This window comes from Silvibacterium dinghuense (assembly GCF_004123295.1).
GTDB lineage: Bacteria > Acidobacteriota > Terriglobia > Terriglobales > Acidobacteriaceae > Silvibacterium > Silvibacterium dinghuense.
Window position 1 is genome coordinate 1,095,760 of record NZ_SDMK01000002.1, and the last position, 95,637, is coordinate 1,191,396.

A 95,637-nucleotide genomic window follows, 5' to 3' on the forward strand; every position below is an offset into this window, starting at 1 on the left:
CCATCGGCGAGGCCGAGCCTTCGCCGTCTATCGAATAGCCGGCGCTGCGCAGCTGCTGCTCGATGTACTGCACGGTGTACTTCTGGCCCGGACGCAGTTCGGTGGGCGCAGCATAGATCTTCGCCGTGTTGGCAAAGAGCGGCTTAGCCAGCCGGTCATCCACAATGTGCTGATATTTATGGTAGTAAAAAGCAAAGACGACGCCGAAGAAGACGATACAAATGGCGGCGACTGCTCCCACAACAAGAAGAATTCTGCGCGTCAACCAGGACTTCCCTATTCCGGATTGCGCCCCAGGCGCAGCGAATTTGATTTTTACTGCCAAGCGATGTTCTCTCTCTGCATTCTATCGATTCCCACCGGCTTCGTGGACAGAAGGGGAAATGTACCCGGATTCGGACCGCTTTGGGCCGAGATTTCCATGCCTGCACCTGGAATCTCTGACGGTTCGGATGCAAAAAAGAGAGGATACGTGCGCGCTCAGCAAAAGGTTCGCGCAAGGGTGTGCTCACTTCTGCAACGGCAGCGGTTGGGTTTTACCCTTCGGGCACCGTGAAAGATTACGAAGACTCCAGCAGCCATGCAGGCAACGATGCGCACGAGAAAACTCGCCCGTGGAGCGCTAAAGCAAGCGCTCACTAGCGAAAATCTCTGCTCCTCTCGAAGTACTCCGGGGATGTTACATCTGCCTGTAAGTTCATCCCATTATGGGATATATCTGCGGAATGTATCTGAGGATAGAAGGGCGGATAAAAGATCGGGCACTCTGGTGTACTCTGTTCTCGCAGGCAGCGCTCGGAAGCTTCGATCCCACGTCCTTATCAGAGATAGCCCCGGGCCTGGTGAACATATTGAAGAAATTTCTTGCCGCTGTCTTGGCCGGTCTTTGTGCAGCCGCGATCGTCATCCGCTCCGGAGCGGTTCCCGCGCTCTTTTCTGCACGCTATGTTCCACACCGGTTCTGCTACCTGGCCAGCCCCGGCCTGGTATGGACCAATACGATAAGCGACGGCCTTATCGGCGCCTCATACGCCATTATTTTTGCTGGACTGTTCTGGGTCGCCTTTCGGCTCAGGCAGGTTACGGCCATCCGTAGCTACCTCTGGATCTTCTTCTCCTTCGGCACTTTCATCGTCGCCTGCGGAGCGACCCACATCATGGAGATCGTGACCGTCTGGGTGCCGGTATATCCGCTCTCCGCCACGGTAAAAGTCATCTGTGCGGTGGCTTCGGTGCCCACAGCGATTCTCTTTACGATCACGGCTCCACGGCTCGCAGAGAGTATTCGCCAATTCCTGAAAGTACTCCTGACGACACAACGAGAGCGGGAACAGGCTCTGACCACCCTGGTGGCTTCAGAAAAACTTGCCGTGGCCGGACGCCTGACCGCCGCAATCAGCCATGAGATCCGTAACCCGCTAGAGACAGCGGCCAACCTCAACTACCTGGCGGCAACCGACCCGCGTTTGCCGGCCGATTTGGCGGCGATATTGCAGACAGCGCGCGCAGAACTGGAACGGGCAAATGGCATTGCCGGAAACATGCTGTCGCTCTTTCGTCCCGACCCCTCTCCCAACCCCAGCGATGTTTACCTCGAAGAACTGGCCAGCACCGTATTGGAGCTACAGCGAACCGATCTGGCGATGCGAGGGATTCAGTTGCATACGCGGCTACGCCGCGGCATGCCGATCCAAGGCTATGCAGCCGATATACGCCAAATCCTGATCAATCTGGTGCAAAATGCAGCCGCAGCTCTCGGTCATGGTGGGACCGTATACGTGCGGACGCAGCCACGCCATCTTCATATGTCGGGAGATACGTCCAGGAGCACACGCACCGGAAGCAGCCGCAGTATGGCTGGATATTCGATTACCATCGCCGACACCGGTCCCGGCATTGCTCCGTCTCACCGTTCACGGCTCTTCACGCTGTTTTTCACAACAAAGGGCCCGGAAGGTACGGGAGTGGGATTATGGCTGGTTCGCTCGATGGTCGAGCGGCATGGGGGATGCATCCTGGTCCGCTCGCGCACCGCGGGAGAGTCTCACCTGCATGGAACAGTCTTCAATATCTGGATTCCCTTCTCCCCGGTCGAGCGGGAGACGCTCGCCAAGCCTGAGCCCATGATTGCCGAGGCGGTCAGAGCTTCGTAAGGGCTCCGCACTGCCCGCGATCCAGCCGGGCAGCTACAATAAAGGCTCCAACCAGACTCTACGATTCGTTTTGCTGCGAGAGGATTTTCCTCGCAGCGGCGGGAAAGATAGCTGTTCGTTCATGCATCGCTGGTCCAAGCTTTTTGTACCGACTCTTCGTGAGGCTCCGGCGGACGCCGAAGTCGCCAGCCATAAGTTTCTGCTGCGTGCCGGCTATGTGCGGCAGCTGGGCGCGGGCATCTACTCCTACCTGTTCTTCGGGAACCGGTCGATCCAGAAGATCATCGGGATCGTGCGGGAGGAGATGAACGCCATCGGGCAGGAGTTCCTGCTCCCCGGCATCATGCCCTCGGACGTGTGGGAGCAGAGCGGGCGCTGGACAACGATGGGGCAGAATATGTTTCGCCTGCAGGACCGCAAGGGTGCATGGCTCTGCCTGGGCATGACGCATGAAGAGGTGATGACGGACATCGCCCGCAAAGAGCTGCGCAGCTACAAGCAGCTGCCCCAGATCTGGTACCAGATTCAGACCAAGTTCCGTGACGAGCCCAGGCCAAAGTCAGGCCTTTTGCGCGTGCGCCAGTTCATTATGAAGGACAGCTACTCCTTCGACATCGACGCAGCCGGGCTCGACAAGAGCTTCGATTTGCATGATGCGGTGTATCGCAAGATCTTCTCGCGCTGTGGACTGTCTTTCGTCGCGGTCGAGGCGGACTCGGGCGCAATGGGCGGCTCGCAGTCGCAGGAGTTCATGGTCTACACCGATGCCGGTGAGGACCTGATCGCCAGCTGCCCGAACTGCCACTACGCGGCCAACATGGAGAAGGCAACCTCGAAACTGGGCGCTGTGACCGAGATGGAGCCGACCGGGGACGGCACGCCTGAGCTGGTGCACACGCCGGGCAAGGCTGCTATTGCTGACGTTGCCGAGTTCTTCCAGATCGATCCAGCCTCGGACATCAAGACAGTCGCCTACATGGCCGAGATTCGCGAGGGCAAGGAGACAAAGTGGGTACCGCTCGTGGCCTTCCTGCGCGGCGATCACTTCGTCAACGAAACCAAGCTAACCGGCGTCGCCGGGGCCAGCGAGCTGCGTACCATGAACGCCGAGGAACTGGAGACATACTTCTCCGGGCCCGCGGGTTATCTTGGACCGATTGGGCTGAAGGTCGCGAAGACCCTGCATGATGGCGGCGTGAACGTGATCGTCGATCTCGGCCTCGAGAACCGCAAGAACCTGGTCGGTGGCGCGAACAAGCTCGACTATCACTTCCGCAATATCACGCCGGGGCGCGACTTCACATGGACCGTGCTTGCCGACATTCGCAACGTGGCCGAGGGCGAAGGCTGCCCGCAATGCGGCACGCCGCTCAAGGTCGCGAAGGCGGTCGAGATCGGACACATCTTCAAGCTCGGCTACAAGTACTCCGAGAGCATGGGCGCGCGCGTGCTCGACCCGAACGGCAAGGAAGTCACGCCGATCATGGGCAGCTACGGCATCGGCATCGAGCGCATCCTCACCTCGTCGATTGAACAGAACAACGATGAGAACGGCTTCTGGCTGCCGCCGTCCATCGCCCCGTTCGAGGTGGTGGTGACGGTGACCAACATCAAGGACGAAGCGGTGATGGATGCCGGCACCAAGATCGCTGCGGAGCTTGAGGCCGCGGGCTTCGACGTGCTGCTCGACGATCGCGATGAACGCGCTGGCGTGAAATTCAAGGACGCTGACCTGGTCGGTATCCCCTATCGCGTGACTGTTGGCAAGAAGATTGCCGAGGGCACGGTGGAACTGGTGACGCGCGCAAAGGCTACCAGCGAGGAAGTGGCTGTCGCCGATGTAGTAGCGACACTCAAGACGCTGATTTCGTAACCGCCACGATTTCTTATTTTCATAAAAGCACGAAGGGCGCCGCAGATTTGCGGCGCCCTTCGTGCTTTTATTGCTGCTGCGGCTACTTTTCGCGTACGTAATCGGTCTTGGCAGGCTTCGCACTGAGCTGGTTCGGCGTGGGAAGCTGCGATACATCCCAACCACCGCCGAGAGCCTGAATCAGCTCGATCGAAGCGACCGATTCATCGACCTGGAGCGTTGCCAGTGTCTGCTGATCGGAGAGCAGCGTGGTCTGGGCTGTGGTCACGTCGATATAGGGATCAAGGCCGTTCTGGTAACGGCTCAGTTCGAGATCGAGATACTTCTGCTCGGCATCGACGGCTTCTTGCTGACGAATAACCTGCTGCGACAGAATACGGGTCGCGGCGAGATAATCCTCCACCTGCTGGAAGGCGGTAAGCACCGTCTGCCGATAGGTGGCGACGTCACCGTTATAGATCGCGGTATATTGCTGGAGCGCGGCGCGATACTCTCCGCCGTTGAACAGAGTCTCGGAGAGCGACGGCCCAATCGACCAGAAGCGGCTCGGCCAATCGAACCAGTGCTGGAACTGCGAGGCTTCGAAACCGCCTTCCGCCGAGAGTGTCACATCCGGGAAAAATGCCCCGTAGCCAATGCCGATTGTGGCATTCGCTTCGGCCAGCGTGCGCTCCGCAGCAGCGATGTCAGGACGCCGCTGAAGGAGCTGCGAGGGCAGACCGATCGGAATCGGCGGAGGCGCAGCCAGCAGCCCCTTTACCGGCATGGCAAAGTCCGTAGCCGGTTTGCCGATGAGCATCGCGATCGCGTGCTCGTACTGCGCGCGCGCCACACCGAGGTTCAACTGGGAAGACTGCGCTGCCTTGAGCGTAGCCTCGGCGGTGACCACAGTCGAATAATCGTCGATCCCAGTCTCGTAGAGATGGCGGGTCAGATCGAGCGCCTTCTGATCCGCGACGACGGTATCATCCAGCACCTTCTGCAGCGCATCCTGTCCGCGCAGCTCGAAGTAGTACTCAGCGAGGCTGGCCTCTTCGACGAGCTTTTCATTTTCGAGATCGGCCGCCGAAACCTGCGCGGCATATTGCTCCTCGCGTACCTGGCTGCGAATCTTGCCAAAGAAGTCGGGGGTCCAGGAGACATCGAGCGGCATGGCCCAGGTAGAAGAGGTGCTGCCCGCATTCGCAGTGGACGACTTGCCGAGGTTTCCTGAGCTCTTGGCACGGCTCCACGAAGGGCCAACAGTGACAGTCGGCCAGTATTGAGCCTTGGTCTCGCGGATCAGCGCCCGCGCTGCCATCAGGTTCTCAAAATACTCTTTGATCGTCTGATTATTGATATTCAGCTGCTCTTCGAGCGCATTTAACTCGGGCTGCTGATAGATCTCCCACCATTTGCCCTTCAGCATGGCGTCTTCCGGGCGAGCCACCTTCCAGCCGTCCGCATCCTGGAAGTTTGCCGACGACTCCTTGTAGGCCGGCGCGGTAGCGGCAGGCGCGGTGGGACGCTGGTACTTCGGACCGGGCATACAACCGGAGAGCAGGAGCGAAAGTGTGGCGGCAACAGCCGCTGTCGTTCGGGCAGCCGGGCGACAAACCCGGGCTAGGCCCGCCAACAGGGAGCCGGCGGCATCATTGCGATTCATGCTGGGTCTCATTTTGCGGGGCGATGTCATAAGGCGACTTCTCCCTCGGGATTGAAGGTGTCATGGCTCTTTCCGAGCACGCGAAGCCGGGCACGGTCGAGGAACAGGTAGACCACCGGAGTGGTGTAGAGCGTCAGCAGCTGGCTCATGATCAGACCGCCGACAATCGTAATGCCAAGAGGACGGCGCAGCTCCGAACCAGTACCGGTTCCAAATGCCAGCGGAAGCGCGCCGAAGAGCGCGGCCATCGTGGTCATCAGAATCGGCCGGAAGCGCAGCATGCAGGCCTCGAAGATCGCATCTTCGGTCTTCATGCCCTGCTCCCGCTCGGCCTGCAACGCAAAGTCGATCATCATGATGGCATTCTTCTTCACGATACCGATCAGCAGGATGATACCGATAATCGAAATCACATCCAGTTCGGAGCCGAAGAGCATCAGCGCGAGCACCGCGCCGATACTGGCCGAGGGCAGCGTGGAGAGAATCGTCAACGGATGGATGAGGCTCTCATAGAGGATGCCAAGGACGATGTAGACGGCCAGGATCGCGGTGATGATGAGCATCGGCTCACTCGACAGGGACGCCTGAAATGCCTGCAGCGATCCGGAGAAGAAACCGCGAATCGTCGCCGGCATACCCAGCCTGTCCTGCAGTGCGGTCACCTCCTCCGTTGCCTGCCCCATCGAGATACCGGGAGCAAGATTGAAGGAGATCGTGGCCGACGGAAACACGCCTGTATGTGCCACGGATATCGGCGTCGTTTGCGTATTCGCATGCACCATCGCAGAGATGGGCGTCATGCCTTCGCCGGTGTAAATATACGTCTTGTTGAGAGCCGCAGGCGACTGCCAGTATTGCGGAGCAACTTCGAGGACGACGTAGTACTGGTTCAGCTGCGTGTAGATGAGCGAGACCAGCTGCTGACCGTAAGCCGCATACAGATCGTTATCGAGCGATGAAGCGCTGGCGCCAAGGCGGGCAGCAGTCGCGCGGTCATAGGTCAGATACTCGGACAGGCCTGCATTCTGATAGTCCGTATTTACATCCTGCAAGCCCGGCAGCTTGGCGATCTCTTCCTTGAGCTTCGGCGCCCACTTCTTAAGATCGTCGAGACTGTCCGCCTGCAGCGTGTACTGGTAGAGCGCATTCGAGCTGCGTCCGCCGATGCGCAAATCCTGCGCAGCCTGCAGAAACATCGATGCGACGGGCAGACGATTCAACTTGGGGCGCAGACGATCGATCACCTGCTCAGCGCTGACCTTACGCTCGTCGAGCGGCTTGAGAGCAACGTAGATGAAGCCTCCGTTGCCGCTGCCAACATAGCCGATGACATTGTTCACGGCAGGATCGGCCTTGATGGTCTTCACCAGCGCTTTCACGGAGTTGTCCATCACCGGGAACGAAGCATCCTGCGGTCCCTGGACGCCACCGACGAGCGCGCCGGTATCCTGCTGCGGGAAGAAGCCCTTGGGCACCTTGATCAGGGTGACGACATTCAGGCCCACGACCATGATGAGGATAACCAGCACCAGGCCGGGATTCCGAAGCACCCAGCGCAGGCTGCCACGGTAGCCGTGCAGAATGCCATCAAAGACGCTTTCGCTGAAGCGATAGAGGCGGCCGTGTTCCTTCTCTCCATGCGCCCTGAGTAGATGCGCGCACATGGCCGGTGTGGTGGTGATCGAAATGATCATCGACACCAGGATGGCCGTCGAGAGCGTAACTGCAAATTCGCGGAAGAGCCGGCCGACGATGCCCCCCATCAACAAAATGGGGATAAAGACCGCGACCAGCGACATGCTGATGGAGAAGACCGTGAAGCTGATCTCCTTTGCACCTTTGAGTGCCGCCTCAAATGGCTCCATGCCATCTTCGAGATGGCGGGTGATGTTCTCCATCACCACAATGGCGTCATCGACGACGAAGCCGGTCGAGATGGTGAGGGCCATCAGCGAGAGATTGTCGAGTGAGTAGCCGAAGAGGTACATCACCGCGAAGGTTCCGATGAGCGAAACCGGCACAGCCACCGAGGGAATCAGCGTGGCGCGGGGGCTGCGCAGGAAGACAAAGACCACCACGACAACCAGGATGATCGAAAGGATCAGGCTGCGCTCAACATCATTCACTGAAGCGCGGATGGTCGTCGTGCGGTCCATCACCACCGTCATGTCGACGCCAGCCGGAATAGTCGCCTTCAGAAACGGCAGCTGCGTGCGAATGCGGTCGACTGTCTGGATGATGTTTGCGCCCGGCTGGCGGAAGATGATGAGCGGGATGGCCAGCTTGCCGTTGAGGTAGCCGGCATTGCGGATATTCTCGGTCGAGTCGACAACCTCGGCGACATCTGACAGATGAACGGCAGCGCCATTCTTATAGCCGACAATCAGCGGCTTGTAGTCCGAGGCATGGCCGATCTGGCCATTGACGGTGATATCGGCCGTGTTCGCGGCGTTGATGATCTGCCCGCGTGCCAGCTGTGAGTTTTCCGTGCTCAGGGTGCTCTGTATCTGCGTCAGCGTGATGCCATAGCTGTTGAGCAGGGTGGGATTGGCCTCGACACGCACCGAGGGCAGCGCGCCGCCACCTACCACTACCTGCCCCACGCCCTGAATCTGCGAGAGCTTCTGCATCATGACTGTCGAAGCTTCGTCGTAGAGCTTCGAGCGGTCATACACATCAGAGGTAAGACCGATGATCATGATCGGAGCATCGGCGGGGTTGACCTTGCGATAAGTCGGATTGCCGGGCAGATTAGCGGGCAAATAGGTGCGCGCGGCGTTGATCGCCGCCTGCACATCGCGTGCGGCGCCATCAATATCGCGCGTAAGGTCAAACTGGAGAACCAGACTCGTCGAGCCCAGAGAGCTGGACGACGTCATCTCGGTAATGCCGGCGATATGCCCGAACTGACGCTCTAGCGGCGTGGCCACGGAAGACGCCATGATCGCGGCACTGCCTCCGGAAAGCGAGGCCTGCACCTGGATTGTGGGGAAATCCACCTGCGGCAGCGGCGAAACCGGTAGAACCGTGAAGCCGATGATTCCAGCGATGGCCACCGCAATGGTCAGCAGCGTGGTGGCCACGGGGCGCCGGATAAATGGCGCAGAGATATTCATGGCTAGGCCTGCGCCTCACCCGCGGCCGGCGGCTGCATGGCGCCGGCGTGCTCGCTCTTCTTCGCCCGCTTGCCGCTCAGCTTCTGCGCGAGGCGATCGAAGAAGATATAGATGACCGGCGTGGTGTAAAGCGTGAGAACCTGGCTGAGCAGCAGGCCGCCCACCATCGAAATGCCGAGCGGACGGCGCAGCTCGGAACCGATACCGGTACCGAAAGCCAGCGGGATGCCGCCGAGCAATGCCGCCATGGTGGTCATCATGATCGGACGGAAGCGCAGCAGGCTGGCCTGATAAATCGCCTCGGTCGAATCGAGCCCGTGTTCACGCTCAGCCTCAAGCGCGAAATCGACGATCATGATGCCGTTCTTCTTCACAATGCCGATGAGCAGGATGATGCCGATGATAGCAACGACGCTCAGGTCCTGGTGGAAGAGCATGAGCGAGAGAAGAGCTCCGACACCAGCCGAGGGCAGGGTGGAGAGAATCGTGACCGGATGGATGAAGCTCTCATAGAGCACTCCGAGCACGATGTACACCACGACCAGGGCAGCAATGATCAACAGCGCCTCATTCGAGAGCGAGTTGCGGAACGATGCCGCAGTGCCCTGGAAGTCAGCCTGCAGGCTCGCCGGGAAATGCATGTCGGCAGCGACCTTGTCGATCTCCGTGATCGCCGTGCCAAGAGAGGCGCCCGGCGCGAGGTTGAAAGAAACTGTCACCGCCGGGAACTGCCCCTGGTGATTGATCGAGAGCGCTTCCGTAGCCTGCGAAACATGCGTGAAAACACTTAACGGCACGGCATTCGGAGCCGTGGACGATGTCGATGTGTTGGTCGTCGTCGTAGGCGTCATGATGCTGGTCGGAGGCGTAAGCACGTTGCTCGACGGCGTATAAGCGATCGACGTGGTAGTAGAGTTCGATCCTGCCGACGAAGACGCGGACGAGGAATACGAGGTGGAAGCACCCGCACCGGAGGTACCGGAAGAGGCGTCGGACTGAATGTAGAGCTTGTTCAGCTGCGACGGATCCTGCTGAAACTGCGGCATCGCCTCGAGAATGACATGGTACTGGTTCAGCTGCGTGTACATCGTGCTGATCTGTCGCTGACCATAGGCGTCGTACAACGTGTTGTCGATGGTGCTGGGCGCGATGCCGAGGCGCGATGCGGTGACACGATCGATCATCAGAGAAACGGCGCTGGCACCGGTCTGCTGATCGGTCGCCACATCTTCGAGATCCGGCAATTGCTTGAGCTTATCGACAAAGCGATTGGTCCAGGTGTTCAGCTCGGTACTGTTTGGGTCTTCGAGCGTGTACTGGTACTGGGTACGCGTGACACGGTCATCGACCGTGATGTTCTGTACCGGCTGCATGTACAGCTTGATATTGTGCACATCCGCCAGCCGCTTCTGCAGACGGCGAATCACATCGGAGGCGCTCAGGTCGCGCTGATCGAGTGGCTTGAGGTTGATGGAGAAACGGCCACTGTTGAGCGTGGTGTTGGTTCCATCCGCACCGATGAAAGAGGACAGGCTCTCCACTGCGGGATCTTCGAGGATGATCCGGCCCAGTTCCTTCTGCGCCTTGGCCATCGCGTCAAAGGAGATGGACTGCGGCGCCTGCGAGATGCCCTGAATCACGCCGGTATCCTGCACCGGGAAGAAGCCCTTGGGGATGTAGATGTAGAGGACGACGGTGAGAACGAGCGTACAGACGGCCACCAGCAGCGTGAGCGTCTGGTAGCGGAGCACCACCTTCAGCGTGCGTCCATAGAAGGCGATCATGTTCTCGAAGACACGCTCTGAAGCCTGATAGAAACGGCCCTCCTGCGCCTTGGGATCATGGCGCAGGATACGCGAGCACATCATCGGCGTGAGCGTCAGCGAGACTACCGCCGAGATCACGATGGTGACCGCCAGCGTGACCGCAAATTCGCGGAAGAGCCGGCCTACGACATCGCCCATGAAGAGCAGCGGGATCAGCACGGCAATCAGCGAGACCGTCAGCGAGAGGATGGTAAAGCCGATCTGTCCGGCGCCCTTGAGCGCGGCCTGCATCGGAGAGTCTCCCTCTTCGAGATAGCGGGAGATGTTCTCGATCATCACGATCGCGTCGTCGACGACGAAGCCCGTCGAGATGGTGAGCGCCATCAGCGAGAGGTTGTCGAGCGAGTAGCCGAGCATGTACATCACCGCGAAGGTGCCGACGAGCGAGAGCGGCACGGCAACAGACGGAATGATGGTGGCGTACAGATTCCGCAGGAAGAGGAAGATGACCATCACCACCAGCCCGATGGTCAGCATCATCTCGAACTCGACGTCATCGACCGATGCCTGGATGGCGGTCGTAAGGTCGGTGAGCGTCGTGACCTGAATGCCCGCGGGCAGATTCGCCTGCAGCTGCGGCATCAGCTTCTTGATGCTCTTTACGACATTGATGGTGTTTGCGCCCGGCTGACGCTGGATATTGAGCACAACAGCCGGAGTCTGGTTCATCCAGGCAGCCTGCTTGCTGTTCTCTACCCCGTTCACGACGTTCGCGACATTCTTGAGGAAAATCGGGCCGCCGTTACGGTAGGCGATGACTACCCCCTTGTAGTCATCCGCTGTCTCCAGCTGGTCGTTCGAATCAATTTCGTAGTCTTTATTCGGGCCGTCGAAGTTGCCCTTGGCCGCGTTAACGCTGGCCTCAGACAGCGCCGTGCGCACGTCCTCCATATTCAGGCCATACGAGTTGAGCTGCGTCGGATTGACCTGAATACGCACTGCGGGCTTCTGTCCGCCGCTGATCGAAACCAGGCCGACACCACTGAGCTGCGAGAGCTTGGGCGCCATGCGCGTATCCACCAGATCCTCTACCTGCGAAAGCGGCATGGAATCCGAGGTGATGGCCATGGTCAGCACCGGCGCATCGGCAGGGTTGGTCTTGCTATAGACCGGCGGCGCGGGCAGCAGTGAGGGCAGAAGGCTCTGCGCGGCATTGATCGCGGCCTGCACTTCTTCTTCTGCGACGTCGATATTCAACGACAGGCTGAACTGCAGCACCACCACCGAGACGCCCCCCGAACTGGTCGAGGTCATCTGGCTAAGGCCCTGCATTTCACCGAACTGGCGCTCGAGCGGAGCGGTGACGGTCGTAGCCATCACATCCGGGCTCGCACCAGGATAAAAGGTCAGCACCTGGATGGTCGGATAGTCGACCTCCGGCAGCGCCGACATCGGCAACTGCGTAAAGGCAACCAGACCAGCCAGCAGGATTGCGGCCATCAGCAAGGACGTTGCCACCGGCCGCAGGATGAATGGGCGGGAAGGACTCACGGGGTTATGCTCTCGGTGGTGTCCTGGGGAATAGCCTTCTTGCTAAGGATGACCTTGGAGCCCGGCTGCAGCTTTTCAAAGCTGCTGGTGGCTACCATGTCTCCCGGGTTAATGCCCTGGACAGCGGTCACGCCATTGTCCGAGATACCAACCTTGACGTCCTGCTTGCGTGCGGTAAAGCCGGGCTTCTGGCTACCGGTCTTTCCACCGGCGCTGCCGCCCTGGGACGAGGCGCTCTCGGTTGAGGCTGCCGGAGCCTGCTGCTCATTGTTCCCCGCGGTATCCTTGTCCGAAGCCGTGATCGGCGCGAGCACGTAAACAAAGGCTTCGTCACCGTTGTGCTGGATTGCCGCGTCCGGGATCAGCGTCTGGTCATGCTGCGTCGTCACCAGTAGCCGCGTATTCACAAAGAGGTTCGGGAACAGCTCATTGTCGCGGTTGTCGAACTGCGCGCGGAGTTTCACCGTGCCGGTGGTAGTGTCGATCTGGTTATCGATCGCCATCAGCGTGCCGGTAGCCAGCTTCTGGCTGGAATCACGATTGTAGGCATCGACGGTGAGCTTGCCGCCGGCGCTTCCGGCCTTGTTGCCGGTGTGAGTGAGGATTTCGGGAAGGCTGTCCTGGGCGACAGTGAAAACTACAGTGATGGGCTGAAGCTGGGTGACAACCGCCAGCTCCGTGCTGCTGCTGGCCTGTACCAGATTCCCGGGGTCGACCAGGCGGAGGCCAACGCGTCCGGTGAAGGGCGCCACGATATGACAATAGGCGACCTGAACCTTGTCGTAATCCAGAGTCCCCTGATCGGCTTTGACCGTGCCTTGATCCTGGAGGACAAGCTTTTCCTGGTCGTCGAGGGTCTGCTTGGCAATGGCGTTGGCGGCCCAGGCTTTCTGGTAACGCTCCAGGTCCATCTGCGCCTGTGCAAGCACACCCTGATCCTTGGCCAGGGTACCCTCGGCGGTCTCGACATTGGCCCGGTACTGGCGGTCATCGATATCGACGAGGGGATCGCCCTTATGCACCATCTGGCCTTCGCGGTAGTGGACCGCGGTGATCACCCCGGCTACCTGGTTATAGATGGTCGCGGTGTAGACCGGCGTAACCGTGCCGATGGCATCAAGGTAAACCCCGATATCCCCCTGCTTCGCAGGAGCGCCTGTCGCCGTTACCGGACCGCTGAAGCCATGGCGGCCTCCACCGGAGGCCTGCTTCTTGGTGTCGTCCTTGTGACGCAGGACGAGAAAAAGAATACCGGCAAAAACCAGCAGAAGAATGACCCATAACCACTGCCGGCTCTTCTTGGGCGCAGACGGCGCTGGGTGGGAATTCGTGGTTTTCGGCAGCTGGTGATCAGGAGGAATCGGCGGCTCAGGCGGTCTCTGTTCCATCGTAATTTCGTGCACCCTTCGTCAGGCTATGCGGGTGGAATTCAATCTTGCTGTTGGTGGCGCAGACGGCCGAGGCATCGTCCGCCCGATTCGTCCGGTTTAGGTTTGTAAATTAAGGATGAAAACGGCAGAGGCCCAGCATCGGCTCGACTGCTACCGAACAATTAACGTCCTTAGTGCTCTACTGCCGAACTATCGCGTGATTTTTATGACGAACCAGGGGGCAAAATTGTTGCATCCCTTGCGGTTCTACCATGAAACCCACTCTGCCTGCCACGCATTGCGGGCAGAAGAACGGTTACGCTTCCACATCAGGCCCATTCTCTCCCTGATCGACTGCCTCATTCCAGGTATTGTTCGCAACCGCCGTTTCAGACGACACAGAGAGCACGTCCCGGACTTGCCACAACTACAGCAGATATGAAACACAGGTACGCGGAAAAACGGGCCTCTGCAGCAACGATTCTACCGTCCAATCCTTAACTGTATGAACTACATACTTGCTCTCGATCAGGGAACGACCAGCTCACGCGCCATCCTCTTTACCCGGGATGGCCGTGTCCATGCCCAGGCGCAACACGAATTCGAACAGATTTATCCCAAAAGCGGATGGGTAGAGCATGACCCATACGCGATTCTGACCTCGCAGCTTACGGCGGCCGTCGAAGTCCTGGGAAAATCCCGGATCCGTCCGCGGGATGTTGCGGCGATGGGCATCACCAACCAGCGCGAAACGACCATTGTGTGGAACCGCCACACGGGCAAGCCTGTTTATAACGCGATTGTCTGGCAGGACCGCAGAACGGCGGAATTCTGCTCCCAGCTCGCGGCCCAAGGGGCCTCCGAGATGGTCCGGCAGCGCACCGGCCTGCTGATCGACTCCTACTTTTCCGGGACCAAGATCCGCTGGATCCTCGACCATGTCGAAGGCGCGCGTGAGCAGGCTGAGCGCGGCGAACTGGCCTTTGGCACAGTGGACAGCTGGCTGATCTGGAATCTCACCAGCGGCAAACAGCATGTCACTGACCGGACCAATGCCTCGCGCACGCTGCTCTACAACATTGTCGAGGACCGCTGGGACGCGGAATTGCTGCGCCTGCTCGATATCCCCGAGAGCATGATGCCGCGGGTTATATGGTCGAGCGAGCAGGTCGGCGCGGTGAGCACCACCCTGGGGCTGGGAGAAATCGAGATTGCCGGTATCGCCGGAGACCAGCAGTCAGCCCTCTTCGGCCAGCTCTGCCTCAACCCCGGTGATGCCAAAAACACCTATGGGACGGGCTGCTTTCTGCTTGAAAACATCGGGACAGACTTCGCGCTTTCCCAGAAGCAGCTGGTCACCACGCTGACCTGCTCGCTCGAGCGCAAGCTGACCTATGCCTACGAGGGCAGTATCTTCATCGGCGGAGCGGTGGTGCAGTGGCTGCGGGATAACCTCGGCCTGATCCGCCACTCATCCGATATAGAGGCGCTGGCGCAGACCGTCGAGAGCAGCGAAGACCTGGTGCTGGTGCCGGCGTTCGTCGGACTCGGCGCTCCACACTGGGATCCGCATGCGGCGGGGCTGCTGATCGGCCTGCGCCGCAACACCCAACCGGGGCACATTGCCCGCGCGGCTCTGGAGAGCATTGCTTTCCAAGTGGCCGACGTCCTCGAAGCCATGAACCAGGACACCTCCACGGCCTGCAAAGAGCTGCGCGTCGATGGAGGAGCCTCGGCCAACAACCTGCTGATGCAGTTCCAGGCAGACCTGCTCGGCATTCCGGTGGTCCGGCCCGAGGTAGTTGAGACCACGGCGCTCGGCGCCGCCTACCTGGCCGGACTGGCCAGCGGTTTCTGGTCCAGTCCCGAAGAGATATGGAAGCTGCGCGATGCCGGCCATCGCTTCGAACCCCAGCTGGGCACTCAGGATGCCAGGGCTCGCCGAGAACGCTGGCAAAATGCGGTAGAACGCTCCAAGCGATGGGACGGAGCATAGCCGGCTCATTGCGAACCTTGCTGAGAGATTCCGGAATCCAACCTGTAGAGCGGGCACACGCCCGACCACCATGCCAGGAGACTTATGGATCGCACAAAGATGATGCAAGAGGCGGCGAATCGCACTTCGCCGTGGGATATTGTCGTGATCGGCGGCGGAGCCACGGGCGCAGGTATCGCAGTCGATGCCGCGACCCGCGGCTTCTCCGTGCTGCTGCTCGAGCGCGAAGACTTCGGCAAAGCTACCTCAAGCCGCAGCACCAAGCTGGTGCACGGCGGCGTGCGTTACCTCGAGCAGGGCAATATTTCGCTGGTTATGGAGGCGCTTAAGGAACGCGGCATCCTGCGCTTGAATGCACCACATCTGGTCCACGATCTGGCCTTTGTCGTGCCCAACTACTCCTGGTGGGAAGCACCCTTTTACGGCATCGGCATGAAGGTGTATGACATGCTGGCTGGAAAGTATGGTTTCGGCCGCTCAAAGATTCTCTCTCGCGAAGACACGCTGGAAAGGCTGCCCAATATCCAGACGGAAGGCCTGCGCGGCGGCGTGATGTACTACGACGGCCAGTTTGACGACTCCCGGCTTCTCATTCACCTGATGATGACAGCAGCCGAGCATGGCGCGACGTTGCTGAACTACGCCGAAGCCATCTCGCTCAGCCGGGGCTCCGATGGATTTCTGAATGGTGTCACCGTACGCGATCATGAGAGCGGCCACGAGTTTCATGCTGCGGCAAAGGTCGTCATCAATGCCACCGGCATCTTTACCGACCAGACGCGTCGCCTCGCCGATACCACCGCCGAGACCATGGTTGCGCCAAGCCAGGGGATTCACCTGGTCTTCGACCGCTCCTTTTTGCGCGGCGATTCGGCGATCATGGTGCCGCATACCTCTGATGGCCGCGTCATGTTCGCAATTCCATGGCATGAGCACACCCTGGTCGGCACCACGGATACGCCGATCGAATCTCCGTCCTACGATCCCCTTCCCTTCGAGCAGGAGATCGAGTTTATTCTCGAGACCGCATCGCTCTACCTTAGCCATCCGCCAGACCGCGAAGACATTCTCAGCGTCTACACCGGCATCCGTCCGCTGGTGAAGGCAGGCTCGGCGGCGGGCAAGACATCGGCGCTTTCACGCGACCATACGATTCATGTGGACAGCTCGGGACTGCTCACCATCGTCGGCGGCAAGTGGACGACCTATCGCAAGATGGCAGAAGACGCTGTCGATCATGCCATCACACTGGGCGACCTTACGGATACTCCCTGCCAGACGCAGAGCCTTCACATCCATGGCTATCTCGAAGGCGTTGATGAACTGAGCAGCCTTGGCGTGTACGGCGCGGATGCAGCCAAGGTTGAGGCCCTGGCGAAGAGCGATGCGGCTCTGGCCGAGCCCCTGCACCCGGACCTGCCTTATATCGGCGCCGAAGTAATATGGGCAGCGCGCGAAGAGATGGCACGCACTCTCGACGATGTACTGGCGCGACGCCTGCGTGGATTATTCCTCAACACAAAGGCCACGCTGAACATGGCTCCGACGGCAGCCAGGCTTATGGCGCAGGAGCTAGGACGCGATGTGGCCTGGGAGCAAAAACAGATAACAGAATTCGAGAAAATTGCACAGGCCTATCTGCCCTCCTCTGCAGTTGCTGACTGACAATATGCATTTGTAACTGTTTCACATCTATTTTTCCGAAATCCTGATGAAAGAGTATGAAAGCGAGCCCTGGTGATGCGATCTCCATTTGTGGGTGAGTTTGTAGGAACGCTGGTCATGATCCTGCTGGGAGACGGCGTGGTAGCCGGCGTCCTGCTCAAACGCTCCAAAGCCGAAAACTCCGGATGGATCGTCATCACCGCAGGCTGGGCCTTCGCGGTGCTGTGCGGCATCTTCGCCGCCAACCTCTTCGGCAGCACCGATGCCCATCTCAACCCGGCGATTACGCTTGCCTTCGCATGCAAGACCGGGGATTTCGCCAAGCTCGTGCCATATGCCATTGCGCAGATTGCCGGAGCCTTCTGCGGAGCGCTGCTGGTGTGGCTGCACTACCTTCCGCACTGGAAGATCACCGAAGATCCAGCGCTCAAGCTCGGCGTCTTCTGCACCGCGCCTGCCGTGCGCAGCCTGCCTGCGAACCTGCTCAGCGAGATCATCACCACTGCGACTTTGATCCTCATCGTAGGGGCCATGAGCTCGAAGCTCGTCCTCTCCACCGGCGCGGCTGCCGGGCTCACGCCTTACCTTGTTGGCTGCCTTGTCTGGGGCCTAGGCCTTTCGCTCGGAGGCACCACCGGTTATGCCATCAATCCTGCGCGTGATTTCGGTCCACGACTGGCACACGCGGTTCTGCCGATTGCCGGCAAAGGCCGCTCAGACTGGGGTTATGCAGGCATCCCGATCGTAGGGCCTGCAATTGGCGGTGTGATCGCGGGCTTGATCCTTCGCTGGATCGGTGCATGAGTCAAGGCTTGCGGCGCAGAGAGATCTCGACACCGCCTGCAAAGCTACGGCCCGGCATGGGAACATCGACGATCTCCTGATAGCCGGTATTGCTGAGGTTCACCGCGCGAAAATAAGGATGAATCCATCCCTTGCTGCGCGCCATTTCCAGATCCCAGACCGGATAGGCTTCCTGCTGATACCGCTGGGCAACGCGCACGATAGTGCGTACGAAGTACGCATGAGCGAAAGTGTCGGACCACTCAAAACTCGCATTGTTCACCGGATAATTAAAAACATACTGCGACTGCAGTCCATGCAGCGCGGACTGCGCTCCGGCAAGGATCGTCCAACCGAGCTGAATCGACTGTGTTGCAGTGGGACGCCAGCCGAGCGAGCTCTCCACGCCTGCATATCGAAGCCCGTTGAGGTTTGTTGCCTGCCACTTCTCCGTATCGTTCGCACGCACGTAGTCGATGGCGTCGTGCTGGCGCGAATAGAAAAGCGTCATCGAAGCCGTGGTGCGGGTATTCGGAAACCAGTCGACACCGGTATCGCCGGACCATGCGGATTCAGGTTTGAGATTCGGATCGCCATTCGTCGTGGGATCGCTGTAGTAAAGGTCGGTATAGGTGGGCAGACGGAATCCGTAACCGCCGGAGGCACGTATTTTCACCTTCGGCGCGACCCAGAAGCTGCCCGCCAGGTCGGGACTGGTCACAGAACGCGCACCGCCGCTCAATACCTCTTCCCGCAGGCCGGCGGAGAGACTCCAGCGGCGCGTCGAATGCAGATCGAGATCGGCGTATCCCGCGCCCTGGTTGCGCGCATGGTGACCCAGGTTATTGCTGTCGATGCTATCCCCTTCGGCGTCGAGACCGTAAAAGAGACCGCCTTCGTGGCCAAGCGGCTGCTGGCGCCTCACCACCGCCTGCCAGCTGGTATCGATGTGATTGTTGGCATAATAGGCGGGATCGTTGCGCAGCAGGATGAAATTATCTGTATGCCGCCGATAGCCGAATGCGGCGCTGGTGTTTTCTCCCAGCTGCTGCTGCGCGGAGGCGAACCACCCCTTGGTCCGTTCCCACGAGTTATAAAGCCCGTAGAAATTGTCGGCGCCAAAGGCGCGATCACTTCCGGCAAGCAGAATATCCGTGGTTCCGAGCGCAGAGCTCCACCTGGACTCATTGCTGGCGTTCTCGTTGCGATAATCCCGGTCCGGCATGAAGCCGGTCGAGAAGTTACGCGCACCGGTAGCGATCTCACTCCAGCGATGACCGGCCGCAGTGGCAATGGCCGACTCTTCGTTGCCGCCAAAACTGCCCGCACCTGCTCGCAGCGTCAGGCTGTCTTCAGTAGGAGTAGCGGTGATGAAATTCACCACACCGCCCAGCGCATCGGAGCCATAGAGCGTCGAGCCTGCGCCGTGCAGCACTTCCACCGAGCGCATCGCTTCGAGTGGCACAGGAAGATCGAGATTGTGATGCGAACTCTGCGCATCGTCGATGCGCAGACCATTCAGAAGCACCAGCGTCTGCTCGAAGGAAGCGCCGCGAATGGTGATATCCGACTGCGCTCCACCTGCGCCGCGCTGTTCGATGAAGGTCGAGGGATCGGTCCGCAAAGCGTCTTCCGCAGTCTCGAAGCTGAAAGGTTGCTGTCCCACTTCGACAGCCATCACCGAGCGTGGCGATTCTCCCAGCGTGATGGCCTCAGGAGAGCCCACCACCACTACGGTCTGCTGCTGTGCAGGTAGTGTGGGTGAGGCGGAAGCGGTGGAAGAAGATTGGTTTTGCTGCGAAAAGGCGAATCCGCTCTGTGCGACAAGGATGGCAAATGAGGCAATGCGATGACGAACACTCACTCTCAGCACATTAACATGCGCATCTCATGCAGACGCGGCACACTTTCCCGGCATAGCAACAAATAAAGGCTCAATCTTCGCGAACGAGGATCTCGGCAAGCGTAGGCTTATGCTTTGCCTTGCGGCGTTCCGCGCGCGGCGTATCAACGATAACCCGCTCGGCCTTCGGCTGGCCTACGCGTTCGCGAGCATTTGCCTTCACCGCTTTCACCGCAGAGAACGTCTTCTTCTTTGCCTTCTTTGCGGCCATGGTTTCATCCTCTTGTTTCAGCATATCCGGAATCTGAACTTTGCGAGGCACTTTCCGCGACTCCACATGCTCTCTACAATGTTGAGAGAGAAAGAGCGCGGTCACGGCCCTGCTCTCACATAGGGGATGCGATGGAAGAACGGGATTTCTTTGACGAGAAGGCTGAGCAGCGCAATCATCAGCTGACGTGTCCGCACTGCGGCAAAGCGGATGAATACCAACTGGGCTGGCTGGTGCGGCGCAAGAAGAACGGTTTGCCACGTCACGCCGATGAGCGCGACCGCGCCCGTTTTGCCAAGGCACAGTCGTACATGGTGCGCAAAGACGACATGGTCGCCTGCAAAAACATCCGCTGCCGCAAGCGGTTCGAGGTCGCCGGCATACAGTCCGTCGCTTTCCTGCAGTCGGCATAGTGCAGCGTTCATCGATTCATGATCAGGCAGAGGGACATGTGCACGCATGCCCCTCTGTTCTTTCCTATCATCAGTGTCCGTGTGCAGACTTTGCCGCCTCGACGAGATCCGCGTTCTGAGCGATACGGCTCAGACGGTACATCAGAATCGCATCGCGCTTGGTGTTGATCGGTTGCGCGGCAAGATCAATGGTCTCCCCTGGCGCATGTGCACCGTCCCCTGTAGCCCCTACGCCTGCAAGTCCAGGCACCATGTCCGCGACAAAAGCAATGTCACCCGCACCACGCTTCATCGGATCGAGTTCCGGCATCGCTGTGAATCCGAGGCTGGCATTAGCCTGATTCAGGATGGCGAGCACCGCGCGACTCTCCGAGGTTGCAGCCATCGCCGGATAACCTTCTCCAAAACTGATCGTTGCTCCTGTCTTTGGCAGATGCTGAGCAACGATGGCCTGCATCTTCTGCTCTACACGCTCAGTCTGCTCATTCGAAAGCGTCCGGATATCGCCACTGGCGTAGGCCGTCGGCGGAATGATATTGCCTTTTGCCGCTACGGTTGCGTTATCCCCTGCCTTATCCACGGTGACAGTCGCGCCACCCAGGATCATGCCAACGTTGTATGTAAGCCCGGCTTCGGGTAACTGCGTACGGAAGGCGTCCAGGATACGAGCCACTTCATAGATGGCGCCATAGCCTTTTTCTTCGGAGAAGATAGCTGAAGAGTGGCCTGTTTCACCGCTTGCCTTGATTGTCCAGGAGATCGAACTGCGGCGGCTTACGGACCCGTAATAAATACCGTGAAGCCTGGGCGTTCCCTCAAATTCCAGAGCAACATCACTGTGGCGTGCGGCCTCCACCATGTCGCGCCGGGAAATGCTGACCGGTTCACCGTGCGCCTCTTCGTCGCCACTCAGCACCACCGTGATTTCGGCCTGCTTCAACACATCAGCGGTCTGCATGGCCTTGAGCGCGTAAACCATGTCCACGAGACCACCCTTCATATCATTTGTGCCGGGACCGGTTGCAATGGTACTTCCGGCAGCCGGCGGGGTATAAGCCTGAAAAGGGCTGTTCTTCTCGAAGACGGTATCCATGTGGCCGATCAGCAGCATGCGCTTGCCACAATGTCCAGGCTGCGGGCAGGGATGCTCAGCAACAAGCACACCAGCGCGGCCCACCTGGCTCATATCGACCCATCGCACCTGAAAACCAAGATCCGTAAGTTGTGCGCTGAGAATCCTGCCGACCTCGCGCACACCCTCGAGGTTATGCGTGCCGCTATTGATCGAGACCAGCTTTGCAAGCAGATCATTCGCAGCCTGCTCGTTCGCATCGATATAGGCAACCATCGCACGCTCCGGCTCAGTCAGCGGCGGGCTATTGGGCGCGGTTGTCTGGGCGACAACCAAATGAGGAAACAGCGCGGCGGCAAGCAGGGCAAGCGGTCGTTTCATTTGCGTTGAGCATATCAAGGGAAGGCTCAAACGCCACCGGAAACAATGCAGCCCACGGCATAGACACCGCCCATCCCGCCTCGATGCGCTTTTTCTTCCTGAATGCTCGGATAAGAGCAAGGGCCGGGGATAGCTATCCCCGGCCCTGCATAGTGCTCCTGCTTGCATTCGCTACTCGTCCTGCTCGCGGAGCTTGGCCAGCACGCTGAAATCTTCGAGCGTTGTCGTATCGCCCTTGATCTCTCCGTGTGTTGCCAGTTCACGCAGCAGCCGCCGCATGATTTTGCCTGAGCGCGTTTTTGGCAGCTGTTCGGTGAAGCGCAGGTCGTCAGGACGCGCCAGCGCGCCGATCTCCTTCGCCACCCACTTGCGCAGCTCCTCGCGCAGCTCTGCTGTCGGCTCATTGCCACTCTCGAGCGTTACGAAGGCTGCGATTCCCTGCCCTTTCAGCTCGTCCGGACGACCCACGACCGCGGCCTCAGCCACCTTGGGATGTGCCACGAGAGCCGACTCAATTTCCATCGTGCCCAGCCGGTGGCCGCTCACGTTGATCACATCGTCCACGCGGCCCATCAGCCAGAAGTAGCCGTCTTCATCCTTCCGCGCGCCATCGCCGGTGAAGTATGAGCCAGGAACTTCCGTCCAATAGGCCTGCTTGTAGCGCTCCGGATCGTTGTAGATGGTTCGCGCCATCGAGGGCCAGGGCCGGCGGATTACCAGCAATCCGCCGTGGCCGGCCGGAACCGGCTCGCCTTCTTTTGTCACAATCTCAGGCACAATGCCCGGAAAAGGCCGCGTCGCCGATCCAGGCTTGGCCGCAACCGCGCCGGGCAGCGGACTGATCATGATGGCTCCGGTCTCCGTCTGCCACCACGTATCCACAATCGGGCAGCGCCCCTTGCCGATCACATCGCGGTACCACATCCAGGCTTCGGGGTTGATCGGCTCTCCTACCGTTCCCAGCAGGCGCAGCGAACTCAGATCGTACCGCAGCGGATACTGGTCGCCCCACTTGATGAAGGCACGGATCGCAGTTGGAGCGGTGTAAAAAACCGTCACCTTGTGTTGATCGATGATCTTCCAGAAGCGATCGTAGTCCGGGCAGTTGGGTGCGCCTTCGTACATGAGCACCGTCACGCCATTCTGCAGCGGGCCGTATACGACGTAGGAGTGGCCCGTCACCCAACCGATATCGGCCGAGCACCAGTACACATCGTCATCGCGCAGATCGAAGACCAGCTTGCTGGTGAGATAGGTGCCTACGGCGTATCCGCCTGTCGTATGCACCAGCCCCTTGGGTTTTCCTGTCGTGCCGGAGGTGTAGAGGATATACAGCGGATCTTCGGAGTCCAGCTCTTCTGCCGGGCAACGATCCTCAACCTTCTCTGCAAGCTCATGCCACCAGTGGTCGCGCCCTGCCTGCATCGTCACATCCGCACCGGAACGGCGATAGACCACTACATTCTTCACGCTCGGGCAATGTGGCAGGGCTTCGTCCACGGTGGCCTTCAGCTTTACCTGCGAACCACGGCGGAATGACGTATCCTGCGTGATCACCGCGACGCACTGCGCGTCATTCACACGATCCACAATGGCATTTGCTGCAAAGCCGCCAAAGATCACCGAATGCACCGCGCCGATGCGCGCACAAGCCAGCAGAGCGACAGCCAGCTCGGGAGCCATGCCCATGTAGATAGCAACCCGATCGCCCTTCCGGATGCCCAGCGACTTCAGCACATTGGCAAACTTCTCCACCTGCGCCAACAGGTCGCCGTAGGTAAGCTTCCGCACCTCGCCCGGCTCGCCCTCCCACAGGATGGCGACCTTATCCTTTTTGCCGTTCTCTACATGGCGATCGAGGCAGTTGTACGAAAGATTTGTCTTTCCGCCCACAAACCACTTCGCCCAGGGCAGATCCCACTCGAGCGTCTTCTCCCACGGCTTGAACCAGTGCAGTTCCTGCGCGACCTCATTCCAGAAGCCATCTGGATCGGACACAGACCTGGCATACAGTGCTTCATATTCGGCAAGGTTCTTCACGTGCGCCTTCGCCGCAAACTCCTCCGGCGGCGGAAAAACACGATTCTCACGCAGCGAAGAACTCAAAGTGGTGTCGGAACTGGACAACGACGTCATATCCTCTTAGGCCTGCCTTGCTTTCCAAAATGCGGACGCGCATTGTTTGTTCACAAACCAGCAACCGATGCGCAGCTTGTTGTTCACACTAATGGCACGGTTGCAGACCGCGCAAGGCCCGTGCTTTTCCTGATCCCTCAGGCGGTGCGCCGCGCTCTCGATTACACTAGCGTTGACACTGTTGTCTGTTGCCATTCCATCTCGTTCCGTTCAGGGCATACCTGCTTTGATACCTCATCAGAATCAACGCGTTCTCGGCGTCATTCCAGCCCGCCTCGGTTCCACGCGACTCCCCCGCAAAGTGCTGCGCGAAATCGCAGGACAGCCCATGCTCTCCTGGGTCTATCACGCTGCACGCGCCTGCACGCTGCTCGATCAGGTTCTGATCGCAACCGACTCGGAGGAAGTGCTCAGCTACGCGCAACAGCACGGCCTGCCTACCGTCTTTACGCCGGCGGACTGCGCCAGCGGCAGTGATCGCGTGCATGCCGTCGGTGAATCGATCCCCGCCGATATCTACGTCAATATTCAGGGCGACGAGCCTCTTCTCCGGCCGGAACACCTGGATGCGCTGCTGGCCCCCATGAGCGATCCGGCCGTGCAGGTCACAACGCTGGCCACAGACTGCACCCCGGCGAATATCGCCAATCCCAATGCGGTGAAGGTCGTCACCTCCGCCAGCGGACGCGCATTGTATTTTTCCCGCGCCGGCATTCCCTACGATCGTGACCAGGCCGGCTCTGTTCCCTACCGCAAGCACCTTGGCATCTATGCTTATCGCAAAGAAGCGCTGAAACGCTTCCCCACGCTTCCGCCAAGCCGACTCGAAGCGATAGAAAAACTGGAACAACTGCGTTTTCTCGAAAACGATATCGATATTTACGTGTCCTATACCCCATACGACACCATCGGAGTCGACACGGAAGAGGATCTTCACGCTGTGGAAGCGTTGCTGCTTACACGGCCCCGGCCTTAGGGGTTGAAAGGATTCTTCTCACTTTCACATGCAGCGCAGGCGACTGTTTTCCATATCTCGTATCTAATTTTCCTGAGGCGGATTTTCGCCACAGGAGAAAAGATTGAATCATTGGAAGCGGACGCTGCACCTGCAGCCATCCTCCCCGGGCGCCGGAAAAACACGCTCAAGGCATAAGCCTCACCGCGTCCTGGCTACAGCATGCACGCTGACTGTTGCTACCTTTTCAGGCATTTCCGGCATCATGGCCAACGGCCAGCAGCCTGTGACCGTCGATGTCAAAGCGCGCAGTCAGGATGTGATTGCCCATCTCAATGCGGTCCTTCGGTTTTATCGCGCGACCTCTACCCCGATCCAGAAAGTCGGCGAACCGAATGACATCGTGTACCGCGATCAGGCGGTGGCACTTTCCATGCAGGCAGCCAACCTTGCGTTTCAGTCAGGAAATGCAGAGGCCGGCCTGCTCACAAGCTATGAACAGCAACATGGCGGCGCGCAGTCTGCGGCCACAGGCAACTCCCAGGCAGACCGACTGCAGCAGGCGCTTACAAAAGTAGAAGGCCAGCAGGCCACGCTGAAAACAAGCATCGCCGCCCTCGACAAGCAGATGGCCGCAGGCAGAGTAAAGAATATGGCGGCGCTGCAGGCGCAGCGCAAAGGCCAGCAGGAATCTCTCGACCTGTCTGACGCCATGTATGACGCCCTCAAGAAGATCATTAACACCTCGGGCACGGCGGGTGCCTCCCAGCTGACAACAGATATCGGCAACCTGCAGCGATCGGTCCCCGAGCTGACCAGCCAGGCAAAGCCCGTTGCCGAGCAGCTTACAACCCTCGACGCTTCACGTTCGGCCGGCGTCAGCAGCCAGACCATCACGCTCTTCCAGTTGCTCAGCACCGAGCACTCGCTCGACACCCTCATCCAGCAGAACGAGTCCCTGCGGCAACAGGCCATCGCCTTCCGCGCTCCGCTCTCCAGCATCGCTCACAACCTTGTGCTGCGCGGACAGCAGCTATCGCAACAGACTCTGCAGACAGCCCCGAATAACACGGGTGCAAGCACCGAACAGGCAACGGACACAGAGCTATTGGCCGTCACGGCGGGTTTCCGGTCGGTTGCTGCCGCCAGTGTGCCTCTCAGCCAGGAGGTAGTCGTCCTGGAGCAGAGTGAAGCCAATCTCAAGGCCTGGCAGGCTGCGGTCGATCGGGAATACAAGAGCATCCTGCATTCCCTGCTGCTGCGCCTGCTGGTGATTGCGATTGCGCTGGTTGTTATCTTTCTCGCCGGCGAGCTCTGGACACGAGCGGCCAACAAGTATGTCCGCGATCGGCGTCGGCGCCGTCAGCTGTTGATGACGCGCCGCGTGGTGGTCGGATTTCTTTCTGCCCTGGTCCTGCTGTTCGGTTTCATTACGCAGTTCAACTCGCTGGCCACATTCGCCGGTTTCATTACCGCCGGTATCGCAGTCGGACTGCAGACAATCCTGCTGTCTGTCGCCGCCTACTTCTTCATCATCGGCAAATATGGCATTAAGGTCGGAGACCGCATCACCATCGCCTCCGTCACCGGCGATGTCATTGACGTCGGCCTGGTCCGCTTTTATGTCATGGAGCTTGCCGGCAGCGGCACCGAGCTCAAGCCCAGCGGCCGGGTTGCCGTATTTTCAAACTCGGTGCTCTTCCAGGCCGGCACACCACTCTACAAGCAACTTCCGGGCAGCGATTTTGCCTGGCATGAGTTGCTCGTCAAATTCACCGCAAATGCCGACACCAAGAAAGCCTCCGAGCAACTTCTCAAGGTCATGCATACGGTCTACGACGAGTACCGCCATGCCATCGAGCAGGATCACCATGATCTCGAACGCTGGATGCAGGTATCCTCGGCCATGCCGGAGATCGAATCCCGCGTTCAGTTCCTCGGCGGCGCGGTGCAGCTCTGGGCACGTTTCCCTGTACAGCTTCGCCGTGCGGCGGTGATCGACGAAGAACTTACCTCTGCGCTGCTTGAACTTCTCACCACCAATACAGAACTACGCTCGGCGGTCGACGGCCTGCCGATCATCCAACCCTCGGTCAGGGGATAGCCCTCAGGCGTTCAGATCCGCGCCTCGAGACTCCCGACCAAACGCGGTCACCAGTGCTAAGAATCCAGCGACCAGCAGCACGGTGACCGCCAGCACCTTTCCATATCCACCAAAACGCTCCGCCGCACGAGCCTGTAGAACAGAGTTGCGCGAAGTAATCAAGTTGCCCAGCTGATAGGCGAGGCCTGGAAAGGTCGCACGCACCGGACCGGGGGAAAGCTCGCTGAGATAGGCCGGCACCACACCCCACGCGCCCTGCACCATGAACTGCATCAGAAATGCTCCGGCGGCCAGCGTATATAGCGAGTGCGACAGCGCGTAGAGCGGGATCATCGGCAGGGAGAGCAATGCAGCCACAATGATGGTCCGCTTGCGCCCAAAGCGTTCCGACAGACCGCCGAAGAAGACGCCGCCGAGCAACGCCCCGATGTTGTAGACGATCCCGATGGAACCAGTGAGGGCTGCCGAGAAGTGATGATCTTTCTGTAAGAACGTCGGATATAGGTCCTGCGTGCCATGCGAGAAAGCATTGAAGCAGGTCATCAGCAGAACCAGGAACAGGAACGTCGGTGCGTAGCGCACCAACTCACCGAACGACAGCTTCGGCGCTTTCTCACGCGCGGCTCCAGCAGCCTGCCTCTCACGCCAAACCGGCGACTCCTCCACCTTCAGGCCGATATACAGCACCAGCAGGGCCGGAGCCGCGCCCACCAGGAACATCCCGCGCCAGCCGAAGTTGTAACCATGCCAGCTCATATGCACGAAATGAGGAAAAAGCAGCGCGTACGCAGCCGCTGCGGCAAGATAACCGACGGCATATCCTTCCTGCAGAAGCCCGGAGAAGAAGCCGCGCCCTTCCTTTGGCAGCGTTTCAAAGGCAAGCGCCGCACCCACGCCCCATTCTCCGCCCATGGCAATACCAAAGAGCGCACGCAGCCAATAGAGCTCATGCAGCGAGGTGGTGAAAGCGCAGGCGAGCTCAAAGACGGAGTAGCAGGCCACGTTCAGCATCAATGCAGGGCGCCGGCCATACTTATCCGCAAGCCAGCCGAAGAGAAATGCTCCTACGGGGCGGAAGGCCAGCGTAAGAAAGAGCGCCTCGGTGACAGCGGATGTCGTCGCATGGAAATCTCCAGCGATGGCCGAAACACAAAAGACGAGTATGAAGAAATCGAAGGCATCCAGCGACCAGCCGAGGAAACAGGCAGCAAAAGCATGGCGCTGGTGAGAAGCAAGACTGCGGAAGGGGCTCGCCATATAAGGGTTCGCGGAGCCCGTCTTACGGCTCCAGTTGAGACTACCAGAGCATCGTCCCGCATATACGCGCGACAATTCCCCTCAAAACAGTACGGGACCGAGTCAGACTCGGTCCCGTACTGTTTTATTCCACAAACCTCAGGGCTGGTGCGCTCCGCTTCCATTTGCCGTCTTCACGGCGGCCACGGCTTCCTGCTCCGTCGCCTTCTTATGGATTTGATGATGCAAGCAATAGAGTGCCAGCTCCAGGCGATCGGAAACTCCCAGCTTGTCGTAGATCTTGCGGAGGTAGTTCTTCACCACCTGCTCTGTCGTTCCCAGCTGGAAGGCGATCTCCTTATTGCGCTTGCCCTGCGTGATGCAGGCAATAATCGAAAGCTCCTTGGGAGAAAGCCTGGGCTGCGACTTCGGATTGGTGATGGCTGTCGCCTGCGAACGGTAGGCTTCGATGACCCAGTTCACCGATTGATTGTCGATCCAGGTTTCGCCGCCGGCGATCTTCCGCACGCATTTCACCAGCAGCTCGGGCGCAATCGAACGAGGAATAATCCCGCGCACGCCACGGCGGTAGAGCTCAACCGTATGCGCCTCGTCAGTACCCACCGTCTGCACGATGATCTTGATCTCCGGAGCAATGCGAACGATCTCCGGGATGGCATCGGTTGTTCCGGCAATCAGGTTGCCCTCAAGCAGCAGAACATCGGATGGATGGCGAGTCAGCGCTGCATGAAGATCGTCCATGCGTTCCACCTGGCCCACGACACGGATGTCATCCTCGAGCGCGAATACCTTACGCATGCCAACGCGGTATATCGCCTGAGAGTCGGCGAGAAGGATACGGATGAGCGGCTTGCCCGCCTGCGCGGTGCTCTCTCCCTGCTTCGCCTCTTGTTGTTCAGGAGTGAATTCGGCCATAACGATCTGCCTGCTGCCTCCGATTACGGATTACTGAAAGCTGTAATGGTCAATGACTGCCGCTGCATATGCGCTGGTCTGTTCGCGATACGATCTCACCACTCGCCCCGCACAGTGCACAGCTGCTGATTGCTTATTTCCGATAATGCCCTCCGGGATCTCGACGAAAAACTCCACCGCATCTCCCGGAGACAACAATTCACTTATTTGGAATAGAATCCCGCTCGCCGAAATGTCCTTCGTATACCCTTCGTAACACTCCACCCCCACAATGACATGGATGGGAAGACAAATCGGAAAGCGAACCGCTCCGCGGGACCTGAGCTCCTCTGGAACCACACCATTCGCTCCTGCAACGTCAGCAATCGGATGCTGCAATCCCACACGGAACTCCGGCAAGTACATCAATCTGAAAATCGAATTTCCGGTACACACATACCGACATGCGGCGAATCAATCCAAAAGGTCCGGAATTACGAAAGTTTACACCTTTGATCCTAAGAAAAGATAGGAAAAAGGTTGCCCTTTGGTTACCTGCGTACCAACATGGCGACGACTCAGAACTCTATCACAATCAAGAAGTTCCCCATTCAAGCGGGGAAAAACGCGGCTGAAGCCCCGACCCATTCCAGATTCCGGTTATGATCCACCCCCATCATCTGCCCACGGCCCAGGCGAACCAGGGAAAACACTGGCTGCAGCTCCCCTCCGTCTGGCCAAAGATAGAGGATGCGGATTTCCGGCTGTGTCCAGCCAAAGGGAGTATCCACCACGCGCTCAAAGCTCACTCGCTCCTGCAGCAGGTAGTTTTTCCGTTCGGCCACAGGAATCGCTGCCAACTGTTCCTCTGTTGGCGCAAAGATGATTCCCTTGCCCGCGAAGGAGAAAAGCGGCTTCAGGACCCAGTGTTCCCGCTCCGGAGAGAGCCGGTCAGCGCCCCTGCCGGCAAACCAGTCGTCGAGAAAAACTGCGGGAGGCACATTCGGATGGTTCAGAAATGGGAGCGAGAACTTGCTCAGATGGAAGTACCAATTGGGATGTCCGGCCCACTCTACATCAAAGGACTCGCGATAATCGAAGCCCAGCCGGATCTGTTTCTGGATCAGCTCATCTACGATAGTGCGGTTATAGATGCGATGGATCGGAACCAGCCGCTTCCCTTCCCGGTAGCACAGGCGCGGCAGTTTGCCCGGCCGGTCCTGAGGGACAATTTCGGCAATGTCCACGATGGGAATGCCCAGCCGGTCGGCGGTCACACGAAAATCCGGCAGAGTTTTCTGTTCCATCGGCTGGATTTCGGCTAAGACGACATTCTCCGGATCATGCCCGTTCAGCACGACGCGCCCCATCAGCTTCCAGAAGCTGGCCTCGCTGTGCCCTCCGAGAAAAAACGCCAGCTTGCCGAGCTCATCGAGTGCATAGATCGAGCGATACATCTCGTTCAGGACGGACTGGAAGCCATATACGGATGGAAACCCCTGCAGCTCCACCAGCCGGGGAGAAAACGATCCATCCGCTTCGCGGACCAGACCGAAGTCTACCGTCATAAAGTGAGGATGCGGCGTCTCATCCGCAGCCCGCCAAGCCTCGGGAATAGCCGCCGCAGAACGCTGGAGATAATGACGATCCCGCACCAGGCGGTGCGTCAGCTCGGCACCTGTTCCGGCCATCGTTTCGAGCAGGTCTTTCGGAAAAAAGACCGGAGTTTCTGCCACCCGAAAGCCGATATGGGTGCGGGTACACGCGTCCAGAGCACGCAGCAGTTGCCTGTAGTGCTCCGCCTGGTACCTCTCATTGAAGGCCGCGCGCAGATTCGCAATCACGCCCTAAGCCTATACCCGCATTCCTCTACCCGAAAAGGCGCTTTATACAACGCCTGGCCGCCGTTTCACCAGCACGCTGAGCCGTTCAGCATCGATATCGTTCAATCTCCGGCCAATCTCCTGGGCTGCATCGATCGAACGCTGCGCCCATTCCCTTTGCCTGGTTGCTGAGGACGGCTCCACATTTAAGCCGGCGGACAGGCTCACCACGGTCATCTGATTACGCACGATATCTTCGACGACCAACCGCATCTCGCGGATCGTAGTCTGCCGAACCAGCCGCTGCCGATGCCGCACCACAAAGAAGATGACACCGTGAATCACCCCAACGCACGCGGCAGCGATCGCAGCTGCCTCCCAGCGTAACTGCTGCTGGTGGAAAAACAGCAGCGGCACCGCAAGGATGACTACAATTCCGGCCGCACTGAGAATTAATTCCAGATATTTCAAGAAGAAGCGCAAGCAGTCCTCACGTTATACTTTCAATTCCGGAGTGACACTATTCATCCGTGGAAAACTGTCCTCTGTCAACAGGCGAATGGCCAATATTCCCATGCACTTGCGAAGCATTTGACCCACCTGCCAAATGCTTCGTAAAATGAAGTGTCAACACGACATCAGCAGTTTGGCGGCGTAGCTCAGATGGTTAGAGCGACGGACTCATAACCCGTAGGTCGATGGTTCGATTCCATCCGCCGCCACCAGTGACTCCTCACCAAAAACTGAAGCATACAAAGGGCGCACAGCCGCAAGGAGCAGTCCGGCGTGCTGCTGAGTTCGACCTACGGGTATGAGCCCGTCGCTCTTTCCCGTTGCTGCACCACCCTCTCTGCGACAGGCTGATTCCGTTGGAGTATCATCGGATGCAACGGACCTCTGTATTCAGCCCATGTCGAAAGCATTTAAACGCTCCGTCCTCGCCGTCTCCGTCGCTCTTGTCGCCATCGTCTTCCTGGGCGGTTTTCTTACAGGAGGCGTAAACGCCGGCTCGCAAGCCGATGGCGTTTATCGCCAGATGGGCGTCTATGAAGAAGTTCTGCACAAGATCCAGAGCGACTACGTCACGGAGCCTAGCATCAATGACGTGACGACCGGGGCCCTCCATGGCCTTCTGGAATCGCTCGATGCAGACTCCAGTTATCTGACCCCCGCCGAATACAGCGCCTATAAGGCGCATGCCAACGAAGAAACGGCACAGGTAGGCCTGCTGGTCTCGAAGCGCTACGGATATGCCACCGTCGTTGCCGTGATCCCCGGCAGCCCGGCCGATAAGGAAGAGCACATCATGGACGGCGACCTGCTTGAGGCTATCGGCGGCAAGTCTACGAGCGATATGTCTCTCGCCATGATCCGCCTCAGCCTCGAAGGCAAGCCGGGAACCGATGTGACCTTCTCCATCGTGCGTCCAGGCAAGCCGGAACCGCAGAAGATCACGTTGACACGCACCAACATCACCGCTCCTCCGCTTGCCGAGCAGCAATACGAGAACTCCTCGATCCTCTATCTCAAGCCGGGAACGCTCAGCAAAGACCGCGTCAATGAGATCGAAGCGAAGCTGAAGGCCATGCCGAAGAATGGCAACAAGAAAGTGCTGCTCGACCTGCGCGATGTCGTCGAAGGCGATTCCGATCAGGCGATCCGGCTGGCAAACGCGTTCCTGAAGTCCGGCAATATCGCCTCCCTCTCTGGCCAGAAGTTCTCGAAGCAGACCTTCAACGCCGATCCGGAAAAGTTCATCACCGACGCGCCGCTGGTTATCCTCATCAATCACGGCACCGCCGGCCCGGCCGAGATCGTCGCCGCCGCCATTCTCGATAACAAGCGTGGCGACCTCGTTGGAGACCGCAGCTTCGGCGAAGGCGCCATCCAGAAGACCATCGAGATACCTGACGGTTCGGCTGTCATTCTCTCGGTAGCCAAATACGATTCGCCCTCGGGCAAGGCGATTCAGGACACCGCGGTCACGCCGAACATCATCGTGACGGAAAGCATCGATCAGTACCTCGCCGAGGAGAGCCTTGACGAGTCTGAGCAGCCCACAGAGCGAGTGCAGCCAACCACCGATGACCAGCTCACGCGGGCTCTTGACGTTCTGAAGCAAAAGGCCGCCTAACCGCAAGCGCGGCGGCTCTTGCGGTTGCCGGTAGAACTTCGGCAACCGCCGCAGCACCACACCTGGATCAGGCTCCGCAACTGGACCATACTTTCTGAGTCATCGTTTCTTGATGTATCCCGGACCAGGGCACCCGCTGCGGTTCGGCTAATTCGCTTGCGGGAGAGCTTTTGAAATCACGCGGTCCATGGACACCCCCTCCCACCGCCTCTCCAGCCCGGCAGAAGACGGCTCCCAGCCGTAGCCCCAAAACCACCGCCCAAACCACCTCCAAGACCACTGCCGGCACATCCGCGTCCTTCTGCCGTCCGCAGGCAAAACGCCGCAAAATCGCGGGTAATGTGGCTCTGGCTCTTATGGCCGTGCTGGCCATTGCCGTCGGCTCTCTCAGCGGCCTGATGCTGGTGTACTCGGTGAACCTGCCTCAGATTCAGGATCTCGAACGCTATCAGCCTGACACCATCACCGAGCTTTACGACGTGCATGGCCGCCCATTCGGCTCTTTTGCCCTCGAGCGGCGTGTCGTGGTCGATTACAACAGCTTCTCGCCCCTGTTGCGGCAGGCGGTCATCTCCATCGAGGACAAGAACTTCGAGAGTCATGGAGGCGTGAATGTCTTCCGCGTTCTCGGTGCTATCTATCACGACATCGCTTCCAAGGGCCGCGCACAGGGTGCATCCACACTGACGATGCAGCTGGCGCGCAACCTCTTTCTTTCCAGTGAGCGCACCGGCAGCCGCAAGCTGCAGGAAATCTTTCTGTCCCTTCAGATCGAGCACGCCTTCACCAAGGAACAAATCTTCACTCTCTATGCCAACCAGATTGCTCTTGGCCATGGCACTTTCGGCTTCGAGGCAGGGGCACGGTACTACTTCTCGAAGCATGCCAAGGATTTGACCCTGCCGGAAGCAGCGCTGCTGGCAGGATTGCCAAAGGGGCCGAGCGAGTTCTCTCCGATCTCGAACCCGGATCGCGCTTTCCGCCGCCGCAATCAAGTCATCAATGCCATGCTCGAGGACGGCGCTATCACGGCAGCGCAAGCCGATGCTGCACGCACGGCCCCGCTCGGCCTGCATCTTGAGCCGCCGCCCAACTCCATCGCTCCCTGGTTTGTCGAAGAAGTACGCCGCGAATTGGAACGCCAGTTCGGCGCCGATCGCGTTCACGAAGCCGGCCTCAAAGTTGAAACCACCCTGGACCTCGATCTGCAGCAAACGGCCAACCGCGCTGTCCTCGATGGACTGGCGGCTTATGAACGCCGCCATGGCTGGAAAGGGCGCCTGCTGAATGTCCCCGCAGGCGGTCTCGACATCCATACCTTCCGGCATCCGGACTGGGTAGAGACTGCTACTCCCGACATGTACATGCACGGGCTCGTCACCGGCATTCTGCCTTACCAGGCGACGGTAAAGCTTGGGAATCGCGACATCGTCCTTACTCCGGAGAGCTGGTCATGGACCAGGTTCAAAACCGCTCCTGAATTTCTGCACCTTGGCGACATCGTCTATGTCCATATCACCGGGCAGTCCGGCAACGAGCTCTCCGGCACGCTCGAGCAGGACAGCGGCGCACAGTCTTCGCTGCTGGCCATGGATAATTCGACCGGCGATGTGCTCGCACTGGTCGGCGGACGTGACTTCAACCTGTCGCAGTTCGACCGCGCCACGCAGGCCGAGCGCCAGACCGGCTCCTCTTTCAAGCCTTACGTCTATACTGCGGCGGTAGAAGACGGCGCCACGCCCGGCGAGATGATTCTCGATGCGCCCACGTCCTTCGGCTCCTATACCCCACACAATTACGAAGGCAATTTCCTCGGTGCAATCACGCTCGAGCGCGCGTTTGCCGATTCCCGCAATATCCCCGCACTCAAGCTCGCGCAGCGGGTCGGCATACACAAGGTTATCGATGTCACTCACCAGTTCGGTGTTACCAGCAATATCCCGGCCTTTCTGCCCGTGGCTCTTGGTTCCGTCGAGATCAATCTTCTCGAGCACGTGGCTTCCTACTCTGTCTTTCCGAATGACGGCATCCGTGTCGCGCCGCGGCTGATCCGCAAGGTCACGACCTCCGACGGTATCCCACTCACCGAGCCTGCGCCTGAAGTGAAGGAAGTCACCTCCGTCAAGACAGCCCGCACCATGATGACTCTGCTCAAATCCGTCATTGCTCCGGGGGGCACCGGAGCCGATGCCATGGCGCTTCACCATCCGCTCGGCGGCAAAACCGGCACCACCAGCGATTACACGGATGCATGGTTCATGGGTTTCTCGCCCTCGGTCACCTGCGGTGTCTGGGTCGGCTATGACAACCGCCAGTCGCTCGGCGACAAAGAAACCGGCGCGCACGCTGCGCTGCCGATCTGGATGGACTTCATGCGCGCTGCCATCGCCGATAAACCGGATGAACACTTCCCCGGCGATCTATCCGCTCCACTGTTGGCCAACACCCAGCCTGCATCCAGATAAAAAGACGCCGGCCATTGCGGCCAGCGCCTTCCTCCTACAGCAACCCAGGTTAAAAGTGCCAGATCAGGTCGCCTGCAAAGGTGAGCTGCGTGGTTTTTGTCGGAGCGCCGTTTGTTGGAGCATCGAAAGCCGGTTTGTCGTACGAGTGATCAAGCCGTAGTTCCGGCCGGAAGGTCACCGTACTCCCGATCCAGTAATTCATTCCGACCATGTGCTCTGAATAGAGCGTCGCAGTACCCGTCCGTTGCCCCTTCAGATCGTTCACAAACTCGTTGCGAATAGTCAGAGAGGTGTGATGGTTGTTCCACTCATGCTCGATGTAGTTCACTGCGGCAAAGTCCGGAGCATAGCAATGGGTTGCCAGAGGATTGCACTGCGCGCCGTTTGCGCCAGTGATCAGGGAAGGGCCTGTGATTTCACCCGCATTCGCGCCGACGTTCGCATTCGCACCGTAGCTGATACAGGGATTAAGCCCATAGCAGAGATTGGGAACATCACGTTCGTACTGATACCAGGCCTCCGTATCGGTGTGCCAGGTCGCATTGAACTTGTGATAGTAGGTGAGGTAATACGCGGAGATATTGTTGTACGAATACTTCGCCGAATTCAGTGAGTTCGCACAGAAGTAGAGATTGTCTCCGCCTGTATGCCATGTATAGCCCGCACAGGCATTGCCGGTAAGCTTCGCATATTTCGTCCAGGGCGCGGCTTCGCAACCACCTGAGACACCCCCTTGCACTGTCCAGTGATCGCTCAGCTTGGTGGTTACGTTCACACCGTGCTGGGTGTAGCAGTCCACCGTATAGAGCAGCGAGTGGCTGTAGGTGTAGTTATTCGGAGCCAGCTGCGCCTCGATATCCGGCAGGGAAATATAACGGCCGACACGGATATCCGTACCCTGCCCAATGTGCGGCAGATAGAAATCCAGGTAGTACATCACCGGGTCATAGCCATACGTGTTGTTGTTCTTGAGCAACTGCTGGCTGAAGACGCCATACGCCGTCGTATAGCGGTAGTCGAGACCATACAGGCTGGTAAGGCGAAAGCCCCAGTCGAAGTGATCCTTCTGTACCGTATCCGGAAGCCGCTCGAAATACAGCGCCGCCTGATCGAGTTGAATCGAATTCGGAATGACATCGTAAGCTGCCGGCGCATTTGCAAACTTCCCCTGATTCGAAGTGCTGGCGTTATAGCCAATATCGAACCAGCCATAGGTTTTGATCCGGCTTTTTGCGCCATTGATCGCCGTCATCAGCGGATAGGTGTTGTAGTCAGGTGCGCCGATCACCACCGTACCGCCAATTGGCCAGTCGGCACTCGGAAAGGGCGGAGAATTCAGCGGTGCGGGCGTACCGCGGCGCTCGGGCGCCGGAGCGGCTGGCGCAGTGCTCGAACTGGACGTCCAGTCATCGAGATACGCGTGCCCCAGGCGCGTAAGGAATCCGCGCTGCGGCGCAGGAGCGTCCGGCGTGGCGCTGCTCGCATCTCCACTCACGGAGCTACCCGCTACCGTGTCGTCACTGGATACCACCGAAACCGCTTGCGCAGAAGCCTGTACAGAAAAACAAGCTGCGGACAGGATAAACATCGAAGAATAAAACCGTTGAAACTTTAGGAAGCCCATGACTCTCCACGAACGTATGCGCACGCGAATCATTCGCGCACTTCCTCAATCTACGGAGCAAGCCATAAGCACGCCCTAAATAGGGCATAAAGGCTTCATAAGTAAGCCTGCATGCACCGAGCGCACGCTATTGATATCCTTGAAGGATGAAACGCGTTGTTCTCTACAGCCAGCCCGGCTGCCCTCCCTGCTTTGCCGCCAAGCAATTTCTCAAGAGCCGCGGAGTGCCGTTCGAATACAAGGATGTACAGGCAGATCCTGAAGCACTGCGGGAGCTGGTTGCGCTGAACAGCCGCAGCACCCCCACGATCGTCGTCGAAGAGGAAGTGATGATCGGTTTCGATCCCGACCGCCTGAGCATCCTTCTCGGCTAACCCGCTCCCCGGATACCGGCGCAGGCGCGTTTTCCGAATCACCTCCGTGCCGCTCCATAGCGGCATCCTTCCCCAGCCCTTCCCTATTCTGCACCCCGTCACTTCTCCGGTTCCTCTTCTACGGCACTCGCCGATTTCGCGATCACTTCGCTAAGATAGCTCTACTTTTCCAAACACCATTTCTGTACGCCGGAGATTGGCCCTGCGCGCTATCTTCCTCAACTACCGGAGAAATGACTCAGAAGGCGAGGCCGGACGCCTCTTCGATGAGCTCACCCTGCACTTTCCGCAAAACACAGTCTTTATGGATGTTGCCGCCATCGAACCAGGACGCGATTTCCGCAAGGCCATTGACCAGAGCATCGTCTCCTGCCAGGTTCTGCTTGCCATCATCGGCCAGACATGGCTCTCTTCTGCCGACGCGGATGGGCATTTGCGTCTGGAAGATCCCGATGATTTTGTTCGCCTGGAACTGGCCTCGGCTCTGCGCCGGGACATTCCTGTAGTCCCGATACTGGTTCGCGGCGCACGCATGCCCCGCGCGGAGCAACTGCCCTCAGACCTGCGGGAACTGGCATACCGGAATGCCGTCGAGCTTACCCATGCACGCTGGAAATCCGATGTACAGGTACTGGTTCACGCTCTGCGTCCTTATGTCGAAACGCCCATCGGAGCAGCACCGGCGGCTCTTCAGACACAATCCCCCGCTCCGGGAACTGCAGCAGCCACACTGCCCGATCATCCTGCAGCCACGACTTCACTCTCCTCCGAAATCGTCGATCACGCCGCCCACCAGCTTGCTTCCTTCATCGGCCCGCTTGCCAGCCATCTGGCGAGGAAAACGGCACGCACCTGCACATCCCCGGAAGATCTCTACACACGCCTTGCTCAGGAGATCGAGTCCGAACCTGACCGGGCGCGTTTTTTGCGCGCCTGTCGCGGCTGAATACGGTCTATTCGCCTTCGATCATCCGCAGCGCCTTGGCCAGACTGATCTGCATACGCTGGAAGGAAGCCGCGACTACCGCAATCTCGTCATTGCCCACGATCCGTACAGGCGGCACATCCTTCTCACCACGGCTTACGCGGTCGGCCGTCTCCGAGACCACACGCAGCGGACGGATGACAAACCAGTAAACCGCCGCGTCCAGTGCCACCACTGCCAGCACCAGGGTGATCACCAGAAAGATCAGCAGCCGTTGCCAGGCTTCATTCGCAATCCTGATCGGCACAGACTGCGGCACGGAAATAATCTGAGCCGCTACGATTTCATCCTTCTTCCAGCCGAATCCGTTGTCCGATCCATAGACGGTCAGCATCGCATGCGGAGCGGCTGATGGTACGCTGTGACATTCCAGGCATGGTTGCGCCGCCCGGATAGGCCGTGCCAGATAGAGCGAAGTTCCACTCGGCGTCAACCGGTCGCCGATCACCTCCGTCTGGTCAGGATGATCGCGCAAGGTGTGCACGATATCCGCCTCCCAGTCCGTTGCCCGATCCTCGGGGTTCGTCGGATTCAGCGTGGCTTCCTTGTAGGTGTAATCCGGATACTGCCGCCGCAGCTTGTCGAAGGTTGTCGTCGCTCCGAAGGCCGGTACGGTCTCGGCCAAAAAGTGCACCCGGTGACGTGGATTCTGCTGCAGGAGAGGAGAGAGATCGGCCGATGTATAGTCGCGGACAGCCGTTGCACTGGCCATCATCAGGTGCGCTTCCTCGAGCACTTCCCGACGCGCATTGCCCATCAAAAACGAATAAGCAAAGTGCGCAATCAACACGCCGCCGATTCCAAAAACCAGGAGCAGAATCAGGTTGAATTTGACCAGAAGCTTCATCGACCACTCTTTCTCTTTCCGTCGAAGCAACTTTTGTGCTGGGGGAGCGAACCCTTATAGCACGATTCAGCCATAAGTCAGCAGAGGTATCGGGAGATTCGCCTGTCGTTTGATTTGCTCGCTCCCTGCCCGGAGCGGAGGGAACGATTGCCAAGCGCACGCTCACCAGCTAGGCTAAGGAGGAGCAACAGCCTTTCACAGGCTGGCCTCGCTGCCCGATGCGGGAGTGGCGAAATTGGCAGACGCACTTGGTTTAGGTCCAAGCGGAGCAATCCGTGGGGGTTCAAGTCCCTTCTCCCGCACCAGCTTTTCTCAGAACTATTTTGGAACTGAGGCTCGACAGGCATGGAGCCTCTGCCAGGATCGGGTTTGTCCGGATTTCCGGCGGTTGCCTGCGATACTCTGAAGGCATCATGCAATCCAATCCGCCACAACCCAAAATCGAGCTGGCCAAGAGCGAAAAGTATCAGGAGACCTACGCCAACAGCGTGCAGGTCCGTGCCAGCGTGTGGGATTTCTTCCTCGCCTTCGGCATCGTCCGTCAGGACTCTCCTGAACAGGTCAACATTGAAAACAGCCAGGGCATCTATCTCAGCCCGCAGCAGGCGAAAGCTCTCTGGAACCTGCTTGGCCAGAATCTCGTTCAGTACGAGCAGGCCTTCGGCACCATTGCGCTTGAGCCGCATACCCAGCCGGTTCCTATCCCGCGCGGCCCTGTTCACTAGGTCGTATCCCCATATAGAAAATGGAGATGTTGTCATCCCACCGCTGCGCGAAACAGTCTTGTCTCGCGCGGCAGTGGGAGCTGCAGTCCTGTTCCGCTCCGCAACAATCCAGCTTGCCACAAAAGAAAGCGGAGGCCGAAGGCCTAGACGGCCAGCGCCGTCCTGCGCACAGCAGACGGTCAAATGCTATTGAAGAGCGTGCCCTGTCCGTCGATGGCGGCAATCAGATCCGTGAGCGATGACTGCTGCGTCTCGGCCGAGCTCAGCTCGGTAGCGGCCGTGGCTGTATCCGTTTCAATCAGCGAGTTCTGCGAGGACTTGAGCTGCACTTCCTGGTCCTCGCTGGCGGTGCTCGCCGCTGTCAGCGCGTCAATGGAGTTGTCGATCACTGCCCGCTGCTGCGTAACATAGTCGAGCGAGGTCGTGAGAGCCGAGAGGTCGGAGGTGGCAGTCGACGACACCGTACCCGAAGAAAAATCGGCAATTAGCGAATTCAGGGTTCCGAGCACATCGGCTCCCGAAGCGGTGAAGATCTGGTTCCCTGGCACATTCGTCTGAATCTTCTGCCCATTCGCCGTTTCGACATAGCTGACATCACTATCGCCGTTGTAGGTAACCGTCGCCGGCGAAGTGCTCGAATCCAGGGTAAAGGGTTCCGTCGTACCCTGGCTGCCGGAAAAGAGATACGTTCCCTGGTAGCTAGTATTTGCCAGCGAAAGCACCTCGTCGCGAATTCCCGTCAGCTGCGTGGCGATTGTCTCCAGATTGCTGCTGTTCAACGTTCCATCATTGCCTTCCGTGGCCAGGGAAACCGCCTCATTCAACTGCGACACCACACTGCCAAGCGTGCTGTCGGCCACCTGCAGCATACCCTCAGACGAAGATGCCGTCTGCGAAAAGGTGTCATCGGTGCTGATACTGCTGGACAGTGTGATATTCAAGGCAAAAGCAGTCGGATTATCGCCAGGCTCGTTCACCGTCACACCGCTTGAGATCTCATTGGTGATGGCCTCTTCATTGGCTGTTGTCGTATCGAGCGCCGACACGGTGTTGTATATGTAGTGGGGATCTACGCGCATGCCTGCTCTCCTCTTTTGCAAAAGGCTGATCTTGTCGCCACAGGCTGCCGACTGCGTGCGCCTGTCTATGGTTTTCGTTGCCCTGCTCTAGCTGCTGTACGCCGTTTCCACACCCAGATTGAGCGCAGACAGCATGACCGAGTCGAGCGTGCTGAAAAGCTTCGACGCCGCCTCGTAGGACTGCTCGAAAGTCTCGAGCGAGGATGCCTCGTCATTCAGGTTGACGGAACTGAGCGAACTGACCTGGGTCTGCAACTGTGTAAGGGAATCCTGCTGCGCCGTATTGTTGACGGTCGCATCGGAGACCATCGTGCCAAGCGTCGAGATCATCGCCGAATAGTAGTCTGTCGGCGTCGAACCATCGACGATCGTCTGGTTTTGCAGGTTCACCATATCCAGCAGATTGGTGTCGTCAGAGGAACCTTCGCCGGTAGCCGCGGCTGCAATCTTGTCGGGATCGGTCATGGCGACAGAGATCGTGGATGCGGCGCCCGTCGAGCTGGTAGGCAGCGTGAAGATGGCTGTGCCTGCATCACCATTCACATCGTCGCCCGCCTCATTAACCGTGTTCACCTCGGTGCCGAAGTCGTAGGCCAAGGTATCGAGCGCGGTGCTGATCTCGGGAATATCCTGATCGCGCACCTCGAGCAGACCGCCGAGCTGACCGCCACCGGAGGCCAGATCGGTGGTCAGATCATTACCTTCGGAGTCATAAATATGGGTCACGCCATCGCTCGAACCGGTGGTCAACGCATAAGAGCTGCCTTCGGAGACCAGCAGAGCGCCGCTCGAGGTCGTAATGGACAGGCCGTTGTCCTCGGTCGTGACCTGGTGAATGCCGATCAGCGAGGAGAGCTGCTGAATATCTTCTTCGCGCTCGTCCTCGAGTGTTCCAGCATCGCTGTTCGGGCTTGTTGACTGGATCTGCTGATTCAACGAGGCAATCGCTCCGGTGAGAGAGTTCACCTGCTGGACAATGCTCACGCTCTCCTGATCGATCGAGCTCTGCTGCGCCGACAGCTGCGACGCTGCGTTCTGAAAGTCATTGGCCAGGGTATCGGCGCTCGACAGCACGCTCTGTCGCAGCGTGGTGCTGGAAGGGTCTGACTCGAGCGACGAGAGCGCGTCGAAGAAGGACGTCATATCATCGCCAATTCCGCCGGTCGTGCTACTGCTTGTCGAGGTCGAATCTGAGGTCGAAGTCGTGGTCTGATCGAAGATCTCCTGCACATCATCGAGCGCCGACAGCCGCGAATCGGTCGCGCTGGCGGCCTGGTTCTGCTGTTGCAGATCCTCCTCGAGCACGGGGTCCCGCTGCGAGACACCGCCGGTCATCGTCGTGCCGTCGCCGACCAGCCCCTGCTGGAGCGTGATCGGATCGTTCTCCTCAAAAGTCGCCACCTCGCGGGTGTAGCCGGTAGTATTGGCGTTCGAGACATTGTTGGAAACAACTGCCAGCGCCGCCTGATCTGCCTCAAGGGCGCCGCTTGTAATGCTGTAAGCCATATTCAGTGTCGCCATTGCCGTCTATCCTTCCCCGCCAATCTGTCAGACTGGTACCACCCTGCTATGTACACTCCAGCTATATGCGTTTCAGTTATGCGCGCTCCAGGCGGACATGATGTGCCCGGCGCAACAGCCGCAGATTCCGCGCCGTCTTCTCAAGCAGCGCGCCAAAGATTCGGTGTGCCTGCATGAGCTCGCGGGACGGGACAGTGCGCTGTCCCGTCGCGGCCAGCGCAGAAGCCTCTTCGAGGAGTTGCTCGAGGACCGGGCGATCCACATATGTCAGGGCCCGAATCGCGCGCTCTTCGAGTTCGAGCAGGGACTCCACCCGCATTCCGTCACCCACAACCGCCATTCCCGAAGCTGTTTCTGCACCCGTCACATTCCAGAAACTCATCCGTTCGCTCCACCCAGCATGTGTTCGATCACCTTGCCGGCTACTTCACTGGAAGGCACACTGTAGGTGCCGCTTGCCAGCGCTGATTGCATTGCGGCGACCTTTTCGCCGCGCACCTCGGACGCCGTACTGCTGGCCGCACTGGCCGCAGTTCCGGCGGTACTCAGCGAGGCCGTATCGATGGTTGCCTGCGATGCCGATGCGAACTCTGCGCCAGTTGCTATTGCAGAATGCGGGTCCGCAGTATTACCTGCCTGCGCTGCGCCGGAAACCGCACCGCCCTGCAGGAAATCTCCAGAAATCTTCATAACTTGCTCCTCGCTTTACCTTATCGGCAACAGCTTGAAGCACTTTAGTAATTTGGAGCGGCCTTCCCTCCCATATTTCCCATTTTGAGATTCGCACTGTCCGAAGCGACTTCAGGCGACGTATCGGAGGCTCCGAGCTGAGAAAGAATCTTCGTCGCGATACCGAAGCCTCCGTGCTCGGAGAGCGCTTTTCCAAAGATCTCCGAGCCCAGACTCATCAGTGTCGACTCGCTTCCTTCCTCTTCGTCATCATCCTGGCCATCGACATCATTGGAAAACAGCGGATCCTTCTGCAAGGGCTTGAGAAACTCCTGCATCAGGCTCGACTCAAATTCGTGCGCCGCCGAGCGCAGCTTCTCCTGCTTCGCCGGGTCCAGGGCCGAAGCCATGCCATTTGCCGCCATTCCAGAACTCACCTTCTCGATCACATGACCTCCAGTTCCGCTTCCAGTGCTCCTGCCTCTTTCATCGCCTGCAGAATCGAAATAATGTCCCGTGCCGTTGCCCCGATCGATTGCAGGTTCTGCACCAGGTCATCGACCGAGGCTCCGGCCTTCAGTTCAATCCCACTGGCCGGCTTGTCCTGCGCCTGAATCGAGGTCTGCTGCACCACCTGCGTGGTGCCCGCGCTCATAGGCCCAGGCTGAGAGACCTGATACTCGCTCACCACATTCACCGAGAGGCCACCGTGGAGAATCGAAACTGGCTGCAGGCGCACCTCGCCGCCGATCACCACCGTCCCCGTCCTTTCATTCACAACCACGCGGGCACGTGGATAGACACTCACCTCGACCGCCTCGATCTCCGCCAGCAGCTCCGGGATATCCTCACCTTCCCGGGCTGCAATCTCAATGCTCCGGCTATCGACGGCGTGCGCCACGGTGCGTTTGAGCTGCGTGTTGATCGATGAGGCCATTTCCTCCGCAGTCCGGAAATCCGGATCGTTCAACAGCAGCGTCAGATGGCGCATCTTGCTTAAATCAAGCGGCACCGAACGCTCGACAATCCCTCCCGACGGAATGAGCCCGGTGGTGGGATGGTTCAGAGATCGGCTGTTGCCGTTGGTGGCGACCGTATAACCGCCCAGCACCAGCGGTCCCTGCGCTTCGGCATAGATCTGCCCATCGGGACCATAGAGCGGCGTCATCAGCAACAGCCCGCCCTCAATGGAGCGTGCATCTCCGGCCGAGGAAACGGTCACATCCAAACGGTTGCCGGGCTGAGCAAAGGGTGGCAGAGTCGCAGCAATGAAGACGGCAGCCATGTTTTGAGTCCGCAGCGACGAGGTGGTGGAGTTGTTGGGTAGATTCACCCCCATGCGCAGCAGCGTCGAGATCAGGGTCTGAATGGGAAAGACGGTCTGCGTACTGTCACCGGTTCCCTTCAGGCCAACCACGATTCCATAGCCCACGAGCTGGTTATCACGAATGCCTTCCACCGAGGCAATGTCCTTGATACGTGCCCGCTTGGTCGGCACCGGTGTTGCAGGTTGCGATGGAGACAAGACCGCAGCTCTCTGCGTTCCAGCGGCCCCAGGAGAGCCTGCGACCTGAGCCAGTAGCTGCCCGCAGACTGCCAACGCAAGCATTCCCAGCAGGAAAAACACAGCTCTGCTCAGTCCTGCCATCCCCCTGCTTCGTCTGACCACTTCCTCAGCCCGCATTGCCTTCTCCTCTGCCACCCTTGTCAGCCTTGTTCAGAACACCAGCAGCTTCATCAGGAAGCGCACTACCGGGTTCTGGCGGTAGGTGTAGTCGTTGACGATGCCTTTGCCCACCACCTCGAGCTCAAGATCAGAAATGCTTGTTGAAGTCACCTGGTTGTAGTTGCTGATATCTTCCGGTCGCACCAGCCCGCGCAGCTTGATGGTCTGCGTCTGCTGGCTGAAGGAGAGCTCGCGCACCGCCTGAATGACCAGCATCCCATTGGGCAGCTCGTCGACTACCTCACCACCGATGGTTGTGCTCAGGCTCGAATCCGTCACCGACTGGCCCTGCGCCGTCAGCCCCGAAGACGAGGACTGGTTCAACAGATTGTTGAGCGCATTGCCACCAGTCAGCTTGCCCAGCAGTTCCGTCACATTCGAGGCTGCCGTTGTGGCGCGCGAGTTCTTCACTGTGCCGTCGGTCGACGCAGTCAGGCTCTCCGAGACCACGATGGCGATCGGATCGTGAATGTGCGCGGCCCGCACATCGCTGCTCAGCCGCGTCATCCGCCCGTTATCCACCCAGATTGAGCCGGGAGTGCGCGTGACCTGAGGAATCTCGGCCCTGACCCGCGCAATATACGCATTGAGCGCCGCATCGGGCGGTGTCTGCTTCGATGCCTGTGGCTGCTTCTTCTTGCTCTTGTCTCCGAGCGCCAGCGGCACCAGCAACAGACAAACCAGGCAGAGTGTTACGCAGCGATCGCTTCGTCTTCCGCGTCTCTGAGTCATGGCCTGCTCCAGCCTGCAGGCGCAGACAACTCTACGGAACCGGGTCCGCGCACGACTCCGCGCAACAGCCATCCGCTTCCCAGGCGAACCACAATCTCTCCCCCGATCGGCGCCGACTGCGCCGCAACGCCACTCAGGCGAATGTGCGCCGTGCCATCCTGCCAGACCGTCACCGGCATGCCGGCCTTGACCACGATCGGCGCCGGCAACGCTTTAGCCTCCGCATAGCCGAGAGGCTCTTTCAAACGCTGACCGATGGGATCAAGTTGAAGATGCGCAGGCCACTCCGGATGAGCGCAGTCGCGCATGCGGAGCCAGTCGCGGCGTGTCGTAGCGTCGTGGACGACCGCCTCGACGCGCTCTCCCGTGCAGCTTTTATTTCCCGCGCCAAGAAGCATGGCGGCCAGCAGCCATGGGACACTCATGGAGGTGTCTTCCTTTACTTGATCATGTTGTTGACCTGGCTGTACATGTTGTCGGCCGCGGTGACCACCTTCGAGTTGCTTTCATAGGCCCGCTGCGCCAGCACCATCTGTACAAAGGCACCCACCACGTCAACATTCGAATTTTCGAGATAGCCTTGCTGCAGGGTTCCCACGCCTTCGGTGCCCCCGGGATTGCCCAGCACGGCATCGCCGGAAGAGAGCGTCGCAGTGAAGAGATTCGAACCGATGCTCTCGAGACCGCCCTGATTCGTAAATGTAGCCAGCTGGATCTGGCCAAGCTGCGATGGATTTGTCTGCCCCGGCAAGGTTGCATTCACCACGCCGTACTGGGTGATCGTTACCGCAGTGGCCGTGGTCGGAATCGTGATAGCCGGCACCAGCTCATCGCCTTGCGCATCGACGATCGTGCCCTGGTTGTTCAGAAAGAAATTGCCTGCCCGTGTATACGCAAGCGTGCCGTCCGGACGTTGCACCTGGAAGAAGCCATTGCCCTGGATAGCGAGATCGAGGGGATTGTTCGTCTGGTTCAGATCACCCTGCGTCATGATGATCTCGGTAGCTGCAGACTTCGTACCAAGACCAATCTGCAGACCAGCGGAAACCGTCTGCTGGCTTTGCGCCGCGCCCGGTGTGATCAGGTTCTGATAGATCATGTCCTGGAACTGCAACGAACGCTGGCGAAAGCCTACGGTTGAAGAGTTCGCCAGGTTATTGGCAATCGTGTCGAGATTCAGCTGCTGCGCGCTCATACCGCTGGCCGCCGTATACAGTGCCCGGATCATTGCCTTCCCGCCCTCCTGCCTGCCGTTTGCGACAGGCCATGTTTCCCCTTGTTTCTGCTGCCGGTCCCGTCTTCCATTCCGTCAGCGCTTCACTCTTAAACCTTCGGCAGCACTTCGCTCGCAGTCTTGTCGAGATTGCCGTCAAAAACCGTCAACGCCTTCTGCATCATCTCGGCCTGACGCTGCACGAGAATCAGCTGCAATGTTCCCTCGATCACATCCTGGTTCGAGCCTTCGAGCGCCCCCTGCCGCACCTCCGGTTTTGCAGCGACCGGCTTGGCCTTGCCTGCGGGGGCATAGAGGCTGGTGCCCTCAGGGTTCAGGTCTTCGGGCGCCGCAAAGTTCCATAGGCCGAGCGTCGTCACCACCGCTCCATCCACCGAGACTTCCCCATCAGAGCTGACGACAAATTCACCGACCGGCAGCGTGATCGGCTGATTTTTGACATTGAGCACCGGATGTCCATCCGCCGTCATCAGCACTCCCGCTGACGAGCGTTGGAACTGTCCGCTGCGCGTGTAGCGAATGCCGTTCTCCGTCTGCACCGCGAAGAAACCTTGCCCTTGCAGAGCAAGATCGAAGGGATTACCGGTCGGAGCCAGAGCTCCCTGGCTGAGGTTGAGTACATTGCCGGCGAGAATGCCGAAATCATTCACCGTCCGGTTGAGCTGGGAACCCAAGGCATCGGGTCCCATCACAGCGCCGCGAAAGAATTCGCGTTCGGCGCGGAAGCCGCGGGTGCTGGCGTTTGAGAGATTGCTGGCCGCCGCATCGAGCGCCTCGGTGCGCGCCAGCAGGCCGGAATATGCTGCGTAAAATCCACTGCTCATGTCGATCCCTCACGGAAGAAAGTTGCAAAACATAGACCGGAAGACCGGTCATGAGATAAGGGAGCTCTAAGAACGCTCGGAGAAGTCCACGAGGGCGGCGATGACATCCTCACTCTCCTGCTGCGCTTCCGCCACCGCATCTTCCTTTGGCCACATCCGCAGCCAGAAGTAGCGGTCATAGCGCACCAGCCGTGCAGCAGCCGGCTGAGCACGCTCCACCTGCCGAGCCAGCGCAGCAGCGAGCGCCTCCGGCGTCACCGCCTCCAGCAGGCGCGTCCGCGGAAACGGTACTTCCAGCAAGCGGTTCCGGCAGCGCGCAAAGAGGGAATCGGGCAAGAGACCGACCTCGGCATGCACCCCGGTCAATCGCTCGAAGGCCAGCACCAGACGATGATCGATACCCGACTCAAAAGCAAGATGCAACGTGCCCATCGCCGACCAGCGCAACGGCAATACCCCACAGGCATCGATGAGAATGCGCGGCAATGGAGGCCGCGACAACACACGCGCATCGAAATCCCCGGTGAAGACGGGACTGTTCCACTGCAGGCTGAGCGTTTCCGTTACCCGCCGCTCGCTCAACCCGGCGTGACGCGTCAGCCACGCCCCGATGCGCATATCCACACCTTCCCGCTGCGCAACCAGCGCACGCTGCAGAGAGGACTGATCGATCCAGCCGCGCTGCAGCATCATCAACCCCAGCGGTACGCGATGACGATAGAGTGCGACCGGCTCTCCATATCCGCTCATTTCCCTCGCCACCAGCATCCGCATCCGCTCCACCGTGCAGCCCGGACTACAGGTCCATCCCCCCTCTATCTGCGGTACCCCGCGATTTCTCCAGAGGTGAACCCTGCCGCTCCGGCAGCCGGGATGCGCACAGGCAGGAAACAGCGGCGCGCCCCGCTCCGTGCTCTCCTGCATGCCTTGGGAGCGGGAGCCTAAACCCCACCAAGTTCCACCTAGAAGAGGCATCGGATGCTCTCCAGACGCCTCTCGGCCGTAGCGACCTCGGTCACATTCAGACCAAAATTCCCATCCACCAGCACCACCTCTCCGCGAGCAACGATACGATCGCCTACGAGCAGATCTACTGGCTCCGCGATATGGCGATCGAGCTCGATCACATCGCCGGGGCCAAGGTCGAGGACCTGATTGAGAGACATCTCCCGCGAGCCAAAACGCAGCGAGGCCTCGAGCTCGATATCCACCATCAGCTCCACACCAGGCGGCAGCGAGGCTGGCTGGCCGCTGCCGGCCGAAGCAGCAGCCGATGTCGGTTCCGCCGATATTACCGGCTGCATACTCTGCGTGCGGTCGGCCACCGCGACAAGCATCCTTGCCTCACCGATCACCACCTCGAGCGCAACAGCCGGGATACCTCGTTCCCATGTGCTCTTCTCCGCTACCCCGGCAGTCGCATGGGCTTCGCCCGCAAGAGCCGCCTGCGCAGCCTGAGCAACCAGCCCCTGCCAGAGCTCGATCTCCCAGTCTTCAATGCTTGCGGCGGCTTCGGAGGCCAAACCTGCAGCCACCAGCAGCGCATGCAGGCCGGCTGTCTCCGCCATCACCAGCATTGAGCCCGCCACCGAGCCCGTGCAGCGTATCTCGAAACACAGAGATGCTCCAGACAGCGGCAGCTGCTCGGCCGGCTCGATTCGCATCTCGGCAGAAACCTCGCGCGCCAGGATGCTGGCAGCCTCTGTTGTCCATCGCCCGGTCAGGCTTTTCTTCGCGTCCATCTTCGTTCCTGCCTCCACATCGATCTCAACAGCCCTGAAGCTTCCGCCTCCGCCGACGGCGGCTATGCCTTGCGCTCACCCAGCTGCGCACCACGATGCTCGCCGTAGCGCACCGGCATGGCCTCGTACAGTGGCACCCCGGCAATGCGCATCTGCGGCCGCACGGTCGCACTCATGGGAAAACGCAGCAGCGATGGCATCGCCATCTCCTCGATCTGCCTCGCCGGCACGCGAAACGCCGGCAACTGCAGCGCTGCGCCAACCTTCGTCTGTCCCAGGCTGCGGCGCAGCCGCGCACGGATCTCCGGATTATGGCTGCGCTGACGCGTCCAGTCCCCCACCATCCGGTGCAGGATGGTATTCGATACTACGGCGGGAAAAGCCAGGTTCATCAAACCGCTCGCTGCCTCAAGCTTGACCTCGAAGTTCAGGCAGAGCGTCTTCTCCGAGACCGGCATGAGATGCGCAATCTGCGTCTGCATCTGACGCTGCTCATAATGAAAGCTCAGCCCCACCGGCTCCCACGCCGCGCTCAACTCACGGCAGATGATCTCAATCACGCTGGACAGGATCGCCTCTTCGATATCGGTCAGCTCGCGCAGCTGCCCGGCTGCTCCCTGACCGCCCAGCAGGAGATCGATGATGGTCGGCGCCGGCGCCATCTCCAGCTGCAGAACGGAGATGGCGCGCAGAGGCTCGAGCCGAACCGAACAGACATACGAGAGCGCCGGAATGCGGGCAATAAATTCGTTGAACGGAATCTGCTCGGCCGAGACCAATGTGACCTGAAAGGGACTGCGAAGCCATACGCTGAGATAGTGGGTCAGATTCCGCGCAAAGATATCGTTCAACAGGCTGATGGCCCGCATCTGGTCATTGCTGATCTGCCCGGCGCGGGAAAAGCTGTAGGGCTGGACACGGCGCTTCGGTACAGCCGGAGCATCCGCTGCCGGCGCAGGCTGTCCAGCAGAAACCTGTGGTGACTGCCCCTGCGCCGCCTGAAAGAGCGCGTCGATTTCATCCTGCTTCAGTGTTTTGTCTTTGCCCGGCTTATCCGTTCCCGATCCCATCCCCGCCCCTTTTCCCCTTTTATGCCTTTCCTGTTCTCATCCCTGCCACCGCCATGGAGTTGCGCCTGCGATACCGCTGCAACGCTGCGCCTGCCCCTCACACCTCTTGCCTCTCCTGCTTTCCGCCTCTTCGCCCCCTCGCGACCGGACCACGGCGAAAGGCGGAGAGATGACTGCGCAGATGCAGCACGGCCGAAGCGTGAATCTGCGAGACCCGCGATTCCACCACGCCCAGAGTCAGACCAATCTCTTTCATGGTCATCTCCTCGTAGTAGTAGAGAGTCATCACCAGGCGCTCCCGCTCCGGCAGCTGATCGATAGCCTCGGCCAGCCGCGACTTGAGCTCGCCGCGCAGACACCGGAAGAGCGGATCATCCTCGGGACGATTCGGAATATAAGCCAGCTCTTCTTCTCCCGAATCCTCCGAACGCTCAGCATGCAGTGTGCCAATCTCGAGTCCCTTCAACTCACCCAGCAACTGCTGGTACTCGCCCAGCTCCATCTGCAATTCCGCCGCGACTTCGTTCTCCGACGGGCTGCGCCCCATGCGTGTGGTCAGTGCGCGGATCGCCTCTTCAACGGCACGCCCTTTGCGGCGCAGATCGCGCGGACTCCAGTCGAGCGTGCGCAGGCTGTCGAGAATCGCCCCGCGGATGCGGAACTGCGCATAGCTGCGGAACTGTACTTTTTTATTGGGATCGAACTTCTGCAGCGCATCCATCAACCCCAGCACTCCTGCGCTCACCAGATCCTCCATCTCCACGTGTTGCGGAAGCCGCTCATGGATACGCCGTGCGAGAAAGCGCACTGTCGGCATGTGGTCCAGCATCAGCCGCTCCTGCTCGGCCGAAAAGACGATTTCCTTCCCGGCAGCCGCTCCGCTATCAGGAGAGATCCCTGGGCTCGCCTCTTCTCCAGATCCATACTCTGCCGCGCTCAGGCTCCCACCTTCCACATCCAGCCGGGGCTGGCGCGTCGCTGCGCCTGCAGCCTGCACGGGCAGCTTCTTCCACCCACTGCCTCCCTGCCGTCCCGCCTCCGCTTGCTCCCCATCACGGCCCATACTTTGCATGCCTGCCGACTTCCCTTTCCCCGTTGCCCTGGCCCATGAAATCTCTCAGCGCACCAGCCCCACCGGCCGCATCCGAATGTCCGGCGGAATCTCGGCCGGAGCGACGACTGCCAGGCGCGGCAACACCGGCTCAAGCCACCTCCGCAGGTAAAAACGCGCCGGACTCGGACAGAGAAGCACGGGAGGGGCCGAAGCCGTGGGAGGCCCGATGAGCTGTTTCACAGAATCGGCCAGCCGCCGTAAACTGTTGGCTGGACGGCCCTCTCCCAGCAAGCGGGTCGTCGTCCCTTCGCCCTGCAGTAATGCAGGAAGCTCTTCTTCGATGGCGGCATCGAGTGTCAGCACGCGCAACGTCCCATCGGCATCGAGCCATGGCTGCAGAATTCTCCGTCCCAGAGCACGACGCGCGGCTTCGACCAGAGCGGGCAGTGACTTGTTGGCAGGAGCGGTCTCGAGCAGCGCTTCGAGAATCGTTCCCAGCTCCCGTATCGAGACCTGCTCGCGCAGCAGCTGCTGCAGCACGCGCTGTATCTCGCCGAGCGTAAGCACCTTCGGCACCAGTTCCTCGACCAGCTTCGGATGACTCTCGTTGAGCGAGTCGAGCAACCGCTTGGTCTCGGAGCGCCCCAGCAGCTCGTGCGCATGGCGGCGAATCAGCTCTCCCAGATGTGTGGTGATGGCGGTTACCAGATCGACCACGGCATAGCCTGCGGCTGTTGCCTGGTTTTCGAGTCCGGGCGAAATCCATCGCGCCGCCACCCCGAAGGCCGGTTCGCGTGTCTCCTTACCGGGAACCGGGCGCGGGTCGGCCTCCGCACTCACCGCGAGCAGCAGATTCGATTCGGTCTGCCATCGGCCAATCTCCAGACCGCGCAACGAAATGACGTACTCTCGAGGCCGCAGGCGCAGATTGTCCGAAATGTGAACAGGCGGAATCAGGAAGCCTAGCTCCGCCGAAAGACTGCGCCGCAACGTACGTACCCGCGACAACATCTGGCCGCCCTGCTTTTCATCGACCAGCGGAATCAGCTGAAAGCCAATCTCAAGACTGAGTTCATCGCTGCGCGGCAAGGCGATCGGCGAGTCGGTCGCGGACTTTGCGCCAGCACCCTGCTCACGCCCTGTTGCTGTGCTCTCCTGTTTTGCCTCACCGCGAAGTCGCCGCGCTGCCACGAGCAGCACCATGGCCAACAGCAGGAAGGGCAGCTTCGGCAGTCCCGGCACCAGGCAGAGAGCGCCCATGACCGCTCCGCCTACGTAGAGTGTCGGACGGCGGCGGAAGAGTTGCGAGCCCAGTTCGTCACCAAGCGCGCCGGATGAAGAGGCGCGCGTCAGCACGATACCACCGGCCACGGAGACCAGCAGCGAGGGGATCATCGTGACCAGGCCATCGCCGACCGTAAGGATGGTGTACGTGCGCACGGCCTCGTCGAGTGGCGCCCCCTGCTGCAGCGTGCCGATCAGCAACCCGGCGACAATGTTGATCGCGGTAATCAGAATCGTCGCCAGCGCATCGCGCTGATTGAAGCGCGCCGCACCATCCATTGCGCCGTAAAATTCAGCCTCCTGAGCCACAGCCTGTCGCCTTGCCCGCGCTCCGGCCTCGTCGATAAGCCCGGCATTCATATCTGCATCGATGGCCATCTGCTTGCCGGGCAGCGCATCGAGGGTGAACCGCGCCGTTACCTCGGCCGTACGCACCGCGCCATGGCTGACGACAAGAAACTGAATCGCGATCAAGGCCAGGAAGAGCACGAATCCCACCACGTAATTACCGCCGACAACGAACTGTCCGAAGGACTCAATCACATGGCCAGCAGCGGCCGTTCCTTCGCTGCCATGCAGCAGGATACGGCGGCTCGAGGCAATGTTCAGCGACAGGCGGAAAAGCGTCAGCAGCAGCAGCAGCGTAGGAAAGACCGAGAGGTCGACAGCCTTGCGCACCTGCACTGCGGCCAGGAAAACCAGCACCGAAGCGGCCATGGACATGGCCAGCAGCAGGTCCATCAGCAGCGCCGGAATCGGGATCAGCATCACGAAGATCACGCTGATCGCGCTTAACGGCAACACCAGTTCGCGCGCGCCGCGCAGGGCTTCACGCTTCTTGACTGCGGGAGATACCACGGTACGGCTCATTGCCTCTCTCCATCGGTGGCCTGCGGAAGTGACGATGCCTGACCAGGCAGCATCGGGGAAGGCTCGGTACGCGCCGACTCCGAATTGCGAGAAGCCGCACGACGCTGAGGCGTATTTCTTTGTCCTGCGCGCTGCTCCTCGGCTCGCATCCGCGCGGCCTGCTCCTCCCGCAGCCTCTCTTCCACCCTCTGCCGATAGAGATAAGCCAGGATCGCCGCGACCGCTGCGTAAAGGTTGTAGGGAATGCCCTGGCCGGGCTCGAGCGAGTGATAGAGAGAGCGGGCAAGCGGCGGATTCTCAACGATTGGAATTCCCGCCCAGCGCGCCTCTTCACGGATCTGGGCTGCAATCAGATTCCGCCCTTTCGCCACCATCCGCGGCGGCTCCATCGTTTCGAAGTCGAAGCTGAGAGCCACGGCATAATGCGTCGGATTCGTGATGACAACCGTCGCACGGCGTACATCGGCCTTGAGCATGCGCCGCCGCATCTGCCGGCGCAGCGACCGGATGCGGCCGCGCACCTGGGGATTGCCCTCGGTCTGCTTATGCTCCTCGCGCACCTCTTCCTTGGTCATGCGCTGGCGCGACTCCCAGCTGCGCCACTCGACGATGTAGTCGACCGCCGACCAGGCAAAGAGAATCCACGCCGTATCGAGCAGAATGTTGTAACTGCCGGAAAACATCTCCAGCAGCTGACTGCTCGAGAGCAGCGGCAATGCTGCCTGCGCATATACCCGGCGCATGGCAAAAAACACCAGCACCGCGGCTGGCAACAGCGATCGCGCCAGCCGCGCCAGGCCACGCAAGGAGAACAGCCCCTGCATACCCTGTACGGGATTGAGCCTGCCCCAGTGCGGACCCAGCGGCGTCACGCTGAAGGAGATGCCGCGGACCTGCGCCGCAGCGGCAAAAAGCGACGCCGAGAATGAGGTCAGCAGAAGAATGCCCACAGGCAGCATCGGAGCCAACATCAGCGCACGCAGCCGTACAACCCAGGCAGCGGTATCCATCTCCACGTTCCCCACCGGCGATGCAGACGAAGCGATCACCGCAAGCGTATGAGCAAGATCCGTGATCCATGTGCCAGGCCAACCTGGCGCGATCCGCGCCAGAGCCAGCAGTGTAGCCAGCATGCCACAGGCCGCCACCAGATCACGGCTGAAGACACGGTCGCCTCGCTCGGTCGCTTTCTGACGTCGCCTCGGCGAAGCTTTTTCTGTGCGCTCGCCACTCATCGTGGCACCGCCATCTGTTGCAGCAAAGACTCACCGGCATCGAGCAGCGACTCGAAGTGCAACTCCAGAAAACGGGGCCAGAGCGCAAGACCAGCCAGCATGGCTCCATAACCAACCAGCGTTTTTATCGGAATCGACAGCATCATCACCGGCAATTGCGGCGCAACGCGCCCCAGCACCGCAATGCCGACCTCCACCAGCAGCGTTGCCGCGATCACCGGCGCAGCCAGCTCGAGCGCAGCCAGCAATACTCCGCCCAGCCGTGCCACCACCGTGAGGCCGTTCTCGCCGCTCACCCATACCGCGCCCGGAGGCGCGACGCGAAAGCTGCGCACCAGCGCCATCAGCAGCTCGCGATATAGCCCTGAGGCAAAGAGTATGAGCGTGCCAAAGAGAGAGAAGAGCTGGCCAAGCAGCGGTGTCTGGTAGGGAGCATAAGGATCGAGAAGATTTACCAGCGAGAAGCTGAACTGGAAGCCAAGCACCTGTCCCGCAAAGAGCAAAATCTCGCCGAAGAGTGTCAGTTCCAGGCCAAAGAGCGAGCCGGCCGCCATCTCCCCGGCAACAGCACGGAGGCTCACCCCTATAACCGGAACGGAGTGCGCCGCGGAAGGGAGCGGCATGGCTGCAGCAATCGGAGCCACTAACAGAGAGACCAGCAGTACGAAGATCACCTTCAGCCGCGGCGCAATGACTTCAGAAGAAAAAATTGGAGCCGTAACCATCAGGCAGCTGATGCGAATCATGACCAGCAGTATGGCGGAGAGATACGCAGGCCAGCCGCCCGGCAGTGACTGAGGAACAGCAAGCAGCGCATCCATGCCCTATCCCAGATACCGGTGAAGATCGGTGAACATGTGAACTGTGTACTCGACCATCCGGCGGGCAAACCACGGCAGGCCGATAAGAATGAGCGTGCCCACCAGCAGCAGACGGGGCACGGTCGTAAAGGTCTGCTCCTGCAGCGAGGTCAATGTCTGCGCGAGGCTCAGCAGGAAGCTGATCAGCGCGGCAGCGATCAGCACCGGCGCACTGATCAGCATGGCCTGTTCGAGCATGTGGCGGAGGATGTTTACGACCAGATCTGTGGTCATGTTTTTATCTCGTCTCAGAAGCTTTTGAGCAGCGATCCGGCCAGCAGATTCCAGCCGTTGGCCATCACAAAGAGCAGAATCTTGAGCGGGGTAGAGATCACAACCGGCGGCAGCTGAAACATGCCGACCGAGGTCGTGATCGAGGCGATAATCATGTCGATCAGCAGGAAGGGCAAAAAGAGGATGGCACCGATCTCGAAGCCGGCCTTGAGCTCGGAGAGCATGTAGGCCGGTGCGACCACACGCAGCGGCAGGTCTTCAGGCCGTGCCGGCCTGGGCAACGCGGCAGCCGAGGTGAAAATCGCCAGGTCCTGCTCCTTGGCATAGCGCAGCATATAGAGGCGCGGTGGCTCGACACCTCGCTTTATCGCCTCCCATCCATCGATCTGGCCAAGACGAAAAGGCTCGACGGCCTGCTGATCTACCTGGTGCAGCACCGGCTGCATAAGAAACCAGCTCATCAGCAGGGCGAGGCCCATCAACACCTGATTGGACGGCGCGGTCTGCGTGCCCAGCGCCTGGCGCAGAAAGTGAAAGACCACCAGCAGCCGTACCATCGGCGTCATCGAGAGTACGATCGCGGGCAGCAGCGTCAGCAGGGTCAGGACAAAAAGCACCGTCCACGGCACCGAGTGCGAATCGGTAGCGGGGAGCGATAATGGAAGCAGATGCGAGGCGGAAGACGCAGCAGCGGCAAGGATCATCGCGCGCCCTCCGTATTCCCTGCTGCTTCAACTGCGGAAGAGGCAGCTGCCAGCGTCTCGCGGAAAGAAGCAGCACCTTCGCTCTGTGCCTCCAGCGGCGAGACCTCCCCGATCAGGAAAAGTGAGTCGGCCGAGCCGCCCAGCAGGTAGCGATGTCCGTCACACGCCACCAGCATCACCGCGCGGTTTCCGCCCAGCGGCAGACGCTCCTCGAGTGAAAGAGCAGGACGCACAGTCTTCGATCGGGAAGCCAGCAGCGAACGCGCACCTGCGAGCAGCACCGCGGCCCAGCCGCCAATCGGAGTGGGGACACTTACCCGGCGAGAGCGCTCAGAGTACACGGGTCACCCGCACGGCCAGCACATCGTCGACCACCTCAAACTCGGTCCACACTAATTGCGCGCCGCCGCACCAGATAGGCAGATCCTCATCATGCGGCCACTCGCTTGCGATCACTGTGCCTTTTTCCAGATGCAACAGATCCCGCACCCGGAAACCCCGTATCGGCACTGCGACGTCAAGCTGCATCGGAAGCACACCAAAAGCTGCAGGTACGACCGACTCAGCAAGAGCGGCAGCCGTTGCAGCCCCTCTTTCCGTCACCAGGTGATTCCCTGTTTCAACGGTCTCTTCGCCTGTCTCTGCAGGTGCGAGGGTGGACGATTGACTGGTTTCCATACGCACGGGCAAGTGCGATTCTGTGACCGAAAATGGGTCAGATATCTTGGAAAAACCTTATGACGAAAGCATTTCCTCTGAGGTCTAAGCGTGCTCGCAATCCCAATGAGCGCGCCCGCTCCAAGAAAGCACTTACCGTCAGGAGAAACACGGAATTACAACCTCACAAATGCAATCGGACCCGCCATCGACGGGTCCGGTTCTCCTCACGCAACGAAGAATCGTCACGCTCAGTGAATCATGTTGATCGTGTCCTGGGAGATCGTGTCGAAAGTTGTCACCGCCTTCGAGCTCGCCTCGTAGGCCTGCTGTGCCACGATCATGTCCGAGAACTGTGCTGAAATGTCCACATTGGACTCTTCCAGCGATTCACCCTCGAGCGTACCCAGTCCCGCGCTTCCGGCCACCCCAATCGTCGCTTCCCCCGAAGCATCGGTGGTCGAGTAGTTGTTGCCCGCGAGCAGGTCCAAGCCCTGCTCATTGACCACGCTGGCCAGAGCGAGCTGCCCGACATCCTCCGTCTTGCCATTGCTAAAGGTTGCCGAGATCACGCCGCTGGAATCCACCGTATATCCGCTGTATTCCCCGCTGGCATACCCGTCCTGCGTGGTGGCCGAAGCCTCCGAGGTAGAAGAGTATTGCGTCAGCGTCGCCGCATCACTGGAGTTGAAGAGATTCCAGTCGAGCGTCATATCCGAAGCACCGTCACTGAGGCCAGTGAAGCTGATGTCTGAGACATCGGCGGTTGGAGAGGTCAGATTGCCGTCGGAATCAAAGGTCAGCGTGCCGGTCAGATTCGATCCCCCTGTTGCGTCGCCGCTAGGCAGCGAGATGCTGTAGCTCCAGGTATTGGTTCCCGTATTGGTGAAGGACACGGTCATGGTGTGCGCTTCGCCCAGCGAGTCATAGACCGTCATCTCGGAGGAAAAAGGCGTGGTGCTGGTAGTCGAAGAGGAATCCAGGTTAGCGGTAATCGAAAAATTCGACGTAGCCTGCGGCTGCTCGGTCGCGCCGACCGGGATCTGAATGGCAGTAAGCGCGGCATTCGTATCAACGGTGCCGTCGGTCGCCGGATAGCCCATGACACTCAGACCGCTCGAAGAGGTCAGATAGCCGTCCGAGGTCAACGTGAAGTTGCCGTCGCGGGTATATTCGTAGCCGCCGTCATTCTGCAGCACGAAGAAGCCATTGCCGTCGATGGCCACGTTGTTATCTTCACTGGTCGACTCGATGCTGCCTTCGCTAAAGTCCGTAGTCGTCGCATCCACCTGAACACCGGCGCCCACCTGCAGCGGATTACCCGCGCCCGAGTCCCCAATTTGCTGGTAGAAGAGATCGCTGAAGCTGACATCCTGGCTCTTGAACGCGGTGGTGTTCATGTTCGAGAGGTTATTGGCGATGGTATCGAGAGCCTCGGAGGAGCTTTCGAGGCCGGTGAGTGGAATCGAGAACGAGGACATAGCGTTTTCTCCTGGAAATTCAACTGCATGCGCATTGCAACGACAGAGGAGACGCCTAATGCTGCGTCGTCGCCCCCGAAAGAGCAAAGAGTCTGGCCCGGTCGATATTCGGATTGGACGTCTGCGCCGAGCTCGTCTTCTGCGTCGGCATGGCCTCCATCGAGTTCGCTACCTTGATGGCCGAGGCCTGCATCGTCGCAGCCTGCGTTCCCGGCTGTGGCACACTTGCGTGCAACGCCGTCGAGGTTGCCGCCGTTGCGGCGGAGTGAACCGGCACGGCATCGCTCGATGAGGTGGTCGTACTGGTCGATGGCGTCGTGTTCTGGTTGATCTGGATAAGCTGCTCAAGGCTGTTGACCTGGACCAGCTGATCGACATACTCGTTGGGATCGGTATCACTGGTCGGGTCCTGGTTCTTGAGCTCGCTCACCAGCAGCTCCAGAAAGTCATTGGCCGTGATCGTTGCCGTGCTTGTACTGCTTGAGCTCGACGAGTTGCTGTCGCTGGAAGTGTCCTGAGCGCGAGCCGTGCTTCCTGCGGCCGCCTGCGACGAAAACACCGATGGGGATACGATCTGCCGATGGAAATCCATAGTTCTCCTCTTTACCCTGCAGTCTCTGCCGCCCGGCGGCGGCGCGAGTCTGTTCAGGCAAGCACACTGATGTAACGCAGCGTTGCACTACCGCTGTCTTCGATGGCCGCTGTTTCCACCACGCCTTCGGATTCGCCTGTCGCCTGCCCGCTGCTCACAGCAGACACGCTCTGACCGCTCCATGCGGCATGCCCTTGTGCGTGGCTGCCGCCTCCGCCCGCCTGCGACGAGCCATCTCCAACGGCCTGTTGCGCCACATCCAGGTGACTCACCTTCACCGCATTCTCCGCGAGATAGTGTGCGAGAGAAGGAAGCTCTGCGCTCATGGTGGCCTGCGTATGGCTTGAGCTGGTCAGAATCGCAGCTGCAACCTGGCCTTCCACACCGGAGCGGGTGTTGACCTCAAGCCAGCCCAGCGAGGGATCCTGAACTCCGATCGACACACGGCTCTGCGAAGCATGCAGCACGGCCGGCGCGGAGACTGGCTGATCAAGACGCTGATAGGGATTGCTCGCGCCGGCAAGCGAGGAGGTTCCAGCCGCCGTATGCGCGGCATAGGCCTCTCCCATGTTTACGCCGGCACGGCCGTCTGAGATGCCGCTGCTGGAAACAGCCGCGCCGGCAAGATCACCGGCATGCGTCACAGAAGCAACGCGGAGCGCCGAAGTATCCATTGCGGTATGAGCGGCAGTCAGAGATGGAGCAGAATCATGCGAGGGGGTTTCCGGTGCAGACGAGGTATCCGTGGCACTGCCCCCCGACTCTCGCGTATCTGCAGCGACCGTAACCCCGGCAGCAGACGACGCCGCGACACTGGCACCGGAACCGGCAGAGGCCAGCCCAGGTGCTACAGCAGATGCAAGCGATGCACGCACTCCTGCGTCCTCGGCTACCACTGAAGAATCGGCAGTTCCCGTCGGCTGAGGAGAGACCTGCGCCGATGAAACGGCCTCGGTCGCAGCGCTATTCGCTACAGCTATCGTGCCCGGAAGCGCACCTCCGGTTACACTTGCAGCATCCTGCGCGACATTCGGCGTCTCGCGCTTCCGCGTCTCCGTCCCCCTTGTTTCTTTTCCTGTCTTGCTCTTTTCTCCAACCTTCTCTCCGGCGCTCGCACCTTCGGCACTCGTCGCGGGTTCGACTGACCTGTCCACCTGACCAGACGCAGACGCAACGGACACGGTCGATGCCGTAGAGAGGACAGTCTTCAACGAAGATCCCGGCGAAATCTCTGCTCCGACAGACTCCAACGCTGCATCCCCAGGCAACGGCACGGCACCAGTCGAGGATGGGACGCGAGAGAATGCAGAAGGGAGCGAAGATGTGCGACCGGTGCCCAGACTTCCTTGCGAAAGCAGACCCGTTGTCAACTCCGAAGCAGAAACACCGGAACGTGTTTCATCCAGAAGCGATGCACCGCTCTTTCCCGATTCTGCCGCTGATTCTGTCCCTGCCCGGACCTCGCTCTTTGTGTTACCCGCTCCACTTTCCGAATCATTTCCACTACCCGAACCCGTGGAGCTCTCTTCGGAGACCATGGCTGCTGCCTTCTCAAGCAAGGCCTGAAACTCTCCCGCAAGCCCCGCTTCAGAGGAAGCAGGACTCATCTTCGTCGAGGAGAGCTCTGCAGTTGCAGAAACAGCACGGATCGATGAAGCAGCTGGCGGCAAGGAAGACCTCCGGGAACCTTCTTCTCCCTCTGTCCATGCAAACGATGGACCAACCACGCAGAAAAACATCCAAGAATTCTTGGAGAACTCTCATGTACCCGAGTCGATTCCGCGCCAGTGAGCCATTGCAAAGTGATCGTCGAGGTCTCGCTGCTCTCTGCGCCGCTGCTTCAGCTCTTCTCTCTGCCGCTCTGAGGCACGCAGCGCTTCGGCCTGCAGGCGCTCCCGGCGTCGCGCCAGGTATTGTTCCCGACTTGCCTCCATCGCGGCTTCAGCCTGTGCCACAGCTTGTTCCAGCAACACCAGACGTCCCGCAACCGCCTCGGCTGCACGAAGATCGATAAAACGCGCCTCCGCCGTGGCTGCCTCTTCCGCAGCCCGGTGTTCCCTCTCCGGATCGCGCAGGCCTCCGAGCGCACGCTGCTCCAGGCTTTGCTGCTCAGCCCTTTCCTCTGCCCACGCCTGTTCTGCAGCCTGCAAGAGGCTTGCCCGGTTGCGCAATTCATTCCGTGCTGTTTCTTCGAGCAGCAGACGGATTCGCACCAGGCGCGAAAGCAGACGCTGCACTCAGAGCCTGCCCGCGAGCGCCGTCAGCGCGGCAACCGCTTCATCCCGGCTCACCCGCTCACCCGAGGCCTGCATCAGGTAGGCACGAATCTGAGCGCGGCTGCGCACTGCTGCATCAAGGGCAGGATCACTGCCTGCCCGGTATGCGCCGATACGGATCAGGTCCTCAGAGCGCGCATACACCGCCAGCAGACGCCTCACCGCAGCGGCTGCTTCACGATGCGCAGGCGTAGTCACCGCCGGCATAAGGCGGCTGATGGAATCGAGCACCTCGATCGGCGGATACCATCCCTCTGAAGCCAGCCCGCGCGACAACACCACGTGGCCATCGAGCAACGAGCGTACGGCATCGACCAATGGGTCCTGCTGGTCATCGCCCTCCATCAACACGGTGTAAAAGCCGGTAATACTGCCACGCTCGAACTGTCCTGCGCGCTCGATCAACCTTGCCAGTCGATGAAAGACAGACGGCGTATAGCCTTTCGCTGTCGGAGGCTCACCAGCCGCCAGCCCCACTTCGCGTGCGGCCATGGCATAACGTGTTAAGGAATCCAGCACCAGCAGCACGTGCCGCCCCTGTTTCGCAAAGTGCTCGGCCACCGTGGTCGCCGCCAGCGCCGCGCGCATGCGCAGAAGCGGCGACTGATCGGAGGTTGAGACTACCACTGCGGCACGTCTCCGTCCCTCTTCCCCAAGACTTTCCTCGAGGAACTCGCGCACCTCGCGGCCGCGCTCCCCTACCAGCCCCACCACGATGATCTCGGCATCGCTATTCCGGGTCATCATGCCGATCAGCGTGCTCTTGCCGACACCCGAGCCGCCGAAGATACCCACTCTCTGCCCTCGACCTACGGCCAGCAAGCCATCGATAGCTCGCACCCCAGTTCCGATCGGCGTACGAATCGGCATCCGGTCAAGCGCCCGCGGCAGCAAGCCATCAAGAGGCCGCGTCACCGTCTCTCCGATGCCCCATCCCGCGTCATCCATCGGTGTCCCCAGCGCATCAAGAACACGGCCGATCACCCCATCACCGACTTCAATTTGAGGAATCGTGCCCAGGCCGCTGATCTCGTCGGCATAGCGGATACCCTCGGCAGAACCTACGGTCATGCTCAGCACATGATTGCCGCGAAACCCGATCACTTCCGCCAGATGCTGGTGGCCGGAAGCATCCACGATCTCACAGCATTCCCCTAACGAGCAGGGCGGTCCAATCGATTCAACGGTCTGCCCCGATGCATCACTGATGCGTCCGCTCCAGCGCAACAACGGAGCATGACGCAGCCGGGCAAAATAGCTGCCCAGCAGTCGCGGGGCTCGTCCTATCGCTCCTTCAGGCAATGGCGGCATCGGATGTCCTGCGTGACGCGCCCGGTCCCGCGTCTCGTCGTTCGAGCAGGTCAAAAAAGCCTCGTTCAATCTCTCCGAGCTGTGCCCCCACACTTAGATCCACCGATCCCATTGCAGCTATCAGGCGGCACTCTCCCGCGCGCAGATGCTCATCTCCACTGATAACCGGCTGCACGGGAAGATTAGTCGTCATACGCAGCGTTTCCTCCCACAGCGCTGTTTCCGCAGCTGGAACCACCAGTTGCACCTCAGTTGCCTCGGCCAGCCGCCCCAGCGCCACCCGCACCGCGCCACGCAGCAGCAGCGGGTCCATCTGCGTCTCGCGATGCAGGATGCGCGCCGCAATGGCCAGCGCCAGTTCCACTGCCTCGCGTTCGATCGAAGCGAAGTAGCGGCTGCGAGAAACCTCGAACTCCGCCAGAGCATGCTGGAGCGCTGCCGCGATGCCTTCGAGCACATGCCTGCGCTCCTGCTCGACGCCTTCGCGGGCCGCGCTCTCGGCCTCTTCGCGCACCGCCGCGATCCGCTCGCGTAGCTGCCGAGCCAGCGTCTCACGCTCCTCTTCCAGCTCCTCCATGCGTCTCCGCAGTTCCTCCGCCTCTTCGGAAGCCACGACCGGCTCTTCCTCCAGGGGCCACACCGGCTCCGGGGGCGCTTCGCCGGCCAACGGATATTCAAACCGGATTACCTTCGCCTGCCGCGCCGATGCCGCGCTCTCACTCATGCCGCACTCCTCCCGCTATCGATCCGTCCACTCATATCCATCCGATTGTCTTTACATCAGGTCATCGCCCTGCTCGAGCTTAAGAATTACCTTGCCTTCGGCTTCGAGTTGACGTGCGAGATTCAGAATCTCCTGCTTCGCTTGCGCGACCTCACGGGTGCGCACCGGGCCCAGCACTTCCATGTCGTCCTTCATCATCTCGACGGCGCGCGAGCTCATGGCGCGGAAGAAGTGCGCCTTGAGATCCTCCGCCGAACCGCGCAGCGCGAGCGCCAGCTGCCGCTTGTCAACTGCAGAAACAATCTCCCGCATGCTGGCCGCGGGTACGGTCACCAGATCATCGAAGGTGAACATCAGATTGCGCACCTCGATGGCCATCTCCGGGCTTTCTTCCTCGATCTGCTCAAGGATCTTCTTGGCCTGCTCTGCATCGAGCCGGTTCAGCAGATCCGCGACAGCCTTGAAGCCGGAGTAGGCCTTGCGGCTGGAGTCTCCCACCGTCTCAAGCCGCTTATGAAGGATGAAGGCCACCTTCTGCGCCATCTCCGGCGAGAACTGGCGCATCGCTCCCAGGCGCTTGGTCGCCGCCACGCGATTCGTCTCTGACAGGCTGGTGAGCACCAGCGAAGCGCGCTTCGGATCGAGGTGGGCAAGCACCAGGGCCACCGTCTGCGGATGCTCTCCGTCGAGAAACTTGCCCAGTTGCACCGGATCGACCTTCTGCAGCATGGAGAGGTTGCCATGGCTCTGCTCCTGCGCCCGCTTCACCAATGCCAGCAGATCCTCGGCGCGCTGCTTGCCGAAGGTATCGACCAGCAGCTTGGTCGCAAAATCCAATCCGCCGTGAATCATGACATGCTGTGTGCCCAGCATCTCGTGAAACTCTTCGACCACGGCCATCGATAGATCGGGAGGAATATTCCGTGTCTGCGCAATCTCCTCGGTCAGCCGCTGCACATCGCTTTCGGGCAGATTCTGCAGCACCAGCTTGCCCAGTTCATCGCCCATGGCGATCACCAGGATCGCAGCCTTCTTCACCCCGGACAAACGCGCCAGTTGCGCCCGCAATGCCGGGGTGATCGTATCGACCACCGCGGTGGCCTCAGCTGCGGTTGCCACGTTCTCCGCCATCCCTTCCTCCCTTGACTTTCTGCTTCGCGCGGCTCTGCATCCCAGCTATGCATCCGTGTGGATCCAGCTTTGCAACAGCCGCGTACTCTGTTGTGGCTCCCTGCGCAGGTGCTCGCTGACCGAATCAAAGACTGCCTGGGCCTGCAACCGCTGACGCTCGGCAGCCACCTCCTCCGGCGTCGCTTCGGCCGCAGCTGGAAGCGCGGCAACATTGGCTGCGGGAGCAGGCAGCGCCGGCGGTGTGGCGATCGCCTGCACCTGCCGCATCACCGGACGGATCACAAACCAGAACAGCACCAGAGCACAGAGCAGTAGACCTCCATAGCGGAAGAGCGGCGCCGCCTGTCCTGCCGTCTGCATCAGCCGCTCCCCAAGCGGCGCCGGGGCCAGACCGCTCTCGTCAAAGGGAAGGCTCTCCACGCTCACCAGATCGCCGCGTGTCGCATCATAACCAACTGTGGCCTTGACTAGATCGGTCATCCGCGTCATCTCTTCCTGCGACCGCGGCTGCCAACGCGCCTGCTTGCCCGTTCCCACCTGCTGGTAATTGATCAGCACGGCCGCATTCACCCGGTGCAGCCGCCCCGCCCCCTGCGTCACATGCCTCACCCGCTTCGATGCGGCATATGTGTTGGATTCCTGCTTGGCCGACTCCAGGCTGGAGGTCGAACTTGGATAGACAGGCGGCTGGGTATTCGGAGCATTGCTGGCCGTGCCCGGCACACCAGTGGCGGCTGGCGCGGGAGTAGCCTCACGATCCGATTTCTGACTGGTCAGCGTGACCACGGTGTTGGGATCATAGGTCTCATCGACCTCATCGCTGGCGGCGGTATCGTAATCGAGATCGACCGAGGCATGCACGTTGCCGACACCGGCCACAGGCTCAAGCGTGGCCATCAACTTGTCAGCCATGCTCTGCTCAAGCGCCGCAGTCTCCACGCTCGAACTCTTCTTGCCAAGCTGCCTGCCCGTGCTGTCCACCAGCACAACATTCTCCGCGTGCAGATCGTCGACCGAGGCTGCTACCAGATTGCGGATCGCCTCCGCGCTCTCTGTCGAAAGGTCACGATGCCGCAGCTTGAGCACAACCGAAGCCTTCGCGTCCCGCTGCTGCTCGCTGAAGAGCGAATCGTGCGGCAGCACAAGATTCACCCGCGCGCTTTCGACATCGGCCAATGTGGAGATGGTATGTTCGAGCTCGCCTTCGAGCGCACGCTGATAATTCACCTTCTCCTCGAACTCCGAACCGATCCAGTTCGGCTTGTCGAAGAGATCAAAGCCCATGCGGCCGCTGCGCGGACCGCCCTTGGCCGCGGTCAGCAGCCGCGCCTTGTCAAGCGAATCGGCCGGCACGCGCAGGGTTCCACCATCCGGCGTCACGTTGTATGGAATGCCCGCTCCGCTGAGCGCCGTCGCCATCTCGCGCTCGTCCTCGGTATCGAGTCCGGAATAAAGTGTCCTCCAATCGGTACGGGTTGCATACCATCCAACGGCGATGATGCTCAGCAGGGCCAGTACTGCACCGATCCCCAGCCATTGGCGCTGGCGGCGCTCCAGCCTCTGCCATCCCTCAAGGAAGCGGCCAAAGGCCAGCGCAACCGCCGGTGCCGCCCGTTCGCGCAACGACCGTGCTCCACCGGTCGAGGCCGCGCCCTCGCCGCGCATCTCCGGCCGGATCTCGGCCCGCGTCTCCGTCTGTGCGTCTCTCTCTGCCACTGCCTCTGATCCCCGCTATCGGCCGCCCCACCAGGTGGCGCAAGCCTGTCTCAAAACTGCATCTGCATCAGCTGCTGATACGCGGCGACGGCCTTGTTCCGCACCGCAAGAGTCATCTCAAAGGCCAGGTTGGCCTTCTGGGTCGCGATCATCGCCTCATGCACATCGACACCGTTACCGGCCATCAGTCCCTGCACCGTGCTTGTCGCGTCACTCTCAAGCTGCTGCTCGCTTTCAAGAGCCGAGCGCAGCAGGTTGCTGAAGGGCATCTGGCTGCCGTCTGCTCCTGAAGCAGCCGTGCCCGGCCCAACAGAACCTGTCATCGCAGAGCCCGCTCCACCGGCCATCATGGCCCCGATCGTGTTGAGATCCATCGCCATCCTCTCTTTCCCTGCCCGGCTATCGCCGCTATGCCTTCATAATGTCGAGCGAGGAGCCGATCATTGCCTTAGTCGCCTGCACCGCCGAGCTGTTGAGCCCGTAGGCCCGGTTGGCGCTCATCAGGTCCACCATCTCGGTCAGCGGATTGATGTCCGGATAAGAGACATAGCCGTCCTTGTCCGCATCGGGATGCTGCGGGTCATAGCGGCGCAATCCATTGGCCTTGTCCTGCACCACGGCAGCGATGGTCACGCCGCCGACATTGCCCTCGGCCTCGGCAAAGACGTCGTCTCCCGGAAATCCGGCGCCGGAGAACCCATTCCCCACCGCACCGTTTCCGGTATAAGCCGCTTCGGAAATGCCCTGGTCTGCAAAGGCATCCGCGAAACTCGGCGCCTCGGACTCGAAGACCACATGCTGACGCCGGTAAGGCCCACCCTGCGGCGTCTGCGTCGTTTCCGCGTTGGCCATGTTCGCCGCCACCACCTCGGCCCGCAGCCGCTCGGCGGAGAGTGCCGAGCCGCTGACATCCATCACTCCAAAGAGATTCATCGCTCCCCACCCTTTTCCGCTTGCCCTGGTTGCCCCGATTGCAAATCCATTGCCTCTGTCTTCCTCTGCCACCATGCGCGACCTGACCGGTTACTTGCTGTCGGCGTGGATCGCATCCATTACCGTCGAGTACTCGTTCTTGAGCAGCGCGACGCCCATGCGGAAACGCAGTTGATCCTCGGCCATCTTCAGTCCCTCGCGATCCATCGACACGTTGTTGCCATCAGGCCGCTCGAGCAGTCCGTCGACACGCTCGACCGAGGCCGCGCGCCGCGCGCCTACCGGCCGTCCCGCCGCCTCATCCTTCCTCCGTTCGGTGATCTCGCCCATCGAGGCCTCCATCTCTGCGGCAAAGTCCAGGCCCACCGCGCGATAGCCCGGCGTATCCACATTGGCCGCATTCTGCGCGGTCAGCTTCATCTCCAGGCCGGTGAGATCGAGATAGCGCTCCAGCTGATCGCTCAACAGGGTTGTCACGTACATGGCATTGCCTCCCGTATCCATCCCTGCAAACCATCCACCAGCCGTAAGCGGCGGGGATTGCAAAACTCTCATGCCGGCTCTTCTTCGCCAAACTCGATCTCCGACACGCCGATCTCCGGACGCTCCTCGGCAAGAATCCAGGCTCGCTCGAGCACGTGCTCAAGCTCACGCACATTGCCCGGCCAGGGATACGCCTCGAGCCGCGCTCGGGCTTCCATGCTCAGGCTTTTCGCCGCGCTGCGCTCACTCAGCCGGGCAAGAAAGTGTCCAACGAGCTCTTCGATATCCCGCACCCGTCCAGCCAGGGGCGGCGTACGGATCGAAAAGACAGAAAGACGGTGATAAAGATCCATGCGGAAGGTGCCATCATTCGCCATCCGCGCCAGAGGCCGATGCGTGGCCGCGACCAGCCGCACATCCACCTTCACCGCCTCGTTGTCGCCAATGCGCTGCAGCTCTCCGCTCTCGAGAAAGCGCAGCAGCTTGGCTTGCAGCGGCAGCGGCATCTCGCCGATCTCATCGAGAAAGAGCGTGCCTCCGTGCGCAGCCTCGATCCTGCCCGTGCGGCCCTGCACCGCGCCCGTGAAGGCGCCGCGCGTATGCCCGAAGAGTTCGGCCTCGAGCAGCGATTCGGGAATAGCCGCGCAGTTCAACACCACGAAGGCCCGTGAAGAGCGAGGGCTCAGGCGGTGCAGTGCGCGCGCCACCAGTTCCTTGCCTGTCCCGGTCGGCCCCTGGATGAGCACCGGGGTCGTGCGCGGAGCTACGAGGCGGATGCGCCGGCTCACCTCGAGCATGGCCGCATCCTCACCGATAAACTCCGGAAGGCGAAGACTGGCCTGCGGCAATGGAGTCGCCACGCCCTGCACTACTCTCAACGCCGGCATGGCGTCAGAGCGAAGGGCCGCGGCTTCAGGCCGCGCGGTTTCGATTACGGGCGCCGCGTTCCAGGCAGCTCCGTCGCCGTCCTGTCCGCGGCGCACAGCCAGCAGCACCTCGTTGCGGCGCGGGCTGCGTGTCTGTCCGGATAGCTCAGCATCGCCCAGGGAGACCAGGTCCATCTCTCCATAAAGGCGTTGGCAGTCGGCGACAAACTCTGTTATCTCGAGATCGGGCAGCCAGCTATCGACGATCAATGTCTCAGCAGGCTCGGCATCGAGCAGCGCCAGCGCCTCTGCCCCGCCGGCCGCTTCGCGCACCTGCCAGCGCAGGCTCACCAGCGTCTCCCGCACCCGCTGACGAAAGGAGAGATCGGAACTCACCAGTACCGTGGTACGCGGCCGCGGCGCCGTTGCAGCCATGGGAGGATGCGCAAGGGAAGAAGAATAGGGTGTTGCGAGCATAGTGTCTGCGCTCCTTTAGCGCTTGTTTGCAGTCTGGTTACTGCGCGAGTCCGATGGCGTACCCCTGCCCGCGCACCGTCTCGATCAACGCCGGTTGGCCGGTATCGCCCAGCTTGCGGCGGAGGTAGTTCACATAGACATCCACTACATTTGTGGTGCTGGCGCGCAGCTCCCATACATGCTCCAGCAGGGTCGCGCGGGAGACTGCCTGCCCGCGGTTCAGCAGCAGATATTCGAGCAGTGCGAATTCCTTGTTCGTGAGGGTGACCGCACGGCCTTCACAAAGCACGCTGCGCTCTACCCGGTTGACCTCAAGACCGCGCTGGCGCAGCACCATGGCTGCCGCGCCACGGCGGCGCACGACCGCCCGGCAGCGCGCCCGGAGCTCGGACATGGCGAAAGGCTTGGCGAGAAAATCGTCCGCCCCCAGCTCCAGCACCTGCACCCGCACCTCGAGCGCGGAGCGCGCCGAGAGCACCAGGACCGGCGCATCCTCACCTGAAGCACGCAGCAGTTTCAACACCTCGAGACCATCGCGGCGCGGCAGGTTCAGATCGAGAATGGTCAGGTCCGGAGCCACGGTGTGAAACTGATCCACGGCCTCCTGCCCGTCGCACGCCACGACGACAGAGTGTCCCTCGCCTGCAAAAGACCGCTGCAAAAGTGCTGCCAGTGCCTGGTCACCGTCTACCACCAGAAGACGCATCGCTGTTTCCCTCACGGCTACTTTCCCGCGAAGCGGCGCAGCGAACAATAGGCAAAAGCAAAGACGGCTGTGGCAGTATTTCCGCTATGGGAAAAGCAGGAAGGGGCGTACCAAAACAAGATCAGGACGAAAAGGGAGTCACACCGGCACAGGAACGATCACCGTTATGTGTAAATGGCCATGCAGAAAAAGAAATCCGTGCAGTTCGCTTTTTATTCGCTACAATGAGCACATGGCGGTTACGCGTCGACAAAAAGAGGTGCTGGACTTTATCACGGCGTTTGTTCAGCGCAACGGTTATTCGCCTTCGTTCGAGGAGATCGCGCAGGGTCTTGAGCTGCGCTCGCTGGCCACAGTGCACAAGCACGTGACCAATCTCCAGAACAAGGGATTGCTGCAGCGCGCGCACAACCGCAGCCGCTCGATCGACGTGCTTCCTCCGCGCCCCAAGGCGAGACCCGGCGAGCGCTTTCCCCTGCTCGGCCGCATCGCTGCCGGTCTGCCGATTGAAGCCGTTGAGAACCAGGATTCCATCTCGCTCACCGATGTGGTCGGCAGCCGAGAGGTCTTTGCTCTCCAGGTGCGCGGCGAATCGATGCGCGACGAGCATATTGTTGACGGCGATTATGTCTTCGTCGAGCGCGGCAACACCGCGCATGAAGGCGATATCGTCGTCGCTCTGGTCGGCGGCATGGAGTCCACGCTCAAGCGCTACTACCTCGAGGGCTCGACCATTCGCCTGCAGCCCTCGAACAGCGAAATGGATCCGATCTACGTTCCCGCCGCGCAGGTCGCTATTCAGGGACGCGTGGTCGGCGTTCTGCGCCGCTGCTAGCTCTCAGCTTCTAGCTCATCCTCGCTATTTCGGCCTCCTGTTCCTGCCCGCGAAGGAAGATCGCAAAAGCACCAAAGCCCGGCCTTGGCCGGGCTTTGGTATTGGAAGAGGTGCTTGCTTCTAGTGCGCACCGGCAGGAGCCTTCCTGCCCGGTACGACCTTGCGGAAGAGCCACACCATCGCCACACAGGCGAAAGAGAGCAGCGACATCCAGCGGAAGACATCGACGAAGGACCAGAGCTGCGCCTGTTGCCCAAGTTCGGTGTACATCCGGCCATACGCCACACCTTGCGTATTTGCAGGGTTTGTCATGTGGCCCAGGTAGTTTCTGAGCGCGCTCGTCTGCTGCTCGAACCACACGCCGGAGCGCGGAACATAGTTTGCGATCTCGTTCTGGTGCGCGTCCGTGCGCCGCGTCAGCAGTGTCTGCGCAACAGAAATTCCAATCGATCCGCCGATGTTGCGCAGCAGGTTGAAGATACCGCTGGCGCTTCCAATCTGCTCATTACGCAGAGTGCCGTAAGCCTGAGTGGTGATGGGCACGAAGACAAAGCTCAACGCGAAGCCAGTCACGATGATCGGCAGCAGCAGTGTCGTCGGACCGATGTCCAGCGTGAGATTGCCGAAGAAAAGCGACATGATGCCGAAGACCACGAAGCCGAAGGTCAGCAGGTAGCGGGCGTCGACCTTGCTGCCAAGGTAGCCGATCACCGGCATGCCGAGAATCGAACCGATGCCGCGCGGTCCGACGACCAGGCCCGCGGTGAAGGCTGTATAACCGAGCAGATCCTGATAGAAGAGCGGCAGGATCGTAATCATCGAGTAAATGCACAACCCGAACATCGCGATCAGCAGGCAGCCGATGGCGAAGTTCCAGTTTTTGAGGGTCTTCAGATTGACGAGCGGAGACTTCGAGCGCCAGGAATGCCAGACGAACCAGATAAAAGATGTGACCAGGAAAAATGTTGCCCAGCGAATCCAGGCTGCGCCGAACCAGTCGTCTTCCTGCCCCTTGTCGAGAATCACCTGCAGGCAGCCGGTCCAGACCGCCAGTAGGCCGAAGCCGAGATTGTCGAACTTTCCCGCCTTGGCATTCTTGATGTACGGCGGATCGTGCACGAAGCGGCTGATCATGAAGAGGGCCAGCGCACCAACCGGGATGTTGATGTAAAAGGCGTAACGCCAGCTGTAGGTGTCCGTAAGCCAGCCGCCCAGCGTCGGCCCGAGGACTGGAGCCACGACCACGCCAAAGGCGAAGACGGTCATCGCGATGCCGCGCTTCTGGGGCGGGAAGCTCTCGAGCAGGATGGCCTGCGAGAGCGGCTGCAGCGCACCGCCGCCAGCGCCCTGCACCACGCGCGCCAGGAGCATGATCCCGAGCGTCGGCGCCGCGCCGCAGAAGAACGAGGAAACAGTGAAGATGACGACGCAGGTGAGCAGAAACCGCTTGCGGCCGAATTTGAGCGAGAACCAGTTACTTGCCGGCAGAATCACGGCATTGGCCACCAGATAGCTGGTAAGCACCCAGGTCGCCTCATCGTTCGAGGCCGAAAGAGACCCGGCAATATACGGCAATGCCACCGAGGCGATCGCCGTATCCAGAACCTCCATGAAGGTGGCCAGCATCACCGAGATGGCGATAAGCCAGGGATTGACACCGGCGTTCTGCGCCTGCTGACTGCTCTCGTCTGCCATGTTCCTGCTTCTGTCTGCAAATAAAGGGAGCGGCGAAGCCGCAGAAAAGATGACACCGCGGCGGGCGAGGCGTCGCTTTACAACTTGCTGTCTATCAATTCGATACAGAAGGTGGCCCGGAAGATGCAGACATGAACCAGATCCGGCGGCTTCCCACTTCTATAGATGTAAATGCATGAAAATAAATAAGTTCAATCACATCCAAGGACCACTCTTGACCATCCTAAAAGCTGTCTGCACTTCTCTCTGGCACCCACCACCCTCTCTTTCCTGCATGCATGCCCTTAAAGAACTTCAAGAATTACGCATATCTCATTGAAAATAAATATGATAATGGGCACCAAACAGGAATGGCACAGGGGCTTACGCCTTGATCTACCCCAACTTAAACTTTCTTTGACAGATTGGACGTTTGCTTGCATCCCTGAATCGATATTCACCATCAGATAGATTGACAATAACTCACTCAAGTGCGACAGTAGTGCTTGACGGGAGTCGTCGACAGTTCAGGAGCAGCCCAATATGGCAAAGATTATCGGTATCGATTTAGGAACAACGAACTCGTGCGTCGCAGTGATGGAAGGCGGCGAACCCAAGGTCATCCCCAATGAAGAGGGCGGACGCACCACCCCTTCGATTGTGGCTTTCACCAAGAGCGGCGAGCGCCTGGTTGGCCAGGTAGCCAAGCGCCAGGCCATCACCAACCCGCAGAACACCATTTACTCCGTCAAGCGCTTTATGGGCCGCCGCGCCAGCGAAGTCAGCGACGAAATGAAGATGGTGCCGTACAAGGTCAAGCAGCAGGGCGATCATGTCGTCGTCGAGGCCCAGGGCAAGGACTATACCCCGCCCGAGATCTCGGCCATGATCCTGCAGAAGCTGAAGAAGGCCGCTGAGGACTATCTCGGCCAGACCGTGACAGAAGCGGTCATCACTGTGCCCGCGTACTTTAACGATGCGCAGCGCCAGGCTACCAAGGATGCCGGTCGCATTGCCGGTCTCGACGTGAAGCGTATCGTCAACGAGCCGACGGCCGCCGCGCTGGCCTATGGCCTCGACAAGAAGAAGGAAGAGACGATTGCCGTGTATGACTTCGGCGGCGGCACCTTCGACGTGTCGATCCTTGAAGTGGGCGAAGGCGTGATTGAAGTGAAGTCGACCAACGGCGACACGCACCTGGGCGGCGACAACATCGACCAGGCAATCGTGGACTGGCTGATCGATGAATTCAAGAAGGACGAAGGCCTCGACCTCGGCGCCAAGGGTAACGAAATGGCTCTGCAGCGCCTGAAGGATGCTGCCGAGCGCGCCAAGATCGAGCTCTCGACCGCGCTCGAGACCGAGATCAACCTACCGTTCGTGACGGCGGATGCGAGCGGCCCGAAGCACCTGGTCAAAAAGCTGACCCGCGCGAAGCTTGAGGCACTGGTTGAGCCGATCCTGCAGCGTTCGATCGAGCCCTGCAAGAAGGCGATGGCCGATGCCGGCGTCGACGCCAGCAAGATCCACGAAGTGGTGCTGGTCGGTGGACAGACCCGTATGCCGCGCATTCAGCAGATCGTGAAGGATCTCTTCGGCAAGGAGCCCCACAAGGGCGTGAACCCGGACGAAGTCGTGGCCATCGGCGCCGCGGTGCAGGCCGGCGTCCTGGCTGGTGAAGTCAAGGATCTGTTGCTGCTCGACGTGACCCCGCTGACGCTCTCGATTGAGACTCTGGGCGGAGTGGCGACGGCGATGATCCCGCGCAACACGACCATCCCGACCAAGAAGACCGAGACCTTCTCGACAGCGGCCGACAGTCAGACGGAAGTGGAAGTGCACGTCCTGCAGGGCGAGCGCCCGATGGCCGCGCAGAACCGCACGCTGGCGAAGTTCAAGCTGAGCGGCATTCCGACGGCTCCGCGTGGTGTGCCGCAGATCGAGGTCACCTTCGACATCGATGCGAACGGCATTCTGAACGTGACGGCCAAGGACAATGCGACAGGCAAGGACCAGAAGGTGACCATCACTTCCTCCTCGGGTCTGAGCAAGGAAGAGGTTGAGCGCATGGCCAAGGAAGCCGAAGCGCATTCGTCGGAAGACAAGGCGAAGCGCGAGGAGATCGAGGCCCGCAACCAGCTCGACGGCCTGGTCTATAACGTCGAGAAGATGCTGAAGGACAACGGCGACAAGGTCTCCGGCAGCGAGAAGTCCGAGGTGGAATCCGCCCTGGCTGACGCGAAGAAGACCCTGGAAGGCCAGCCCGATGCGGCGGCAATGAATGCCGAGCGCGAGAAGCTGACCGCTGCTTCGCACAAGCTGGCCGAGGCGATGTACAAGGCCGGCGCGACCCCGGGAGCTCCGGCTGACGGCGGTGCGGCAGCCTCCGGCACGACCGAGGAAGCCAAGAAGGACGAAGGCGTAATCGACGCCGAGTACGTGGACGTCGACGACAAAAAGTAAGTACGCAGGCAGCTGCGTTTGAACCATCGAGGGGCTGCTCTGTTGAAGAGCAGTCCCTCTCGTTTTCAGCCTGTATTTCGGCAAAGGAGTGCTATGACCGGAACCAACACATTGTGGAAGTGCGAGCAGATTCGTGCCGGACAGGTTTATAACCGGGTGATGTTCGACACGAAGGAAGAGGCAGAGCAGTTCCGCACAGCCATGAATAAAGCCGAGCCCGATCTCTTCTGGAGTATTGAGCCGATCGAAGCGCGGATGGTGTGGAACTGATCGATGCCCGAAGGAAATGAGATTCATCGCTTTGCCGAGCGACATGCGGCCGCGCTTGCCGGGAAAAGATTGCACGTGGATTCACCGAACGGTGGATTTCCCGATGCATCCCTGCTCAACGGGCGCACCCTGAAGTTGGTCGAGGCTTACGGTAAACATTTGGGCTATGTCTTCGGAAAAGACCTGATCGTGCATGTGCATCTCGGCATGTATGGCGACTTCTGGGAAGGCAAGATGCCGCTGCCTCCGGAAAAGGGCGCGCTGCGGTTGCGCATGTGGACCAGGACGGACTGGGTTGAGCTGCGCGGAGCCACCGATTGCTCGATCTTCGACAGCGAGAAGTGGGCAGCGCTGCTGGCAAGGCTCGGTGCCGATCCCCTGCGTGAGGATGCCGATCCGGAGCCGGCCTTTGCAACCATCCGCAAGCGCAAGACGGCAATCGGATTACTGCTGATGGACCAGCGCATCTTCGCAGGTATCGGCAACATCTTCCGCGCCGAGTTGCTCTATCGCGCACGGATCAGCCCGATGCGGCCAGGGCAGGAAGTCTCGCTCGCCGAGCTGCGGTCGATATGGAAAGACGCCTGCAAGCTGATGCCTGCGGCAATGGAAGATCGTCGCATCGTGACGACGCGGCCCAAAGATCGTCCGCACTCACGAGGCACTGTGCCAAGCGAAACTGTTTCAGACGAGGAAGTGCATTACGTTTACCGCCGCCACAATAAGCCGTGCCTGGTGTGTGGTGCGACAATCAAAAGGCAGGAGATGGGCGGGCGCACCGTGTACTGGTGCCCCGAATGCCAGAAGGCCTGAGAAGCCGGCCTGCCGGAAAGTTTGAGAAGAGCTGACCAACGATGCCATCGACTCAAAACAAGGATTATTACGCCATTCTTGGCGTCAAGAAGGCGGCCACCGCGGATGAGATCCGCAAGGCCTTTCGCAAGCTTGCGCGCAAATACCACCCGGATGTGAACCCGGGCGACAAAAAGGCCGAGGAGAAGTTCAAGGAAATCTCCGAAGCCAACGACATCCTGAGCGACGAGAAGAAGCGCAAGATTTTCGACCAGTTCGGCTTCTACTCGGACCAGATCGACCCGGCTGCGGCCGAGGCTGCGGCACGCGGCGGTTACGGCCCTGGCGGCCCAGGCCGCGGCGGCGCGCAGGAAGTGCCATTCGACTTCGGAGGCTTCGATTTCTCCGGCTTCGAAAACGCGCAGCACGCCGGGGCAGCCGGCCAGCAGCCAGGAGGCTCGAGCTGGGGCGGGTTCAAGGATATTTTCTCCGGCATCTTCAACCAGGGCCAGGGGGGAAGAGCCCAGGAGGGTCCGCAGGGCGGCACTGACCTGGAGTATCAGGTGCAGGTCGACTTCTGGACGGCGATCCGCGGCGGCACGACGAAGCTGCAGGTACAGCGGCAGGAGATCTGCCCCACGTGTAAAGGCAAGGCTTCAACCGGCGGCGCACATACCTGCCCCGAATGCCATGGCTCCGGCCAGGTGACGCAGATGGGCGGTCGGATGAAGTTCAATATCCAATGCCCGCGCTGCGGCGGATCGGGCAAGGTACGCAATGCCTGCCATACCTGCCACGGTCAGGGCACGGTGACACGCACCGAGACGATCGAGTTCCGTATCAAGCCGGGAACCCGCGACGGCCAACGCATTCGCCTAGCCGGCAAGGGCAATGCGGGTGTGAACGGCGGAGCACCCGGCGATCTCTACCTGAACATTCGCGTGGGCACGAACCCGGTCTTCACACGGCAGGGCGACGATATCCACGTCACCGTACCGGTGACGGTTTCAGAGGCAGCTCTGGGGGCGAAGATCGAGGTGCCGACCATCGACGGCCGGGCCTTGCTGAAGGTCCCCCCGGGCACGCAGAGCGGCCAGAAATTACGCATGGCCGAGCGCGGCGTTCCCTCGGCCGCACACGCCGGCGTGCGCGGCAACCAGATTGTCACCATCGAGGTGACAGTCCCCAAGGTGCAGGATGAGCGCTCGAAGGAGATCCTGCGCGAGCTGGCCAAACTGAATCCGGAAGACCCGCGCGAAGCGATCTGGGCGAAGGTCTAAGCCAAACGCTGAGACAGCAACAACCGAGGGAGACAGCGGCAGACAATGACAGAGATGGCGGCACAGGATGAGATCGTACGCGACGACGCCAATGAACTTCTGAATGCCTCCGTCTCCTACGGCAAGCGGATGCTGCGCAAGTACGGAGAGTTCGGACCATTCGGCTTCCGATTAAATGAAGACGGCCAGGCGGTCATGGAGCCCATCGCACAGCATCAGATGCCTGCCGATGCTGCGTTGCTGCACGATCTGTTGCGCCAGCAGCTGACCGAGCGGGCACAGCGCGGCAAGCTGCCGGGCGCGGCCCTGGCCTCGAATGTGACCATGGCGCAGCCCTCGAGCGAGGGCTATTGTGATGCCATCATGGTAGAGATCGAGCACCGCAAGGGCTATGTGATCAAGGCGTTTGTCCCATATAAGATCACCGGAGGCCAGTTTTTTGGCTTCTTCCCCCGCGTGGTGCGATTCGGATCGATTCGGACGCAACCGGCGGTGGCCCAGCTCTTTACTTTCTGAGGAACTGCCATGCCGACAAAGCGAAAATCTAAAGGCGCCTATATGATCTCGGCCGTCGCCGAGATGTATGGCATTCATCCCCAGACGCTGCGGCTTTACGAGCGCGAAGGCCTGCTGAAGCCCTCACGCAGCGACGGCAATACACGCATGTACACAGATGAGGACCTGGAGCGCCTCGAGTTCATCCTTAACCTTGCGCGCGACCTGGGCGTGAATATTGCAGGCATTGCCATCATTCTCCAGATGCGTGAGCGCATGGAGGAGATGAACCGGCAGATGCAGGGATTTGTGGACTACGTGCGGTCGGAGATGGTGTCGCGGATGCAGGGGATGGGGCAGCCGGCGGCCTCAGCCATCGTGCCGCTGCGCCGTCCTGTGGTCGTCTCGCCTAAGCCAGCTACCCCCAAGCCAAAAGCACGCCGATAAGTCCCGTTTTTCGAAGCGATTACGATATCGTTAGCGCAACTTTCCCAGCGCTGCGCTAGTCTAATATGGTGCTCGGTACACGTAGTCTTTACAGATAACCCAGGCATCCTAGCCGCCCCATGATGAAACTTTTGCTTGGCCTCAGCCTTTTGGGCCTGCTGAGCTCCACAGTGTTCAGCATTCTGGTTTTTCGCGCCGCCGGACGTTTTGTGCGGCGCCGTCGCGATGCTCTTCGCGCTGATTCTCCATCCTTCTCTGCGCCGGTCTCACTTTTTAAGCCGCTTCACGGAGACGAGCCCCAGCTCGAGGCGCATCTCGAGAGCTTTTTCCGGCAGGATTATCCGAAATACGAGATTCTCTTCGGCGCCCGTGTCGCGACCGATCCCGGACTTGAAGCCGCACGCCGCGTCGCTGCCCGTTATCCGCATATTCCCGTGAAATATGTGCTCACCGGCGAACCGTGGCATATCAATGCCAAGGTCTGCACGCTGGAATTGATGGAGCGTGCCGCAGCCTATGACATCTTTATCGTCAGCGACAGCGATGTCCGCGTGACTCCGAATTACCTGCGCGAAGTTGCTGCTCCCTTCGCCGACTCAAAAGTCGGCGCCGTTACGTGCCTCTATCGTGGCGTCGGCAGCAATGGACTCTGGTCGAAGCTCGAAGGCGCGGGTATGTCCGTGGAGATGACGGCCGGAGTGCTCGTGGCCGACATGCTGGAAGGCACGCAGTTTACCCTTGGCCCCACCATGGCCGCACGCCGCAGCTGCGTTCAGGAGATGGGCGGCTTCGGCTCACTCGGTTCGTATTGCGCCGACGATTTTGTGCTGGGCAACCGGATTCACAATAACGGTCATACCGTGGTGCTCTCCACGCACATCATCGATCACATCGTACTGAACGAGGATTTCGTCGATTCCCAGAAGCACCAGATCCGCTGGATGAAGTCCACGCGCTTTTCACGGCCCAAGGGACACTTCGGCACCTGCCTCACCTTCAGCGTGCCGTTCGGCATTCTTGGCTTCGTCGCTGCACTCCTCGATCATCTGCCACATTTCGCATTTGGCCTGTTGGGCTTCAGTGTCCTTAGCCGTGCACTGCTGGCAGCTGTGATCAGCCGCAACGTTGTCCAGGAAAAGAACTGGCTCCAGACAGCCGCCCTCTTCCCTCTGCGTGATCTTCTTGGATTTTTCTACTGGGCCGCGAGCTATGCGGGCAGCACGATCGTCTGGAGAAATCAGAATTACATTTTGACTACCGATGGCCTCATGCTTCCCGCCGAAGCCGAGGACGACTCGAAGAGCGCTCCGGCGTTCACCTCCTGAGCGGGCCAACGCCCTGCTTCGCAACCGCCGATCCGGCAGGCTGATGGCCTGTCGTTGACCTTGGCAAGCACGGATTTACACATGTATCGGAAACAGAAAACCCGCGGCGTGTCTTTTCTCTGCCTCGCCGCTTCCCTGCACGTCCAACCTGCCGCGAGTGCCACCCGATGAGCACCGGCAGAACTGCAGTCATCATCGGAGCCGGGCCCGCCGGGCTCACCGCAGCGCTCGAGTTCCTTCGCCGCAGCGACATTCGCCCCATCGTGCTTGAGGCCAGCCATCGTATCGGCGGCATCTCCTGCACGATCGAATACAAGGGCAACCGCATGGATATTGGCGGACACCGCTTCTTCTCGAAGGTGGACCGCGTGATGGACTGGTGGACCGAACTGATGCCGATCGTCTCGGACGAGAGCGGTGACGGCGCACACACGGTCAGCTACCAGAATCGCACCAGCACCGTAAATGCCCGCACAGCCAGCGAGGACGAAGAGCTGGTCATGCTTGTGCGTCCGCGCAAGAGCCGCATTTATTTCCTCCGCGGCTTCTTCGATTACCCGATCACCCTGAGCGCAGGCACACTGGCGCGGCTCGGACCAGTGCGCACCATCAAGATCGGTATCAGCTATCTGCTGGCGCGCATATTTCCGCGCAAGGAAGAGAAAACGCTCGAAGACTTCCTGATCAACCGCTTCGGCAAAGAGCTCTACAAGACCTTCTTCCAGTCCTACACCGAGAAGGTATGGGGCGTGCCATGCGACCAGATCAGCGCGGCCTGGGGCGCACAGCGCATCAAGGGACTCTCGCTTCGCACGGCTGTCATGCACTTCCTCAAGAAGGCCTTCAGCCGCAAAAAGAAGTCGAGCGATATCGCGCAGAAAGACACCGAGACATCGCTGATCGAGAAATTTCTCTATCCCAAGCTTGGACCTGGCCAGTTGTGGGAGCACGTCGCGGATGAGGTCGTCCGCATGGGGGGCGAGGTACGCATGAACACTCGCGCCGAGCGGCTCTTCACCGATGGCAACCGCGTGACCTCCGTCGAGGTTCGCTATGAAAGCGGTGAGACCGAGATCATTCGCGCCGACTTCGTCTTCTCGACCATGCCGATCCGCGAGCTGATTCACTGCCTGGACGCGCCGATCCCGGCGAATGTGAAAGAAGTGGCCGAAGGGCTCATCTATCGTGACTTCATCACCGTGGGCCTGCTGGTGAACAAGTTAACTGTCACTGAGCCGGATGGATCACCACTCAAGGACACCTGGATCTATATCCAGGAGCCGGATGTGACGGTAGGAAGGCTCCAGATCTTCAATAACTGGAGCCCATACATGGTCGCCGATCCGACAAAGGTCTGGATCGGGCTCGAGTATTTCTGCTACGACACCGATCCGATGTGGCATATGCAAAACGATGAGATCGCGCGTTTCGCAATCGCCGAAGTGGAGAAGATCGGCATCCTGAAGACTGGGGATGTACTTGACGCGCATGTCGTGCGTGTTCCGAAGACCTATCCCGCATACTTCGGAACCTATGATCGGTTCGAAGAGATTATCGAATACACTTCGAAATTCGAGAATCTCTTCCTGGTAGGCCGCAACGGCATGCATAAGTACAACAACCAGGATCACTCCATGCTGACGGCGATGACTGCCGTGGATAACATCACCGCAGGGAATTTCGATAAAGACCCGCTATGGAAGATCAACACCGAGCAGGAGTATCACGAGGAGAAGAACGGCTCAGAGAAGCAGTAACCCCTGCGTCTCTTCCCTGCTTCAGAAAAGCCTGCGCTCACGCGCAGGCTTTTCTCTTAGATGGAAACGAGATCACTCCCACTGCGAGGCATGCCGGCGTAGCCACCAGCATGGTGTAACGCCATGCGGAAAGATTGCTCTGGCGCACTGTGTTGGCTGCGTCCCCATATAGTCATACTCGGCCTTGTTGCCCTTGAGGGGCGTGGCGAGGAATTGCTTGACGTCGACAGAATCATAACCGCGGCCGCGTGCGGACTGAAGATGGAACACAGCAAAGTCGACGATGTAGGCCCCAATGAAAGCCACCACCAGCACTCGCACAGCCAGCCACAGCAGCTTCTTCATCGCGCCTCCGCGAAATGAGATAAGAACCAACCCTTTAGCTAGTGCGCACGGACCGGCAGATGCGCGAGCACGTCTTCGGGCTCAGGCCGCACGCGATAGTCGGCATGCGCTTCGGCATAGAGCACGGTGCCATCCATATCGATAACATAGGTTGCGGGCAGCGGCAGACGCCAGCTCTCTTCCCCATTCACGAAGGGGATGTTCACCAGGACGCTGCGGTAATACTGACGCTGAAAGTCCGGAACGGTATAGGCAATACCAAACTGCTCAGCCACACGACACTCCTCATCCCGCAAGAGCGGGAAAGGAATGTTGTGCTGACCCTGCGTGAAATCGCTCTGCCGCGTCGTTTGCGGAGAAATCGCAACCAGCAAACCACCGCGCTCGCGCACAATGGGATAAAGATCGCGCCACACTTCGAGCTCCGTGACACAGTATGGGCACCAGCGTCCACGAAAGAAGTTGACGACCAAGGGACCAAGTGCAAGCAGGTCCGAGGAATTTACGCGGCGGCCATTGGCATCAGGCAGTGCAAACTCGGGGATCTTGGCACCCACGCCGAGAATCTTCTGCTCGATCCCGGTAGCAAACAGCTCTTCTACGGCACGCTCACCGATGGCCAGCCGCTCCGGCTGCACAAGAGTACGCGTATTGGCAGTGATTTCGTCGAGCTGGTCCTGAAGATGGGGCATTTCGGCTACCTGCCCATTCCGCCACGCATGCCACCGAGCATGCCCATAGCGCGGCGCTGCAGCATGCCGCCCTTGCCCACGTTCTTGAACATCTTGCGCATCTGCGCATACTGGCGGAGAAGCTGGTTCACCTCCTGTACGGAAGTACCCGAACCGGCGGCGATGCGCTTACGGCGGCTGCCGGAGATGATCTCGTGGTTGTTGCGCTCGTGCTGCGTCATGGAGTTGATAATGGCCTCCACGCGCGTGAACTGCTTTTCATCGACCTGATCGGCCATCTGCTGCATGCCGGCGAATGGGCCGACGGAGGGCAGCATCTTCATGATGCTCTGCAATGAACCGAGCTTGCGGATCTGCCGCAACTGGTCGCGGAAGTCTTCCAGCGAGAAGCCATCGCCGCTCAGCGCCTTCTTCGCGAACTCTTCGGACTTCTTCTTATCGAGCGTGGCTTCGGCCTTCTCGATGAGCGTCATGATGTCGCCCATTCCGAGGATGCGGCTCACGATACGATCGGGATGGAAGGGCTCGAAAGCATCCGGCTTTTCACCCAGGCCGATGAACTTCACCGGCTGTCCGGTGACATGGCGGATAGAAAGCGCAGCACCACCGCGCGCATCGCCATCCATCTTGGTGAGCACTACGCCGGTAAGCGCGAGGCGCTTGTGGAACTCTTCGGCCGAACGCACTGCGTCCTGGCCGGTCATGGCGTCGGCGACAAAGAGGATCTCCTGCGGAGCGAGCAGCGACTTGAGCATCGACATCTCGTCCATCAGATCGGTATCGATGTGCAGACGGCCTGCAGTATCGACGATGAGCGTGTCGCAGCCGCTGATGACAGCCTCGCGGCGCGCTTCCTTGGCAAGGCGCTCAACAAGCGGCGTGCCAGCCTCTTCGCCCTTGGTATCGCCTTCGTAGATCTTGGCCTTGATCGAGTTCGCAACCACCTTGAGCTGCTCACGCGCGGCCGGACGATAGACGTCGACCGAGACGAGCATGGGGCGATGACCGCCCTTCTGCAGCCACGCAGCGAGCTTGCCGGAGGTGGTCGTTTTACCGGAACCCTGCAAGCCGGCCATGAGGATGACCGTTGGCGGACGCGAGGAGAACTGGAAACGCGCGGTGTCCTTGCCGAGCAAAGCGACCAGTTCGTCACGAACGATCTTGATGACCTGCTCGGTGGGTGAAAGCGCGGTCATGACTTCCTGGCCGACAGCCTTGGCGCGAATGTGCTCGATCAGTTCCTTGACGACGTTCAGGTTGACGTCGGCTTCGAGCAGGGCGACGCGAATTTCGCGCAGCGCCTCCTGGATGTTTTCTTCGGTGATGGTGCCCTGGCCGCGCAGGTTTTTGAATGCGCGCTGCAGCTTCTCAGAAAGATTCTCAAACATGGCTCATCTAGCAGTTTATCAGTGCAATGGCAGCTGGGAATTCTGGAGCAGAGTTCCGCCAATTTGAGGCCTCAGGTGTGGAAAAAGAGGGACATTCCAGTGCAACGCTCATCAGCCGAAGAAGCAAGCCCTCTTCGCGAAAACCCCTATCGATACTGGAGAAAACATCATTTATTGAAATCTCCGCAAGAACGCATAGCGAGCTGCGATGAGGCAGTTTGACCAGAGTACCCCCAATTGTTACTATCAAGTTGCGGGGTGGAGCAGTCCGGTAGCTCGTTGGGCTCATAACCCAAAGGTCGCAGGTTCAAATCCTGCCCCCGCAACCAAATAAAGATGCAATAGGGTCAGAAGCTTAAGAGGTTAAAGTTCTTAGACCATTAATTCGTTAATAGCACTTGATGGTTCAAGGTGGCCACTTGCCTGCCAGCTTCACACTCATTCTGCCGAGTGTATTTCTATTTCTCTACAGATTTCAAAACAGATTCCTCAGCCCAATCAGACGCTTTGAGGCTCCTGTCCCATTCCCGTATGCATCCAGCGTGAACGAGCCAGTGAACGCATGGCCTAACCACTCCTAAATGGTCTGCCTTGAACCCCGTAGGATATCTAGCAACGAGATATCGAAATGCCTGCAGGCATAGAAGTCAGCCCCATAGATTTCAAGGGACCACAGGAGTGGTCGCGTCTCGCATTCACAGTAAAACTCCATATCCCTCGGCATTCCCATCTGCGAAGTAAATACGTATTCATGATCTTTGGCAGGTCCACTTTGCGACCGACTCGCACAGCAACGACCAATTGCGGTAATGGCGCCAGAGTCTGAACCGTATTATCTGTCTTTAGAGTCTGTTCCTAACCAAGCCGAATGGACTGATTGATTGAGGGTCAGACTTTCCCTGTCGATACCAGCCAGCCCTGCAAGTTCGCCGCACGCAGCCCGGTTTCAGCTTCAGGCCTCTAATCTGACTGGCTAAATTCGCATCCGCTTGAGCAATAAAGACTAAATACAGTGCGCGGCACACGGCGGAGCGAGTCGAGAACCTGTTGCGTCAGATTAAAGTAGCGATCGCGAGTGGGAAAACGAGGGTACAGGCGCGCAAGGAGTCATCGATCATAGAGCAGACATATTACCGCCGGCGCCGTGAGGAGCTTGGAGATATACATGCGAAGCGCTTGTAGTGCACGTGGAGAGAAGATGGTCGAGTGTTAAAGGTAATCGCATCCCTGTCCAAAACGATAGTAAGAAAGGCTTGCCGGAACATCTTCACTTGGCAGCGGACCAGAATTCGTCACGCACGACCTGCACAAATGGCTTGCTAAGGCTGGAGTGAAAACAATGTATTTCGAACTCAACTCTCCGTTGGAGAATGGTTGCTGCAAGAGCCTCAACGCCAAGGCACACGATGAGTTCATAAATGGGTATCTTCTACTACTTGCCCAAAGAGCTGCGCGTGTTGGCTGAACGCTGGCACAAACGTGCAACACATTATCATTGGGCTATAGGCGGTCGGCACTAGGAACATGGCTATGCCCGCTGGGCAGCCGAGGGGAGGTAGTCGCTTCTCCAGCCTCCATTAATCGATACGCTACATGAGCAATCTCTCTGGCACAAAACATCGGGGAAGTCACAAGTAGAGCCGACACTGAATTTGAACCTGTGGTTGACCCTGTATTTGGCTTAAGGCGAAGGAAGAGAATAAGCGCTTTCCGCTCTCAGGAATGAGCCATATTGGGCATTTACCTATTCCGCCTGTACCCTGTACCACGAAACAACATTTTATCGTCTAAGCAATGAGATATGCTGTGAACGGCTATTTAAGGTAGGGACACGATACCGATTTCAGGACAATGGGAGCCTAAAGACAGCCACGTGAAACAATCTGAAGATTATCAAATCCTGTCGACGGCCACCCAATACCGTGAAGAGCGAGATGTATCCTTGATCGATGTCCTCATAGTGATAGCGCGACGCAAGCGGCTCATCTTGGGTACTGCTTTTGCGGCTGCTTCGGTGGGCACCGTAATTGCTTTGCTCCTGCCTAATCAATATACCGCTGAGACATTGCTACTGCCTCCCAGCCAGAACTCCTCAATGGCAACGACTCTGACCAACCAGGTTGGAGCTTCTTCGCTGGCCTCACTTGCCGGCGGCTCACTAAGCCTGAAAAATCCGGGAGAATTGTATGTTTCCCTACTGCATACTCGCACCGTCGAAGATGCGGTAATCCAGCAATTCGGATTGATGGCCCGGTATAAAGTAAAGCACGAGGTCGATGCGCGAAAGGTGCTGGAGAGCCATGCCGTAATTTCGCTGGGCGTGAAGGATGGGTTGATACGTATTGCAGTGACCGATCGCGACCCCAAGATCGCAGCGACTATCGCAAATGGATATGTGGCAGAGTTCAGGAACCTATCAGCCAATCTTGCCATTACAGAAGCAGCACAAAGACGCAAATTTTTCCAGCAGCAGTTCGAGGATGCAAAAAACAACCTGGCAAATGCGGAGGTTGCGCTCAAGAATACAGAGCAGTCTACCGGCATATTGCAGGTTGATAGTCAAGCGAAGGCATTGATTGAGTCAGCTGCTGCTTTGCGAGCTCAGATCACAGCTAAACAAGTGCAGCTTCAGGGTTTGCGCGCATATGGGACAGAGAACAATCCTGCGGTGATTACAGCCACGAACGAATTAGAGGCACTGCAGGAGCAACTCGCTAAACTGGGCGGCTCTCAAGCAGATGCAGGTGGTGGCTTGATCATTCCCCAGGGGAAAGTTCCTCAGGCGGGAATGGAATACATTCGCAAATATCGGGATGTCAAATACTATGAAACCATCTTCGAACTACTTGCCCGACAGCTTGAAGTTGCGAAGCTTGACGAGGCACGTGAAGGCGCGCTGATTCAAGTAGCCGACTCTGCAGTTCCACCGGACAAGAAGTCTGCACCATCCCGCTCCATGATCGTTGTTCTGACTTTCCTGGCCGGCGCAATCATCAGCTCACTGTTTGCGCTTGTGCAGGCAGCTATACATTCAGCAAATGCCACGCGACGGATGCAACTGGATTTGTTGTTCAATGCGCTAAGCCTCTCGAAACGCAAATAACTTTTTGAGTTAGAAATCGAGATCTTCCTCTTAGCTGGTATGCATAAATGAGTTCCATCCTCACAAATCGGCCATCGAGCCGCAGGCGCCTGCTTGAAAACATCTTCTCGCTCTACATGCTGCAAGGTTTGAACTATTTCATACCGATGGCCGTCTTGCCATACCTGATCCGCATGCTGGGCGTCGAGATGTACGGACTGGTCGCTTTCAGTCAGGCCTTTGCGCAGTACTTTGTCATCTTCACCGATTACGGATTTAACTTTTCCGCTACACGCTACATCGCAAAGCACAGAGATTCCTCACAGGACATCAGCGACATGTTCTGGCAAGTCTACATTTTAAAGTTCGGATTCCTTGTCGCAGGAATGTTCATCCTGGGCGCGTTGATTCTGATGGTGCCGCGATTACACCACGACTATCCTTACTTTTTGTGGGCATATTTGGCAGTACTGGGAAATGTCTTGTTCCCGCAATGGTATTTTCAGGGCATAGAAAAAATGAAATACATCTCTGCCTGTACAGGAATTGCCAAGATTCTCTCCGCGCTGGCGCTCTTTGTCTGGGTACGCCACCCGCAAGATGGCGTACTGGCAGTCATCTTCCAATCCGGTGGAGTATTAGTTGCCGGCGCGCTAGGCTTCGTAATCGCTTTGCACGAAATAGGTGGGTCATTTGTGCTGCCTGCGATATCATCCCTGCGCACGACACTAAGAGATGGCTGGCATCTGTTTGTTTCTTCGGCCGCCATCAGCCTTTACACAAACACAAATCTGGTCTTGGTCGGACTGATCGCTGGCAACATTCAGGCGGGATATTTCAGTGTGGCAGAAAAAATTGTGCGCGCCATGAGCGGCCTCATCTCGCCCGCTATGCAGGCGCTTTTCCCGCATGTCAACGCGCTTCTGGTGCAGTCTCACGAGCGAGCGCTCGAGATGTTGACAAAGCTCCTGCGTGGAGTGGCAGGCTTTACATTCCTGGCCTCTACCTTCTTGCTGCTCTTTGCAAGGCCACTTGCAACCCTGCTCTTCGGAAAGGGTACTGCCGAAGCAAGCATCGTAGTGATAAGGTTGATCGCATTTCTGCCCTTCTTGATCGGCGTTAGCAACGTGCTTGGGATACAAACTATGCTGCCTTTAGGTTTTGATCGCCCATTCAGCCGCATTTTGATCATTTCCGGACTGGTAAACCTTGCTTTCGGCATCCCCTTGATTCATTTTCTCGGAGCGAGGGGCGCCAGCATTTCGGTACTCCTCACAGAGGCCTACGTCACGTTGGCAATGGTACTTTTTTTGCAACGCAAGAATATTCATTTATTTCGTTCGGAGTTTGCTGGATGAAGCTTGATGTATTAGTTGTGGGAGCGGGATTTGCTGGCTGTGTCGTTGCAGAGCGCCTTGCTTCGTCCGGCAAATCCGTACTGGTCATTGATCGTCGCGAACATATTGCAGGCAATGCTTTCGACAAGCAAGATGCCGCAGGAGTCCTCGTCCATCAATATGGACCTCATATCTTCCATACGAATGCACCGCATATAGTCGAGTACCTTTCGCGCTTTACAGACTGGCGTCCGTATGAGCACCGAGTACTCTCATCCACGGATGGAAAGCTCTATCCCATGCCGATCAATCGCACAACCATCAACTCGCTTTATGGTCTTTCTCTCGACGAAGCCGGCATTGCTGCTTTCCTGAAAAGCGTCCGCGAAAAACGAGACCGAATCGAAAATAGCGAAGACTTAGTTTTGAGCAGTATAGGGCGCGATCTATGTGATCGCTTCTTCCGTAACTATACGCGCAAGCAATGGGGACTCGAGCTCTCGCAACTCAGCGCTACTGTTGCTGGTCGCATCCCGGTACGCACCAATGACGACGACCGATACTTCACGGATACCTTTCAGAAGATGCCTGCCGAGGGGTATACCAGCATGTTCCAGAATATGCTCAACCACCCCAACATCACGCTCGAACTAGGAACCAGCTTCCAACAAGTTGCAAGCCGCATGCAGGCAGCGGAGATTTACTATAGCGGCCAGATCGATGAATTTTACAATTTCCGTTTTGGTTTATTGCCCTATAGGTCCCTGCGTTTTGAGCACGAGCATCTTCCCGGTACGAAGTATTTTCAGCAGGTTGGAACGGTCAATTACCCGAATGATCACGACTTCACACGAATTACTGAGTTCAAGCATCTGACAGGTCAAAAGCATGCGGGGACATCGATTGTTCGAGAGTATCCGCAGAGCCAGGGTGATCCATATTATCCAATTCCTACGCCGGAGAACCAGGCGCGGTATGAGCAGTACAAGCAACTTGCCGCCGCGGATAAGCATGTACATTTCATAGGAAGGCTCGCAGAATACCGTTACTACAATATGGATCAAGTTGTAGCAGCTGCCTTGAATCTCATGAAAAACTCCCTACGATGAAGCGCCTCTGGCCCGACTAAGGTGAAGTAGTAAATGACAGAAATGCAACAGCACGCTCCCATTGCCTTCAAAGAGAAAACCAATTTGCTCGAGTGGGCGATTTCTCCTTATGGAGCCACGTTGCTTTCCTCCGTCATCTTCTTTAGTGCATGGCTTCTACCTCCGTCTATTTACTCCATCGGGCTTGATGAGCCCGATTATCTCTGGCTTGACCAGTCCAGCTTCTTTCTTTTTGCCTCTTGCGCGATAGCCTTTGTCCTCGGCGTACGCTTGGCTGACAAGAAAGTTCGCTTTCAGCGTCGCAGCCCCATACCCGCACATATTCCCCCTGTGCCATATATCCTGCCGCCGTTAGTTGCCACATTAGCTTTTGGGCTGGTAGGTGTTCTGCTGATACTCCGTGCGCAACCGCAGATTATTATCGCGCTATTGTCTGGGGCCGGTGAGAATATCAAGGGAGACTTGTTCGAGGTGGCGCTTCCAGCTGGTATTGCTGCGGCTGGTTCTGCAATGCTCGCAGTATTATACTGGGGAGTAAATGCCTATTCGGCCGTGCCGAAAGGTCGAAATAAGAAAATTATCGGCCGGATCCTGGCAGGATATATCTCCATCTCATTTGCAATTGCTTTCATAAAATTTTCTCGCAATGATTTGATGTCGTTAATCCTTGGGATTATGACGATCAGGATTGCGAATGGAATACGTTCAGGTCGCACGGATATTCGCGAAGTCAAGCTTGTAGCCAAGGCTCTGGCTACCATGGTGGCACTCTTCTTGATGATCTCTTTGTTAAGAGGAACCTCTTCAGATGAGCTTCTGGGGAACTTTTTCGGCTATACCATCTCAGGCTACAACCGGATGGCCGCAATCGTGCATCATCAAATTCCTTATCTTGACGCCGGGAACGGAGATCATTTGTTCAACGGCATTCTTCAGAATCGCACCATTAATAACCTGTTCCCTTTTCAGGCCATGTATAACCTTCCAGATCAGCTAGATGTATGGCTTAGTGATTTCACTGCTGTTCTGGGGGCAGGATTGATGTCGCAATATACGTTTGCCAGCTGTTTTGGCTTCATTTTCATTGATGCCGGTTGGTGGACCCCTGCTGTAGTGTTTTTTTGCGGGGTGTTCAGCGGTCACATGTGGAAACGCTTCAAGCAAAACAAGGGCATTGGCGTCGTTGTATACCCCATGATTTTTTTTACGATTCTGATGTGGTTTGGCACAAATACGTTGATCAGCATGAATACGATCATCTTTATCCTCACCACGGCTGCACTCCTTGCATACGAAAATCTCTTTAAGCTGCTCGCACTTGCCACTTCAGGTATCAGAAATGCAACCCCGCATGGAATCGCAAATCTGCCCCTACCACCGGATAGAATGTGACGGAAATAAACATGGAGTTTTATCATGGCAATTTCTATCCGCGAATTGGAAATGGAGTACCGCCCGATCGACATGTCGAATGGTCATTTTTACGGAAGCGTTTGAAGTAGATACTCATTTTTCGGCCAGATAACCAGTACGAGGGTTAAAGGATAGAATCAAGGTTTCATTTCGTGTTGAAGTATTTCGTTAATGAGAGCACATGGAAAAAACAATCGCTGCTGTCGTAGTAACTTATAACCGCAAGGTTCTGCTCGGGAGCTGCCTGAACGCGCTGCTGTCACAAACCAGACTCCCAAAGATGGTTTACGTGATTGACAACGCAAGCACGGATGGAACGAAGCAGTACATTAAGGAGCTTGGGTATCTCGAAAACCCTCGCATCCGCTATGTGCCATTAGCTCGAAATCTCGGCGGTGCAGGCGGCTTCCGAAGCGGCATGGAGATAGCTGTCCGCGATGGCTACGATTATTTGTGGATCATGGATGATGATGCAGAGCCCAAGCTAGACGCCTTGGAACGCATGATGCCATTTGTTGCGCGAGAGGATATCAGTGCGTTGGCAAATCTAAAAGTCGACTCCGATGGCGCCCCTCAGATTTATCACCTGGGAAACATAACTTGGAATCCATTTGTCGATCTCGTAAAGCCGCTCTCACCAACGGACTACGCAAACAAGCAATCGCTGGATATTCAGTTCTCTTCCTTCGTCGGATTACTGATTAGCAGGCGCGCTATCGAACTAAAGGGGCTGCCGCGCTCAGACTTTTATATTCATTGCGATGACTTTGAATATTGCGTCCGGCTTAATCATGTCGGCCAAATGTTGCTGATCCCTGATAGCGTAATCGTTCATAATTCTCCACGAGCGATCCCGGCCAGGAAGAGATTCCTAATGCTTACGGCAGCCCCAGACACCTTAAAGGCGAGTTGCTTCCGGTATTACGGTGAACGAAACAGCACATGGGTGGTAAAAACATATTCCCCGCTTGGTTGGCTTGGCGCCTTTCTTTGGGCGACCACGCGTATTGCTAGGCGAACAATAAAGGCAACGATCTTTGAGAGAGACCACTATTGGACTCGTTTGCATGTTCTCATCCGCGGTTTTACGGATGGGTTGATCAGTCATTTTGATAACTCATTCCCTACTCAAATAATAAATGCAAAGATGAATCCGGAAGGCCGGGAGTAGCGATGAAGGATCGCGACAATCCAGACAAGCCAGCACGGATTTTTGCAGTTATCGTTCTTTACAAAAAAACGATTGAAGACTGTGTAACGCTCCAAACCCTTTTGACCGCAATGCGGGAAGTTTCATCTGACGCTCTTTTTCTTAAAGTACTTCTTTTTGACAATACGCCCCAGGCCATTTCCCCAACTGAACTTCCTGGAAATGTGCAATACAAGGCCGCTTCGAAGAATGGCGGATTATCTGGGGCATATAACTTCGCCCTGTCTATTGCTGAGAGCGAAGGTTATGATTGGCTCATCACTCTCGACCAAGACTCTCATCTGCCGCAGAATTATCTCTCGCGCATGACAGAAGCTGCGCAATCCTTCGCCAGCAATACCAGTGTGGCTGCTGTCGTTCCTCAACTGGCGGATCGTGGGCTCCAGTTGTCTCCTTATACGCACGGTTTCCTGCGAGCATCTGCTATCCCAAGCAAATTCGTAGGCTTTATCCCCAGAGAGCTTCATGCTTATAATTCAGCAGCCATGCTGCGGGTAAGCATACTGATTGAGCTAGGAGGCTTTAGCTATCTGTTCTGGCTAGATGCTCTGGATGAATGGCTGTATTCGCAATTTTTCAGAATCAACAAACGGGTCTTCGTAGATGGTGAGATACAGATCGAGCATGAGCTTTCCATCCTCGATGTGAAGAACAGGGTCAATTATCCGCGTTATCAAAATTTTCTGCACGCGGAAGCAGCCTATATTGACATGTATAGAGGATTTTCTGCTTCATGGGTGCACAATCTGCGCTTAGTCGTGCGCTGGGTGCGCAATCGGCGGGCAGGCGTGGATATCTCGCTTCAAAATCTTCTTCTTGATTGCTTAAAGGACAGACTATTACACCCTAAAAAGCAACGCATTGCAAAATGGACAAATGATATGGAGAAATTTAATGCAGAACTCTATGCCCCTCCAGATCGTTAATCAGGATACACAAGAATTCTCGCGCCCGGCGGTTTCAGTATGCATGGCAAGTTATAACGGAGAAAAATTCATTGAAGCCCAGTTAAAGTCTATTTTGGATCAACTTTCGGATGCGGATGAAGTAATCGTAGTGGATGATGCGTCCACGGATTCCACTTGTGAGCGAGTGCTGGCATTTCGTGATGCGCGCATTCATCTTATCCAGCATCAGCAAAATACAGGCGTCGTACGCACATTTGAAGAGGCCATCCGTCTCGCTTCTAGGCCAATTATAATTTTGGCCGATCAAGATGATGTGTGGGCCCAGGATAAGGTGCAAACTGTGACCAGAAAATTCCTGGAAAATCCGAAACTCATGCTGGTAGCCCACGACGCCACATTGATTGATGAAAACGATCAGGTGCTTGGTCCCTCATTCCTCGCTCTCAGGGGTGGTTTCAGTTCGGGACTCTGGAGCAACCTTTGGAAAAACCGTTACGTTGGCTGCACGCTTGCCTTCCACTCAGAACTGCGTCGCGAAATTCTTCCTTTTCCGCACCAATATGACGTATTGCACGATATGTGGATAGGAGTTCGCTGTGCTTGGATCAAGACCCCGATAGAATACATTGATCGGCCACTGATCTTATATCGTCGGCATAGTGGGACCGCAACTGGCAGAAAGCAAAATAATCCATATAGAAAGAGCCGTCTTCGCATCGATTTGCTTGCGGCGCTTTTCAGCTTCTGTCGTCGCATCTAATCTCTCCTAGTCTTTAGGCCATAAGCTCTCAGCCTCAGTGCTAGATGATGGCGTATGGGAACAATTCCTTCGAAATAGAAAGCATAGAGGTCTTCAGCCAGATGCAGCCCGATCTGAGCTGATCATTGCTGTAGGTGCATATTGAAGAAGCTTGCGAGATTAGTCAAAGATGATAAGATTCGAGGCATGAAATTCAGCTTTGTAATTTTGACTTGGAATCGACATGCTTTTCTTGAAATTTGCCTTCGGGCCCTCACGGAAAGCCTCTCGAAGAGCCATAGTTACGAAATTTTGGTAATGAACAACAATTCCAGTGATAGAACTACCGAGGTTCTTGAACTTTATCAAGGACAAGACCGTTTTAGGATATTCAATGCTAAAAAAAATCTAGGACTCAATGCCTATAAGAAACTCTTTAAGGAGAGCCAGGGAGATATCATCGTCACGGTGGACGATGATATCTTGCAGTTCCCGAAAAACTTCGACTTAACTTTTCTCGAATACATGGAATTATTTCCAGATTATGGGTATTTCGCATTGAACGTAGTCCAAGATGAGCGCACAAACGGTGCTAAGCCGGGTCCCGAGCTTTATATAGACGAGACACGAAATGGCAAGACAATGCAGCTCGGCCCAGCAGGCGGATGGTGTTCATGCTTTCGACAGCGCGACTTTGCGAAAATTCGATTGAGATTCAAGCTGTTTCCGCTTAGCATGAAGCATCCTGAAGATGGATTTATCACTTGGAATTTTAAAAATAAATTAAAACTCAAGTGCGGGGTTATTAAAGATGCCATTTGCCTGCATGCTTGTGGCCCATTCTATGCAAAACAATATGACCACCTTGATCGTGAAATCGCAAAATATTCAAAAGTAGGCCTCAAGTCAATCGCCGCGCAATACGAGAAAATCAAACGACAATAGATATCAGCGTTATCCGATAAATTGATACTTATTGGCAATGCGTATAAATCTAAGAATGTTTTTACTGCTTGTCTACGCTTGGATATCTGTCAACCTAGCTTACCTTTTCGTATTAAAGCCCTCTCAGTGAAGGTTCTGCCCTAGAGAATCGAATTCCACATATATTCTTTTGCTCTGTATTAGCAAATCATGTGCACAAGTCGTACGCGCCAAGCCCTGGCTCGCTCTCCGAGCGAAGATACTCCTGCAAGTCTTTCATCACCATCGTATCGGGTCGGCGCTGCGATCATCTTCGCACTCGACCATCCTCTCTCTACACAGGCTAGAAGTGCTTCGCATGTGTGCTCGTCAATCAGCTTCACGACACTCACTGTTCTACCGTCATGCATCTGTGCGCTCACGAAGTCGTAGCTCTACACATTATTTGCACACACGAGCCTACGATCCATCATTGAATGACAGCCCTCCCCGTGACCTCTGCCTTTGCGGTACCTTTAGCCCTTCGCGACTCCAGATTCTCTCCTCCACCCGCCAACCAACGAAAATCTTGCTCTGGCTAAGAAATTCTATGCAGGCACAAAGATCAACATGGAGTTGCGCATGGAGTTCTTCAATGTCCTGAATCGCATGCAAGTCTGCGGACCAGACACCACAGTCACCGATGGGGCCGCGAACTTCGGCTACGTAGAACCTAACGGAAGCGGAGGAAGCAGTCCCTG

The 95,637-nt window shown here is 58.6% G+C and carries 84 protein-coding genes, 3 tRNA genes and 1 pseudogene (1 of these 88 only partly in view); 34 read left to right on the top strand and 54 right to left on the bottom strand.

Annotated elements, in window-relative coordinates; all coding sequences use genetic code 11:
- Nucleotides 1-265, bottom strand: the beginning of a protein-coding gene (locus ESZ00_RS13750; RefSeq protein ID WP_129208818.1) for a PBP1A family penicillin-binding protein. 2,312 nt of this gene lie to the left of the window's left edge; the window shows 265 of its 2,577 coding nt (coding positions 1-265); its start codon is at nt 263-265; its stop codon lies off the left edge, out of view.
- Nucleotides 266-851: 586 nt separating this feature from the next.
- On the opposite strand from ESZ00_RS13750, the gene ESZ00_RS13755 reads away from it, so the two are divergent.
- On the top strand, nt 852-2,153 hold the full coding sequence (locus tag ESZ00_RS13755) for a sensor histidine kinase (protein WP_164981514.1): 1,302 nt from the start codon (nt 852-854) through the stop codon (nt 2,151-2,153).
- 121 nt (nt 2,154-2,274) lie between these two features.
- Nucleotides 2,275-4,026, top strand: coding sequence for a proline--tRNA ligase (locus tag ESZ00_RS13760; protein ID WP_129208820.1), 1,752 nt, complete (start codon nt 2,275-2,277; stop codon nt 4,024-4,026).
- A gap of 82 nt (nt 4,027-4,108) precedes the next feature.
- On the opposite strand, the gene ESZ00_RS13765 is transcribed toward ESZ00_RS13760, so the two are convergent.
- From ESZ00_RS13765 to ESZ00_RS13780, 4 genes are read right to left on the bottom strand one after another with little or no spacing between them, the layout of a single operon-like run.
- Nucleotides 4,109-5,671: an efflux transporter outer membrane subunit gene (locus ESZ00_RS13765; RefSeq protein ID WP_129208821.1), complete on the bottom strand. Its 1,563-nt coding sequence runs from the start codon at nt 5,669-5,671 to the stop codon at nt 4,109-4,111.
- A 26-nt stretch (nt 5,672-5,697) separates the two neighbouring features.
- Nucleotides 5,698-8,787 (bottom strand): efflux RND transporter permease subunit, encoded by a 3,090-nt coding sequence (locus tag ESZ00_RS13770; RefSeq protein ID WP_129208822.1) that lies wholly within the window; start codon nt 8,785-8,787, stop codon nt 5,698-5,700.
- 2 nt (nt 8,788-8,789) lie between these two features.
- Nucleotides 8,790-12,104, bottom strand: coding sequence for an efflux RND transporter permease subunit (locus ESZ00_RS13775; RefSeq protein WP_129208823.1), 3,315 nt, complete (start codon nt 12,102-12,104; stop codon nt 8,790-8,792).
- Nucleotides 12,101-13,492, bottom strand: a complete 1,392-nt coding sequence (locus ESZ00_RS13780) for an efflux RND transporter periplasmic adaptor subunit (protein ID WP_204520208.1) — start codon at nt 13,490-13,492, stop codon at nt 12,101-12,103. Before ESZ00_RS13780 ends, ESZ00_RS13775 begins: the two co-directional genes overlap by 4 nt.
- Before the next feature lie 487 nt (nt 13,493-13,979).
- On the opposite strand from ESZ00_RS13780, the gene glpK reads away from it, so the two are divergent.
- The 3 genes from glpK (at nt 13,980) to ESZ00_RS13795 (ending at nt 17,939) form a co-directional block, all read left to right on the top strand.
- A complete protein-coding gene (glpK, locus tag ESZ00_RS13785) occupies nt 13,980-15,470 on the top strand; it encodes a glycerol kinase GlpK (protein ID WP_129208824.1) in 1,491 nt (496 codons plus the stop codon).
- 84 nt (nt 15,471-15,554) lie between these two features.
- A complete protein-coding gene (locus ESZ00_RS13790) occupies nt 15,555-17,135 on the top strand; it encodes a glycerol-3-phosphate dehydrogenase/oxidase (RefSeq protein WP_129208825.1) in 1,581 nt (526 codons plus the stop codon).
- Nucleotides 17,136-17,210: 75 nt separating this feature from the next.
- Nucleotides 17,211-17,939, top strand: coding sequence for an MIP/aquaporin family protein (locus tag ESZ00_RS13795; protein ID WP_129208826.1), 729 nt, complete (start codon nt 17,211-17,213; stop codon nt 17,937-17,939).
- A 1-nt stretch (nt 17,940) separates the two neighbouring features.
- Here the strand turns inward: ESZ00_RS13795 and ESZ00_RS13800 are convergent, their stop codons facing one another.
- Nucleotides 17,941-19,782: a TonB-dependent receptor plug domain-containing protein gene (locus ESZ00_RS13800; RefSeq protein ID WP_229741276.1), complete on the bottom strand. Its 1,842-nt coding sequence runs from the start codon at nt 19,780-19,782 to the stop codon at nt 17,941-17,943.
- Nucleotides 19,783-19,852: 70 nt separating this feature from the next.
- On the bottom strand, nt 19,853-20,137 hold the full coding sequence (locus tag ESZ00_RS20335; RefSeq protein WP_229741278.1) for a hypothetical protein: 285 nt from the start codon (nt 20,135-20,137) through the stop codon (nt 19,853-19,855).
- Between the two features lie 26 nt (nt 20,138-20,163).
- Here ESZ00_RS20335 and ESZ00_RS13810 point away from each other — a divergent pair, with 26 nt between their 5' ends.
- A complete protein-coding gene (locus ESZ00_RS13810; protein ID WP_129208827.1) occupies nt 20,164-20,445 on the top strand; it encodes a hypothetical protein in 282 nt (93 codons plus the stop codon).
- A 70-nt stretch (nt 20,446-20,515) separates the two neighbouring features.
- Here the strand turns inward: ESZ00_RS13810 and ESZ00_RS13815 are convergent, their stop codons facing one another.
- Both ESZ00_RS13815 and acs read right to left on the bottom strand, forming a co-directional pair.
- Nucleotides 20,516-21,898 (bottom strand): M20/M25/M40 family metallo-hydrolase, encoded by a 1,383-nt coding sequence (locus ESZ00_RS13815; RefSeq protein WP_129208828.1) that lies wholly within the window; start codon nt 21,896-21,898, stop codon nt 20,516-20,518.
- Between the two features lie 171 nt (nt 21,899-22,069).
- Complete coding sequence (gene acs, locus ESZ00_RS13820; RefSeq protein ID WP_129208829.1) at nt 22,070-24,034, bottom strand: acetate--CoA ligase; 1,965 nt, start codon at nt 24,032-24,034, stop codon at nt 22,070-22,072.
- 226 nt (nt 24,035-24,260) lie between these two features.
- Here acs and kdsB point away from each other — a divergent pair, with 226 nt between their 5' ends.
- Together kdsB and ESZ00_RS13830 are read left to right on the top strand one after the other, a co-directional pair.
- On the top strand, nt 24,261-25,010 hold the full coding sequence (gene kdsB, locus ESZ00_RS13825) for a 3-deoxy-manno-octulosonate cytidylyltransferase (RefSeq protein ID WP_308419074.1): 750 nt from the start codon (nt 24,261-24,263) through the stop codon (nt 25,008-25,010).
- A gap of 103 nt (nt 25,011-25,113) precedes the next feature.
- Nucleotides 25,114-27,093, top strand: coding sequence for a mechanosensitive ion channel domain-containing protein (locus tag ESZ00_RS13830; protein WP_129208830.1), 1,980 nt, complete (start codon nt 25,114-25,116; stop codon nt 27,091-27,093).
- A 3-nt stretch (nt 27,094-27,096) separates the two neighbouring features.
- On the opposite strand, the gene ESZ00_RS13835 is transcribed toward ESZ00_RS13830, so the two are convergent.
- The 5 genes from ESZ00_RS13835 to ESZ00_RS13855 all read right to left on the bottom strand — a co-directional run bounded on the left by ESZ00_RS13835 (nt 27,097) and on the right by ESZ00_RS13855 (nt 31,538).
- The gene (locus ESZ00_RS13835; RefSeq protein ID WP_129208831.1) at nt 27,097-28,350 is read right to left on the bottom strand and encodes an MFS transporter; all 1,254 of its coding nucleotides are present in this window, start codon (nt 28,348-28,350) and stop codon (nt 27,097-27,099) included.
- A 138-nt stretch (nt 28,351-28,488) separates the two neighbouring features.
- Nucleotides 28,489-29,265 carry a LuxR C-terminal-related transcriptional regulator gene (locus ESZ00_RS13840; RefSeq protein ID WP_129208832.1) on the bottom strand — a complete coding sequence of 259 codons (777 nt, stop codon included), beginning with the start codon at nt 29,263-29,265 and terminating at the stop codon, nt 28,489-28,491.
- A gap of 30 nt (nt 29,266-29,295) precedes the next feature.
- Nucleotides 29,296-29,670 (bottom strand): PilZ domain-containing protein, encoded by a 375-nt coding sequence (locus ESZ00_RS20500; RefSeq protein WP_373283934.1) that lies wholly within the window; start codon nt 29,668-29,670, stop codon nt 29,296-29,298.
- Between the two features lie 185 nt (nt 29,671-29,855).
- Nucleotides 29,856-31,088, bottom strand: coding sequence for a hypothetical protein (locus ESZ00_RS13850; protein ID WP_129208834.1), 1,233 nt, complete (start codon nt 31,086-31,088; stop codon nt 29,856-29,858).
- A gap of 42 nt (nt 31,089-31,130) precedes the next feature.
- Nucleotides 31,131-31,538: a hypothetical protein gene (locus tag ESZ00_RS13855; RefSeq protein ID WP_129208835.1), complete on the bottom strand. Its 408-nt coding sequence runs from the start codon at nt 31,536-31,538 to the stop codon at nt 31,131-31,133.
- Between the two features lie 177 nt (nt 31,539-31,715).
- Here ESZ00_RS13855 and ESZ00_RS13860 point away from each other — a divergent pair.
- The 3 genes from ESZ00_RS13860 (at nt 31,716) to ESZ00_RS13870 (ending at nt 35,666) form a co-directional block, all read left to right on the top strand.
- Nucleotides 31,716-31,792: transfer RNA gene (locus ESZ00_RS13860), tRNA-Met, on the top strand.
- 185 nt (nt 31,793-31,977) lie between these two features.
- Nucleotides 31,978-33,201, top strand: coding sequence for a S41 family peptidase (locus tag ESZ00_RS13865; protein ID WP_129208836.1), 1,224 nt, complete (start codon nt 31,978-31,980; stop codon nt 33,199-33,201).
- A gap of 170 nt (nt 33,202-33,371) precedes the next feature.
- A complete protein-coding gene (locus ESZ00_RS13870; RefSeq protein WP_373283932.1) occupies nt 33,372-35,666 on the top strand; it encodes a penicillin-binding protein 1A in 2,295 nt (764 codons plus the stop codon).
- A gap of 49 nt (nt 35,667-35,715) precedes the next feature.
- On the opposite strand, the gene ESZ00_RS13875 is transcribed toward ESZ00_RS13870, so the two are convergent.
- A complete protein-coding gene (locus ESZ00_RS13875; protein WP_164981516.1) occupies nt 35,716-37,161 on the bottom strand; it encodes an outer membrane beta-barrel protein in 1,446 nt (481 codons plus the stop codon).
- 275 nt (nt 37,162-37,436) lie between these two features.
- On the opposite strand from ESZ00_RS13875, the gene ESZ00_RS13880 reads away from it, so the two are divergent.
- Nucleotides 37,437-37,664: a glutaredoxin family protein gene (locus ESZ00_RS13880; RefSeq protein WP_129208838.1), complete on the top strand. Its 228-nt coding sequence runs from the start codon at nt 37,437-37,439 to the stop codon at nt 37,662-37,664.
- A 196-nt stretch (nt 37,665-37,860) separates the two neighbouring features.
- Nucleotides 37,861-38,610 (top strand): toll/interleukin-1 receptor domain-containing protein, encoded by a 750-nt coding sequence (locus ESZ00_RS13885; protein ID WP_164981517.1) that lies wholly within the window; start codon nt 37,861-37,863, stop codon nt 38,608-38,610.
- Between the two features lie 7 nt (nt 38,611-38,617).
- Here the strand turns inward: ESZ00_RS13885 and ESZ00_RS13890 are convergent, their stop codons facing one another.
- Complete coding sequence (locus ESZ00_RS13890) at nt 38,618-39,496, bottom strand: Tll0287-like domain-containing protein (protein WP_129208840.1); 879 nt, start codon at nt 39,494-39,496, stop codon at nt 38,618-38,620.
- 220 nt (nt 39,497-39,716) lie between these two features.
- Between ESZ00_RS13890 and ESZ00_RS13895 the strand changes: the two genes are divergently transcribed.
- A tRNA-Leu gene (locus tag ESZ00_RS13895) sits at nt 39,717-39,801 on the top strand.
- A gap of 108 nt (nt 39,802-39,909) precedes the next feature.
- Entirely contained in the window at nt 39,910-40,221 is a 312-nt protein-coding gene (locus ESZ00_RS13900; protein ID WP_129208841.1) for a DUF3467 domain-containing protein, read from the top strand.
- A gap of 179 nt (nt 40,222-40,400) precedes the next feature.
- Here the strand turns inward: ESZ00_RS13900 and ESZ00_RS13905 are convergent, their stop codons facing one another.
- The 34 genes from ESZ00_RS13905 to ESZ00_RS14070 form a co-directional block, all read right to left on the bottom strand.
- Nucleotides 40,401-41,300 (bottom strand): flagellin N-terminal helical domain-containing protein, encoded by a 900-nt coding sequence (locus tag ESZ00_RS13905; RefSeq protein ID WP_129208842.1) that lies wholly within the window; start codon nt 41,298-41,300, stop codon nt 40,401-40,403.
- Nucleotides 41,301-41,387: 87 nt separating this feature from the next.
- Nucleotides 41,388-42,821 (bottom strand): flagellar hook-associated protein FlgK, encoded by a 1,434-nt coding sequence (flgK, locus tag ESZ00_RS13910; RefSeq protein WP_129208843.1) that lies wholly within the window; start codon nt 42,819-42,821, stop codon nt 41,388-41,390.
- Nucleotides 42,822-42,897: 76 nt separating this feature from the next.
- On the bottom strand, nt 42,898-43,203 hold the full coding sequence (locus ESZ00_RS13915; RefSeq protein ID WP_129208844.1) for a hypothetical protein: 306 nt from the start codon (nt 43,201-43,203) through the stop codon (nt 42,898-42,900).
- Complete coding sequence (locus tag ESZ00_RS13920; RefSeq protein WP_129208845.1) at nt 43,200-43,511, bottom strand: flagellar biosynthesis anti-sigma factor FlgM; 312 nt, start codon at nt 43,509-43,511, stop codon at nt 43,200-43,202. Before ESZ00_RS13920 ends, ESZ00_RS13915 begins: the two co-directional genes overlap by 4 nt.
- Nucleotides 43,512-43,555: 44 nt before the next feature.
- Nucleotides 43,556-43,939 (bottom strand): hypothetical protein, encoded by a 384-nt coding sequence (locus ESZ00_RS13925; protein ID WP_164981518.1) that lies wholly within the window; start codon nt 43,937-43,939, stop codon nt 43,556-43,558.
- A complete protein-coding gene (locus ESZ00_RS13930; protein ID WP_308419075.1) occupies nt 43,936-45,015 on the bottom strand; it encodes a flagellar basal body P-ring protein FlgI in 1,080 nt (359 codons plus the stop codon). The genes ESZ00_RS13925 and ESZ00_RS13930 overlap by 4 nt, the downstream gene beginning before the upstream one ends.
- A gap of 192 nt (nt 45,016-45,207) precedes the next feature.
- Complete coding sequence (locus ESZ00_RS13935) at nt 45,208-45,948, bottom strand: flagellar basal body L-ring protein FlgH (protein ID WP_129208847.1); 741 nt, start codon at nt 45,946-45,948, stop codon at nt 45,208-45,210.
- A complete protein-coding gene (locus tag ESZ00_RS13940) occupies nt 45,945-46,373 on the bottom strand; it encodes a flagella basal body P-ring formation protein FlgA (protein WP_129208848.1) in 429 nt (142 codons plus the stop codon). Before ESZ00_RS13940 ends, ESZ00_RS13935 begins: the two co-directional genes overlap by 4 nt.
- 14 nt (nt 46,374-46,387) lie before the next feature.
- Complete coding sequence (gene flgG, locus ESZ00_RS13945; protein ID WP_129208849.1) at nt 46,388-47,176, bottom strand: flagellar basal-body rod protein FlgG; 789 nt, start codon at nt 47,174-47,176, stop codon at nt 46,388-46,390.
- A gap of 95 nt (nt 47,177-47,271) precedes the next feature.
- Nucleotides 47,272-48,006, bottom strand: a complete 735-nt coding sequence (flgF, locus tag ESZ00_RS13950) for a flagellar basal-body rod protein FlgF (protein ID WP_129208850.1) — start codon at nt 48,004-48,006, stop codon at nt 47,272-47,274.
- A 66-nt stretch (nt 48,007-48,072) separates the two neighbouring features.
- Nucleotides 48,073-48,756, bottom strand: coding sequence for a hypothetical protein (locus ESZ00_RS13955; RefSeq protein WP_129208851.1), 684 nt, complete (start codon nt 48,754-48,756; stop codon nt 48,073-48,075).
- 212 nt (nt 48,757-48,968) lie between these two features.
- Nucleotides 48,969-49,748, bottom strand: a complete 780-nt coding sequence (locus ESZ00_RS20340; protein WP_229741281.1) for a FliM/FliN family flagellar motor switch protein — start codon at nt 49,746-49,748, stop codon at nt 48,969-48,971.
- A gap of 62 nt (nt 49,749-49,810) precedes the next feature.
- Nucleotides 49,811-50,818 carry a flagellar motor switch protein FliM gene (locus ESZ00_RS13965; RefSeq protein WP_129208852.1) on the bottom strand — a complete coding sequence of 336 codons (1,008 nt, stop codon included), beginning with the start codon at nt 50,816-50,818 and terminating at the stop codon, nt 49,811-49,813.
- Nucleotides 50,819-50,915: 97 nt separating this feature from the next.
- Nucleotides 50,916-51,890, bottom strand: a complete 975-nt coding sequence (locus tag ESZ00_RS13970; protein WP_229741283.1) for a FliA/WhiG family RNA polymerase sigma factor — start codon at nt 51,888-51,890, stop codon at nt 50,916-50,918.
- A gap of 45 nt (nt 51,891-51,935) precedes the next feature.
- Nucleotides 51,936-54,026 carry a flagellar biosynthesis protein FlhA gene (gene flhA, locus ESZ00_RS13975; RefSeq protein ID WP_129208853.1) on the bottom strand — a complete coding sequence of 697 codons (2,091 nt, stop codon included), beginning with the start codon at nt 54,024-54,026 and terminating at the stop codon, nt 51,936-51,938.
- Nucleotides 54,023-55,261 carry an EscU/YscU/HrcU family type III secretion system export apparatus switch protein gene (locus ESZ00_RS13980; protein WP_129208854.1) on the bottom strand — a complete coding sequence of 413 codons (1,239 nt, stop codon included), beginning with the start codon at nt 55,259-55,261 and terminating at the stop codon, nt 54,023-54,025. Before ESZ00_RS13980 ends, flhA begins: the two co-directional genes overlap by 4 nt.
- Nucleotides 55,258-56,082: a flagellar biosynthetic protein FliR gene (locus ESZ00_RS13985; protein WP_129208855.1), complete on the bottom strand. Its 825-nt coding sequence runs from the start codon at nt 56,080-56,082 to the stop codon at nt 55,258-55,260. The genes ESZ00_RS13980 and ESZ00_RS13985 overlap by 4 nt, the downstream gene beginning before the upstream one ends.
- 3 nt (nt 56,083-56,085) lie before the next feature.
- The gene (locus tag ESZ00_RS13990) at nt 56,086-56,355 is read right to left on the bottom strand and encodes a flagellar biosynthetic protein FliQ (protein WP_129208856.1); all 270 of its coding nucleotides are present in this window, start codon (nt 56,353-56,355) and stop codon (nt 56,086-56,088) included.
- Nucleotides 56,356-56,369: 14 nt separating this feature from the next.
- Complete coding sequence (gene fliP / locus ESZ00_RS13995; protein WP_129208857.1) at nt 56,370-57,059, bottom strand: flagellar type III secretion system pore protein FliP; 690 nt, start codon at nt 57,057-57,059, stop codon at nt 56,370-56,372.
- Nucleotides 57,056-57,400: a flagellar biosynthetic protein FliO gene (locus ESZ00_RS14000; RefSeq protein WP_129208858.1), complete on the bottom strand. Its 345-nt coding sequence runs from the start codon at nt 57,398-57,400 to the stop codon at nt 57,056-57,058. The genes fliP and ESZ00_RS14000 overlap by 4 nt, the downstream gene beginning before the upstream one ends.
- The gene (locus tag ESZ00_RS14005; protein WP_229741304.1) at nt 57,390-57,743 is read right to left on the bottom strand and encodes a FliM/FliN family flagellar motor C-terminal domain-containing protein; all 354 of its coding nucleotides are present in this window, start codon (nt 57,741-57,743) and stop codon (nt 57,390-57,392) included. The genes ESZ00_RS14000 and ESZ00_RS14005 overlap by 11 nt, the downstream gene beginning before the upstream one ends.
- A 224-nt stretch (nt 57,744-57,967) precedes the next feature.
- Nucleotides 57,968-59,197 (bottom strand): flagellar hook protein FlgE, encoded by a 1,230-nt coding sequence (locus ESZ00_RS14010; protein ID WP_129208860.1) that lies wholly within the window; start codon nt 59,195-59,197, stop codon nt 57,968-57,970.
- A 55-nt stretch (nt 59,198-59,252) separates the two neighbouring features.
- Nucleotides 59,253-59,789: a flagellar hook capping FlgD N-terminal domain-containing protein gene (locus ESZ00_RS14015; RefSeq protein WP_129208861.1), complete on the bottom strand. Its 537-nt coding sequence runs from the start codon at nt 59,787-59,789 to the stop codon at nt 59,253-59,255.
- Between the two features lie 53 nt (nt 59,790-59,842).
- On the bottom strand, nt 59,843-60,463 hold the full coding sequence (locus tag ESZ00_RS14020) for a hypothetical protein (RefSeq protein ID WP_129208862.1): 621 nt from the start codon (nt 60,461-60,463) through the stop codon (nt 59,843-59,845).
- 1,086 nt (nt 60,464-61,549) lie between these two features.
- Nucleotides 61,550-62,026 carry a flagellar FliJ family protein gene (locus tag ESZ00_RS14025; RefSeq protein ID WP_129208863.1) on the bottom strand — a complete coding sequence of 159 codons (477 nt, stop codon included), beginning with the start codon at nt 62,024-62,026 and terminating at the stop codon, nt 61,550-61,552.
- Complete coding sequence (locus tag ESZ00_RS14030; protein WP_129208864.1) at nt 62,027-63,376, bottom strand: FliI/YscN family ATPase; 1,350 nt, start codon at nt 63,374-63,376, stop codon at nt 62,027-62,029. It abuts the gene before it with no gap.
- Nucleotides 63,360-64,100, bottom strand: a complete 741-nt coding sequence (locus tag ESZ00_RS14035) for a FliH/SctL family protein (protein WP_129208865.1) — start codon at nt 64,098-64,100, stop codon at nt 63,360-63,362. Before ESZ00_RS14035 ends, ESZ00_RS14030 begins: the two co-directional genes overlap by 17 nt.
- A gap of 51 nt (nt 64,101-64,151) precedes the next feature.
- Nucleotides 64,152-65,219, bottom strand: coding sequence for a flagellar motor switch protein FliG (gene fliG, locus ESZ00_RS14040; RefSeq protein ID WP_229741286.1), 1,068 nt, complete (start codon nt 65,217-65,219; stop codon nt 64,152-64,154).
- A 57-nt stretch (nt 65,220-65,276) separates the two neighbouring features.
- Entirely contained in the window at nt 65,277-66,947 is a 1,671-nt protein-coding gene (gene fliF / locus ESZ00_RS14045) for a flagellar basal-body MS-ring/collar protein FliF (RefSeq protein ID WP_129208867.1), read from the bottom strand.
- A gap of 50 nt (nt 66,948-66,997) precedes the next feature.
- Nucleotides 66,998-67,321 (bottom strand): flagellar hook-basal body complex protein FliE, encoded by a 324-nt coding sequence (gene fliE / locus ESZ00_RS14050; RefSeq protein ID WP_229741288.1) that lies wholly within the window; start codon nt 67,319-67,321, stop codon nt 66,998-67,000.
- Between the two features lie 34 nt (nt 67,322-67,355).
- On the bottom strand, nt 67,356-67,880 hold the full coding sequence (gene flgC / locus ESZ00_RS14055; protein ID WP_129208868.1) for a flagellar basal body rod protein FlgC: 525 nt from the start codon (nt 67,878-67,880) through the stop codon (nt 67,356-67,358).
- A gap of 90 nt (nt 67,881-67,970) precedes the next feature.
- On the bottom strand, nt 67,971-68,435 hold the full coding sequence (flgB, locus tag ESZ00_RS14060; RefSeq protein ID WP_229741290.1) for a flagellar basal body rod protein FlgB: 465 nt from the start codon (nt 68,433-68,435) through the stop codon (nt 67,971-67,973).
- The gene (locus ESZ00_RS14065; protein WP_229741292.1) at nt 68,432-69,706 is read right to left on the bottom strand and encodes a sigma-54 interaction domain-containing protein; all 1,275 of its coding nucleotides are present in this window, start codon (nt 69,704-69,706) and stop codon (nt 68,432-68,434) included. Before ESZ00_RS14065 ends, flgB begins: the two co-directional genes overlap by 4 nt.
- A 37-nt stretch (nt 69,707-69,743) precedes the next feature.
- Entirely contained in the window at nt 69,744-70,412 is a 669-nt protein-coding gene (locus tag ESZ00_RS14070; RefSeq protein ID WP_129208869.1) for a response regulator transcription factor, read from the bottom strand.
- A 232-nt stretch (nt 70,413-70,644) separates the two neighbouring features.
- Here ESZ00_RS14070 and lexA point away from each other — a divergent pair, with 232 nt between their 5' ends.
- Nucleotides 70,645-71,247, top strand: coding sequence for a transcriptional repressor LexA (gene lexA / locus ESZ00_RS14075; protein ID WP_129208870.1), 603 nt, complete (start codon nt 70,645-70,647; stop codon nt 71,245-71,247).
- A gap of 120 nt (nt 71,248-71,367) precedes the next feature.
- On the opposite strand, the gene ESZ00_RS14080 is transcribed toward lexA, so the two are convergent.
- Complete coding sequence (locus ESZ00_RS14080) at nt 71,368-72,942, bottom strand: DHA2 family efflux MFS transporter permease subunit (RefSeq protein ID WP_129208871.1); 1,575 nt, start codon at nt 72,940-72,942, stop codon at nt 71,368-71,370.
- A 522-nt stretch (nt 72,943-73,464) separates the two neighbouring features.
- Here ESZ00_RS14080 and dnaK point away from each other — a divergent pair.
- From dnaK to ESZ00_RS14115, 8 genes are all read left to right on the top strand, one after another.
- On the top strand, nt 73,465-75,384 hold the full coding sequence (dnaK, locus tag ESZ00_RS14085) for a molecular chaperone DnaK (protein WP_129208872.1): 1,920 nt from the start codon (nt 73,465-73,467) through the stop codon (nt 75,382-75,384).
- A 93-nt stretch (nt 75,385-75,477) separates the two neighbouring features.
- Nucleotides 75,478-75,654 (top strand): hypothetical protein, encoded by a 177-nt coding sequence (locus ESZ00_RS20095; protein ID WP_164981519.1) that lies wholly within the window; start codon nt 75,478-75,480, stop codon nt 75,652-75,654.
- A gap of 3 nt (nt 75,655-75,657) precedes the next feature.
- Complete coding sequence (locus ESZ00_RS14090) at nt 75,658-76,467, top strand: Fpg/Nei family DNA glycosylase (protein ID WP_129208873.1); 810 nt, start codon at nt 75,658-75,660, stop codon at nt 76,465-76,467.
- Between the two features lie 41 nt (nt 76,468-76,508).
- On the top strand, nt 76,509-77,726 hold the full coding sequence (locus tag ESZ00_RS14095; protein ID WP_129208874.1) for a DnaJ C-terminal domain-containing protein: 1,218 nt from the start codon (nt 76,509-76,511) through the stop codon (nt 77,724-77,726).
- Nucleotides 77,727-77,771: 45 nt separating this feature from the next.
- On the top strand, nt 77,772-78,242 hold the full coding sequence (locus ESZ00_RS14100) for a hypothetical protein (RefSeq protein ID WP_129208875.1): 471 nt from the start codon (nt 77,772-77,774) through the stop codon (nt 78,240-78,242).
- Nucleotides 78,243-78,251: 9 nt separating this feature from the next.
- Nucleotides 78,252-78,668 (top strand): MerR family transcriptional regulator, encoded by a 417-nt coding sequence (locus tag ESZ00_RS14105; RefSeq protein WP_129208876.1) that lies wholly within the window; start codon nt 78,252-78,254, stop codon nt 78,666-78,668.
- 119 nt (nt 78,669-78,787) lie between these two features.
- Nucleotides 78,788-79,993: a bacteriohopanetetrol glucosamine biosynthesis glycosyltransferase HpnI gene (gene hpnI / locus ESZ00_RS14110; RefSeq protein ID WP_129208877.1), complete on the top strand. Its 1,206-nt coding sequence runs from the start codon at nt 78,788-78,790 to the stop codon at nt 79,991-79,993.
- 167 nt (nt 79,994-80,160) lie between these two features.
- Nucleotides 80,161-81,750 (top strand): NAD(P)/FAD-dependent oxidoreductase, encoded by a 1,590-nt coding sequence (locus tag ESZ00_RS14115; RefSeq protein WP_129208878.1) that lies wholly within the window; start codon nt 80,161-80,163, stop codon nt 81,748-81,750.
- A gap of 72 nt (nt 81,751-81,822) precedes the next feature.
- Here the strand turns inward: ESZ00_RS14115 and ESZ00_RS14120 are convergent, their stop codons facing one another.
- From ESZ00_RS14120 to ffh, 3 genes are read right to left on the bottom strand one after another with little or no spacing between them, the layout of a single operon-like run.
- Nucleotides 81,823-82,095 (bottom strand): hypothetical protein, encoded by a 273-nt coding sequence (locus ESZ00_RS14120; RefSeq protein WP_129208879.1) that lies wholly within the window; start codon nt 82,093-82,095, stop codon nt 81,823-81,825.
- Between the two features lie 38 nt (nt 82,096-82,133).
- Nucleotides 82,134-82,787 (bottom strand): peroxiredoxin-like family protein, encoded by a 654-nt coding sequence (locus tag ESZ00_RS14125; protein ID WP_129208880.1) that lies wholly within the window; start codon nt 82,785-82,787, stop codon nt 82,134-82,136.
- A gap of 5 nt (nt 82,788-82,792) precedes the next feature.
- Complete coding sequence (ffh, locus tag ESZ00_RS14130; RefSeq protein WP_129208881.1) at nt 82,793-84,175, bottom strand: signal recognition particle protein; 1,383 nt, start codon at nt 84,173-84,175, stop codon at nt 82,793-82,795.
- Between the two features lie 252 nt (nt 84,176-84,427).
- On the opposite strand from ffh, the gene ESZ00_RS14135 reads away from it, so the two are divergent.
- The 10 genes and pseudogenes from ESZ00_RS14135 to ESZ00_RS20560 form a co-directional block, all read left to right on the top strand.
- A tRNA-Met gene (locus ESZ00_RS14135) sits at nt 84,428-84,504 on the top strand.
- A gap of 1,544 nt (nt 84,505-86,048) precedes the next feature.
- Nucleotides 86,049-87,278, top strand: a complete 1,230-nt coding sequence (locus ESZ00_RS14140; RefSeq protein WP_129208882.1) for a GumC family protein — start codon at nt 86,049-86,051, stop codon at nt 87,276-87,278.
- A 47-nt stretch (nt 87,279-87,325) separates the two neighbouring features.
- Entirely contained in the window at nt 87,326-88,615 is a 1,290-nt protein-coding gene (locus tag ESZ00_RS14145) for a flippase (protein WP_129208883.1), read from the top strand.
- Nucleotides 88,612-89,703 carry a UDP-galactopyranose mutase gene (gene glf, locus ESZ00_RS14150; RefSeq protein WP_129208884.1) on the top strand — a complete coding sequence of 364 codons (1,092 nt, stop codon included), beginning with the start codon at nt 88,612-88,614 and terminating at the stop codon, nt 89,701-89,703. Before ESZ00_RS14145 ends, glf begins: the two co-directional genes overlap by 4 nt.
- A 33-nt stretch (nt 89,704-89,736) precedes the next feature.
- Nucleotides 89,737-91,095, top strand: a complete 1,359-nt coding sequence (locus ESZ00_RS14155; protein WP_129208885.1) for an O-antigen polymerase — start codon at nt 89,737-89,739, stop codon at nt 91,093-91,095.
- Between the two features lie 202 nt (nt 91,096-91,297).
- Nucleotides 91,298-92,287, top strand: coding sequence for a glycosyltransferase family 2 protein (locus ESZ00_RS14160; RefSeq protein WP_129208886.1), 990 nt, complete (start codon nt 91,298-91,300; stop codon nt 92,285-92,287).
- Nucleotides 92,288-92,289: 2 nt separating this feature from the next.
- Nucleotides 92,290-93,252 carry a glycosyltransferase gene (locus ESZ00_RS14165; RefSeq protein WP_129208887.1) on the top strand — a complete coding sequence of 321 codons (963 nt, stop codon included), beginning with the start codon at nt 92,290-92,292 and terminating at the stop codon, nt 93,250-93,252.
- Nucleotides 93,233-93,994 (top strand): glycosyltransferase, encoded by a 762-nt coding sequence (locus ESZ00_RS14170; protein ID WP_164981520.1) that lies wholly within the window; start codon nt 93,233-93,235, stop codon nt 93,992-93,994. Before ESZ00_RS14165 ends, ESZ00_RS14170 begins: the two co-directional genes overlap by 20 nt.
- 141 nt (nt 93,995-94,135) lie before the next feature.
- Nucleotides 94,136-94,918, top strand: coding sequence for a glycosyltransferase (locus ESZ00_RS14175; protein WP_129208889.1), 783 nt, complete (start codon nt 94,136-94,138; stop codon nt 94,916-94,918).
- Between the two features lie 549 nt (nt 94,919-95,467).
- Nucleotides 95,468-95,637: pseudogene (locus ESZ00_RS20560) on the top strand (hypothetical protein); the annotation flags it as partial.

Coding starts and splice junctions, on each gene's coding strand:
- ESZ00_RS14125 (WP_129208880.1), bottom strand. CDS start 82,787: ATGCCCCATCTTCAGGACCAGCTCGACGAAATCACTGCCAATACGCGT.
- ESZ00_RS14090 (WP_129208873.1), top strand. CDS start 75,658: ATGCCCGAAGGAAATGAGATTCATCGCTTTGCCGAGCGACATGCGGCC.
- ESZ00_RS13840 (WP_129208832.1), bottom strand. CDS start 29,265: ATGGCCGAATTCACTCCTGAACAACAAGAGGCGAAGCAGGGAGAGAGC.
- ESZ00_RS13790 (WP_129208825.1), top strand. CDS start 15,555: ATGGATCGCACAAAGATGATGCAAGAGGCGGCGAATCGCACTTCGCCG.
- acs (WP_129208829.1), bottom strand. CDS start 24,034: ATGACGTCGTTGTCCAGTTCCGACACCACTTTGAGTTCTTCGCTGCGT.
- ESZ00_RS14065 (WP_229741292.1), bottom strand. CDS start 69,706: ATGCTCGCAACACCCTATTCTTCTTCCCTTGCGCATCCTCCCATGGCT.
- glpK (WP_129208824.1), top strand. CDS start 13,980: ATGAACTACATACTTGCTCTCGATCAGGGAACGACCAGCTCACGCGCC.
- flgK (WP_129208843.1), bottom strand. CDS start 42,821: ATGGCGACACTGAATATGGCTTACAGCATTACAAGCGGCGCCCTTGAG.
- ESZ00_RS14155 (WP_129208885.1), top strand. CDS start 89,737: ATGACAGAAATGCAACAGCACGCTCCCATTGCCTTCAAAGAGAAAACC.
- ESZ00_RS14020 (WP_129208862.1), bottom strand. CDS start 60,463: ATGGATACTTCGGCGCTCCGCGTTGCTTCTGTGACGCATGCCGGTGAT.
- ESZ00_RS13880 (WP_129208838.1), top strand. CDS start 37,437: ATGAAACGCGTTGTTCTCTACAGCCAGCCCGGCTGCCCTCCCTGCTTT.
- ESZ00_RS13980 (WP_129208854.1), bottom strand. CDS start 55,261: ATGAGTGGCGAGCGCACAGAAAAAGCTTCGCCGAGGCGACGTCAGAAA.
- ESZ00_RS14170 (WP_164981520.1), top strand. CDS start 93,233: ATGCCCCTCCAGATCGTTAATCAGGATACACAAGAATTCTCGCGCCCG.
- ESZ00_RS13940 (WP_129208848.1), bottom strand. CDS start 46,373: ATGAGTGTCCCATGGCTGCTGGCCGCCATGCTTCTTGGCGCGGGAAAT.
- ESZ00_RS14015 (WP_129208861.1), bottom strand. CDS start 59,789: ATGGATTTCCATCGGCAGATCGTATCCCCATCGGTGTTTTCGTCGCAG.
- ESZ00_RS14160 (WP_129208886.1), top strand. CDS start 91,298: ATGGAAAAAACAATCGCTGCTGTCGTAGTAACTTATAACCGCAAGGTT.
- ESZ00_RS13760 (WP_129208820.1), top strand. CDS start 2,275: ATGCATCGCTGGTCCAAGCTTTTTGTACCGACTCTTCGTGAGGCTCCG.
- ESZ00_RS13915 (WP_129208844.1), bottom strand. CDS start 43,203: ATGAGTTTCTGGAATGTGACGGGTGCAGAAACAGCTTCGGGAATGGCG.
- ESZ00_RS20340 (WP_229741281.1), bottom strand. CDS start 49,748: ATGGACGCGAAGAAAAGCCTGACCGGGCGATGGACAACAGAGGCTGCC.
- flgB (WP_229741290.1), bottom strand. CDS start 68,435: ATGAGAGTTTTGCAATCCCCGCCGCTTACGGCTGGTGGATGGTTTGCA.
- flgF (WP_129208850.1), bottom strand. CDS start 48,006: ATGAGCAGTGGATTTTACGCAGCATATTCCGGCCTGCTGGCGCGCACC.
- ESZ00_RS13865 (WP_129208836.1), top strand. CDS start 31,978: ATGTCGAAAGCATTTAAACGCTCCGTCCTCGCCGTCTCCGTCGCTCTT.
- ESZ00_RS13810 (WP_129208827.1), top strand. CDS start 20,164: ATGGAAGAACGGGATTTCTTTGACGAGAAGGCTGAGCAGCGCAATCAT.
- ESZ00_RS13770 (WP_129208822.1), bottom strand. CDS start 8,787: ATGAATATCTCTGCGCCATTTATCCGGCGCCCCGTGGCCACCACGCTG.
- ESZ00_RS14035 (WP_129208865.1), bottom strand. CDS start 64,100: ATGAGTGAGAGCGCGGCATCGGCGCGGCAGGCGAAGGTAATCCGGTTT.
- ESZ00_RS13920 (WP_129208845.1), bottom strand. CDS start 43,511: ATGAAGATTTCTGGAGATTTCCTGCAGGGCGGTGCGGTTTCCGGCGCA.
- flgC (WP_129208868.1), bottom strand. CDS start 67,880: ATGAATCTCTTTGGAGTGATGGATGTCAGCGGCTCGGCACTCTCCGCC.
- ESZ00_RS13765 (WP_129208821.1), bottom strand. CDS start 5,671: ATGAATCGCAATGATGCCGCCGGCTCCCTGTTGGCGGGCCTAGCCCGG.
- ESZ00_RS13905 (WP_129208842.1), bottom strand. CDS start 41,300: ATGCGCGTAGATCCCCACTACATATACAACACCGTGTCGGCGCTCGAT.
- ESZ00_RS14010 (WP_129208860.1), bottom strand. CDS start 59,197: ATGTCCTCGTTCTCGATTCCACTCACCGGCCTCGAAAGCTCCTCCGAG.
- ESZ00_RS14145 (WP_129208883.1), top strand. CDS start 87,326: ATGAGTTCCATCCTCACAAATCGGCCATCGAGCCGCAGGCGCCTGCTT.
- ESZ00_RS20095 (WP_164981519.1), top strand. CDS start 75,478: ATGACCGGAACCAACACATTGTGGAAGTGCGAGCAGATTCGTGCCGGA.
- ESZ00_RS13965 (WP_129208852.1), bottom strand. CDS start 50,818: ATGGGATCGGGAACGGATAAGCCGGGCAAAGACAAAACACTGAAGCAG.
- ESZ00_RS14115 (WP_129208878.1), top strand. CDS start 80,161: ATGAGCACCGGCAGAACTGCAGTCATCATCGGAGCCGGGCCCGCCGGG.
- ESZ00_RS13955 (WP_129208851.1), bottom strand. CDS start 48,756: ATGAGCGGATATGGAGAGCCGGTCGCACTCTATCGTCATCGCGTACCG.
- ESZ00_RS14105 (WP_129208876.1), top strand. CDS start 78,252: ATGCCGACAAAGCGAAAATCTAAAGGCGCCTATATGATCTCGGCCGTC.
- fliE (WP_229741288.1), bottom strand. CDS start 67,321: ATGGATCTCAACACGATCGGGGCCATGATGGCCGGTGGAGCGGGCTCT.
- ESZ00_RS20500 (WP_373283934.1), bottom strand. CDS start 29,670: ATGTACTTGCCGGAGTTCCGTGTGGGATTGCAGCATCCGATTGCTGAC.
- dnaK (WP_129208872.1), top strand. CDS start 73,465: ATGGCAAAGATTATCGGTATCGATTTAGGAACAACGAACTCGTGCGTC.
- ESZ00_RS13815 (WP_129208828.1), bottom strand. CDS start 21,898: ATGAAACGACCGCTTGCCCTGCTTGCCGCCGCGCTGTTTCCTCATTTG.
- ESZ00_RS14095 (WP_129208874.1), top strand. CDS start 76,509: ATGCCATCGACTCAAAACAAGGATTATTACGCCATTCTTGGCGTCAAG.
- ESZ00_RS14165 (WP_129208887.1), top strand. CDS start 92,290: ATGAAGGATCGCGACAATCCAGACAAGCCAGCACGGATTTTTGCAGTT.
- ffh (WP_129208881.1), bottom strand. CDS start 84,175: ATGTTTGAGAATCTTTCTGAGAAGCTGCAGCGCGCATTCAAAAACCTG.
- ESZ00_RS13890 (WP_129208840.1), bottom strand. CDS start 39,496: ATGAAGCTTCTGGTCAAATTCAACCTGATTCTGCTCCTGGTTTTTGGA.
- ESZ00_RS14080 (WP_129208871.1), bottom strand. CDS start 72,942: ATGGCAGACGAGAGCAGTCAGCAGGCGCAGAACGCCGGTGTCAATCCC.
- ESZ00_RS13900 (WP_129208841.1), top strand. CDS start 39,910: ATGCAATCCAATCCGCCACAACCCAAAATCGAGCTGGCCAAGAGCGAA.
- fliP (WP_129208857.1), bottom strand. CDS start 57,059: ATGATCCTTGCCGCTGCTGCGTCTTCCGCCTCGCATCTGCTTCCATTA.
- ESZ00_RS14120 (WP_129208879.1), bottom strand. CDS start 82,095: ATGAAGAAGCTGCTGTGGCTGGCTGTGCGAGTGCTGGTGGTGGCTTTC.
- ESZ00_RS13780 (WP_204520208.1), bottom strand. CDS start 13,492: ATGGAACAGAGACCGCCTGAGCCGCCGATTCCTCCTGATCACCAGCTG.
- ESZ00_RS14030 (WP_129208864.1), bottom strand. CDS start 63,376: ATGCCGCCATTGCCTGAAGGAGCGATAGGACGAGCCCCGCGACTGCTG.
- flgG (WP_129208849.1), bottom strand. CDS start 47,176: ATGATCCGGGCACTGTATACGGCGGCCAGCGGTATGAGCGCGCAGCAG.
- flhA (WP_129208853.1), bottom strand. CDS start 54,026: ATGAGCCGTACCGTGGTATCTCCCGCAGTCAAGAAGCGTGAAGCCCTG.
- ESZ00_RS13795 (WP_129208826.1), top strand. CDS start 17,211: ATGCGATCTCCATTTGTGGGTGAGTTTGTAGGAACGCTGGTCATGATC.
- ESZ00_RS13835 (WP_129208831.1), bottom strand. CDS start 28,350: ATGGCGAGCCCCTTCCGCAGTCTTGCTTCTCACCAGCGCCATGCTTTT.
- lexA (WP_129208870.1), top strand. CDS start 70,645: ATGGCGGTTACGCGTCGACAAAAAGAGGTGCTGGACTTTATCACGGCG.
- ESZ00_RS14070 (WP_129208869.1), bottom strand. CDS start 70,412: ATGCGTCTTCTGGTGGTAGACGGTGACCAGGCACTGGCAGCACTTTTG.
- glf (WP_129208884.1), top strand. CDS start 88,612: ATGAAGCTTGATGTATTAGTTGTGGGAGCGGGATTTGCTGGCTGTGTC.
- ESZ00_RS13970 (WP_229741283.1), bottom strand. CDS start 51,890: ATGCAAAGTATGGGCCGTGATGGGGAGCAAGCGGAGGCGGGACGGCAG.
- ESZ00_RS13935 (WP_129208847.1), bottom strand. CDS start 45,948: ATGACTCAGAGACGCGGAAGACGAAGCGATCGCTGCGTAACACTCTGC.
- ESZ00_RS13990 (WP_129208856.1), bottom strand. CDS start 56,355: ATGACCACAGATCTGGTCGTAAACATCCTCCGCCACATGCTCGAACAG.
- hpnI (WP_129208877.1), top strand. CDS start 78,788: ATGATGAAACTTTTGCTTGGCCTCAGCCTTTTGGGCCTGCTGAGCTCC.
- ESZ00_RS13985 (WP_129208855.1), bottom strand. CDS start 56,082: ATGGATGCGCTGCTTGCTGTTCCTCAGTCACTGCCGGGCGGCTGGCCT.
- ESZ00_RS14100 (WP_129208875.1), top strand. CDS start 77,772: ATGACAGAGATGGCGGCACAGGATGAGATCGTACGCGACGACGCCAAT.